Origin of the sequence: Geomonas propionica (assembly GCF_016458235.1) — a bacterium.
Taxonomy (GTDB): Bacteria; Desulfobacterota; Desulfuromonadia; order Geobacterales; family Geobacteraceae; genus Geomonas; species Geomonas propionica.
This window is the reverse complement of the sequence record NZ_JAEMHK010000019.1, coordinates 1-107,848: the sequence shown is the minus strand read 5'-3', so window position 1 is coordinate 107,848 and position 107,848 is coordinate 1. Positions and strand designations below refer to the sequence as shown.

Here is a 107,848-nt window from a genome sequence, read left to right as displayed (position 1 = left end):
GACGACTCGGTGACCACGCTGGCGGTGCCGACGCTGCGCGACGCGGGCGCCATCAGCCAGGCGGTGGCCGATTCCGTCGTCGCCTACAAGGCGCGCAACCTGTGCATCACCTGCCATGGCGGCTCCGCCTCGACCCCGAGCCCGATGGCGACCAACCAGCACGCGACCCACATCAGCGCGGTCTACGGCCCGGGCAACTACCTTGGTAGCGAGTACACCGCCTGCCAGGCCTGCCACATCGGGACCACCGCCACCCACATGAACGGTTCTCCGGACCTGAAAAGCGGCAACGGCTCCCTGTGCCTGGGGTGCCACGCAGGCCAGCTGGTGGATTGGAAGACGACCACCCGCATCGAATGCACGGTCTGCCACGCGCAGGACGCTGCGGTGCTTCCCAACGGCACCCAGGCCCCCTACAAGGGTTACTTTGCCACCAAGGGGCACGGCCGCTTCGCGGTGAGCAACCAGTGTACGGTGTGCCACGACCAGAACGCGACCCACATCACCGGCACGCTGGGCGACAGCAAGCGCCTCTTGATGAACAACGACAACACGCTGTGCGCCTCGTGCCACAACAACGCCGCTGTGGTCCCGGCCCGCATCCTGAACCTCGGCACGCATGTCACCAAGGACAATGTGGACATCGCCTGCCGCGAGTGCCACGACACGCACGGCACCGGAAACCTCTCCATGATCAGGAGCGAGATCCGGGGCTTCAACATCTCGTACACCGACCGGGCCACCACGCTGGTGGAGACGACCACCAACCGCGGCCTGTGCCAGGTCTGCCATACCAAGACCAACTACTATCGCGCCGGCGTTCCGGAGTCGAGCCACTTCACCTCGGGCTGCCTCGACTGCCACACCCATACCAGTGCCGGCGGCGCCTTCAAGCCGATCGGCGGCAGTTGCGACTCCTGCCACGGCTATCCGCCCGCGCCGAAGAACACGGCGACCACCTTCGGCAGCTACGCCAACTGGGCCAACGCGCGCTTCGAGGACTACTCGGGCGGCGGCGGCGCTCACCTGGTAGCGGCGCACATCTCGCCGTTCGCGAAGGTTGAGGAGGGATGGGCGAACTGCACCACCTGCCACAACGGCGGCGCCGTCGGGCTCACCCCGTACCACAAGATGGTTACGCCGGTGAAGGACCACATCGAGAACGTGACCGTGCAGGTGGACAACAGCCTGCGCTTCGCCAACAGCTTCACCATCTACACCGGTGCCAAGCTGACCAGCGTGCCGGGCGCGAACCAGACCGGCAACTGCTTCAACATCGCCTGCCACATGAGCCCGTCGGCCAGGTGGAGCACCGAGCGCTAGCAGTCACTTAAAGAACTCAAGTAACTGGATCGATCACCGATTCAGCTTGAATAAAGTTCGGCATTCTTGTCGGACACCAGAAGAGGAGGAGATTAGATGGTACCCAAGTATGGAGGTCGATGTCTGTTTGTGTTGGCATTGCTGGTGCTGACACTGGTACAGGTGACCGCGGGAAAGGCGCAAGCCGCCTCGCAGTACAACTATGACTGTTCTTTCTGCCACACGATGCCGCCCATGGACTCGGCAACGAGCAAGAAAGATCCCAACACCGGCGCAGTGCCGGGCAACCACGCAGGGCACGCCACCTCGGCGGTCAACTCCTGCGTTACCTGCCACGGCACTCAGGTCAGCACTTACCCGATGGCTCACCGCAACAAGACCATCGAGCTCTCCGACGCCATCGGCTACTCCAGGAAGATCGCGGCCGGCTTCGTGAACCAGACCTCGGTTCCGCCGACCCCGATGGGTTCCTGCTCCACCGTGGCCTGCCACAGTAACGGCAAGGGCACCCTGCGTGCGACCCCGGCCTGGGGTAGCGCGGCGCTTACCGTGCCGGGCGGCTGCTCCGCCTGCCACGACGTCGCTCCGTCCACCGGCAACCACCCGACCGCCGGCAGCAAGCACGCCAACTACTACGGCACCGGCGTCGGCTCCTGCGTGAAGTGCCACACCGACCACTCGGTACAGGCCAAGCCGTTCAGCCACGCCACCTCGGCCGGCCACCGCTCCATCGAAGTGAAGTTCGCCACCGGCGGCAGCTTCGCGTCGAACCAGTGCTCCAACGTCTACTGCCACAGCAACGGCCGCGGCACCTACACCCCGCCGACCTGGGGTGGGAGCCTTACCTGCGCCGGCTGCCACGGCGACGCGACCAGCAACACCCTGTCGGGCAACCACGCCAAGCACGTGAACAACGCCGCCTTCCTCGGCACCAACTACGGCTGCGTTGAGTGCCACAGCTCGACCGTTTCCAACGACAGCACCATCTCCAACTTCACCAACCACGTCAACACCACCAAAGACGTGGCAGGCTCCAAGGTGGGCACCCCGGTATCGGGCACCTGCGCCACCTCCTACTGCCACAGCGACGGCAAAGGCACCATGAAGAGCGTGACCTGGACCGGTTCCACCGCGCTGACTTGTAAGTCGTGCCACGGCGCCGACGCTTCCCCGGCGTTCACCTCCAAAGCGGGCGAGCCGAACTACGCCAACGCCGGTGCCACCCAGCTGCGCGCCAACAGCCACCTCAACCACGTCGCTTCGGCTGCGGACTGCGTCAGCTGCCACGCCGACACCACCGTGGACGGCACCACCATCAAGCCGGGCACCTTCCACACCAACAACGTTCGCGACCTCAAAGCCGGCAACGGCAAGGGCTTCACCGTGGTCGCAGGGGCCTGCTCGGCAGTATCCTGCCACAGCGGCAACGGCATCGTGGCCAACGTGGCCGACGTGAAATGGGGTGCCTCCCTTGGCTGCAACGGCTGCCACGGCAACGCCTCCAGCCTCGTGACCAACGCCCACGCGACCCACGTGAGCACCAAAGGGTATACCTGCGACACCTGCCACGCAGCGACTGTCAGCGGCAACACCTTCTTCGTCAACAAGGCTCTCCACGGCGACGCCACCGTCGAGGTTGCCGGCGCCAACGTGACCACCTGGAGCGGCACCACCACCAAGACCTGCGCCACCTCCTGCCACCTCTCGGCAACCCCGCAGTGGAACGTCCCGGCATCCGGCGCCTGCGGTACCTGCCACACCGCGCTTTCCAACACCACCGGCGGCCTGATCGGCAGCAACGCGCACAGCGCGCACTTTACCGCAACCTACGGCCCGGGCTTCAACTCGACCCTGACCACCTCGTGCTCGAACTGCCACACCTCGAACACCGCGGCAACCCACGCCGACGGCACGCTGAACCTGGCTGCCGGCAGCAACAAGATCGGCACCTGCTCCACCTGCCACCAGCAGAGCACCAACTGGACCACCGGTCGTGTCACCTGTGAAAGCTGCCACAGCACCGCTGGCGGCGCGCTCTCCGTCATCGGCGGCATCACCGCTCCTGACAAGACCAGCGCGGCTACCACGGGCCACGGCAAGGCCGGCATCGCCCAGGCCTGCTCCGCCTGCCACGACAACACCGCAGCACACATCAGCGGCGTGCTGGGCGACCAGAAGCGTCTGCTCCCCGCCCTGGTCGGCTCCATCAACCAGGAGTGTAACTACTGCCATACCAACGCTGCCAAGGTCAGCGGCACCAAGCTCAACGTGAAGGCTCACAAGGCTACCGGCCTGGGCTCCCTGTGCGCGGACTGCCACGACGGCCACGGTACCGTCAACACCATGATGGTGAACGGCACCATCAACGGCACCGCAGTAAGCTTCACCGGCAACAACACCTTTGCCAACCCGGCGCAGACCGGCGTCTGCCAGGTTTGCCACACCACCACCAAGTACTTCACCAAAGCCGGCCAGCCGGCACAGGACCACGTTGCTTCGACCACGGACTGCACCCAGTGCCACCAGCACAACCCGGCCACCGGCCTCGCGTTCGTGCCCAACGGCGGTTGCGACGCCTGCCACGGTTACCCGCCGGCACCGCGTCAGACCCTCAGCGCCGTCACCTTCGGCGTACAGGGCAACTGGTCCTCGGCCCGCTTCGAAGACTACTCCGGCGGCGGCGGTGCCCACCTCGTGTTGGCGCACATCAAGAAGGACGCCAAGCCGAGCGAAGGTTGGGCTAACTGCATCCCCTGCCACAAAGGGGGCGACGCAACCCACGCCCGTGCCCTGCCCATCAGGACCCACGTGGAGAGCGTAAGCGTAGACATCGACCCGCAGTACCGCTTCTCCGACCAGGCCCTCGCCACCTACACCAGCGTCACGCTGGTTTCCGGCGGGACCAACAAGTCGGGTAGCTGCTTCAACGTGAGCTGCCACTTCAGGCCTACTCCGAAGTGGAGCATCGAAAGGTAGTTAATTTCGATTAGTTAGAACAAAAGTAGCTTTACCAATGTAGTAGAAGCATGTTAAAAAGCTCCGGCGGGGGGTGCCCCCCCCGCCGGAAATTGGCTGTCTCAGGCATTTAGATAAGGGTTTACAGAAGGAGCTTAACATGAAGAGCTACCGCAGACCTGGATATGGCAATTTCCGAGCCCTCGTTCCGCTTCTGATGTTCGGAATTGTGATGTTCGCTGCATCGCAGGCGCTGGCCGCGCCGCAATACAACCTCACGTGCGTCGACTGCCACACCATGCCTCCGCTTGATTCGGCAACGGGTGAGCGCGAGCCGGACACCGGTGCATTCCGCGGCAACCACCAGACGCATGCGGCAGCGTCGGCCACCAGTTGCACCAAGTGCCACGGCGCCCAGGTGACCGTCACCGGCCACCGCGACGGCGTCATCCAGGTGCAGCCGAACCTGAACGGCCACGCGGGTGCCAGCTACAGCAGGGGCTTCTTCAACCAAACCTCGGTTCCGCCGGCGGTCCTTGGTACCTGCTCCAACGTGAACTGCCATTTCGAGACCACGACTCCGGAATGGGGGATCACAGCCCTCGATCTACCCAACGCGACCAACTGCGGGGTCTGCCACAAGGCCGAGCCCGACAGTTACGCCCATTCCCAGCACTTGGCGGTGTTCGGCAGCGAAGTCACCGTCTGCGCCAAGTGCCACGTGGATCACACCCAGAATGCGAAGCCGTTCCAGCACGCCACCAGCGCCGGGCGGAACATAGCGGTGACCGTCGGCTCCTACGCCGGGTCCAACTTCGCCTATCTGCCGAGCCAGAGCGCCACGCGGGTAGTGGGTAGCTGCTCCAACATGTACTGCCACAGCGCCGGACAGAGCGTGACCGGCGGCCCCCTGGGCGCCGGCGACTACGCCACCCCGAACTGGGGCAGCCCCATGACCGGTGCCTGCGGCACCTGCCACAAGACCGCCGATCTCGCCTCGGGAAGCCATGCCCGTCACCTCTCTTCCAACGGCGACTGCAGCAACTGCCACGTCAACGCGCTGCCCACCGCCTACAACGCGCCGACCCACGCGGACGGCAACATAGATGTGGCCGCCGGCAGCTACGACAAGGCGGGCGCCCCGGGTAACGGCTACGGCAGCTGCTCCACGGCATCCTGCCATGCCAGCCCGTACTCTTCCGCGACGACCACCTCACCGGTATGGGGCACCTCCGCGGGTTGCTCCGCCTGCCACAACGGCATCGGCCAGTTTGCCGGCAACGGCGCTCCCGCCACCGGTAGCCACGCCGCGCACATGGCGCTTGCCTACTCGGCCTGCAACCAGTGCCACGACGGCGCGGTGAAAAACAACAGCGGCGGCATGTCGCATGCCAACGGTACCGTCGAGGTAGCCAACGACTACACCGGCGCCCCGGTCCAAAAGCACGCCCCGGGCACCTACACCGGGACCTGTTTGACCGCATCCTGCCACGCCGACCCCTACAGCCAGAGCGCGCTCGAGTCTCCGGTATGGGGCAGCACCACCGGCTGCGCCTCCTGCCACAAGGGAACCGGAGCCTTCGCCGCCAACGGCGCGCCGGCCACCGGCAGCCACGCGAAACACCTGGCCCAGCCGGGCACCGGCTGCGATAAGTGCCATAACGCTGCGACCAGCGGCGTCTCGGGCGGCCTGTCCCACGCCAACGGCACCGTCGAGGCGATCAACTACAGCGCCTCCCCGGTCCAGAAGCACCCGATCGGCACCTACGACGGAACCTGCTATAACTCCTGCCACTCCAACGGCAACGGCGTGCAGGCGCAGACCCCGACCTGGGGCGGCAACATGCCGGCCAACTGCTCGGGCTGCCACGGCGGCGCCGCAGGGCTCGGGACCCCGATGATGTCTACCGGGAAGCACCAGGCCCACATGAACAACTACACGACCATGGGACGCGACAACAATCTCATGTGCGCCGAGTGCCATGCGCTGACCGTATCGCTGGCCAGCAACACCTTGGTCACCGGCACCGGCCACCTGGACAACTTCAAGGACTACTCCGGCGTCAAGGCGGGCGGCAGGTCGAGCTACAGCACGTCGACCGGCATCTGCTCCAACGCCTACTGCCACAGCTCCGGCCAGCAGGTCCCGGTCTTCGTCAGCATGACCGGCCAGAAGGTCTGGGGCGGCAGCGGCAAGCTCTCCTGCAACGGCTGCCACGGCAAGAGCGGCGGGGCTACCTGGGTGAGCGCGGCAGGTGCGCCGAACTACCCGAACAAGTACGACGGTACCCTGAAGACCGCCAACAGCCACCAGAAGCACACCGCCTCCATGGCTGACTCCCGCGGCTGCGCCAACTGCCACAGCACCACCGTGGACCAGGGTGTTGCCTCCAAGATGCGCGACTACTCCTCCAACCACGTGAACCGCGTGCGCGACGTAGACTTCCGCATGGGCGGCAGCTATGCGCAGGACACCAAGACCTGCGCCACCTACTGCCACAGCAACGTCCAGGCGCCGGGCGGCAACGGCACCGCGACCACCTTTGGCAACCCCGCCTGGGGCGCCAACGCCATGACCTGCGCCTCCTGCCACAAGGATATGTCCACCCTGCAGGAGAATGCCAACGACCTGAACCTGGGGAGCCACAAGCGGCACACCGTGGATAGCGCCTACAGCTGCTCCATCTGCCACGGCACCGGCTACTCCCCGGCCAGCACCGGTGCAACGCACGCCGACGGCAGCATCGACCTCAACTTCACCGCCAAGGCGACCGGCACCACCTACTCGCAGGCGGTCAATAACGAGCCGGGCGACGGCTACGGCACCTGCTCCACCAGCTCCTGCCACGGCCGCGCCACCCGCAACTGGGGTGTCTCCACCACGCTGCCGACCTGCGAGAAGTGCCACGGTTCGGCCAACACCGCCCTGACCAGCGCCACCTTCAAGGACACCGCCGGCAGCCCGGCGAGCCCCTACACCGGCACCCACGTCTCGCACCTGGCCGGTAGCCACAACTATTCCAACCCGATCACCTGCGACCAGTGCCACTCGGTACCGGCCACGGTTGACGCGGCCGGCCACATGGATGGACTGCCGGCTACCCTCACCTGGGGCTCTCTGGCTACCAGCCCGAGCATCTCGGGCGGCAACGTGGGCGCCAACATGGCACCGAGCTACACCGCCACCGGGCGCATCTGCAACAACACCTACTGCCACGCCGGTCTCAGGAAAGGCGACGGTTCCGCTCAGGGCAGCGGCTCCGCCCCGTCCTGGAACGACCCGGCCTACCTGGGCGGTACCGGCTGCAACAAGTGCCACATGTATCCGCCGGCGTACCCGCACTCCACGAGCACCAACTGCTCCGCCTGCCACAACCACGTGGCGCAGTCCAACGTGGCCTTCGTGGACAAGAGCAAGCACCTCGACGGCACCATCGAGGTTACCGTCGACGACTGCCTCGGCTGCCACTCCTCAGTCAACGCCTGCGCGCAGAACGATCCGTCCTGCGTCAACAAGGAGCTGATCGGCGCGCACAAGATGCATACCGACGCCGAGGTGTTCCTCGCCGGCAAGAAGCTTTCCAACGGCGACTTCATCGATACCTCCTGGATCTACTCCATCGAGTACAAAGATGGCTTCCCGAAATACGGCTGCGGTTTCTGCCACCCGATGGATTCGGGTACCCACAAAAACGGCACCGTCGAGCTCGACCTCGACCCGAGCCACAGCCTGGCCGGCACCGTCAAGACCAAGAACAAGACGGGCGGCCCCTGGATCGTCAACTACACCATGGGGAGCAACGTGGTCTGCTCCAACGTGTACTGCCACTCCAACGGCTACGTCTCGCCGACCACCAGCCAGTACGTGTTCCAGACCACGCCGAACTGGTATGCGACTAACCCGTGGGCCAGCGTCGACAGGTGCTCCCAGTGCCACGGCAACTCGCCGAACTCCGGCTCCATCGAAGGTTCCGCGGCTCACGGTCGTCACGTGATCGGCAACCACTACGCCGACATCTTCGACGGCTACAGCGCGAGGATCCCGGTTGCCGGCGGGGTAGGCTCCGGTGCCGCCCACGGCGACCCGAACACCTCGACCACCTTCAACTGCAACCTGTGCCACAACGCGACCGTCACTGCGTCCTACAACGACCAGGGGAGCGTCTGCTCCAGCTGCCACGGCGGCTCGGCACCGCTCAAAGGGAACCTGCAGGTACTGGCCACCAACCAGACCCACATCAATGGCGACGTCGACGTGGTGTTCATGAGTCCGTTCAATATCAAGTCCAAGGCGCAGCTCAGGCCGGGTGTCGACGCAGTCCAGTCGGTCTACACCTCCTGGACCCGCGTGAACGGTTACAAAACCGCCGCTTCCTACGACCAGGCCCGGACTACCCCGAGCTACGTCGGCGGCACCTGCTCCACCGTCGCCTGCCACAACGGCACGCAGATGGAGTGGCGCACCAAGGGGCCGCTGGCCTGCGCAGCCTGCCACGTCGGGCTGCCGCAATAGGGGGGCATGAATGTGCATTACCAAGAAGCACGCAACCACGACACATCGAGTGCAAAGGCAGGTGAACTGACATGGGAAAAGTGATCGTTAAAAATATAAGGGGTATGGGGTGGGGCGCTAGAGCCTGCCTGATCGCCATGTTCACCATGTTGGCGACCGTGCTCCTTTTGCAGATGAAGCAGGTGAGGGACGCCCAGGCCGCGGTGGCGGTGCAGACCCAGTGGGCCATCCTCGGCACCGGCACCACCTCCACGCTGCCGGCCATGACGCTGGCCAAGGGGGCGGGGAGTAACCGCCTCCTGGTGGTGAAGGTGGTGGCCGACTACTCCACCGCCATAACCACCTTCACCCCGACGGTGACCTACGGCGGGCAGACGCTGACCAGGATCGTGTCGACGGACACCACGAGCCGTCAGAAGGTCTGGTTCGGCTACCTGAAGGAGGCCCAAATTACGGCGGCGACCAGCACCAGCTTCGCGGTCACCTGGAACTCGACGCCGCAGACCGGCTGCGGCCTCTCGGCGGCCTTCTACTCCAACGTGGACCAGACCACGCCGATCACCGGTTCGCGTGCGGTGGCGAGCGATACCATCGCCACCACGCCGACTTCCGGCACCATCAACGTGACCAACGGCGGCACCGCCATCTACGGCACCAACGTGAACAGCACATACATCTCTACATTCGCCGCAGGGTATACCGAGCATTTCGATACCGCGAACAGCACCCTGTATGTAGACGCAGTTGCTTCCAAACCGATTACCGCGACCGGGACGGAAAACCCGCTCCCGACTTGGGGTACCGCGACCCGCTACGGCTTTGCGTCTATCGGCCTGAACCCGGCCACCACCACGCTGGGTAACGGCACCATCGGCACCACCGCCAACGTCGCGCCGGGCGCCGCCAGCCAGAAGATCGACGGCTTCTCCCTGGTGACCGGCTCCGCCGGCACTACTGATACGGTCACCGGCCTCACCGTTACCACCACCAACGGCGCGGCCATCCAAAGCATGTCGATCACCAACGAGGCCGGGACTACTACCTACTTCGCTGCGTTGACCAACCCCGGCAGCGACACCTGGACCTTCTCGGGCGGCACTGCGATTCCGGTGACCAACACCTCCGCAGGCTACAAGATCGTCGTCACCTACAAGTCCCGCATCCAGGGCGCCCTTGCCGGGAACACCGCCACCACCGCGCGGGTGACCGCGCTTACCAGCGGCAACGTCATGGCGGGCAGCGACACGGCGGACACCACGCTGACGGTCATCAACACCCATAATCCTTCCACCTGGGGGACCAACACCGTCGGCAACGCCAGCGTGACGCTCAACTGGACCTACGGCACCCCCGGCCAGAGCGTGGTCATCATCCGCTACGCCGGCGCCAAGACCGACACCACCAAGCCTGCCGACACCACGCCCTACAGCGCCGGCAATCCCTTCGGTGTCGGCGGCACCGTGCGCTACGTAGGCAATGCCTCCACCTTCACTGACAGCGTGGGGCTTACCAACGGCACCACCTACTACTACAAGATATTCGAGTACGACACCTACACTAACTACTACAACGCGACCGACGTCTGGACCGCCGGGCTTACCCCGCTCAGCCCGGATGCCGTGGCCCCGACCGTCACCGCCGGATTCGCCGCCACCACCCCGGTGAACACCCTTGCCGTACCCATTACCTCCTTCGCCGCCACTGACAACGTCGGCGGTAGCGGTGTGGCCGGCTACATGATCACCACTAGCGCCACCAAGCCGCTCGCCACCGATGCCGGGTGGAACGCCACCGCGCCGACCAGCTACACGGTAGCCGCAGCCGGCACCTACACCCTCTACCCGTGGGCCAAGGACGGCGGCGGCAACGTGTCGGCAGTATACGCAAGCCCGGTCACCGTGGTGGTCGACATGACCGCCCCGACCGTGGCCACCTTCACCGTAAACACACAGTCGGCGAGCCGCTCTATCCCGATCGCCGCCCTGACCGGCACTGACGTCGGTACCTCGGTGTCCCGCTACCTGATCACAACCACCAGCACCCAGCCCGCCGCCGGCGCGGCAGGGTGGAGCGCCACCGCTCCGACCACCTTCGCGGTAGCGGCGGACGGCAGCTATACCCTTTATCCCTGGGTCAAGGACGCTGCCGGCAACGTATCCGCCGTCTCTGGCCTTACCCGCACCGTGGTGGTCGACACTACCGCGCCGACCGGGCTTACCGCGGTTTCGCCTGTCGACACCTCCACGGACCAGCCGCTCAACGTGGCGCTGCAGGCTTCCACGGCGACCGATGCCGGGGTGGGGGGCGTTACCTACTACTTCACCATCACCGACGGCGTTGGTTTCAACGCCAACTCCGGCTGGATCGCCGCCAATAACTGGGCGCCTGCCGGCCTCGGCTACGGCACCACCTACACCTGGCAGGCCAGGGCTAAAGACAGCCTCGGCAACCAGACCGCGCTGACCACGCCGATGACCTTCACCACCGGCGCGGCATGCGTGCGCAACGATCCGACGCTGACCCTCTTGACCCCGACCGGCGGCATCGCCTCCACCATCAGCGCGGACGGTGGTACCTCCGTCTACAACCTGAAGGTGATCAACAACGACTACGGCGGGTGCGGCGCCACCACCTTCAACCTCGGTGTGTCTGACATCGACGCGCTAGACGTGTTCGATCCGCCGACCGTGGCGGCTCCCGCGGTGACCCTGCCGCCGGGCGGCCAGGTGACCACCTCCGTGACCGTCACGGCGACCCCGAATCACATCAGCGGCATGAGCAAGACGTGGGCCTTCAGCGCCGCCGATGCCTACCATGCGCAGGTGAGCACCGGCAACGTACAGACCACCCTGAACGTGGTGGCATGTACCCCGAAGGCCCCGCTGCTCATCGTCGGCCCCGACTCTGGCTACCTGAACCGCGGCGGCGCCATGAAGTACACGGTCACCGTGAAGAACACCGACTCCGGCGCCGGTTGCAGTGCGGTCACCTACAACCTGGCTATCCCGGCGGAGACCAACTCCACCGACTTCAGCGCGTCGACCTTCAGCGCCGGGACGCTTTCGCTCGGCTCCGGCCAGCTCGGCTCGGTGACCCTCACCGTGTCCGCCAAGTCGACCGCGGCGAAGAACGCCATCAACAAGACCACCGTTGGCGTTTCCGCGGTATCGCACACGGCGCCTGCTAACAGGGTAGTTACCTCGACGGTGAACAACCCGATGCTGCACAACTCCGACAGCACCAGCTCCACCAAGTGGAGCGCCAACGGCGGCTGGGGTATCCCCGGCGCCCGCTACGGCGAGTTCGACTGCACCACCTGCCACGTGCAGGGCGGCGCCGCGACCCGCAACGTGAACCGCATCCGCGAGACCGTCACGGCACCCGACACCAGCAAGGGGCAGCTCCCGGGTGCCGGCCAGCCGATCAACTACAGGCGGCTCACCGGCACCAGCAAGACCCAGGCGGTTCCGGGCTGGGACAGCGGTGCTACACCGAGGACAAGCTCGGATAAGATCTGCGAGATCTGCCATACCTACGACGCTGCCAGCGCCAACGGTACCAAGGCGCACCCTTATGCCACCACTGCAACCCTGGGTAACCACTTCGGCACCGACGGTGTTAAGGACTGCATCGGCTGCCACAAGCACAGCAAGGGCTTCAGCGTGAGCGGCCTGGGCTGCACCGGCTGCCACGGTACCGAGACTGCCACCATCACCCCGGATAACCGCTACGTGGTGGCACCGCCGAGAAACGCCAACGGACTCACCGGCACCCTGACCGGCATCGGCCAGGTCAGCAACGATCCCAAGGTCGGTGCGCACCAGGCCCACCTGAAGAGGCTCAACGGTTTTAGTAACTATTCGACCATCGACTTCACCTGCCAGGCCTGCCACGGTCCGCTGCCGACCGACTTCAGCCACATCAACTCGAACTCCATCCCGGTGTTCCAGAGCCTGGCGACCAAGAACGGTGCGATGACCGCCTCCTACAGCGGCACCAAGTGCAACAACACCTACTGCCACAACCCGGCAGCAACGGGCGGTTCGCTCCTCGCCGCCAACGCGGGTAGCTCCGTGTTCCCGTCCTGGACCAGCGCGGGCTACGTCGCAAGCGGCACCAAGTCGGTCGCCAACTGCTCGGTCTGCCACAAAGTCCCGGGCGTCACCGGCTTCGAGCCGGCTGGTACCCACTCCGGCATGAACACCGACGTCACCGACTGCGCTGGCTGCCACGGCCATAACGGCGATGCGAGCGGTACCGTCGTCGGTCGCCGCCACATGGACGGCATCAAGTTCGGCGCCGGCAACTGCGACACCTGCCACGGCTACGACGTGGGCACTTGGTCCGCCTTCCCCGAGCGCTCGGGTGTCGTGACCGGCAAAGGCGCGCACGAAAAGCACATCGCGTACCTGAAGACGCGTTACAACGTCACGCTGACCCCGGCCTCCGACGCCTTCGGTGTGGGTAACTCGTGGACACAGGTTTGCGGTGTGTGCCATAATGGCGCCTCCCATAACATGGGCGAGGCCATTCCTGGCACCGGTCGTACCATTTCCATCACGCCGGCCCGCCAGTTCGGCGGCCTGCTGCCGGTCTACAATGGCACGGTCGGGACAGCGTCCGCGATCAAGCCGAAGACCTGCTCCAACGTTGATTGCCATTACAAAGAGACGCCGTCCTGGTAGTTTCCAAGCGGGGGGAGGCAGATATAATGCTGAACGTTTTCAAACACAAAAACACCGTAACAATGCTGCTGCTGGCTGGGGCCATATTCGCCTATGCCGGTGTCCCCGGCACGGCCGACGCGCTCACCTGCGTCGACTGCCACGGCAACCCGCCGGTCGACAACGCAAGCCGTGTCGGCGGGACCACGGGGCAGTTCCCGGGCTCCCACGGCACCCACACCGGGACCGGCGCCGGCCAGTACGGCTACGCCTGCACCAAGTGCCACGTGAACAACGCCGCCGCGAACCACGCCAACGGCAACATCGACATGGCGGTGCCGATCAACGGCAACACCGGGGCGGCCTACGGCAAGGGGAACAGTTTCCCGGTTACCAACAGCGCCCTCGTCGGCAACGCCTGCTCCGCCACCTACTGTCACTCGAACGGCACCTCGGTCGCCACCGGCGCGGCGGCAACCGGCACCTCACCGAACTGGGGCGGGAGCACCACCTGCACTAGCTGCCACGGCACCGGCGGGACCACAGGTGCCCCCACCTATGCCAACGTCCGGGCTAATGCCACCGCTGTGCCCACCAGCACCGGCTGGACCACCGGCACCAACGCCATGGTCGAAGATGGCGCCTACGCGGTCTACAACACGACCACGCAGCAGCCCCTGGTGCTTACCACCTTCAATATGACCGGTGCCGGGCTCACCGCCGGGGATACCATCACCGGCATCTCGGTTTCGGTGCACGGGCTTGCCGCTTCCGGTCTCATCAACGTGGCCCTGACCAAGACCGGCAACACCACCATCGCTGGCACCGCGAAGACTGCTACGATGACGACTACTGATGGCTGGGTGACGGTGAACACGACCCCGACCGACCTCTGGGGCACCACCTGGACCGCGGCAGATCTCCAGTCCGCAAACTTCGGCGTCATCGTGAAGGACAACGACACTACTGCGTCGAATATCCAGATCGACTGCGTGAGGGTCGTGGTGTACACGGCGGCCGAGCCGAAGCTTAACAGCCACGCCTCCCACAGTTCCAAGACCTGTGATATATGCCACAACGCCACCACCACCGACGGTACCAGCATAACCTCACCGGCCAACCACGCGGCCGGTAGCTATAACCTGGTGGCAAAAACCGGCACCACCTTCACCTATGCCTACAACGCCGCAGGCAGCACCTGCTCAACTGTTTCCTGCCACGGCAACGCCATCTGGGGGGTCTCCATCTTCGACTGCGTCTCCTGCCACAATGGGGTCCTGAACACCTCCGCGGCAACCCAGGCCTTGGGCGGCCCGACCACCCGCAGGAACGTGGTCGCGGAGATGAAGAGCACCTGGAGCCACAAACGCTCCTCCTCCGGCGGCACTCCGGCCAACACCGTAGTCACCGCCGCCGATTGCATCGTCTGCCACATGGAGGGCGACAAGGCCACCGGCAAGGCCAGCGCGGTGCACGGCAACGGCTACATCAACCTGCGCGACCCCGACACCGGCAACAACATCAAGAACGTCACCTGGAACGGCGCCTCCCCGGGAGCGTACGTCGAAGGGACCACCGACGTCCAGTTCACCCAGTTCAGCCGCAATCTCGGCGTACTCCTCGAAAACGACCCGAACTGGCTGATCATTGCCGCTATCCAGCAGAACCACTGCCTGAAGTGCCATGACGCTGGGGGCGCCACAAACGCCAACGCCCAGGTCCCGACCACAGGCACCGCAATGCGCCCCTTCGGCGTCGCTATCACCGGGCACGTGGCTCCGTTCAACAGCAACGGTTCCGGCAACGTGGTCAACGTCGTGGCCGGTTTCACGACCACTAACGCATCCTATCACCCGGTCATCGGCAAGCAGAACAACAGCTATGTGCAGGGCGCCCAGATGGTGGCCCCCTACAGCGGCGTAACGAAGACCAACGGCAACAACACCCAGTACGGTCCGCTCATGTCCTGCTGGGACTGCCACGCAACGCTTGGGCAGACCGGGGTGCAGACCTCCACCGTTACGGCCCATGGCGGCGCGGTTACCCTGCGCGGACCGATCAGGGCGGCCGGCACCACCGCCACGACCAACCTGTGCGTCAACTGCCACGCGACCAAGTACGCGACGACCGCTACCCAGCACGGCACCGGTTCGGCATTCACGCTCGGCAAGTCCAACATGGGGACCACGACCTTCAACAACTGCTCCTACTGCCACGGTTACGGCGTAGTCGGTGCCACCTACTCGGCGACCAGCGTCGCCCGTCCGCTGCGCATGGAAGAAGCGCACGGCTTCAACGACAGGGTGGTCGGGACCGTCGGCTCCAAGTGGAGTGGCGGCAACAGGCCGTACGCCTTCATCCGCAACACACTGAGCAGCTGGTCGCCCAAGTCCGCTGTCGGTGATACCATCGCCAGCCCCTCCACCTGCACGGGGACCGGCGGCACCTGCGGCAACGACATGGGCAACAGCCCCAACGGCCTGGGCGGCGTGTACTAGAAACGCCAACTGGTTAACTAGAAACACCAACACCCCGCCCGCACAGGGCGGGGTTTTTTTCTGGGAACCCGCACTGGAGTTTGCTGGGCCGACAGCGAGGGCACCTTCAGTAGCAGTTCCCTACCGCCGCAGGGGCTACAAGGATCACGGTATGAAAGGAAGTATGAAAGCTCTCGGTATAGCCGCGCTGGTGCTGGCCAGCCTCTCCGGGTGCAGCAAGGAACCGGGCAAGGGGAAGGATCTCTCTTTGCTCACCACCTCCACGACTGTCGCTGAAATCGCCGGCCTGCAGCAGGGCGCAGGCGCGTGGAACTCCGAGCCGGTACGCAACGTGCCCCAGCTGGATTTCAGCTCCAACGGCAGAGGTTATTTCTACGTCGCCGAACAGGGGGGGGCGTTCCATGTAGTTCACAACGGAAACCGCCACACCTCCTATACCAACATTCTCACTCCGACGCTCAGCCCGGACGGCCAGCACCTCGCCTACCAGGCCTACGTGGACGACAAACTGCGCATGGTGGTGGACGGCAAGGACGGGGAGGTCGTTGAGGAACTGGAGATACCTTTTTTTAGCCCGGACAGCCGGCACATCGTGTACCAGGCCAAGAAGGGGGGGCGCTGGTATTTCGTAGTCGACGGTCACAGCACGCCCGGCAACGGAACCCAGCACAACCAGTTCGGGTTTAGCGCCGACAGCAGCCGTATCGCCTACGTCGACACCGTCTCCGAGGGAGCCCCGCCGCGGCTGGTGGTCACCGACCTCGGCTTCAAGAAGCTGACAACCAGGGAGGCCACCGGCTCCGTCATGGTCATCAGCGAGAACCGGACCAGGATCGCGGCGATCTCAGACGCCGGCGGCAAAAAAAGGGTGATCGAGTTGAGCTTCGCACAGCCCGACTCCGTGAAAGAAGGTGCCCTGTATGACAACGTCCGCGACCTTGCCATCAGCCCTGATGGGGCATCGGTGGCGTACGTTGCCGAGAAGGGCGGGGCCAGGCTGCTGATTCACGACGGGAAGGAACAGCCGTTCCCTGCCGGGGAACTGGTAGGCTCCATCATCTTCCGTCCCGACGGCAAAGGGTTCGGTTTCCTGGTCGGCTCCAAGGGGAGTTGTGCCTTCTATCAATCTGGCGCCGGGGCCGAGGTCGAGAAACGCCCCTACGACGAGGTGGGGGAGTTGGCCTACAGCAAGGACGGCAACAGTCACGTCTATCTGGGGCGCAAGGTGACTCCCGGCCAGACCGGCAAGAGCATCTTTGCCGTCGTAAACGGCAAGGAAGGGGCGCGTTTCGACAAGGTGGCCGGACCGACCTTCAGCCCCGACGGGCGGCTGGTGGCCTACCGCGCCCGCCAGGACGGCAAGCGCTTCATGGTGGTCTCCGACCTGGACGGCAAGATCGTGAGGCAGGATCCGGTGCACGAGATGGTCTTCCCGCCGGTGTTTTCCAACGACGGTAAACTCCTCGCCTACGGGGTTAAGGACGGCGCAAAACTTGTTTGGAACGTGGAGAAGCTGTAATGCATGAAATGGAAACACCTGACAACGGATCAGAAACGGAACAATTCCCTCTGGAGCCGCGCTATCACCCGATACACAAGGTTACGCGCGCCATTTACGACTTCTTCGCCTCCGCCAAGCTGGCCATGGTCTTGCTGGTCGCCATCCTGGTGTGCTGCCTTGTTGGCGTTACCGTTTTCCGGGGGGCGCGCTCCGGCGAGGTGATCTTCGACACCATGTGGTTCAACGGCCTGCTGGTGCTCCTCATCGTCAACGTCGCCTGCTGTTTCTTCGGTCGTGTCTGGGGGCGCAGGATAACCCTCATCTCCTTCGGCATGATCCTCTTTCATCTCAGCTTCGTGGCGATGTTTGTAGGCATTATCTACAACAGCCTGTTCTTCTTCCGTGGCTCGATGAGACTGACCGAAGGGGAGACAGTACTAAACGGCGAGCGCGGGAGTTACGACGCGGTAACCATGGGGCGGTTCTTCAACGTCTTGTGGCTCAAGGGTGAAACCACCCTTAATGCCATGCATATGGGCTACAAACTAGAGGGTGTCGACAAGAAGCGGGCCTACGACATCACGGTGGGGGAGGGGGAGGTGAAGAAGCAGGAAACCATCTACCTCACCAAGAACCTCAACTACAAGGGGTTCAAGTTCTTCCCGGACCAGGAAGGGTATTCGGTGCTGACTGTGCTCTATGACAAGCAGGGGAAGGAGCTGTACGGCGCCTACCTGCCGTTGCAGAGCCTGAAGCACTCCGATAAATCGACCTTCTACACCACCGGTACCAAGACCGGTCCCGGAAGCCTCGCCTTTCCGTACGCACCGGATAAGCCGCTTTTCGATCTCCAGGTGGCCTTTCGTCCCGATCCCGTGCAGGCGAAATCGGGCACCGCGTTCTTCATGGTGAAGCCGCTGGGCGCCGCCTTGAAGCACATGGACCAGCAAACCTTCGAGAAGAGCGGGACCCCCCTCGGCGCGATGTACGATGCGGGCGATTACCGGCTGTCGGCGCAGGAGGTCCGGTACTGGGTCAGCATGAAGGTGAGCTACGAGCCCGGCCAGATCATCGTGCTCAGCAGCCTGTGGGCCGGGCTCTTCGGCATGATCCTCACTACGGTGGGGCGCATGATGAGAGGGCGGCGGAGCAGCGCCAAAGGGTAAACGGCCGGGAGCGAATCGGCGCGAGCAGGCCGGATCTATTGCCGGAACAGCTTGGCGTCCGAGTTGTCGAGCAGGTAGCGGTAGGGTGCGACCGGCACCTTTTTGGCGGTAGCCAGCGGATAGAGGTAGAGGTTCCAGGCCAGCATGGTGGCCAGGGCCAGATGATAGAGGCGGGCGTGGCACTTCTGGGCCAGTTCCCAGACCGAGCAGGCGATAGCGGTGAAGGCGAAGGGAAGCAGCGGTGCCGCCGAGTAGATGAAGGTCGGACGCTTGACCCCAATGAACAGGGCATAGGTCCCGAAGAACAGCAGTACCGGCAGGGCGAGCTCGAGCGACCTCCTGCGCAGGGCCAGGGCCGCCAGGAAGATCAGCGCGGGGAAGGTGAGTATCCAGATCGGCAGGTTGTTCATGTAGAGGATGAACTCGCCGCGGTCGGCGCCGATGAAGGTCCCCTGGCCGACGGTCACCGAGCGGATGAACCACTCCAGGGCCGAACTGTGGCTTAAGAAGACCATGTCCGGGTTGTAGCTCTCCGGACGGTAGGTCTGCAGCGAATAGTAGGCGTCCTGGATGAACTGCAGGAACTCCCCAAAGGAGTAGCCCCGCCCGAACCAGAAATAATAGGAACCGATGAACACGCTGAGCGGGATGAAGATGTAGGTCGCGGTGATGAAAAACGCGGTCCCGACGCTGCGGTAGTGCCCGTTCTTTCTCAGAATCAAGAGGTAGACCAGCAGCCAGCAGGGGACGTAGTACCACTTGGTGGCCAGCGCGCACCCCATGAAGAAGGCGCTGGCCATGAGCCACGAACTGCGCTCGCGGTGCCTCTGGTAGAGGACGATGGCCGACAGGAAAAAGGCTCCCCCGTAAATCTCCTCGAAAGTGTAGCGCGACATGACGATGTGCAGCGGGTCGGTGGCAAGGAGCAGGCCCGCCAGGAGCGCCGCCTTTTTCGTGCCGCTCACCTCGCGGGCGAAGAGGTAGGTAAGCACGGCCGCCACTGCGCCGAACAGGATGTTCCTCATGCGCCAGCCGTACGGGTTGTCGCCAAAGAGCTGCAGGAAGCCGTACATGATGATGTGGCGCAGCGGGGGGTGCTCCCAGTTGTCCGGCTCGAACTGGCCGTTGAGCCAGTAGTTGGTCCCGGCCGGGACGTGCGCCATTTCATCGCCCCACCTGAAGTTCGGATAGGAGATGTCGTAAAACCTCAGGCCGAACGCGACCAGGAACAGCAGGCAGACAAGGATGATCTCGTTTCTCTTCATTTGCGGTTGCCCTGGAAAATCACGGTGATGTCGCTGTCGATCGCTTTTCGGGTCAGCAGTTCCTGTGCCTGGCGGGCATCGAACACGCCCGCGTTGATATAGACCAGCACCTGCTCCGGGATATGCGGTAGCGAGGACGGGGTGGTGGCGACCATCGGTAGGCCGTTCAAGTTGTACAGGGAGATCCCCCTAGTGAGCCCGGGGATTGGCTTTACCTGTTTGGTCGTCTTCTCATGCAGGAAATCTTCCCATGCGTCATCGGGAACGATGAAGTAGATCTTGCGGATGACGTTCTTGAAGATGGAGAACTCTACCAGGTTAGACGTCTGAAGTTGAGGCTCCCCCTGGTAGTTGAAGCGTCCCCGCATGTGCGGGTAGCGGTCGAAAAGAACCAGGGTGCGGCCCTTGACCTGTTTTTGGCGCCACACGTCATAGGCCTGTTCGGGAGCAGCCACGGAGACGGTTTCTTTGCCGGGCGCGAAGCTCCTGTTGACGGTGCCGTGATGGACTACGGCGGCAACGACAGTGGCGAGGAAGGCTGTAGCTGCCAGAGAGCAGGCGGTCTTGTGTCGGTACATGGTTGCAATCCCGGGAGCCGTTTCAGGTTCCCATAGTCAGGTAGTCAGATCCGGTCCAACAGGTTGTATTTGATGATGCAGCGTAGCGCCGAAACGCCGTCCTTCCAATTCACCTTTTTGCCCTGGGCGTACTTCCTGCCGGCATACGAAATACCGACCTCGTAAATGCGCAGATCCATGCGCGCCACGCGCGCGGTGAACTCGGGCTCGAAGCCGAACCGGTTCTCTTTAAGGACCAGCCTTTGCGCCACCTCGGCGGTGAAGGCCTTGTAGCCGGTTTCCATATCGGTCAGGTTCAGGTTGGTGAGCATGTTGGAAAAAAAGGTAAGCAGCGAGTTGCCGAGCATGTGCCAGAAAAAGAGGACGCGGTGCGGCCCCGAACCGGCGAAGCGGGAGCCGTAGACCACGTCGGCTTTGCCTTCCAGTATCGGTTGCAGCAGATTGCCGTAATCGCGCGGGTCGTATTCGAGGTCGGCATCCTGGATCAGCACCACGTCGCCCCGGACATGGGGCCGGGCGGTGCGAAGGGCGGCTCCCTTGCCGCGGTTTTTATCGTGCCTCAGCAGGGTGATGCCGTCGATGCCGGCGAGTACCGCGTCGGTTCCATCGGTGGAGCCGTCGTCGACGACCAGGATCTGGCACGGGTATCCGGAGCGCTTGACCTGTTCGAGTACCTTGGCGATATAGGCCGCTTCGTTGTAGACGGGGACGATAATGGACAACGTCGGGGCGGGTGCTGCGCCGTTGCCGGACGACACTGGCTGCAAAGTTTGGGTCTGGTTCATCGGTAAGATCCGGAATGATGCAGTTGCTGCAACACTGTCAATGGTGCCTAATGCGCTGATGTGTCAATATGAATGATGAGGAAGTTTTCGTCAAGGCGAAGAGTGTCGCTGGGCGAGATTGTTCGAGCTTTTTATTCTAACTGTCTTTGCAGCGGCTAAAAAAATCCTGATGTTGCGGAAGTACTCGGAAATCTTGGAGACTCCGCGTTATTAGATTTGACACAAGCAGAGAGCCCATGTTTTAATTGAGCGTTGCAGCGGGGTGGTGAGAGCCGCCTGCCAATGCCAATTTCTGGAGGTGAATGGATGAAGGCCGAACTCTTGTTTTTCTGGACCGCCGTAGGGCTGTATGGCTTGAGCACATTCTGTTACATCTTCGGGTTTATCGCGAACTACGACAAGCTGTTCCGGGCCGGTCTCTTCAGCGCCCTCGCCGGCTTCTTCCCCCACGTCGTCGCCATCGCCATGCGCTGGTCGGCATCCGGGGCCGGCGTGACGCCGTTCATCTCCATTTCGGAGTCGCTGAGCTTGGGCGTCTTCATGACGGTGCTGATCTTCCTGATCTCGGAGTTCACCCTTAAGAAGGTGCTCCCCCTGGGCGTGCTGGTCATGCCGGTCGCCTTCGTCCTTTTGGGCTGGGCTGGGACGCTCCTGAAGGAAGTCGCAGCCACCATCGCTCCCGCGCTGCAAAGCGGCTGGATCTGGGTGCACATCACCGGCGCCACCATCGGTTTCGCCTCGGTGCTGCTCGCTTCCGGCATGGGCTTTCTCTACCTGTACAAGGAGAGAAACGATGCGGGACTGGCGGTGAAATTGCCCGAGCTTGGCACTCTCGACACCCTGTCCTACCGTTTCGTGGCGGGCGGGTTCATTATGTACGGCCTCATGATCATCTCGGGCGCCTACTGGTCCAACACCGTCAAGGGCAACTACTGGAACTGGGACCCGGTCGAAGTATGGTCGCTCATTTCCTGGCTCATCTACGGCATCTACCTGCACCTGCGGGTCACCTTCGGCTGGCGCGGCACCAGGCTCGCCTGGTACTCCTTGATCGCGGTGGTGGTGATGATCGTAAGCTACTGGGGCATTCCCTTCGGCGTCGAAACCTTCCACGCCGGTTTCCGGATCCAGCACTGATTTCAGTTTTCGTAGGAGATTCAAATCGTATGCGCACCTTGTTCGCCGTTGTTCTATTAATCTTGTTTTCGTTCGCCAGCGCCTATGCATCGCCGTCCCCTGAGCTGATGATGAACCGTGCCTCCATGATCAGTCCCCACGGTGACGGCACTGCCGGCCTCGGACCCGCCAGGCCGATGGCCGACGTCATCAAGGACGCGACCCTGCCGGGGTACCCCAAGGTCAAGATCGGCGAGGCCTTCGGAAAGTACGGTTACTTCAAGCAGAAGCAGTGGTACGAGACGCGTGGGGCGGCGGGGAACTTCTACGTCGACTTCCGCGGCTCCAGCCCGACCGGGTGGTTTGATTTCAAGGGGCGCCGGGCCGGTATCGCCGAGAAGGGATTGGTGTTGAAGTTCGTCATCTACCCCAGCGGCGAATACGGCATCGTCATGGCGTCCAAGACCGTGCAGACCAAGGACGGCAAAACCACGGCGTACCCCATCCCCGACATCAAGGGTGTGGTGGACGCCATCTACGCCAACAAGAAGCTCGACCTGTAATCCCGGCGGGGCAACGCAGTAAGGTAGTCACTACATGAAACTTTGCATCATCTTTCCGCCGCTTCCCTTCGGCTGGACACCGGTCGCACCTCCCATTCTGGAATACCTGGCGGCGCTGACCCGCCAGGCGGACCCTTCCATCGAGATCCAGTTGATCAGCGGCAGCGCCACACCCGAGGCTTACAAGAGCGTCGAGTGCGACCTGGCCGCCATCAGCATCCTGACCCCGACCGCGGTCTCGGGCTACAACATCGCGGACTCCCTGCGGGCGCGTGGCATCAAGGTCGTCTTCGGCGGCATGCACGCCTCGGCCATGCCGGAAGAAGCCAAGACTCACGGCGACGCCGTGGTCATCGGCGAGGCCGAGAGCTGCTGGCCGCAGGTCCTCAAGGACTTCCGGGCCGGGACGCTGCAGTCCTTCTACAAGGGCGAGCAACTGGAGCTCACCGGCATGCCGACGCCGCTCTACGGGATGCTCAAGAACAACCATCAGTTCCGCATCGTCAACACCTCGCGCGGCTGCCCCTTCAACTGCACCTTCTGTTCGGTGAAACCCTTCTTCGGCGCCAAGATCCGCTTCCGCCCCATCGAGGACGTGGTGCGTGACGTGGCCGCGATTCCCGAGAAGATGTACGAGATCGGCGACGAGAACATCTGGTGGAGTAGCGAGACCAAGCGCGCCATCGAACTCTTCACGGCCTTGAAGGGGAGCCCCAAGAAGTACATGGCCTTCGGCAGTCTCGGTCCCGTGCTGGCGCCGGAGGGGTCCCGCATGCTGGACGCCGCGCGCGAGAGTGGCCTCTTGTCGGTATGGGTCGGGTGGGACGCCATCTCCGAGCACAGCCTCAAGGCGTACAAGGCCAACGGCAAGATCGGTGTGGACCGGGAGCGCGCGGTGAAAACGCTCAAGGATCACGGCATCGACGTCTCGCTCTTCTATATGCTCGGCTCGCGCGAGGACACCTTCGACGACTTCAAGCGCGCCATCGAGGTGGCGGACCGGTTGGGTGTTTCCATGCACCCGTCGCTGGTCGTTCCGTATCCGGGCACGGTGCTCTCCCGGGAGTACGAGCCGTACATCTACAAGGATCTCGGGTGGGAGTACTACAACGGCTCCTACGCGCTCTTCGACCATCCCGATCCGATGATGACCCCGGAGCTCAGGGAAGAGCATTTCTACATCAGTCTCCTGGAGCAGTTGAGTCTCCCCCGCGTGCTCCGGCACATGATGAAGGTCCCCATGGCCGGCTTCCCCTACGCGCACATCCTGTCGCTCATGTCGCAGCTGCCGGTCAGAAAGGGCGTCAAGATCGCCTTCGAGCAGTGGAAGGCGAACCGGGAAACGGTGCGGGCGAAAAGGGAGAGGTAGGAAGGCGGGAAGGGAAGGGGAGGGCAAATCCCCCCTGTCCCTCCTGTCCCCCCTTTTGCAAAGGGGGGGGCGCCGGTTCGCGCGCAGCAACGGTTCATCAGAAATTGGCGGAACAGTCGTCGCTTTTCACGAAGCGCAGGACGAGCCCCCACGTCCTCCCCTTTTGCGAAGGGGAGACAGAGAGGATTTGCCTTTCAGGTAGTGACGCCGTCGGCAGTTTGACGGGGGGACTCCCAAGCTGCACCAGTAGGTGATGGAGCGGGGAAGGGGTTGATTCGCAAGAAGCAAATCCCCCCTGTCCCCCCTTTTGCAAAGGGGGGGACTCCGGTTCGCGTGCAGCACTTCGAGGAAAGATTTCAGGTGGGCGGCATCTCCGGACACTGATCATAAAAAAAGCCCCCGCGGCACCTTTGGGTGCCGGCGGGGGCTCATGTTGCTCTCTTGAAAAGTAACCGCTACTTCGTCTTCTGCTCCGTTGCCGGCTTTTCCGACTTCAACCCGGCGGGATGATCCACGAGCTTCTGCCGCTCCGCCTCGGCGGCGTACCAGTCCATGGGGCGGTCGGTCTGGTCCCGGAAGGCGCCCAGGGCGCGGTCACGCTGCTCAGCGGCCTCCTGGTCGGCCTGCGATACCAGGATCTCGTCCACCACCTGCGGGCAGGAGGCGACGGAACCGGGGCGTGCCTCGATCTCCTCGCGCACGCTCGGGGCCACCTTCGGGTCCTTGGCGAGACGCATCTTCAGGTCGATGGAGAAGTTGGTATAGGTCTCCAGCATGCGGAAGATGGCGGAGTCGCCCATCGGACCCATGGTGCGCTCCTCGTCGGGAAGCGGCGAAACCTTGCCGTTCTCGATCTTGGCGCGGCCGACCATCTCGCAGCTCCTGCCGTTGTCGGTGGTATAGCCCAGGTTGTCGGTGATGACGGCCAAGACGGTCGGGACGTTGGCCAGGTCCCAGTGGGCCAGAAGCCCCACCTCGCCGTCGGGAAGCGGGGAGAGGTCGTCGATGTTCATGGCCAGCACGCGGGACCACGGCGGCACCGGGCGGGCCAGCTTCTTCTCGGGAAGTCCCTTGATGTGGCGGCGCAGCGCGTCGTCGAAGAGGTTGGTGGCGGTCTCCGCCTCGCCCAGGACGTTAACGCAGAAGTGACGCGGCACGCTGAGGATCTCCTCGACCATGCTGTAGTAGTCGTCGCGGGTGACCACGCCGAAGCGGCCGCGATAACCGCCGCCGTCACAGACGCGGCTGCCGGCGGGGAGCTTGAAGGTGATCTTCTTTCTGCGGCAGGCCTGGAAGAAGTAGACGTAGGCTGCGGTGGCACCGATAAGCGCAACCGGCACGCCGCTCGCCTCGGATTCGCGCAGCGCCTTCAAAAGGTTCTTTACGTCGATGCCGGTCTTGCCAAGCAGGAACATGCTGTCCGGCGTGCCGAAGGCCTGGCGGGTCTGGTCCATGCCGATGGCCATCCCCATGGAGGGGGCCATCTCAGGGCTGGGGGCGAGGATCAGGATGCGGCAGCGCTTCCCCTCCTCGAAGTCCGGGAACAGGAAGGAGCCAGTCATCATCTTGTTGGCGCCGAAGACCAGCCGCTTGCCGTCCTCGTCGCGGAAGATGCGGCCGCGCTGGGTCAGGCTCGTGGTGCCGCCGGTCAGGCAGGCCATCACCGACTGCTCCAGCGGAAACGAGGCCACCAGGTGGGTCTTGAATACGTCGTTGTAGACCATGGGGACGTCCTGCCAGCGGCTGATGTCGCCCGGGCGCACCTTCTTCAGGTCACAGAATTCGCGAAAAATGGTGTTGCTCTTGTACTGCAGGTCGAAGAGCTGCATGCAGTAGTCGTTAAAGGTCTCTTCGCTCAGTTCGGCGTCCACCCCTTTCTCGATGATGGCAACTATCTCATCGGTGAGGCGGTGGCTCAGACTCTGTGTTTCGGACATGAAAGCTCCTTAAAACAAAACTGTGGCAATATTTACTATACTAACGACTGGTTGAATAGCCGTCAAGACTATAATTGTGCCCTTTAGTTAAGCAGTTTTTGCATTTTCTTTGGGCATGATGCACGTGATTTGAGCACTTACATCTTTCTTTTTGAATTATTTAGTTGGTGCAGGTTTCAATTCAGCAACGGATAAATTAAAGGATGGCAGTATGGTGTTTTCCGTTTTGATTTTTGAGTATCATGTGGCATATTGGAACAAACTATAAGTAGTATCTGTCTCTCTATTACAGTTTTCACATAAAGCAAGGGACGTGTTATGAGTATAAAGAGGGTAGCCTTAGTCACGCCGCCGTACCACTCGGGTGTGGTCGAATCAGCGGGGACCTGGCTCAACGTCGGCTTCGTCTACATCGCCGGATCGCTGCGCGCCGCCGGGTACGAGGTCGACTACTACGACGCCATGAGCCTTTGGCACAAGTGGCCGGAGATCGAGGAGCGCCTGCGCGCCTTCGCGCCGGACGTGGTGGCGACCACTTCTTTCACTGCTTCCATCGCCCACGCGCTGGAGCTGACCGCGCTCGCCAAGAAGATCAATCCGCAGGTGGTCACCGTGCACGGCAACGTACACGCCACCTTCTGCTACGACGAGATCCTGCAGGCCGAGCACGACACGGTCGATTTCGTGGTGCGCGGCGAGGGCGAGGTGACGCTGGTGAAGCTGCTGGACTGCCTGAACGCCGGCGGCGATCCCGCCACCGTGCCCGGGCTCTCCTTCTGGCGCGACGGCGCCGTGGTGGTGACGCCGAAGGCCGCCCCCATCGCCGACCTCGATGCGCTTCCGATGGCCTGGGACCTGGTCGAGTGGCCCATCTACCGCTACCGGGCCAAGAACAACGCCCGGCTCGCCATCGTCTCCTCCTCGCGCGGCTGCATGGAGAAGTGCTCGTTTTGTTCGCAGCAGCTCTTCTGGGAGCGCTCCTGGCGCGCCAGAAGCGCCGAGAACTTCGTTGCGGAGCTGGAACTTCTGCGCGACAGCTACGGCGTCGAAGTCGCCATGCTCTCCGACGAAATCCCCACCTTCGACCGCGAGCGCTGGGTGCGCATCCTCGACCTGATGATCGAAAGGAAGGTCGGCGTCAAGCTCCTCATGGAGACCCGCGTGGACGACATCCTGCGCGACGCGGACATCATGGACAAATACCGCGAGGCCGGCGTGGAGCACATCTACGTGGGCGTCGAGGCGGGAGACCAGGAGACCCTGGACCTGTTCAACAAGAACACCAAGGTGGAGCAGTCCAAGGCGGCCATCGACATCATCAACAACGCGGACATCGTCTCGGAGACCTCGTTCGTGCTGGGGATGCCGGATGACACGCCGGAGAGCATCGCCAAGACCATCGAACTCGCCAAGCACTACAACCCGGACATGGCCTTCTTCCTCGCCATCGCGCCCTGGCCCTACGCCGAGCTCTACCCGGAGCTGGAGCAATACGTGGCGACCACCGACTACCGCAAGTACAACCTGGTCGAACCGGTGATCAAGCCGAAAAACATGACGCTGGAGGAGCTGGAGCGCGAGTTGGGCCGCGCCAGCCAGAAGTTCTTCATGCACAAGTTCCAGAATTTGCGGGAGCTCTCCCCCTGGAAGCAGGAGTTCATGCTGGCAGTGTTCGACATCCTGATCAACAACTCGTACCTTGCCGGCCAGATGCGGGCGATGATGAAAGACGGGAAGCAGATGCCGCCCGAGGTGCAGGCGCTGGTCAGGAGCGTGAAGGGGATGCAGCGCGGCGAGGATGCCTTGCAGTCGCACCCGCACACCTTCGCGCCGATCCCCTGACGCGGGCGAGGAGAGCATGGATAAAGTGAAAAAGATCGCCGTGGTGTTGAACGGCTTCGTGCACGATTTCATGACCGGGTATTGGCTCTCCGCGCTGATCGCCGTCCGTCTTTTGCATGGCTTTCGGCTGGAGGCGCCGCCGGTCGCCGGGACCCTGGCGCAGATAGAGCGTTTTTTCTTCTGGAACAGCGTGGGCGCGGCAATACTCATCTTCGCCACCGGCGGGATGCGCAGCTTTACCTACGTGGACAACTTCTACGGTGCTGAAACCGAGAGGACCAGGCGCAAGATGCTGGTGATCAAGCACGTGGTGCTCTTTGTCGTCATAGGCGGCGGGAGTTATTGGGGTTACTGCACGGCATTCAGTTGAGGAACTCCGGGCTTAACGTACGAAAGGTTCTGGCATGAATTTCCTGATCATTGAAGATTCCGAGAAGACCGCGGAGCAGTTGAGGAAGGGGTTGGCGGAGGTCAGCATCAACGCCGACATCGCCGGCGACGGTCTGCGCGGGCTCGCCCTGGCACGGGAGAAGTCGTACGAACTGATCATCCTTGACCTGATGCTCCCCGGCATCGACGGTTTCGAGGTGGTGAAGAGGCTGCGCCAATCGGGGAAGAGCACGCCGGTCATCATGCTCACCGCACGTGACGAGGTGCACGACCGGATCTGCGGCCTGCAGTCCGGGGCGGATGACTACCTGGTCAAACCGTTCTCCTTCGGCGAGCTTTGTGCCCGGATCCAAGCGCTTTTGCGCCGGGGGCAGGTGCTGCAGCAGGACGAGGTGCAGGTGGCCGACCTCACCGTCAACTTCTTCGCCCGCAAGGCGACCCGCGCCGGCAAGCATCTGGAGCTGACCCCCAAGGAGTTCGCGCTCCTCTCCATGCTGATCCGCCGCTCCGGGGAGGTGCAGTCGCGGCTGCGCATCGCCGAGGCGGTCTGGAACCTCGGCTTCGACGCCAACCTGAAGATCGTGGATGTGAAGCTGGCGGGGTTGCGGGCCAAGGTGGACGGCCCCTTCGACAAGAAGCTGATCCACACCGTGCGCGGCGTGGGCTACGTCCTAGAGGACCGCGATGAGTGATACCCCTGCTGCCCCGGAGGAAACCATCGGGCGCAAAAATCGGTCCATGGCTCACAATCTGGCCGTGCTGTACATCATTTCCATCGTCGTCGGCTTCACCCTGTGCGCCTTTTTGCTGTACTTGAAACTGGTGCATCACATCAACGTGTCCGGCTCGGAGCAGCTGCAGGGGGAGATCACCTCGGTGCGCGCCCTGCTCGGAACCCCCTCCGGCCTTAACGCCATCCGGCAGGTGATGCAGGCGGAAGAGCGGGGGCAAGACGCCCCGACCAACTGTATCCTGATGCGCATCGTGGACCCCACCGGCAAGATCATCGTGGACTGTCCGAACATGAGGGACGTTCTGCCCGTCTCCGCCTTCCCTCCCGTCGGTGATTCCAGGTCCAGAAAGTTCCAGGCCAACGGCGCCAACTACCTGCTGCGGACCGCGCGACTCACCGATCCCAACTCAGAGGCCCGTGGCTGGGTCCTGCAGATAGGCATAGATCTGGCCGAGCACGACCAACTGATCGGGGTATATCGTCTCTATCTCTTCCTGTTTGGGCTGGGAGCCTTCCTCTTCGCCATCCCCAGTTCCTACATCGTCGTGAAACGCGGACTGAAGCCCCTGGACGAACTGAGCGGCTCGATCAAGAACATCACCGGCAGCCGGCTCAACACGCGGCTGGAGGCGGACCGCTTTCCGCACGAGATGCAACCCGTGATCGAGTCGGTCAACGCCATGATGGCGCGGTTGGAGAACTCCTTCCAGAGGCTCACTCACTACTCGGGAAACCTTGCCCACGAGTTGCGCACGCCGATCAACAACCTGATGCTGGAGGCCGAGATCGCCCTCTCCCAGGATCGGACCCCCGAGGAGTACCAGGATATCATCTCCTCCAGCCTGACCGAGTACGAACGGCTGGCGGCGGTGATCGACAAGCTCCTCTTCCTGGCCCGCGCCGACAACGAGAAAAACGATCTCATGTTCGAGAAACTCGACGCCGGAGCCGAGGTCGAGGAGGTGGTGGATTACTTCTCCGATGAAGCCAGCTCCGCCGGGATCACGCTCCTTCACAGCGTCGACGCCTCCTTCTGGGGGGACCGGACCCTGTTCCGCCGGGCTCTCAGCAACCTGATCAGCAACGCCATCACCTACACGCCGGCCGGAGGCGAAATCTCCATTTCCTCTTCCAAGGGGAGTAACGGCGAGGTCGATATCGTCGTGACCGATACGGGCTGCGGCATCTACTCCGAACATCTTCCCTTTCTTTTCGACCGGTTCTACCGGGCCAAAGCCGGCTCACAGCACAGCGGCACCGGCCTCGGGCTCGCCATCGTGAAGGCGATCATGGAGATGCATAACGGCGACGTCTCCGCCTGGAGTCGCCCCGGGCACGGGACCGCCATCACGCTCCATTTCCCCCAGCATCCCTCCCTTAAAAACAAGGTCACCGCGGAAGTCTGATTCAAGGCTACAGCGGCAGGTGTAGCGTAACCCCCAGAGCCTCAACGCAAAGACGCAAAGCCGCAGAGGCGCAAAGAAAAGCAGGAATATTTTTCACACCCACATGCTGGTCGGTTCCCCTTGTCTTTGCGCCTCCGCGCCTTGGCGTCTTTGCGTTGAAGGTTTAAAAAAGCCGCTGTCCCATTGGATTGGGCAGCGGCTTTTTTGTGGGGCAACGGCGGGCGAATGATTATTCGCCCCTACGATTTTGCGGGATAACTAGGCGCAGGCGGCGTTGGCGCGCTCGCGCTCGGTGGCGTCGTCCATCACCTTGTAGGCGCAGAACTCGCCGCACATGGTGCAGGCGCCGTGGTCGGCAACGCCGGACTCCTCGCGCAGGCGACGCGCCTTGACCGGGTCGATGGCCAGGGCGAACTGCCCTTCCCAATCGAGCTTCTTGCGGCAGCGCGCCATCTGGTTGTCCTTCTCGATGGCCCCCTTGACCCCTTTGACGATGTCGGCGGCGTGGGCGGCGATGCGCGACGCCATCACCCCTTCACGCACGTCCTCGACGCTCGGGAGCTTCAGGTGCTCGGACGGCGTCACGTAGCAGAGGAAGTCGGCACCGGCCGCGGCGGCGATGGTCCCGCCGATGGCGGAGGTGATGTGGTCGTAGCCCGGGGCGATGTCGGTGACCAGCGGTCCCAGCACGTAGAACGGCGCGCCGTGGCACAGCCGCTTCTGCAGCAGGATGTTGGCCTCGATCTGGTTCAGCGGCATGTGCCCCGGCCCCTCGATCATCACCTGCACGCCGTACTCCTGGGCACGCTGGGTCAGTTCGCCCAGGATGATCAGCTCGTGGATCTGGGCGCGGTCGGTGGCGTCGGCCAGGCAGCCGGGGCGGAAGCCGTCACCCAGCGACAGGGTCATGTCGTACGCCTTGGTGATCTCGAGCAGGCGGTCGAAGTGCTCGTAGAGCGGGTTCTCGGCGTTGTTGTGCGCCATCCACTCGATAGTGAAGGCGCCGCCGCGGGAAACCACGTCCATGATGCGACCTTCCTTGCGCATGCGCTCCACGGTGGAGCGGGTCACGCCGCAGTGCACGGTGATGAAGTCGACGCCGTCCTCGGCGTGCTTGATGACGCCCTGGAAGATGTCTTCAACGGTCATCTCGACGATCGCTTTCTTGTGCTTTCTCACCGCGTCCAGCGCGGCCTGGTACAGCGGCACGGTGCCGATGCAGGCGGAAGTCTCGGCGATGACGGCGCGGCGGATCTCGTCGACCGGGCCGCCGGTGGAGAGGTCCATGATGGCGTCGGCGCCGCTGGCTACTGCCACGCGTACCTTCTCCAGCTCCTTCTCGAAATTGAGGTCGTCGGCGGAGCTGCCGATATTGGCGTTGACCTTGGTCCTGAGGCCCTTGCCCACGGCGAGCGGCGTGCCGTTCACGTGCTTGTTGTTATGGCAGATGATGATGTTCCCGGCGGCGATCCCGGCGCGGATGAATTCGGCGTCCACCCCCTCGGCGAGGGCTGCGGTCTTCATCTTGTCCGTGATGATCCCCTTGCGGGCGTATTCCAGCTGGGTCATGGCTACTCCTTTATATGGCTGCTATTGCAGAAACTAGATACATTCATCATTTCACAACTATTCATCTCAAGATGCACGCTAGCTCCTCCCCCCGGAGGGGGGAGGCTGGGAGGGGGGATGCAGGCTAAAGACGCTACGCGCCCCCTCCCTATCCCTCCCCCTCCGGGGGAGGGGATGATGCTTTTACTCCCCCTGGTCCCGCGCCGCCAGGAAATGGTTCACCGGTCCGTGCCCTTTGCCTAGCGGCTGCGAGAACTTGATGGCGCGGGTCACGAACAGCTTGGCCCTGAGTATCGCGCTGGGGAGCGGCTCTCCCTGGGCCAGGTTGGTAGCGATGGCGGAGGCGAGGGTGCAACCGGTGCCGTGGGTGTTGCGGGTCAGCACGCGCGGCGCGCTGAAGCGGGTGAAGCCGCTGCCGTCGAAGAGGATGTCGGTCACCACCCCTTCGGTCAGGTGCCCCCCCTTGACCAGCACGTGCTTGGCGCCCATGAGATGCAGCGCGCGGGCGGCGAGTTCCATGCCCGCGCTATCGGTGATGGTAAGGCCGGTGAGGGCCTCCGCCTCCGGGATATTGGGTGTGACCAGGTAACTCAGCGGCACCAGTCTTTTCTTCAGCACCGAGAGCGCCTCGTCCTCGAGGAGCGCCACGCCCCCTTTGGCGCTCATCACCGGGTCGAGCACCACCATCCTCATCTCGTAGGCGGTCAGCTTGTCCGCCACGATCTCCGCGTTCTCCGGCGAGGACAGCATGCCGATCTTCACCACGTCGATGGGAATGTCCGAAAGCACCGCATCGATCTGTTCCGCGAGGAAGGCGGGCGGGGACGAGTGGATGCCGGTGACGCCCCGGGTGTTCTGGGCGGTGAGGGCGGTAATCGCCGAGGCGCCGTAGCTGCCGAGGAGCGTAATTGTTTTGAGGTCCGCCTGGATGCCCGCGCCGCCGCCGGAATCGCTGCCGGCGATGGTGAGCACGGCGCCGCGCGGTTGGGTCATGGTGCGGTTGAAGAGCAGGGACAGTTCGGTCGCGGCGAGGCCGGGGGAGCGTGCCGAAAGGACAGCGGAGATGACCGCGATGGAATCCGCGCCGGCGTCGATGACGGCGCAGCCGTTGTCGCGGGTGATGCCGCCGATGGCCACGATGGGGATTTGGATCTTTTCCCTCAACTCGGCTAGTGCTTCCGGGCTCTGCAGGTGTTCGACTTCCTTGCTCTGGGTGGGGTAGAGGGAGCCGAAGCCGATGTAGTCGGCACCCGCATCCTGTGCGGCGAGCGCCTCCTCGATCGAGTGGGTGGAGATGCCGATCAGCTTCTTGGGGCCGAGGGCGGCGCGGGCGGCGGCCGGGTCACCGTCCTCCTGGCCCAGGTGCAGGCCGTCGGCGTCGAGCGCCAGCGCCAGTTCCAGGTCGTCATTGACGATGAACTGCACCTGGAACTCCGCGCAAAGGTGTTTCAGGTCGCTGCCAAGCGCGAGGCGTTCCTCGTAGGTGCGTGCCTTGTCGCGGTATTGCAAGAGGGCGATGCCGCCGCTGGCGAGGGCCTCCCGCACCCGCGGCACCAGGCGTTCGCCCTGGTCCGTGATCAGGTACAGTCCCGCTACACGCCGCTCCTTCCCGCTATGGTCCACCACGAGTCTTAACAAGGCACACCTCGAAAAAGCATAAAGCCGAACCGAAAACCACTCACAAGGAGGAAATCTGAGGACATCTGAGAAAAACAAAAACGGAGAAAAACTGAGAGCCTTTGGGGACTAAACCAAAGACGTTCTCCAGTTGTTCTCAGATTTCCTCAGATTTTCTCCCTGTGAAGGGTTCTGGTTCTAGCACTCTAAATAAAAAAGCCGCGACGGGGGTCACGGCTCACGATGAAAAGGTCGGAGTACGCGCCGCTTCCCTACGCCGGTACGACCCGGATCAGGTTCAAAGGGTTCAGGATCGACCTGTCTCAGTTCTGGCGAACTCCCCTAGCTGGCTTTTCGCTGAGGCCGTAAACATAATGGAATCCTCTTGCAAAGTCAATCGCTTTCGGGTTTTTGCCTTTACACTCCTGGGCGAAAGTGGTAGAAAAATCACTGGCCGGGAGAGTCCCGGCCTGATTTCATTTGGATATACCGATACGGGATTTCGAGATGGACAGTCGTCCTACGGTTGTTGAAATAGATCTCGCCGCACTCAGGCACAACTTCGGCCTGGTGCAGAAGAAGGTGCCCGAAGGGTGCGGCATTTTGGCCGTGGTCAAGGCCGACGCCTACGGCCACGGTTTCCAGTACGTTTCCGAGGAGCTGGAAAAGCTCGGAGTGGATGCTTTCGCGGTCGCCTTCCTTGCCGAGGGGGTGCAACTGCGCATGAGCGGCATCTACCGCCCGGTACTGATCCTCGGGGGCATTTACCCCGGCGAGGAGCGGCGCTGCATCGGCCTCAACATCTCCACCGCGCTCTATTCGCTGGAGCAGGCGGCGGCTCTGGACCGGGCGGCTCTGGAAATCAAGTGCTACCGCAAGGCGAAGATCCACCTGAAGGTCGACACCGGCATGGGGCGCCTCGGCGTCACCTGGGACAAGGTGCCGGAATTCCTCGAGCAGCTGAAGCAGTTCAAGAACCTGGAGCTGGAAGGGATCTTCTCCCACTTCGCCAGTGCCGATGAGCGCGACCCGGACGGCCTCGCCTTCACCAAGCTGCAGGCCGAGCGCTTCAACGCCGCCGTCATCGAGGCCCGCCGCCAGGGATTCGATCCCGCCTACGTCCATGTCGCCAACAGCGCCGCCATCCTCGCGGCCGAGCTTCCCTATTGCAACCTGGTGCGGCCGGGGATCATCCTCTACGGCGCCGCCCCTTCCCGGGATTTCGTCGACGAGATGGCCTCCTTGCCCGTCATGAAGCTGAAGAGCCGGGTGGCGATGCTCAAGTGGGTGGAGCCCGGGACCAGCATCAGCTACGGCCGGCGTTACGTCGCCGACAAGCGCGCCCTCATCGCCAGCGTTCCGGTGGGGTACGCCGACGGTTATTGCCGCAGTCTCACCAACAAGGGTGAGGCGCTCATCCGCGGCAAGCGTGCCCGCGTCGCCGGCACCGTGTGCATGGACTGGATCATGCTGGACGTGACCGACGTCGAGGGCGTCGCCGTGGGGGACGACGTGACTCTTTTGGGTCCCGATCCGATGGGCGATCGCATCACCGCCGAGGAATTGGCCGAGAAAGCCGGCACCATCCCCTACGAGATCATGTGCGGCATAGCCACCCGCCGCGTACGCAGGGTGTATATCGGGTAAAACACGAGAAGCAGAACCTAAAACCATTGGCCACGGAGAAAATCTGAGAACATCTGAGAAAACCAACAAGCTTTTTGGTTTAACCCCAAAGTCTTTAGTTTTTGAGGTTCTCAGATGTCCTCAGATGGTCTCCTTGTGAAAGGTTTTAGGTTTTGCATTCGTTTTGCCTTTCTCAGATGTCCTCAGATTTTCTCCGTGGCTAACGGTTTTTAGGGGTTTATATGACTGATAAGGTACGCCTTACGACGATGGTGCAGGCGGCGGGTTGAGCTGCCAAACTGGGCCCGGCGGGCCTGGAAGATGCCATCCGCGACATAACCCGCTCGGACGACCCCAACCTCATCGTAGGTGTGGAGGGCGCCGAGGATGCGGGAATCTACCGCATAGGGGAGAGCCTTGCCCTGGTGGAGACCACCGACATCATCACGCCGCTCGTTGATGATCCCTTCACCTTCGGCCGCATCGCCGCGGCCAACGCCCTCTCCGACGTCTACGCCATGGGGGGCAAACCGGTGACGGCGATGAACCTCGCCTTCTTCCCGGCCTGCTCGCTCCCCACCGCCGTGCTCGCCGCCATCTTGGCCGGCGGCGCCGACGCGCTCAAGGAGGCGGGCGCCTGCCTGGTCGGCGGCCACACGGTGGAAGACAACGAACTTAAATTCGGCATGGCGGTGACCGGCCTCATCGATCCCTCCCGCATCGTCAGAAACTGCACCGCCCGCCCCGGCGACGTCCTGGTGCTCACCAAGCCGCTCGGGACCGGCATCGTCTCGACCGCCATCAAGGCCGAGATGATCGACGACGCCCTGGCGACCGAAGCCATCGGCTGGATGACGGCGCTCAACGCCAAGGCTTGCGAACTCATGGTCGCCTGCAACGCCACCGCCGCCACCGACGTGACCGGTTTCGGTTTCATCGGCCACGCCTGCGAGATGGCCCTCGGCGCAAAGGTCACCTTTCGCATCGAACTGTCCCGCGTGCCCATCATGTCGGGCGTCCCCGCCCTGATCCACGACGGCATGGTCCCCGCCGGCTGCTACCGAAACCGCCATCATTACGAATCCCACGTGACGGGCTCCGGCGGCGACGCCCTCTTGCCGCTTTTCGACCCGCAGACCTCGGGGGGGCTCCTCATCTCCTTCGCCCCCGACGACGCCCGTGAATTCCTGACCCGCGCCGAACAGTCCGGCCTCTTTGCCGTCGCGATCGGCGCGGTCGAGCCCGTCGGGGGAAGCGCCATTGTCTTCGCCTAAGGGGCTCGCCGCCGCTTTCGACCTTGGCACCACCACCATAGCTGCGTCGCTGGTCGATCCTGCCACCGGAACCCGGCTGGCCGTCACCGGCGCCATGAACCCCCAGCGCCGTTGGGGAGCCGACGTCCTCGCCCGCCTCACCGCGGGAGGAGATCCCGAAACCCTGCGGGCCATGCAGGCCGCCCTGGCAGTCGAGATGGAGCGCATGACCGACGCGCTGCTCGAGCAGGCGGGCGCGTCGCCCGCGGATCTCGCGCAGGTGGCCATCGCCGGCAACCCCTCCATGGAGACCATCGCGCTGGCCCTGCCGGTAGAGTCGCTGGCCCATCCTCCGTTTCGTCCCCTCTTCTCCACCGGAAAATCCGTGACTACCCTCGATCTCGGCTGGAGCCGCGACTATCCTTGCTACCTGCTGCCGCTTCCGGGCGGTTTCGTCGGCGGCGACCTGCTCGCCTTTCTCTTCGGCATGACGGAGATGCCCGCGGCCGGCACCCTGTTCCTGGATGTCGGCACCAACGCGGAGATCGCCCTTTTTGACGGCGAACGCTACCTCGCCACCTCGGCCGCCGCCGGCCCCGCCTTCGAAGGGGGTAACCTGAAGTGCGGCATGGCGGCGCTCCCCGGTGCGGTGAGCGGCGTTCAGATAAAAGGGGACAGGCTACTTATAACTACCATCGCCGGTGCCGCGCCGAGCGGCATCTGCGGTACGGGTGTGCTGGACACCGTGTCTGCCCTCCTCGAAGCAGGGATCGTGGAAGCAACCGGCCGCCTTCTTCCCGCCGCCGAGATCGACTCCAACCTTGGCAACCGGGTGCAGGAGGTGAACGGCATCACCAGTTTCGTGCTGCACCGGGACGCCAAAAGTTTCGTCTACCTCGACCAGGAGGACATCCGCGCGCTGCAACTCGCCAAAGGCGCGATGCGGGGCGGGATGGAGATCCTTCTGGAGAAGGCGAACCTCGCCCTGGACGATGTTGCGCGGGTGGTGCTGACCGGTTCCTTCGGGGCCGTGCTGTCGCCGGATGTGCTAAAAAAGGTTGGAATTTTCAACGAAAAAATGGTAAGAATCACCGGATTTATCAAGGAAGGGGCGCTGGCCGGCGTGGAGCGTGTACTGCTCACCGAGGATGGCCGCGAACAGATGGAGGCCCTGGCGCAAAGGGTCCGCGTCATCCCCCTTTCCGGCACACCACTCTTCGAAAAGCACTTCCTGGCAAATATAGATTTCCCCAAAACAAAAGCCTGACCACAGAGGGCTCCGCGGTCCACAGAGGACTCGGAGGAAAGGCATATGACTTTAAGGTTTTACCCCCGTTTACTCTCTGTGTCCTCAGTGAACCTCTGTGTCCTCTGTGGTAATGCTTTTTGAAAACAAAAGGGACAGGCACCTGGCGGAGCCAGTCCCCTAGCGTGAACCTCTGTGACCTCTGTGGTTATGCTTTGAATATCTAATCAACATCAAAAGCAGCAACAAAAAGGAGTGGCGAAATGGCAAAAATTGGGCGCGCGCTGGTAAGCGTGTCGGAGAAGACTGGAGTGGTGGAATTTTCCCGGGCGTTGGCCGGCTACGGCGTGGAGATCCTCTCCACCGGCGGCACCGCGAAGCTGCTGCGCGAGGCGGGCATCCCGGTGAAGGACGTTTCCGAGTTCACCGGTTTCCCCGAGATGCTGGACGGCAGGGTCAAGACGCTGCACCCGAAGGTGCACGGCGGCATCCTCGGCATGAGGGAGAACCCGGCGCACGTGGCCAAGATGCAGGAGCACGGCATCGAGCCGATCGACATGGTGGTGGTCAACCTCTACCCGTTCGAGGCGACCGTGGCCAAGGAAGACTGCACCATGGAAGACGCCATCGAGAACATCGACATCGGCGGCCCGACCATGCTCCGCTCCGCTGCCAAGAACAACCGCGACGTCACCGTCATCGTCGACCACGCCGACTACCAGCTGGTGCTGGACGAGATGAAAGCCAGCGCCGGCAGTGTCTCCCGTGAGACCAACTTCCGCCTCGCCGTCAAGGTGTACCAGCACACCGCCGCCTACGACGGCGCCATCTCCAACTGGCTGGGCGCCCGCACCGGCGAGGGCGTTGCGCCGTACCCGGACACCCTGACCCTGCAGTACAAGCTGGCACAAGGGATGCGCTACGGCGAGAACCCGCACCAGTCCGGCGCCTTCTACGTCGAGAAGGGGGCTAAGGAGGCTTCCATCTCCACCGCGCGCCAGATCCAGGGCAAGGAGCTTTCCTACAACAACATCGGCGACACCGATGCGGCGCTCGAGTGCGTGAAGCAGTTCGACCAGCCCGCCTGCGTCATTGTGAAGCACGCCAACCCGTGCGGCGTCGCTGTGGCCGGCAACGTCATGGAAGCCTACGATCTCGCCTACAAGACCGACCCCGAGTCCGCCTTCGGCGGCATCATCGCCTTCAACCGCGAACTCGACGAGACCACCGCGCGTGCCATCGTGGAGCGCCAGTTCGTCGAGGTGATCATCGCTCCCAAGGTCACCGAGGCTGCCAGCGAGATCGTCGCCGCCAAGAAGAACGTCCGTCTCATGGAGTGCGGCTTCTGGCCGGAGCAGCCGGCTGCCCGCTGTGACTACAAACGCGTCAACGGCGGCATGCTGGTCCAGGACGCCGACCTCGACCTCTTCGCCGAGCTCAAGGTGGTGACCAAGCGCGCTCCGACCGACCAGGAAATGGAAGACCTCCTCTTCACCTGGCGCGTCGCCAAGTTCGTGAAGTCCAACGCCATCGTGTACGGCCGCAGCAACGCCACCGTGGGCGTGGGCGCCGGCCAGATGAGCCGCGTCAACTCCGCCCGCATCGCCGCCATCAAGGCCGAGCATGCCGGGATCCCGGTCCAGGGTGCGGTCATGGCATCCGACGCCTTCTTCCCGTTCCGTGACGGTCTGGACAACGCCGCCAGCGTCGGCGTCACCGCCGTGATCCAGCCGGGCGGCTCCATGCGCGACGCCGAAGTCATCGCCGCCGCCGACGAGCACAACATCGCCATGGTCTTCACCGGAATGAGGCACTTCAGGCACTAAACCCAATCGACAATTGACAATGGACAAAGGACAACGCTTCAGTCGTCTTTGTCCATTGTCGTTTCTGGAACCGTCCCCGCCCCCGGAGGGGGAGGGCTAGGGAGGGGGAATGACGCATTTCCCCCCACCCGGCCTCCCCCCTCCTGGGGGAGGAGACATGAGGGAGAAATAGTTATGAAGGTATTGGTAGTAGGCAGCGGCGGGAGGGAGCACGCGCTGGTCTGGAAGATCGCCCAGTCCCCGCTGGTGGAGAAGGTGTTCTGCGCACCGGGCAACCCGGGCACGGCGACGCTGGCTGAAAACGTGGACATCGCCGTGGACAACCTCCAGGGGCTGCTCGACTTCGCCAAGAAGGAAGGGGTGGAACTGACCGTGGTTGGCCCGGAGCTGCCGCTTTCCCTGGGCCTAGTCGATCTCTTCGAAGAGAACGGCCTGAAGGCCTTCGGCGCCCGCAAGAACGCCGCCATCATCGAGGCGTCTAAGGCATTTTCCAAGGACCTGATGCAGAAGTACAACGTCCCGACCGCGGCTTACGGCGTCTTCACCGAGATCCCGGCCGCGATCGACTTCATCGACAAGACCGGGATCCCGATCGTCATCAAGGCGGACGGCCTGGCCGCGGGCAAAGGGGTGATCATCGCCCAGACCCGCGACGAGGCGGTGGCCGCCGTCACCGACATGCTCTCCGGCAACGCCTTTGGCGCCGCCGGTTCCCGCGTGGTCGTCGAGGAGTTCCTGAAAGGGGAGGAGGCCTCCTTCCTCGCCTTCACCGACGGCGAGCGCATAATTCCGCTCGCTTCCGCCCAGGACCACAAGGCGGTCTACGACGGCGACAAGGGTCCCAACACCGGCGGCATGGGCGCCTACTCCCCGGCCCCGGTGGTCACCGCGCCCATCCACGAGAAGGCCATGGCGGAAGTCATGCGCCGCACCGTGGACGGCATGAAGGCGGAAGGGCGCACATATCGTGGTGTCCTCTACGCCGGTCTCATGATCGACGGCGACTCCGTGAAGACCCTGGAGTTCAACGCCCGCTTCGGCGACCCCGAATGCCAGCCGCTATTGATGCGCATGAAGTCCGACATCGTCCCCATCCTGATGGCGGTCGCCTCCGGCAGCCTGGAGGGCGTCGAGATCGAGTGGCACGACAAGGCAGCGGTCTGCGTGGTGCTGGCGGCGGAAGGGTATCCCGCCGACTACCGTAAGGGTGACGTCATCGAGGGGTTAGCTGAGGCCGGGAAGGTCGAGGACCTGGTGGTGTTCCACGCCGGCACAAAGTCCAGCGGCGACGCCGTCGTCACCAACGGCGGCCGCGTGCTGGGCGTCACCGCTTTAGGCTCCACCGTCAAGGAAGCCATCGACCGCGCCTACAGCGGCGTGAAGCTTATCACCTGGCCCGGCATGCACCACAGGAAAGACATCGGCGCCAAGGCGATGAACCGTTAAACCCACACCCAAACCATTAACAGGGAGGAAATCTGAGGACATCTGAGAAAAAGCAAAAGCGGAGAGAAACAAAGAAGTGACAAAAGAAATGTTTTTCTCCGCCTTTCCTCAGATTTTTTCAGATTTTCTCAGATTTCCTCCCTGTAAGAGGTTTTGTTTTTAGGAGATTTTATGTCTAATCCGACCGTTTTGATTCTGATGGGAAGCGACTCCGACCTGACCACCATGGAGGAGACGGCCAGGGTTCTTACCGAATTCGGCGTCCCTTACGAGATGCACGTCTCCTCGGCACACCGCTCCCCCGCGAAAACCTCGAAGCTCACCCGCGAGGCGGAAGGGCGCGGCATCCAGGTGATCATCGCCGCCGCCGGCATGGCTGCGCACCTGGCCGGTGTCGTCGCCGCCGAAACGCCGCTGCCGGTCATCGCGGTCCCCATGCCGGGCGGCGCCCTGAACGGTGTCGACGCCCTCTACGCCATGGTCCAGATGCCGGGCGGTATGCCGGTCGCCACCATGGCCATCGGCAAGGCCGGCGCCAAGAACGCCGGACTCCTCGCGGTGCAGATGCTCTCCCTGTCCAGCCCGGAATTGCGCGCCAAGTTCGTCGCCTACAAGACGCGCATGGCCGAAGAGGTGGAAGAAAAGGACCGGGCGCTGCAGGCCGCGCTGCGGAAGTGATGCCCGTTTGCAGTTGATTTTGCTTGACAATCGGCCCGGTGTTGTATACCTTCGGGCCGTTTTCAGATCCAAAAATAATGGAGGGAACATCATGAAAAAGATTTTCGCTGCAGTAGCTCTGACCCTCGCCCTTGCTGTTACCGCAATGGCCGCTGATTCCGTCGTTTACCCGGCTAAAAACGGCAACGTCACCTTCAACCACAAGGCTCACCAGGGCAAAAACGAGTGCAAAGTCTGCCACGGCGACGGCGCTCCGGCCAAGATCGCTATCAACAAGGACGCGGCTCACGGCAAGGCTTGCAAAGAGTGCCACGCTGCCAAGGGCGGCCCGACCAAGTGTGGTGACTGCCACAAGAAGTAATCGCCCTTAGGGGAAGTCAAATTGCAGTCTTAGGGGTAACAGGTTCGCCTGTTACCCCTTTTTTTTGTTCCCTAGTGTATTCGTAATTTTTGTTTTGCGCTTATTGACAATTTGTCTATAATGGCAAACCTGCTACGACAGCTGTACATAACCTTACCGGGAGACGGCCTTGACTACGACGAACAAACGAGGATTTGCACAAGAGGTTTGGGATTTTTTCTGTTCCTTGAAACTTTCCATTTTCCTGCTGATCGGCCTGGCACTGGTATCGATCATCGGCACCGTCATCCAGCAGGGGCCGCAGCGTGAATACCTGGCGACTCTCTCCGAGACGAAGATCCGCCTGTACAGCGCGCTGGGCTTCTTCGACATGTACCACTCCTGGTGGTTCATCCTCCTGCTCTACCTGCTCACCCTGAACCTGATCTGCTGCTCCATCAAGAGGCTGCCGCGCGTCTGGAAGGTGGTTTCCGAGCCGGTGCTGGTCATGGACGACAACTTCGAGAAGTCGCTGGCCACCGTCAAGGACCTGAAGCTCAAGGGCAGCAAGGAAGAACTCAAGGAGCGCATGGCCGCGTTCCTCCGCGCCGAGTTCGCCGCCCCGGTGATCACCGAGAAGGACGGCGAGTACCACCTCTTCGCCCAGAAGAGCCCCTGGTGCCGTCTCGGCGTCTACGTGGTGCACCTCTCCATCATCGTCATCTTTATCGGAGCGCTGATCGGCTCCTTCGCCGGTTACAAGGCGTACACCAACATCCCCGAGGGTGGCTCCGTTTCCCAGGTGCAGACCCAGAGCGGCAAGATGATTCCGCTCGGTTTCGAAGTGCGCTGCGAGAAGTTCTCCGTTTCCTACTACGACACCGGCGCGCCGAAAGAATTCAAGAGCATCCTCACCGTGGTGGAGAACGGCAAGCCCGTGCCGGGCTACCAGAGCCGCGCGATCATCGTCAACGACCCGCTCACCTACAAGGGGATCACCTTCTACCAGTCCAGCTTCGGACAATCGGACGAGGGCTCGCTCTACCACCTCACCGTGCGTGACCGCAAAGGCGGCGCTCCTGTCCATCTGGACGCCCGTCAGGGTGAGCGCGTCGCTCTTCCCGGCGGCGCCTTCCTCTCCGTCATGGAAGCGACCATGGACGTTCGTCCCTTCATGAGGGGCTTCGACGGTCCGGGCGCGCAGGTCGAGTTCACCCCGGCCGGCGGCAACCCGCAGCCGTTCGTGGTCCTCTCCGACAAGTACGAGTCCTTCAATGCCCAGCACGGCGGCGACCTTCTGATCACCTTCGACGGTATGGACCAGAAGTTCTTCACCGGCCTGCAGGTGGCGCATGACCCGGGCGTCTGGGTGGTGTGGTTTGGCTGCTTCCTGATGGTGGTTGGTATCTGCATGGCGTTCTTCATGTCCCACAAGCGGGTGTGGGCGCGCGTTACCGATTCCGGGGTCACCCTGGGCGGTTCCGCCAGCAAGAACCCGGCAGGCTTTGAGATCTGTTTTGATGACCTGGTCGAGAAAATCGGCAAGGCTTAAAAAGATAAAAAACGTAACGGGGCTTGCCCCATGCCGCTCTAACTGAACGTCCGGAGGGTTATATCGATATGTCCAGTTCTATGCTTTTCAACGTGACCATGGTTGTCTACATGGTTTCCACCTGCATATTCTTTGCATTCCTCGCCTCGCGCAACAAGGCTGTGGGGCTTGCCGGTACCTACGCCGCTCTTTTCGGTTTCCTGGTTCAGACCGCCGCCATCGGGCTGCGCTGGAAAGAGTCCTACGACCAGGGGCACGGCCATGCGCCGCTGTCCAACCTGTTCGAGTCGGTGGTCTTCTTCTCCTGGACCATCGTCCTGATCTTCCTCATCATCGACTTCAAGTACAAGTACCGCGCCATCGGCTTCTTCGTCATCCCGTTCGCACTGTTCGGCATGGCCTGGGCCCAACTCGGCCTGGACAGCGGCATCGAGCCGCTGGTTCCCGCGCTGCAGAGTAACTGGCTCATGTACCACGTGATCACCTGCTTCCTGGGCTACGCCGCTTTCGCGGTTGCCTGCGGCATCTCGATCATGTACCTGATCCGCGAGTCCATGGAGAAGGGTGGCGGCAACGCCCAGGCCGGCGGCCTGCTCTCCATGTTCCCGTCCATCAGGATCCTGGACGACCTGAACTACAAAGCGATCATGATCGGCTTCCCGCTGCTCTCCCTCGGCATCATCACCGGCGCCGCCTGGGCCAACTACGCCTGGGGTACCTACTGGAGCTGGGACCCCAAGGAGACCTGGTCCCTGATCGTATGGTTCGTCTACGCTGCCTTCCTCCACGCCCGTATCACCCGCGGCTGGGTCGGGCGCCGTGCGGCCATCCTTTCCGTGATCGGCTTCGCCGCCACTATCTTCTGCTACCTGGGGGTCAACCTCTTCCTTTCCGGTCTGCACAGCTACGGGAAGTAGTCGTCCAAGAAGGTAAACCGAATCGATGCGACACTTGCTCGTGGCATATCCTTTAGCAGTAGCTCTGTACCTGCTCTGCGTCGGCGTCACCCTCACTCCGGGGGACGCCCTCGCGGAGCCGTTCAAGTGCAGCATCTGCCACAAGGATCTGATCCGCGGGAGTGTGCCGCATAAACCGGTCGCCGCCGGCCGGTGCCTGGACTGCCACCAGCAGTTCAACGACAACCACCCGCTGGGCAAGGACAGCATGGGGTTCAAGGTCCCCAAGGACAAACTCTGCGCGACCTGCCACGGACACCTGGTCCAGAAACCGGTGCTGCACAAGCCGGTGGGCCTGGGGCAGTGTACCAACTGTCACATGGCGCACAGCGCCGAGGTGAAGTCGCTTTTGAAGGACGCGTCCCCCGCGCTCTGTTTCCGCTGCCATCCCCAGGATCACTTCACCGGCGCCTTCACCCACAAGCCGGTAGCCGACGGCGATTGCCTTGCCTGCCACGACGCGCACCAGTCCGAAAGCAAATCCCTGCTGAGAAAGCCCGGTTCCGAGCTCTGCTTCATGTGCCATGACCGCAAACTCGCCATGGGCAAGTCCGTGCACCAACCGGTGCGCAACGGCGACTGCGTCAACTGCCACCAGATCCACGGCGGCCCCTACCGAAAGCTCCTCAAGGACGATTACCCCACCGTCCTGTACAAGCCTTTCAGCTACGACGCTTTCCCGATCTGCTTCCGCTGTCACGACCCCAAGCTCGCCGCGGCGGAGACCACCGACCGGTTCACCAAGTTCAGAAACGGCGAGCGCAACCTGCACGCGGTCCATGTCAACAAGACCAAGGCCCGCTCCTGCAGGGTGTGCCACAATCCGCATGCCGAGCAGCAGGAGCGCCTGATCTATCCCAAGGCTGAAGGGTTTGGAAACTGGGATATCCCGATCCGCTTCGAAGCCACCCCGACCGGTGGCGGCTGTTCCGTCGGGTGTCACCGGACCTTGCGCTACGACAGGGTGAAAGCCGTTGAACAGTAGCAGTCAACCTCCGACGCTTCCCCATCCCGGTCACGACGACTCCCCTGCCGCCGCCCAGGTCCCCTGATGCTGCCTAAATTTTCAGTCATAATCCCGGTCAAGCCGGGCGGCGAGGTGCGCGCGCTGGCGGGAATCGCCCAGGCGACCTACCCGCCGGAACTGTTCGAGGTGCTGGTCGCCCACGGCTGCCAGCCCAGCGTGCAGCGGAACACGGCGGCGCGCGAGGCCCGGGGCGACATCCTCTATTTTCTCGATGACGACTCTAGCGTCGCTCCTGATTTTCTGGAGCGGGCGGCGGGGCACTACCGTGAGCAGAACGTGACCGCTGTGGGCGGTCCGTCGCTCACTCCGGCAACCGATTCCACCATGCAGCGTGCCATCGGGATCGCCTTCTCCTCTGCGGTCGGTGGCGGCGGCGTGCGCAATCGCTACCGGAAGTTCGGTGCCGCGCGCTACAGCAGCGACAGTGAATTGATCCTGTGCAACCTGAGCTTTCGCCGCGAGATCTTCCTGGAGCACGAGGGGCTGGACGAGCGGCTCTATCCCAACGAGGAAAACGAGCTGATGGACCGGCTGCAGCAGGAAGGGCACCTGCTGGTGCACGATCCCGATCTCGCCGTCACGCGCAGCCAGCGCCGCACCTACCGCGCCTACGTGAAACAGATGTACGGCTACGGGCGCGGCCGCGGCGAGCAGACCCTGATCGCCGGGACGCTGAAGCCGATTACGCTGGCGCCGTCGCTCTTTTTGATTTACGCGTTGCTGGTCCCGTTTCTCGGTGTTCCGCTCTTGACCCTGCCGCTGTTGGCGTACCTGGCTATCGTGGTACTGGCGTCGTTGCAGGGAAGCTTGGTGGGGAAGGATGCCGCGCTCTTTCCGTGGCTCCTGTTGGTGTACCCGACGCTGCACCTGGTTTACGGCGCCGGCGTCATCCGCGGCCTGATCCGCCCCCGTTACCGCGGCGGCAAGCAGACCCACTGGGACGTCGAGGTGCGGCGGGTGAAGACTTTTTCAACTGTGGAACTAAGCTAGTTCCCTCTCCCCCTGGGAGAGGGTGCCCGCAGGGCGGGTGAGGGAAGGCTTGCGAGCTGCGCTCCCCTCACCCTGGCCCTCTCCCAAAGGGAGAGGGGAAATTTCATGTACTGTATGTTGAATCTGAAGAGCCTTTGAGGGAGATGAAAGTGGACCTGAGCGTAGTAGTTCCCATTTACAACGAGGAAGACAACATCCCGATCCTGCACGAGCGGATCAGCGAGGCGCTGATGGACGCCGGGCTGGAGTACGAACTGATCCTGGTTGATGATGGTTCCTCCGACAACTCGTACCCCGCCTTGAAGCGCCTGTCCTCCAAGGACGACCGGGTCAAGGTGATCCGCCTGCGCCGCAATTTCGGGCAGACCGCCGCCATGGCAGCCGGATTCGATTCCGCCAGCGGCCGGGTGGTGGTCCCCATGGACGGCGACCTGCAGAACGACCCGCTCGACATCCCGCTGCTTTTGAAGCGCATCGACGAGGGATACGACGTCGTATCCGGGTGGCGCAAGGACCGCAAGGACACCTTCGTCAACCGCAAGCTCCCCTCCATCCTGGCCAACTCGATCATCTCCAAGATGACCGGCGTGCACCTGCACGACTATGGCTGCACCCTGAAGGCCTACCGGCGCGAGGTGCTCGACGACGTCAACCTGTACGGCGAGATGCACCGCTTCGTCCCGGCGCTCGCGCACCAGGTCGGCGCCCGGGTGACCGAGATGCCGGTTCGCCACCACGAAAGGCTGCACGGCAAGAGCAAGTACGGCATCTCCAGGACCATGAAGGTGATCCTCGACCTGATGACCGTCAAGTTCCTGCTCTCCTACTCGACCAAGCCGATCCAGCTCTTCGGTCGCTGGGGGATCTACACCCTCTGTGCAGGTTTTCTGAGCGGCGCCCTGACCGTCTACATGAAGCTGTTTGAGAACACCAGCATGAACCGCAACCCGCTGTTGATCCTGACCGCGTTCCTACTTTTCATGGGGGTCCAGTTCATCGTGCTCGGCCTTCTGGCGGAACTGAGCGCCCGCACCTACTACGAGGCGCAGGGAAAGCCGATCTACAACATCAAGGAAAAGATCAACTTTGCCTGAAACCCCGCTACGCGTACTGGTGCTGGCGCCGACGCCGTTCTTTGCGGATCGCGGCTGCCACGTTCGCATCCTTGAGGAAGCGAAGGCGGCCATCGCCTGCGGGGCGGATGTCCGCCTGGTCACCTACCACATCGGGCGCGACGTCCCCGGTGTGCGCACCGAAAGGATCGCCGGGTTCTCCTGGTACCGTAAGCTGGAGGCCGGCCCTTCCTGGGTGAAGCCCTTCCTTGATTTGCAACTCCTCCTCAAAGCCCTCAAGGTAGCGCGCGAGTTCAAGCCGCACCTGATCCACGCCCACCTTCACGAAGGCGCCTTCTTCGGCGCCTTTCTCAAGATGCTGATCCGGGTCCCCATGCTGTTCGACTGCCAGGGGAGTCTCACCGCCGAGATCACCGACCACGGTTTCGTCAAGCCCGGCTCCCTGTTGCAGCGCTTCTTCGCCACCTTGGAGCATTGGATCAATCGCAGTTCCGATTTCATCGTCACCAGCGCCAGCCCGACCGTCGATCTCCTGCTGAAGGACGGTGTGCCCAAGGATCGCGTTTGCGCCCTCATCGACGGCGTCGATACCGACGAGTTCGCTCCGCAGCCCAAGGCGGCCATCCGCGCCAAGCTCGGGCTCCCCGAGAAGCGTCCCGTGGTGGCATATCTTGGCTTGATGAACAGCTATCAGGGCCTCGATCTGCTTTTGGAAGCCGCCGCGTATCTGAAAGGGCAGGGGGCGAAGATCCACTATCTCATCATGGGTTTCCCCGATGCGCAGTACCGCGAGAAAGCCGAGGCTATGGGGATAGCCGACATCATCACCTTCACCGGGAGGATCCCGTACGACGAGGCCTCGCTCTATCTCAATGCCGGTGATCTCGCCGTCTCCCCGAAAGTTTCCCTCACCGAAGCCAACGGCAAGCTCTTCAACTACATCGCCTGCGGCCTCCCCACCGTCGTCTTCGACACCCCCGTCAACCGAGAGATCCTGGGGGATGCCGCCCTCTATGCGAAATTCGGAGATGCCGTCGACCTCGCCGGAGCCATCGGCCGTCTCGCCGGCGATCGAGAACTGCGCGAGGAATTAGGGCAAGAAGGCCGCGACCGCGCCATCGAACTCCACTCCTGGCAAGCCCGCGGCAAAGAGCTCTCCGGCATTTACCGGCAACTCCTAAGCTGATAGCTGGACTTGGATTTAATTAAACCTTAGATAAGAACCTCCAAATGATATTTCGTGTTCGGAAATGACGTTTCGCGATGCGAAGTGACACTTTTTAGTCCGAAAGTGTCACTTCATCTCTCGAAGTGTCACTTTCGGGTCTAAAAAGATCACTTCACGCCTCGAAGTGTCACTTTTAGGTCCGAAAAAATTCTTCCCTCCGCGAAGGGCGCGAAGTACGCAAAGAAAATGGAATATTGGGGGAAGGGCTGTTTGGCTTTCACTCAAAAGTTTCTCCCTTGCGTTCTTCGCGGACTCCCAGCGTTCTTTGCGTAACCGCTTTTAGCTCCTCGCCAATGGTTTTGGTTTTGTAGTTGAAAATTCCGTGAGTTTATACTACTGTTCAGCACATGAACGGTGACGACGAAAAGGTTTTAGATACTTATCGCTCTTTTCTCCTCCTCTCGGAGATCTCCGGTGACCAGCAACTCTCGCAACGCGAGCTGGCGAAACGCCTCGGCATCGCCTTGGGCCTGGTCAACTCCTACCTGAAGAACCTGGTTGCCAAAGGGTTCGTCCGGGTCAACAACTTCCCCAAAAATCGCTACGCCTACCTTCTCACCCCCAAAGGCTTCGCCGAAAAAAGCAGGCTCGCCTACCAGCACCTGAGCTACTTCTCCGGTCTCTACACCGTTGCCCGCCAGGATTACCTGAAGCTGTTCAAGTCCATGTCGGCCACCGGTGTCAAGCAGGTAGCCTTCTGCGGCATCGACGAAGTAGCCGAAATCGCCTACCTCTCGTTGAAGGAAGCGGGAATGGAATTGACGGTAGCGATGGACGCCGAGGCGGCCGGGCGCAAGTTCTTCGACAAGGCCGTAGTCACTCCTGCGATCGGGCTTCTCTCCGGCAACCACAACATCGTGATCACCTCCATGAAGCGCGGTGCTGCGTTGCGGGATGAACTGCTGCGCATGGGCGTCGAGCCCGGGCGGATCCACCAGGCGGGGCAGAGCTGATGGCCAGCGCGCAGAACAAAAGTGTGAACGTTGTCTTTCGGGCCGACTCCTCGGTTGACATCGGGGCAGGGCACGTCATGCGTTGCCTGACGCTGGCAGCGGCGCTACGTGCGAAAGGCTGTGCCGTCTCTTTCATCAGCCGTGAACTTCCGGGGAACATCTGCGCCAACGTCGAAGCGGCCGGCTATCCCATGTTCCGACTTCCCGCTGATGCGAACCCGAGCCCCGAGGTGCCGTTTGCCCTTGATGTCCACGCTGACATCGAACTGACCGCCGAGATCCTGCGCCAGGAGCGCGCCGACTGGTTGGTGATCGACCATTATGGCGTCGATGCCACCTGGGAGGCGGCTTTGCGTCCCCTGGTCGGCCACATCATGGTCATTGATGACGTCGCCAACCGCAGCCATAACTGTGATCTCCTTCTCGACCAGAATCTTTACGAGGACATGGAAACGCGCTACGACGGCCTCGTGCCGGAAAAGTGTGCGAAATTCCTCGGACCGCGCTATGCACTGCTGCGTGACGAATTCGTGCAGGCGCGCCGCTCTCTGCGTGATCGCGACGGCTCGGTGAAACGCATACTCATCACCTTTGGCGGCGGCGATGCCAGCAACGAAACCGGGAAAGCCCTGGAAGCGTGGCGGCTTGTGGGTCGCGAAGACGTCGCAGTCGATGTCGTTGTCGGCGGGGGCAATCCACACCGTGAGCATTTGAAGCAGCTGTGCGCACAACTCCCCAACGTCTCCTTCCACTGCAACGTGAACAACATGGCCCAGATGATGTCGGAAGCCGATCTCGCCATCGGCGCTGGCGGCAGCACCACCTGGGAAAGGTGCTTTCTCGGCCTTCCCTCCATCACCCTCATCGTCGCCGAAAACCAAGCTGAGACGACAAAAGCGGTTGCCCGCAGGGGAGCGACCTTCAACCTCGGCTGGTACGAGGACGTAGCCGCAGCCGATCTTGCGACAGCCATTAAGCACGTCATTGGAACTCCGGAGGTCATGCAAGGCATGACGCGGGAGAGTTTTTCACTTATGGGTGATTCCGCCTCGTCAGGGGCTGCTTTGCTTGCAGAAAGGCTGTTGGGAACACTATGAATCAGGCTTGGGTTAGCTACCTCCCCGCATTCCTAAGGAAGAGGGTGGAAGGTAGACACGAACTACAGAAGGTACTCACCAACACCGGCTGGCTTTTCGGCGACCGACTGCTCCGAATGGGCATAGGCCTGTTCATAGGCATCTGGATCGCCCGCTATCTCGGCCCGAGCGGGTATGGTCTCATAAGTTACGCCGCTTCGATGTGTGCCGTATTTTCGGCAATAGCTGTGATGGGGCTGGATGCAATCGTAGTTCGTGAGCTGGTCAAAGAGCCTGAGAGAGAACAGGAGATACTCGGTACAGTCCTGGGCATTCGGGTGGTAGCTAGTTTTGCTGCCTATTTTCTTACTGTCGTTACCACATTCATCCTGCGCCCGGACGACCGGAGCTCGCAGCTCTTGGTCGCAGTAATGGGCTGGGCCATGATCTTCGGCTCCTTCGACGTCATCGATCTTTATTTCCAGTCGAAGGTCCAGTCGAAGTTTGCGGTCTATGCGAAGAACACAGGCTTCATCATTGCGTCTATCGTACGAGTTGCCTTGATAGCCGCTAAGGCGCCGGTGGTTGCTTTCGCGGCTGCCAACTCCTTGGAGTACTGTCTCGGCGCCATAGGTCTTTGGTACCTTTACAGGCGCAACGGTGAGTTCATCAGCCGTTGGCGGGTGAGGCTTGAGCTGGCCCGCAAGCTGTTAGCGGATTCATGGCCTTTGGTTCTGTCCGGCATCGTCTTCATGGTCTATATGAGAATCGACCAGATCATGTTGGGCCAGATGTCGACGAATCACGAACTCGGCATCTATGCATCGGCGGTAAAGATAGCGGAAATATGGTTCTTCATCCCGACTGCGATCGTGTCATCTGTCTTTCCCAACATAGTCAGAGCGCGACAGACCGACGAGAAAGAGTTTTACAACCGATTGCAGAAGCTCTACAACCTGCTGGCATTCCTTGGGTATGTCATAGCCATACCCGTCACGTTTCTTGCTGGGGTGGTGGTTTATCTGTTTTATGGCGAAGCTTATGCCGCTGCTGCTCCGATGCTGGTACTCCTGATATGGAGCGATGTGTTTGCCAATCTGGCGGTTGCTAGAAATGCTTTTTTGATGGCGATGAATTGGACGAGGGTGCTCCTTGTAATGACTTTTCTCGGTGCCATTTCTAACATCGCTCTGAACTTCTTTCTGGTTCCAAAATACGGAGGCGTCGGCGCTGCAGCGGCTTCCCTTATCTCATACTGGGTAGCCGGTCACGGCGCCTGCTATCTGTACAAGCCATTGCGTAGGACGGCCAATATGCTAAGCCGATCCCTGCTTTATCCGCGATTCTGGTAACACATCTTGAGGAGGGACGGTGGACGAAACACCCAAAAGCGCAACTTGGACATCTGAATCCATAAGGAGATTCTGGAATTACCAAGGTCTAAAAACCCAAGTGGTAGAAGAGTATTTCTCTTTTCAGGTTGGGGATGCTCTCTGGAATTTACTTAACAGAGCACATGCCACTCCGCGACAAGGGAACATCCTGGATTTCGGGTGTGGGCCAGGTTTCTTATTGGAGAGATTGCTGACTTCAGGTGCCAATTGTTACGGATTTGATTTCTCAGACGCTACGGTTGATAAAGTTAATGGAAAGTTTAAGGCAGAAGAGAACTGGCGCGGTGCAATATCTTCTACTGAGCTTCCTGTTGCTTTTGAAGATAATTTTTTTCATTTTGTGTCCTGCATTGAAACATTAGAACACTTGCTTGATGAGACGTTGCCGGGAACCTTGAAGGAGCTATACCGCCTTTTAAAGACAGATGGGATCGCATTCTTTACGACACCTTTCAACGAAGATCTGTCCAAGAGCATGGTGTACTGCCCCTTTTGTAATCATGAGTTTCACAAGGTGCAGCACGTCAGAAGTTTTACCCATGACGGCATAGTAGATCTACTTGGAAGTCATGGGTTTGAAGTCGTATATTGTGAAGCGATCGACCTGTTTGCTTTGCAGCGCGAAAAGAAGATTACGCGGCACAATCTCAAAAGAGCAAGTAAGTTCTTTACCAATCTCGTTCTCGACACCGTCGCACCAGTAGCGGCGAAAGATGGCAGGCTTAAGGTTCCCCGGTGCACTGCTGGGCCGAACCTTTGTGTTCTAGCCAGAAAGTTGTGATCCTTATGACGGAAAGCCAAATCAGTATAAAGACTGTACCGGTAGCTTCATACTCCAGCGTGGATGATCTGCAGAAGATGCTCCGTGGACTGTTGCTTGACTCGGGTCTCAGTAACGGAGATGCACCCTTCAGAGAAATCATAAAGCCGGGGATGACAGTCCTCCTTAAGCCCAACTGGGTGCTGCACAAAAACTACAGTAACCAGGGGAATGACTGTCTGGTGACTCATCAGAACCTGATCCAGGCGGTGGTGTCGGAAGTGGCATCGGCTGAGCCCGCACGGATTATCATTGCCGATGCTCCGGTGCAGGAGTGTGATTTTGAGTCCCTGGTCCCCTTGGAGTGGCGGGAACGGATCAAGAAGGTGGCTGCTTGCCCCGTCGATATCATTGATTTCAGGCGCACTATCATGCGCAGAACGGATGCAACAGCGACTCAGGTTCGTGATGCCAGGGACGAGGATCGCTACGTCTTGTTCGACTTGGGCGCGGACAGCCTGTTAGAGCCGGTATCCACGCCCGACAGCCGCTTTCGTATCACCTGCTACGATCCCGACCTCCTGGCGCGGCGTCACGGTCCGGGCAAACACCAATACCTGCTTGCCAAAGAGCCGTTTGAAGCTGATGTCATCATCAACCTGCCGAAGATGAAATGTCACAAGAAGGCTGGTCTCACTGGCGCCTTGAAAAACATCGTGGGGTTGAATGGGAACAAGGAGTTCCTCCCGCATCACAGATTGGGCGGCAAGGGGGTCGGCGGGGATTGCTACCCCGGTAGATCCGTGCTCAAGTCGCTGGCGGAGCGCTGCTACGACGAGGCAAATCGCGTAATCGGAACTGCACAGTGTGAACGGTGGTTGAAACGTTCCAGCCACCTTGTTCGCTTGCAGAGCCTGGTCGGCAACCCGGAGATAGAGGGTGGGTGGCATGGCAATGATACCGTGTGGAGGATGACGCTCGACCTAAATCGACTGCTGCTGTACGGTCGTGCCGATGGCACCATCTCGGATACCCCGCTCCGCAAGGTCTACTCTCTCACCGACGGCATTGTTGCCGGAGAGGGGGAGGGGCCTCTGGCCCCCCGGCCGGTCCCGATGGGGGTGTTGACGTTCGCGAGCTCATCGGCGTTTGCAGACTTGGTCAGCGCGTCGCTGATGCACTTTGACTGGCACAAGATCCCCACCGTTCGCGAGGCCTTTGAGGATTTCCGCTATCCGCTCGTATCGCAGGATGCATCAACTGCACGTGTTATCTGCAATGGCGAGGAGATGTCCGTTGAAGACGCGGCGTGTCGTTTCGGGAAGGATTTCCAGGCGTCCGCCGGTTGGCGGGGGCACATCGAGCGGGAGGAGAGCTGTAAATGAGAATTGCAATTCATCCCGACGATAACCTCGGCACCAGTTTCTCAACTCGCTGGATCGAATTCTTTGCCCAGCGTGGCGTTGAGGTGAAGATAGTCAACCTGCTGGCCAGAGACTTCGTCGAGCAACTGGCCGGGTGCGACGGTGTCATGTGGCGCTGGTTCCACCTCGAACAGGATAAACAGTCGGTAAAGACGATTCTTTACGTCATCGAGAACTACCTCAAAATCCCGGTCTTCCCGGACAACGCCACCGGATGGCATTTCGATGAGAAGGTCGCCCAGTGGTATCTCTTCAGGGTGTTGGATGTACCGCAACCGGAAACGTGGATCTTTTGGGACAAGGAGTCGTCGCTTCAGTGGGCAAAGTCGGCTCCCTACCCGGTGGTTTTCAAGCTTTCAGTCGGGGCGGGATCATCCAGCGTGCTGAAGGTCAAGAGCGAGGACGAGGCGGCGGCGCTGATTGAGAGGATGTTCGATCGTGGCATTTTCCCGATGACCATGAACGAGTTCAAGTACCGGTTACTCCCCGGTTCGCGCCGGGAACTGAAGATCACGCTGGCCCGGCCGCTCGACGCCCTTCGCTACGTGGTGCGTAATGAGTACCCGCGCCTGCCCAAGGACTGGTGGAAGCCGGAACGCGGCTATGTGCTGTTCCAGGAGTTCCTGCCCAACAACGATTTTGACACCCGAGTCACCGTCGTCGGGAGCCGTGCCTTCGCCTTTAGGCGGATGAACCGGCCCGGGGACTTCCGCGCTTCGGGGAGCGGAAACATCGACTGGAGTCCCGAAGCGATAGATAAACGCTGCCTGAAGATGGCCTTCGACATCTCTCGCCAAGCGAAGTTCCAGACTATGGCTTTTGATTTCCTCTACCGCAATGGTGAGCCTGTGGTCTGCGAGGCGAGCTATACCTTTGTCAGTTCGGCGGTCCATAGCTGCCCTGGACATTGGGATCCGGAACTTAATTGGCATGAAGGCCAGATGTGGCCGGAAGAGGCCCAGGTTGAAGATTTCCTGGCGGAGATTCAGGCGAGGTCGGTCGCAAGATAGCTATGCGCAATTGTTCTTTAAAGGGGAAAAGCATAGTCCTTGCGTTCGGCAGCCTCGACATGGGGGGCGCGGAGCGCCAGGGGCTGTACCTGGCACGGGCGCTTCAGGAGACATGGGGCGCGCGGGTCGTGGTGCTCGGGCTGTCCGCCCGCCAGGGAAGAGTGTCGGAGCTGTGCGACCAGCGGGGGCTACAGTGGCGCGGCTTCGACTTCAACTGGGGCAAGACGGCGCCGACGCGCCTCTTCAACCTGGTCCGCCTCGCCCGAGAACTTCGCTCTCTAACCCCTGACGTCATTCTCTCCTACACGGCAATCCCTAACCTCGCCTGCGGCAATGTCTGGCGTTCCACCGGTGCCCGGCTCTTCGTCTGGAATCAGCGTGACGAGGGGCTGCTGCTCAACCGGAAGCTATGGCACCGGCGCGCGGTCAGCTCGACCGACTTTTTCATCGCCAATTCCGGCAACGCGAAAAGCTTCCTGATCGATACCTACCCACTGGGTGGGAAGCGGATCGAGGTGGTCCATAACGGTGTCGAAGAGTGCCTCCCTCAGGGCTCGCGCGAGGAGTGGAGAGCACGGCTGGATATCGCAGCAGACCGCTTGGTGGGCTGCATGGTCGCAAACTTCCATCCTTTCAAGGACCACGCGACTCTCATCAAGGCGTGGGCCGAAGTCGTCGCCGGAAGCGGTGAACCGACTGCCGCTCCGATCTTGCTGCTGGCGGGCCGCAACGATGTGGGGGAGGAGAACCTGCGCCAACTTGTGCAGGACCTGAAACTCGTCCCTTACGTCAGATTTCTGGGACGGGTCGATGATGTGGCGGGGCTCTTGAGGGCAAGCGACCTCTGCCTGCACAGTTCCAAATCCGAAGGGCTTCCCAACGCCGTGTTGGAGTCGATGGCGGCCGGATGCCCGGTGGTCGGGACCGATATACCCGGGGTCCGGGAGGCGCTGGGGGACGACGTGGACGAGTCGCTGGTGCCGGTTGGTAATTGCGATGCCTTCGCCGACCGCATACGCCGTGTTTTCGGCGATCCAGATCTGCGGCAGCGCATGGTCCTGCGGCAGCGGGAGCGGGTCGCCCTCAACTTCAGCCTGGACGGCATGTGCAACCGTAGCGCAGCGTTGCTTTCCGGTTGGCTGGAGGGTGCGGAGCCTGCTACCCAGGCGGCCAAAGCGGGTGTCAAGTCATGATGCGCCTTCTCTTCAAAGTGCTGCACGCGACCGGCCTCTGGTGCCTCCTGGTGCGCTGCGGCATGCTGCTGTCGCGGCTGATCCCGCTTCGCAACGACTCGGGGATGTTTTTCTTCTTCCCGTGCTACCACATCGGTGGTGCTGAGAAGGTCCACGCCGACATCGTGGCCTGTTTCGCGGAGCTGACCCCGTGGGTCATCTTCACCCGCAAGTCGCACAACACCCTGTACCGGGATCTCTTCGCCAAGTCGGCGCGCCTCTTCGACCTCTGGTTCCTGGGGGGGCTGTACCCCCTGAGTGTCGGTCTCGCTGCCGGTTTGGTGAACCGGCACGAGAATGCGGTCGCCTTTGGCTGCAACAACATTTTTTACTACTACCTTGTTCCTTATCTTGGGGATAAGGTCAGGAAGTTCGATCTTACCCACGCCTTCGACGGCTTGGAGCGTTACAGCTTGCCGGTGGCGCACCGGCTCGAGGCGCGTGTGGCGATCAATGCGAAGACTGTCGCTGACTTCGCACAGCAGTACCGGGACCACGGGCTCGACGCGCGTCTTATGGATCGGGTGGTGTTGATCGAGAACCGGGTGGAGGTCGCCCCTGCGCTGAACCTACGCCCGACCGGTCGGCCGCTGCAGGTGCTGTACGTGGGGCGTGGCACCGTGGAAAAACGGGCTCACTTGGTCGGCCGCGTGGCGCGGCTTTGCTGCGGCCAGGGAGCTACGGCTCCGTTCACCTTGGTCGGGCGGGGCCTTCCCGAAGCGGTTGTGGCCGACGATCATGCCTATTGCCGCTTCACGGGCGAAATCCACGACGCAGGACAACTGCAGGCGTTGTACCGGGATGCTGACGTGTTGTTGCTGACCTCCAGCCGCGAAGGATTCCCGCTGGTCATCATGGAGGCCATGGGCAACGGCGCCATTCCCATCGCCACCAATGTAGGCGGCATAGCAGTGCACCTGCGCCACGGGCACAACGGCTTCCTCGTTGACGGCGCCGATGAAGAGCGCATCGTTCGGGAGATGAGTGTCTTGCTGATCGATCTCGCCACCAATGTCGAGACGCGCGAGCAGGTTTCGCAGGCAGCTTACCGCTACGCCTGTGAGCACTTCTCCCCCGAAGGTTTCTGCGCCGGTTACCGGAACCTGCTGCTCCCCGCGGGTGCAGGGGCGGGCAAAGGACGGACATGAAAAAGCTGAAGATCCTGTTCATATCGCACACCGCGCGTTGCGCCGGGGCGGAGGGGTGCCTGCTGACGCTGGTTCGCTGCCTGGATAAGGAGCGTTTCGAGTCGGTCGTGGTGCTTCCCGTGGAAGGAGTCCTGGCTGACGAACTAAGGCAGGCGGGTGCCCGCACCATCATCTCTCCGTTGGAGTGGTGGCTCAGGGGGGCTCGCAGCTATGGGCTCATGGGGAGCGACATCCGCGGTAGAGTCGACGCCCTTATCGCGATAATGAAGGCGGAGCGGCCGGACCTGGTGCACACCAACACCTCGGTAGTCTGGGAGGGGGCGCTCGCTGCCGCTTTTGTTGGCGTGCCCCACGTATGGCACCTGCACGAGATCCTCACCGGTCACCCCAGCTTGAAAGGGGTGTTCCCAGTCCCCGTGATCTACTCGCTGATCGGCCTCCTCTCGAAACGGGCGGTCGCGGTTTCCGAGGCGGTGCGCGCAACTGCCGCCGGCGCGGTCGGTGCGAACAAGGTGACGGTGATCCACAACGGAGTCGCGGAGTCTTCCGTTTCGGTAACGCAGGCAAAGGAACTCCGGGCCGAATTAGAGATTGCGGACGATCATTTCATGGCAGTTGCCGTGGGCGGTCTCATTCCGGAGAAGGGATTCGACACCCTCATCGACGCGGCGGAGCGGCTCAAGCAAAAGGGGCGGATTGTCATCGTAATCGTGGGGCGCGGCGAACCGGCTGCAGTCGCTAAGCTTACCGACGCCATCTCTTCGCGCGGCCTGGAAGCTGCCGTGCGTTATCTCGGCTACCGGGGCGACGTCCCGCGCATCCTCGCGGCTGCCGGCCTGTTCGTGCTTTCCTCCCGTTCCGAGGCCTTTCCCTTGGTGGTCCTGGAGGCAATGGCTGCCGGAAAGCCCGTGGTTGCCACCGATTGCGGCGGGCCGCGTGAGATGGTGGTGGAAGGCGAGACCGGCCTGCTGGTCCCGGTAGCGGATGCCGCCGCCCTGGCTGAAGGGATCGCGAGACTGGCTCAAGATCCGGAATTGTGCACGGAGATGGGACTGGCCGGCCGGAAGCGTTTCGATGCACATTTCACCGAGACGGTCTACGCTCAGCGCTTCGCCGATGTTTACCTAGATGTGCTGCAGGCGGGGCCCATGCCGGCGCTGGAGGACGGCGAGCGCATCTTCCTGGATGGGATGATGCAGACCTACCAGCGCATCGCGGAGAACGCACTGGCAAAGGGGACCCTGCAGGAGTTGGCGCTGCTGACCAAGAGGGCGGCTGCACTGCCGCTGCGTTCGCTGCAGTGGGCCAAGGACCGCATGAAGCGGGGTAGACGCTAGATGCCCAAGGTCTCCATCATCATCCTGAACTGGAACGGGAAGCCGCTCCTCAAGGAGTGCCTGGACTCGCTGGCCCGGCAGACCTTCACCGACTTCGAGACGGTGCTGCTCGACAATGGTTCCTCCGACGGCTCAACCGAGTACCTCCGGCAGCATTACCCTTGGGTGCACCTCGTCGCCCTGCCTGAGAACATCGGGTTTGCCGGTGGCAACAACCGTGCGTTTCAGGATTGTTCCGGCGAGTTCATCGTCGCCCTCAACAACGACACCAAACTTGAACCGACCGCACTCGCAGCGTTGGTCGCCGCCGCGGAGGCCGACCCCGGAGTCGGCATGGTAGCCGCGAAGATGGTGAACTTCTACCAGACCGGCAGGATCGATTCGGTCGGGATAGGGGTTGCCGGCAACGGCATGGGGCACAACATCGGCGTAGGCGAACAGGACCAAGGGCAATACGACGTTGCCGCGGAGGTGTTCGGCCCTTGTGGCGGCGCCGCCCTGTACCGGCGCTCGATGCTGGAGAAGGTGGGATTTTTCGACTCCGACTTCTTCGCCTACTACGAGGACCTCGATCTCGCCTGGCGCGGCAGGCTGGCCGGGTGGCGCGGGGTGACGGCGCCGGCGGCCGTGGTGCATCACGTACACTCGGCGACCAGCGGCAAGATGAGCCCGTTCACCGTCTACCACGTGCAGCGCAACAAGTGGTTCGTGCTGATCAAGGACTGGCCGGCATTGCTGCTGCTGCGCTTTCTCCCCAAGATCGTGCTCTTCGACCTTGCCGCGCTGCTGTTGGCCATCCTGCGCGGCCGCGGAGGTGCGGCACTGAGAGCGCGCCGGGACGTCATTCGCAACCTGCCCCGGCTCCTCGCCCAGCGTAAGGCGATACAACGGGTACGCAGAATCGACGTTGCCGACGCGCAGGCGCTCTTCAGAAAGAGCGAGGGGGCGCTGGCCACCTTCCGGCGCAAGATGCGGGACCGTTAGCAAGTTAGGCTTGCAATTTGTAGCGATTGCAGATTACTCTCCAACGGTGCAACTTCGCGACAACCTTGACCACTTCGCCGTGCCTCCCAGGAGCAGGAGCATGACCAGATGAAGATCGTTTTCCTCGCGCCGTTCGGCATCAGGCCCAAGGGGACCGTGCTGGCCCGTATGGTTCCCATCGCCGCGGAACTCCAGGCCCTGGGGCACGAGGTCGTCATCGTCGCCCCTCCCTACACCAACCCGGAGGACTCGGGGAGGGTGGAGGTGGTGCGCGGCGTTCGGCTGGTGAACGTGACGCTTGGTCCGCGGCACAAGGTGCTTGCCGCCCCGGTATTGGCCTGGCGCATGTTGCGCGCGGCACTTTCCGAAAAGCCCGACCTTGTTCACCTCTTCAAGCCAAAGGGTTACGGCGGGCTCGCCGCCATGCTCCTTGTCATGCTGCAGCGCGTCGGCATCAGGGTTCCCGCCCTGTTCCTGGACACCGATGACTGGGAAGGCAAGGGGGGGATGAACGACCTGCACGACTATTCCGGCGCCGAAAAACGCTTCTACGCTTTCCAGGAGCAGTGGCTCACCCGGCAGGCCGCCGGCGTTACCGTCGCCAGCCGGGGACTGCAGCACTTGGTTGAGGGGCTTGGCGTTGCTCCCTCCGGCATGCTCTACCTACCCAACTGCGTCGCGGCTCCCACGCCCGGCGACGGCGGGAGGGTGCGCGCGCAGCATGGTATTGCCGCCGACGCGCCGGTGGTGCTCCTCTATACGAGATTTTTCGAGTTCTGCCAGGAGAAACTGCACTACCTGTTCGCGCAGATCCATCGCCAGGTGCCGCAGGTGCGTTTCCTGGTGGTGGGCAAGGGGCGCCGGGGTGAAGAGGAACTGCTCCAGAAGGTGGCCGCCGATTCCGGGTTCGCCGCTGCGCTGGTAGTGGCAGGTTGGGTCGAGCCTGCATCCATTCCCGATTATCTCGCGGCAGGGGACGTGGCCATCTATCCCTTTGACGATACCCTGGTCAACCGCACCAAATGCCCTGCCAAGCTGACCGAGATTCTGTTGGCGGGGAGGGCCGTGGTTGCCGACCGCGTGGGGCAACTGGCCGAGTATATCGACGACGGTCGCTCCGGGCTTCTGTGCGATCCTGATGATTGGGATCAGATGGCGGGGCGCGTGGCGGAGCTGTTGAATTCCGGGCAGAGGCAGCGGCAGTTGGGGGGGGCGGGGATGAACTACCTCCTCGACAACTTCAACTGGAAAGGCGCTGCCGTCTCTCTCGACCAGTTTTACCGGCAGCGGTTGCCTCTGTCCGCCGGTTCCCGATAAGGAGTAAGAAGTGTCCAAGGTAGATGTCGCCGTTCAGTCCTACATGAAGCCAGAGTCGCTCCTGTACACCTTGATGACCCTCAAGGAGCAGAGCGGGGCGCTGATCGACACCGTGTACATCAACGATGACTGCTCCGCTCCGGGTGTCGTGGAAAAGTACCGGAGCGCCGCCGTCCAGGAGTACTTCCACCCCTGGAAGATCAAGGTCAGGGTCAACACCCACAGGACCAAGTGGGGCCCCGGTTTCGTGCGCGGTTACTGGCCGAGGCACCTGAGCGTCTGGCGGTTTTTGAAGTTCGGCCTGATCAACCTCTACTCCAACGGGCGCCTCTTTTACGATCGCGAGAACATTCGTTACCAGTGGGCACTGGAACAGAGCGACAAGGAATGGGTCTACCTCATTCACGACGACATCGAGTTTACCGACGACGTGGTCAAGCTGTACCTCGATTACGCTCAGCGGATGACCAACCCCGCCATCATCGGGGACCTGGGACAGTGCTGGTTCTGTCGGCACTTCACGGAGGAGCCTCCCTGCAACCGCGCCAAGATCATGGAGGGGATCTATCCCTCCGAGGAATGGCCTATCACCGGCGTCGGCAAAAAGCGCAGGGCCTGCCGCATCAACGAGTGGTCCTGCATGGTGTCGACGCGGGCGGCGCGTGACATCGCCGAGCGTGAGCGGGCCTTCTTCGGCAACTACGACGACTTCGGCGATGTCGGAGCCTACTGGTTCGACCGCGCCATCGCCTTGGGGTACTCCTTCGCCGATCCCATTACCGATTCCGACGAGAAGCTCAAGTTTTACCTGCACGGCTGGCAGGGGCATTCGGGGCACGCGGTATGGGTCAACCAGGGCGACGGCAAGGTTCAGTACCAAAACAGCCTTATCGAGCAGAGGATGCAGGAAAAGTTTGGCGTCGTGCTTTGACGCCTGCCGTTTGACTTTAATTACTTGCAAAAAGTACGGAGCATATTCATGACGGAGCGCAGAAAAGACCTCTTGATCCTTTCCGGATTGCTGGCGGTGTTGTTGCTTTATTTTTCGAAGATACTCTTCACGCACCAGATCGTACGCGCTCCCGACATCATCAACGAGTTCTACTGGGGGGTGAAAGGAGCCGGCAGCCAGCCTTTCTGGTCCTTGTTCAGGGTCAACTTGAGCAGCGCCGGGTGGGACTATCTGATCAACTCAGGATCGACCAACGAGGGCGGGGCCGCCTCGATGCAGTTCCTCTTCACGCGGAACCTCATCTTGTGGCTCTTCCCCGCGCCCAGCAACGTGGCCTGGTACATGGTCTTCCACATCTTCGTGGGCGGGGCCGGCGCCTATTATTTTTGCCGCGTTCTGGGGACCGGCAGGTACGCGGCCCTCGCCGCCGCGCTGATCTTCACCCTTGCTCCGGAAAACGCCAGTCTCATCAACGCCGGCCATGTCATGAAGATCGCCACCATCTCCTTTACCCCTTGGGCCTTCTACTTCCTGGAGAAGGGTTTCCGGACCAGGAGGCTGCTGTTCTTTATGACCACGGCGGTCGTACTGGCCTTCCAGTTTTTCCACACCCACTGGCAGGTTGCCTACTACACCTGTCTCGCCATCGGGGTCTACGGCGTGGCGCGCTCCCTGTGCATCGTCTTCGCCGACCATGACGGCAAGAAGGCATTCGGCCGGCTGCTCGCCTTGAACGTGACCCTGCTGGTCTTCTTCCTCACCACGGTCGCCATCTCCCTGGTTCCTCTGGCCAATTGGTCCAAGGAGACCAACCGCGGCGTGAACAGCGGGGCGAACGTCACCGCGGCCACAGGGCAGACCGAGGCGAAGGGGGGGCTTGCGCGGGAAGAGGCGATGTCTTGGTCGCTCCCTCCCGAGGAGACGGCGGCCTTCATCATCCCAGGTATGTTCGGGTTTTCCCGCCAGGAAGCGGGCGCCAACCCGTCCAACATCGACTCATACTACTGGGGACGGATGAACTTCACCCAGACGGTGAGCTACATGGGGCTGCTCCCCTGGCTGCTTTTGCCCCTGCCGCTCATCTTCAGAAGGGATCGTTTTACCTGGCTCGCTCTCTCCGCGGTCGTGGTAGGGATCCTGTTCTCCATGGGGAAATACACCCTCTTCTACAACCTGCTCTTCGACTACTTCCCGGGCATCAACCGTTTCCGCGTGCCCAAGATGATCATGTTCATCCCGGTACTGGGGCTCGGTGTGCTCTCGGCGTTCGCCATCGACCTGCTGCTCGACCCGGCGGTTCGCACCAGCCGCGCCTTCAAGCGCTACCTGATCGGCGTCGTCGCCCTTCCGGTGCTGCTCATGGTGCTGGTCGGGGTGGAGGTGACCACCGGGAACTTCTGGGTGAATAAGTTCATCGACATCATCGGTCAGCCCACCCGTTACGAGCCGCAAAGCGACAAGCTCGTGCTGCAGCGCTGGACCAACCTGATCAATGAAACCTGGATCGCGGCCGCGTTGGCCGGCATCTTCGCAGTGGTCTTCGCCATGTACCAGCGCGGCAAGTTGAGCGCGAAACTGCTTCCCTTCATGCTGATCGGGCTGTTCCTGGTCGATACCGGGCGGGTCAACGCCAAGTTCCTGTTCCTCGTCGATGAACCGCACAAGGCGGCGGCGGTGCAGCCCCCGGACATCGCGTACCTTGTCAAGCAGCCCAAGGAGTTCCGTGCTCTGCCGTTGAACGGAGATCCGATGCCCTACGCCGCGGCCGGCGTCCCGGTCATGTTCACTTCAAACCCGGTGCAACAGCGGCGTTGGCAGGAGTTTCTGGACAATTTCAACCTGGCCTCCAGCATGCCCGACATCATGAACGTGCGGTACCTGGTTGCGACCAAGGAGCAGTACGAGCAGGACAAGGCCGCCCTGGCGGGCAAGTATGTCCCGGTGTTCGTCTCCCCCAACGGGGCCATGATGATTTTGGAGAACAAGACCGTGTTGCCCAAGGCGTGGCTCGCCCCGGTGGCGGTGCAGGTTCCGGACCCGGCCGACGCGTTGGGAGCCCTGCAGAACCCGCAGTTCGATCCGCGCATGATCGCCATTGTCGAGACACCTCCCCCGATCCCGATTGCCGGCCCTGGCGCAACGATACCGGCTACCGGCCCCGGGCAGGTGCGGGTCAGCAAGTATGAGGCGGAGAAGATAGATCTCGAGGCCGCAGTGAACATGAACTCCATGCTGGTGATGGGGGAGAAGTACTACAAGGGGTGGAAGGCGACGGTGGACGGGAAGCTGACCGAGATTTATCCGGTCAACCACGTGTTGCGCGGGATTTACCTGACCCCGGGCGTGCACAAGGTCGAGTTCGTGTTCGATCCGACCCCATTCAAGATCGGCAAGACTTTGACCCTGGCCTCCTTCGCCATCTTCGCGCTGTTCCTCGGGCGTGAGATCTGGCTCGCCCGCCGCGCAAAAGGGGCGGGAGCGTAAAACATAGAGGAAATAACCTGATTTGTAACGCAAAGCCGCAAAGGCGCTAAGAAAAACTTTTTTAGGGTAAATCAAGGCTTGATTCCTATGTTTTGGTTCCTTAGCGTCTCTGCGGCTTTGCGTTACATCGCTTTTGATTAAACTGTTTTTCCAGTTATGCTCCTCTTTGCGCGTAAGGCTTTACGCTCGGAGGTGGTAGATGACGGAAAATGAATTGAGCGCCCATATCGTTGATTGTGCTGTAGAGGTTCACAGAAACTTGGGTGGACCTGGTCTTCTTGAATGTGTGTACGAGGAGGCTCTGGCTTGGGAGTTAAAGCAACGCGGATTTCCAGTCGGGCGTCAGTTGGAGGTGCCCGTAACCTATAAAGGGCACGAATTAGGCGTCCCGCTCAGGCTGGATCTTTTGGTCGGGAAATTGGTGGTGGTCGAAGTGAAGGCTGTCAGTCAGTACAACACCATCTTTGAATCACAGGCACTCACCTATCTGCGTATGCTGAACCTGAAGCTGGGCATGGTCATTAACTTCGGTGAAAAGCTTGTGAAGGATGGGATTCATAGAGTAGTAAATGGTTTGTGACTACAAAAGGCAAACCGGTTATTAACGCAAAGACGCAAAGGCGCTAAGAACTTCTTTTGGGTCGTACCCCTAAGACTTAACGATTTTCGTTTCCTTTGCGTCTCTGCGGCTTTGCGTTAAATATAGGTTTTTATGGTCGTTTCTGCTGAATGTGAAACTCTGGACGAGCTTTCGGGGTATGACTTGCGCATCATCCAGCCGCGGCACGGGTACCGGTTCTCGGTGGACCCGCTGCTTTTGGCGGACTTCGCAAAGGTACGGGACGGCGAGTCGTGCGCGGACCTCGGGACGGGGTGCGGCGTTATCGCGCTGCTCCTGGCACGTCTGGCGCAAAATTCCTCGGTCACGGCAATCGAGTTCCAACAGGTGATGGCGGATATCGCTAACCGTAACGTCGCGCTGAACGGTCTCACGGAACGGGTCAAGATCGTGGAGGACGATGTCATCTCGCTAAAGTCGCGCTTCGCGGTGGACAGCTTCGACTTGGTAGTCTCCAACCCGCCCTACCGCCGTCCAGGCACCGGTAAGATCAGCCCCCGGGCCGGACGCGACGAGGCGCGCCACGAGACGAGCGCGACGTTGGCCGATTTCCTGGCGGCGGCGAAGTACCTCGTGAAGCCTTCGGGCCGCATCTGCCTCATCTACCACACTTGTCGGTTGGCGGAGCTGATGGCGCAGGCCGCCGTGCAGAAGCTCGCGCCACTGAGACTACGCATGGTGCACGGCAACAGCTCGATGGACGCCCGCATGTTCATGATTGAGCTGGGGAAAGGTAGAACCGGAGAGCTGAAGGTGGAGCCGCCCTTGATGGTCAGAGGCGAGGATGGCGGGTACAGCCGCGAGAAGTTGAGGATCTACAGAAAAGAGGGGCTAGGGACTGGGGACTAGGGGCTAGTAAAAACCAGGAGACGAGCCATGGACGTTCGCAGCTACCGAGACCTCAAGGTGTGGCAGGTTGGCGTTGAACTGGTTGGGCAAGTTTACGCTCTAACGCGCTTGTTTCCCAAAGCCGAGGTCTTCGGATTAACTAGCCAGATACAAAGAGCTGCAGTCTCTGTCCCCTCCAACATTGCAGAGGGGCATGCCCGAGGATCCCGGAAAGAATTTCTCCATTTCCTGACGATCAGCTTGGGCTCGTTGGCTGAACTGGAAACACAGCTGATGATCGGGAACAAGATTGGTTATTTAGATGCTGTATTGCTGGACAATGTCTTGCGGCAGTGTGATGAGCTTGGAAGGATGTTGCGCTCGCTTCAGAGGTCCTTGGAATCAAAGGTGTAGCAGGTTGGGGTGCAGGTTTTGCTAGCCCCCAGCCCCTAGTCCCTAGCCCCTGTGCTCTTTGTCTTTACGGATGAGATTTTCGAAGACGGCTCGCAGCTCAGGGTCGGTGACTGTTTCGGCCTGTTCCTTGATCCAGACTTGCTCGTCCTCACTCAGCTTGCGCCGCTTGGGCGCCTGCTGCGGCTTGGCGGTCGTTGACCTGACCTTGCCCACCTTGAGCTGGATCTCTTTGACGAGTTCCTGGTCCAGGGCCTCGTTCACCTTGGTGATCAACTCTTTCTTCAGGTAGTTGAGCTGCTGCATCCAGGGGGCGCTGTCGACGTGGAGGGTGAGGGTGCCTTCGCGGAAGGTGGCGGGCTGGGCATGGGCCGCAATCTTGGCGCCCACAGCCTCGTCCCAGACTTCCCAAATGCGCCCTTCCTTGAGGCGGACCTCGGCGGGGGTGCCGCGCAAGAGGGCGGTAAGGAGGTCGGTGACCGGCGCCGGCCTTTTCATCTTGGGACGTTTATTCTTCGTCAACCGGGTGTCTCTTGCGGTACATCCTGCCGCCGATGATCTGGCCTAACACCGCGCTCGATATGCTGAAGGGAATGAATCCCCACCCCAGCCCGGTCTTGATCCTGAAGTAGATGATGGCGGGAATGGAGATGTGGACGTAGAAGTACCAGCCGAAGGAGAACTTCGGGTAGGACTGTCTCTGGTACCCAAGGGGAATGTTGATCAGGGTGGCCACAACTACGAGTGCCGCTGCGAAAAGCACGGTTTCCATGTTTACCTCTCGGGTCGGTAATACTATGGGTTTGACCTCCCTTTGTCAATGTGCTTCTATTGCTTTGGTTTTTCGAACAGGTTAAGGAGTTGCTGTGATAAAAGACGGAGATTTCGTGGCCATCTTCAATTCCATCCACCGCGTGATGGAGGCGGAGCGGCTCTTAAAGGATAAACAGCTCAAGATACTGCTCATCCCGGCACCGCGTGCCCTCGCGGCCGATTGCGGCCTGGCGATCCGGTACGCCGAGGATGTGCGGGGCGAGGTGGAAGGGGCGCTCGCCGCGGCGGGGCTCTTGCCGCGCGATCTGTACAGAAAAAACGGAGACAGCTTCGTAAAGATAGGAGACGAAAATGAACAAGCTTGACGTGAGGGGAATGGCCTGCCCGCTGCCGGTAGTGCAGGTTAAGCGCGCGCTCGAGTCGACGCAGGGTGAGTTGCACGTGCTTCTCGATGACGGCGCGCCGCGCGAGAACGTGAAGCGCTTCGCGCAGGGGCGCGGCTACCAGGTGCAGGAGGAGGCGCTCGAAGACGGCTTCGCCTTCACCATCACCGGCCCGGGCGTCATCGCCGCGCGGGAAGCGACTCCCGCACCCGCCGCTGCCGCAGGCCCTACCGTGATGCTGGTCGGGTCGGACCGGATGGGCGATGGCGCCGAAGACCTCGGGCGCCTCTTGATGAAGAACTTCATCATGACCCTGTTGGATCTGAGCGAACTGCCGGACCGGATCTTCTTCGTCAATTCCGGGGTCCTGCTCGCCGCGGAAGGGTCCGAGGTGGTCGAGACCTTGAACGAGCTCGGCAACCGCGGCGTCGAGGTCCTCTCCTGCGGCATCTGCCTCGACTTCTATAAGAAGAAGGAGACGCTGGCCGCGGGGGGCGTGACCAACATGTTCACCATCGCGGAAACGATGCTCTTGGCACGCTCCGTGGTGCGGCTGTAAAAACCATTGGCCACGGAGCACATCTGAGAAAATCTGAGAGAGGCAAAAGGCTTTTAGGGGGGCACCCAAAAAATCTTCAGGTTTGTGGTTTGGGTTTTCTCCGAAGTCCTCAGATTTTCTCCGTGGCCAACGGTTTTTGTTTTTCGTTGTTGCTAAAGGTTTTAGCTTGACAATTTGCGACATTATCCACTAAAGTGACTCTCTTGCCGCGGGATACCTGTGCGCTTTTGCCGGCCCGCGTGGTTTTATTGCAAAAAATAACTCGTCATTTCGATGGCTTATAGGTTTACAGATGTTCGCAGCTCTTTCCGATAAACTCGACCTGGTCTTCAAGAAGCTCCGCGGCCAGGGGGTGATGACCGAAGACAACGTCAAGGATGCACTGCGCGAGGTCCGTCTTGCGCTGCTGGAAGCCGACGTAAACTTCAAGGTCGTCAAGGACTTTATCGAAAAGGTACGCACCCGCGCGGTCGGCACCGAGGTGCTGCAAAGCCTCGCCCCCGGGCAGCAAGTGATCAAGATCGTCCACGACGAGCTGGTGCTCCTCATGGGCGGCGGCGAGGATAACTCGCTCGACCTGGCGGCCAAGCCGCCGGTAGCGATCATGCTGGTCGGCCTGCAGGGTGCCGGTAAGACGACCTCGTGCGGCAAGCTGGCCAAGTACCTGAAGGCGCAGAGGAAGAAGCCGCTCCTCGTCCCGGCCGACGTGTACCGCCCGGCCGCGATCGAGCAGCTGAAAGTGCTCGGCCGTCAGCTCGACATCGAGGTGTTCGACTCGCTGGCGACTCAGAAGCCGCTCGACATCTGCCGCGAGGCGCTGCGCTACGCGACCCTGAACGGTTTCGACGTCATCATCTACGATACCGCCGGCCGCCACCAGATCGACGATTACCTGATGGAAGAGCTGGAAGGGATCCGCGACGAGCTGGCCCCGCGCGAGATACTCTTCGTCGCCGACGCCATGACCGGCCAGGAAGCGGTCAACGTGGCGCAGGGTTTCAACGACCGCCTCGGCATCACCGGCGTCGTCCTGACCAAGCTCGACGGCGACGCCAAGGGTGGCGCGGCGCTTTCCATCAAAGCGGTCACCGGAAAACCTGTTAAATTTGTTGGCTTGGGCGAGAAGCTGGACGCGCTGGACGTGTTCCACGCCGACCGCCTGGTCTCGCGCATCCTCGGCATGGGCGACGTGCTCACCCTGATCGAGAAGGCGCAGGCTTCCTTCGATGAGAAGGAGACCGAGCGCATGCAGCAGAAGATGAAGAAGAGCGGGGGGCAGTTCGACCTCGAGGACTTCAGAAATCAGCTGCAGCAGATCAAGAAGATGGGTTCGCTGGAATCGATCATGAACCTGATCCCCGGCATGGGGAAGGCGATGAAGCAGATGCAGGGCGCCCAGCCTTCCGAGAAGGAGCTGAAGAGGATCGAGGCGATTATCGATTCCATGACTGCCAAGGAACGCGCCAACCACACCATCATCAACGGCAGCCGCCGTTTGAGGATCGCCAAGGGTAGCGGCACCAGCGTCCAGGAAGTAAACCAGCTCTTGAAGCGTTTCACGGAAGCTCAGAAGGTCGTTAAACAGTTACAGAAGATGGGCCCCAAGGGGCTTATGAAAGGGATGAAAGGCATGGGAAAAGGGATGCTCCCCTTTTAAACGATTGCCTTTGACTATTGCAGCAACTCAGATACAGTTACCAGAATCGTAAACACAATACACGCAATGGCGGATCTCAAGGATCCGAGAATACCAGGAGGAAGAAATGGCAATAAAGATCAGACTTGCACGTGCGGGCGCTAAGAAGAAACCCTTTTACCAGGTAGTAGTTGCTGACTGCCGTAGCCGCAGGGACGGGCGCTTCATCGAGAACGTCGGTACCTACGACCCGAACAAAAACCCGGCGGTGTACAACCTGGAAGAAGGGAAGACTCTGGAGTGGCTCGGCAAAGGCGCTCAGCCGACTGACACGGTCAAGCAGATCCTTAAGAAGACCGGCATCTGGGAGAAGTTCGTCGCCCCTGCCGCTTAATATCTCTTAGTACCGGCCAGCCGGCATTCCACACTACAGAGGATAGCGACATGAAAGAGCTTGTTGAGACCATCGCCAGGGCACTCGTAGACGATCCCACCCAGGTGAAAGCAACAGAGGAGTTGGAAGAAGAGACCAACGTAATCAAGCTGACCGTCGCAAAAGAGGACATGGGGCGTATCATCGGCAAGGAGGGTCGCACGGCAAAGGCGATCCGTACTCTGCTCAACGCTGTCTCAACAAAGGATAACAAGAAAGCCATCCTTAAAATCGTAGAGTGATAGATGTCCGGTAGTAACAAAGTATTGATTGGCAAGATCCAAGGGCCACACGGGATCAGGGGACAGTTGCGGGTCATTCCCTTTGCGGGGGATGCCTCGAGCATTTCGCAGCTTAAAAGCGTTTTTCTCAAGTCTCCGAAAGGAGTCACGGAAGAATTTCCCGTGGTCTCCGCCAAAGCGAACGGCAAACGGGTCATCCTGACCCTGAAACCGTTCGATAACATCAACCAGGTGCTGCACCTGGTCGGCAGCGAGATCTACGCCGACCGGGTGGCGCTCCCGGACCTCCCCGACGACGAGTTCTACTGGTCCGACCTCCTGGGACTCCAGGTTGTGACGTCGGATGGGGAAGAGCTGGGAGAGCTGGTCGACATCATTGAAACCGGCAGCAACGACGTTTACGTGGTCAAGTACCACGGGCGCGAGGTGCTCATCCCCGCGCTCGACGACGTCGTATTGTCTGTTGACCTGGCTGCAGGTCGCATGACGGTCTCTCTTCCCGAGGGGCTGCTCGATCTATGAAATTCGACATTCTGACCCTGTTTCCGGCCATGTTCGAGGGTCCGATGACCGAGAGCATCCTGAAGCGCGCGAGCGACAAGGGACTCATCGAGGTCGGCCTGCACAACATCCGCGACTGGGCTTTCGACAAGCACGCCACCGCCGACGACTCTCCTTACGGAGGGGGCGCCGGGATGGTGATGAAGGTCGAGCCGCTTGCCGGCGCCATCGAGGCGGTCAAGGAGAAGCGGCCGGGCTCGAAGGTGATCCTCACCACGCCGGGGGGGCGTCCTTTCACCCACCAGGTGGCGCAGGAGCTTTCCCGCGAGGAAGGGCTGATCATCATCTGCGGCCGCTACGAAGGGGTCGACGAGCGGGTGCGTACCCTGTTCGTGGATGACGAGATCTCCCTGGGAGATTTCGTGCTGACCGGCGGAGAGATCGCCGCCATGGTGATCGTTGACGCGGTGTCCCGGCTGGTGCCGGGGGTACTGGGGCATGAAGAGTCGGCCCAGTACGATTCGTTTGCAGACGGGCTTTTGGAGTACCCGCAGTACACCAGGCCCCCCGAATTCAGGGGCGAGAAGGTTCCCGACATCCTCCTTTCCGGCAATCATGCCGAGATCGCCAAGTGGCGTAGGAAGGAGCAGATCAGCAGAACGCTCGCCTCCCGTCCCGAGCTCCTCGACGGTGTCGAGTGGAGCAAGCAGGACAAGAAACTTCTGAAAGAGCTGGGGCTGGACCCCCATGTGAGCAAGGGGGAGGCATGACCTCGGCGGCTAACTTCAGCATGGCGCTGATCCACTATCCGGTGTACGACAAGCACAAGGATGTGGTGGCGACCTCGGTAACCAACCTGGACATCCACGACATGGCGCGGTTGACCCGGACCTTCGGTCTGGCCCGCTACTACATCGTGACCCCGGTTGAGGAGCAGATAAAGCTCGTTGAGAAGGTGCGGGAGCACTGGCTCACCGGTTGGGGGTCCACCTACAATCCCAAGCGGAAGATGGCGCTGGAGACGCTACAGTGCGAAGAAACGCTGGAGTCGACCATCGCCGACATCGAGAGCCGTACCGGACGCAGGCCCAAGGTGGTCGTGACCGGCGCCTCCGGCAGGCCCAACAGCGTAACTTTCGCCGAGCTGAAGACGCTCATCGACGCGGACCCCGAGCAGCCCTACCTGCTACTTTTGGGGACCGGTTGGGGGCTCATCGAGCAGGTGTTCAACAAGAGCGATCTGGTGCTGGAACCGATCAAGGGGGCGGGTGATTACAACCACCTCTCGGTACGTTCCGCGGCATCGATCATGCTGGACAGGCTTTTCGGGCGCTAGGCGCCGGACGGATAGGTTGTAGTCGAGTAATGCAGGTTCACTGTCAGTATTAAGTCTTATGCTAGAGGTTCCAGATAAGGGAGGAAGTACCAAATGAACAAGATTGACATGATTGAAATGGCACAGATGAAGAAGAACATCCCCGTTTTCGTTCCTGGCGACACCGTCAAGGTGCAGGTAAAGATCGTCGAGGGTGACAAGAGCCGTATCCAGGCTTTCCAGGGCGTGTGCCTTGGCCGTCAGAACGGCGGCATTCGTGAGTCCTTCACCGTGAGGAAGATCTCCAACGGCGTTGGCGTGGAGAGGGTGTTCCCGCTGCACTCCCCGTCCATCGAGGCGATCGAAGTCGTGACCCGCGGCCAGGTTCGTCGTGCGAAGCTGTACTACCTGCGCAAGCTGCGCGGTAAGGCTTCCAGGATCAAGGAAAGGAAGTACGTCGCCGGTCAGTAAGGGCGCGAGATTCCGTAAAAGCCCCGGTCCGGCGACCGGGGCTTTTTTTATTGAATCAAAAGCGGAAAACCGTTAGCCACGGAGAAAATCAGAGAAAATCTGAGAGAGGCAAAAGGCTTTGGGGGTAAAACCAAAAAGTCTTTTCTGGTTCTAGGTTTTCTCCGAAGTTCTCAGATTTTCTCCATGGCCAATGGTTTAAGGTTTTACGATGACCGGTCTTTTCTCCGACAACCCCGATGCTCCTATCGACATGCTCGCCCTCGAAGGGCAGGCCTTGCGGCGCGGTTACGCCCGCATCGCCGGCATCGACGAGGCCGGGCGTGGTCCGCTGGCGGGACCGGTGGTGGCCGCTGCGGTCATCCTCCCCACGGGGATGCTCCTTCCCGGAGTAAACGACTCCAAGCAACTCACCGAGGAGAAACGGGAAGAACTCTTCGACGTGATCTACCGCGAGGCCCTGGCGGTGGGGGTCGGCATCGGCGACCACACCCTCGTCGATCGCATCAACATCCTCCAGGCCACGCTCTCCGCGATGAGCGACGCCGTGCGCGGCCTGAGCATCGCCCCCGACTTCCTCCTCATCGACGGCATCTCTAGCGTCCCCATGAACATCCCGCAGCGCACCGTGAAAAAAGGCGATTCCCTCAGTCTTTCCATCGCGGCCGCTTCCATCATCGCCAAGGTGACCCGCGACCGGATGATGGTGGACTACGACGTCCAGTTCCCCGGCTACGGCTTCGCCAGCCACAAAGGATACGGCGCAGCCTCACACCTGGCCGCCATCGCGGAACTCGGCCCCTGCCCGATTCATCGTCGGAGCTTCAGCGGCGTCAAGGAACACTGTCCCGCCGAGCCGGGTGCCGCCTCCGAGACATCCAGCGGTCTTTTCTCCTTTTAACCTCACTAATTTCCCATTCTCAGCTATCCGCTCACTGGACTTGCTGCTACACTGTTGTCTTGTTCACAGGACGGCACTATCTCTGCGGGGGCTGCTATGCCAGTTAACAACAGCAACGGCTCTGTCGGCGGCACCGGCGAATCCATCGCGGCCACCTACCTCAAAGGGCAGGGCTTTAAAATAGTCGAGTGCAACTTCCGCTGTACCTGCGGGGAGATCGACATCGTCGCCAGGGACGGGCGCACCATCGTCTTCGTCGAAGTGAAGTGCCGCAAGAACGACAACTACGGTCCACCTCAGCTCGCGGTGACGCCGTTCAAACAGCGCCAGATTTCCAAGGCGGCGCTGGTCTGGCTCTCCAGAAAGAAGCTCTACGACGCTGAGGCGCGCTTCGACGTGGTGGCCATCATGCTGCACGACCACGACCTGCCGGACATCGAGCATATCAGGAACGCCTTCGACCTCGCGTACTAGCGTTCCCTCCCCTGGAGGGGGAGGGCTAGGGAGGGGGACGCAGCGGCTCATAGCAGGTAAGGCTTCCCCCCTCCCAACCTCCCCCCTCCGGGGGGAGGAGCCTGGCGAGGAGCGGGTTCAGAATTTGATAAAGTGCCAGGCCTATTTGATGCACTGAACGCATCACCCAAAGGAGGATACGTAATGCAGGTTGTTGCCGTAATCTACCGTCTCGCCATCTCCCTCTGGTTGGGAGGGGCCGCGCTGTTCACCTTCGTCCTTACCCCCATCCTGTTCCGCTCAGAAAGCCGCGACGTCGCGGGCCGCATCGTTGGCCTGTTCTTTCCCGGCTACTTCCGCTGGGGCGTCGCCTGCGGCCTCATCGCCATCATCTGCCGCATCGTCATGGCGGGCAAGGGGACGGTGCCGGCGGCTGTCATCATCGCGGTCATGCTGACGCTCTCCTCGATCCAGGCTTTCTACATCGAGCCCAAGGCAGCCGAGATCAAGAAGCAGATCCCGTCTTTTGAGACCACGCCCAAGGAAGATCCGATGCGCCGCCAGTTCTCCAAGCTGCACGGTGTTTCCGCGGTCTGCAACCTCTCCGTGATCGCCGGCGGCGTAGTTCTCGTGATCCTGCTGTAGATGATCAGCCGCCAGGCGCGGAGTCGGTGCCGGGGCAGAGTCTCCCATTAAGATGAGGCTTTCTCCGAACTTCTCGGATTTCCTCCGTGGCAAGTGGTTTGACTCATTCAGGTTTGCAAACACCGGCCTGCTGTGCTAGTAATGAGAAAAAAATTGCGGAGAAGCTCATGGATTTTACCGTTGCCCTGGCCCAGATAAAGCCTAAGCTGGGCTGCCTGGACGACAACATGGCGCTGGCCGAGGCCGCCATCGAGAAGGGTATCGCCGCCGGCGCCGACCTGGTCGTTTTCCCGGAGTTGGCCCTCACCGGCTATTTCCTCAAGGACCTGGTGCCCGAAGTCGCGCTGCGCCTGGACTCCCCCCAGATAGAGAAGCTGAAGAAGCTTTCCGAACGGATCTCCATCGCCATCGGCTTCGTCGAGGTTTCGGCCGATTTCCGGTTCTTCAATTCCGCCGTGTACCTCGAGAACGGCGAGATCCGTCACGTGCACCGCAAGGTGTATCTGCCGACCTACGGCCTCTTCGACGAGCAGCGCTACATGGCCCGCGGTGAGCGCTTCCGCGCCTTCGATACCCGCTTCGGCCGGATCGGCATGCTGATCTGCGAGGACATGTGGCACCTCTCCGCTCCCTACATCCTGGCCATGGACGGCGCCATGACCCTGCTCTGCCTCTCCTCCAGTCCGGGGCGCGGCATCACCGAATCGGAAGGGCTCGGCTCCGCGGCTGCATGGCAGAAACTCACCACCACGACCGCCATGTTCCTCAACTGCCGGGTCTTCTACTGCAACCGGGTTGGCTACGAGGACGGCATCAACTTCTGGGGCGGCTCCGAGGCGATCTCACCTTCCGGCGAGATGACTGACCGGGGCGCCATCCTCGAGGAGGATTTCGTGCTGGCCAAGGTGGATGGCGGTGCGCTCAGGCGCGAGCGGATCTTCTCCCCGATGATGCGGGACGAGAACCTGGCCATCACCGTGAAAGAGTTGAAACGCATCGACAGGGAGAAAGACTGCTAATGGGCGGGTTGACTGTTAATACGAAGCTGTTGCGCCAGATCCTGGTCGGGTTCGTGCGCGACGAGGTTTACAAGGTGGGGGTACGCAAAGGGGTGCTGGGGCTTTCCGGCGGCATCGATTCCGCGCTGGTTGCCTACATCGCCGCCGAGGCGCTCGGGCCGGAAAACGTGCACGCCTACTGCATGCCGTACCGGACCAGCAACCCGGAGAGCGAGGCGCATGCCCGGCTGGTTGCCGAGAGCCTGGGGATCAACTTCAAGGTCCTCGAGATTACCCCGATGATCGACGCCTATTTCACGGTGACCCCGGATGCCGACAACATGCGGCGCGGCAACAAGATGGCCCGCGAGCGCATGACCATCCTGTACGACCATTCCGCGGCCGTCGGCGGGCTCGTGCTCGGCACCAGCAACAAGACCGAGCTGCTCCTGGGCTACGGCACGCTGCACGGTGACATGGCGAGCGCCTTGAACCCGATCGGCGACATCTACAAGAGCCAGGTCTGGGCGCTGTCCGAGGCGATGGGGGTGCCGCACGAAGTGATCGAGAAGAAGCCTTCCGCCGATCTCTGGGCCGGGCAAACCGACGAGCAGGAACTCGGTTTCACCTACCGCGAGGCCGACGAGCTTCTGTACCGCATGGTGGACCAGCGCATGAGCCGGGAGGAGCTGATCGCCGCCGGCTTCGACCCCGCCTTCATCGACAACGTCGCCCGCAAGGTGCAGGGCTCCCACTTTAAGCGCCGTCTGCCCATCATCGCCAAGGTCTCCAACCGCACCATCGACCGCGACTTCCGCTACGCGCGGGACTGGGGGAAATAAAACCGGTTCTACGTTCTGCGTTCTACGTTCTGCGTTAAAGGCCACGGCTTCTCAACTTAGAACGTAGAACATAGAACGTAGAACGGGTTCTGCCTTTATGCCCGGAACTCTCTATATCGTCGCCACCCCGATCGGGAACCTCGAGGACATCACGCTGCGCGCCCTGCGCATCCTCAAAGAGGTGGACCTGGTCGCCGCCGAGGACACGCGCCACTCGCGCAAGCTCCTCACCCACTTCGGCATCTCCAAGCCGCTCACCTCCTATTTCGACCACAACAAGGAACTGAAGGGAGACCAGATCCTCGACCGTCTGCGGGAAGGGCAAAGCGTCGCCCTCATCACCGACGCGGGCACCCCCTGCATCTCGGATCCCGGGTACCAGCTCGTGCGCGACGCGGTAGCGGACGGCATCTGCGTGGTCCCGATTCCCGGCGCCTGCGCCGCGGTTACCGCGCTCTCGGCCTCGGGCCTTCCCACCGACTACTTCAGCTTTGCCGGTTTTCTCCCCAATAAGCAGGGGAAGAGGCGGGAGAGGCTGCAGGCGCTCGCCAACGAGCGGGCCGTGCTGATCTTTTACGAATCCCCCAAGCGCCTGCTGGCGACACTTGAGGACATGCTGGAGACGCTCGGGGAGCGCGAGGTGGTGGTGGCGCGGGAATTGACCAAGATGTACGAGGAGTTTTTGCGCGGCAGGTTATCCGGCCTGGTCGAAGAGGTGCGCGGGCGGGAGATCAGGGGCGAGGTTGCCATACTGGTGAGCCCGGCGCAGGAGCAGGAGTCGGATGACGGGCCCGGTATGGAGGAATTGCTGCAGAAGTATCTGGGCGGCGGCGAGATGTCGCTCAAGGACGCGGTGAAACGGGTGACCCAGGAAACGGGCCTGCAGAAAAGCGCGGTCTACGCGGAGGCGCTGAGGATCAAGGGATAGCTTGTTGCCGTGCCTTGGGGGCGCACCCTTTAATCCATCATTACTCTATTGCCCCCTGCGGGCGACCTCCTGTTTCAGCGCCGCGAGGATCGGCTTAAGGATCTCATCGCGTTCCTGACAGGTGAGGGCGAGTTCTCTTGCAGTACCTCCCGTACCACCTCCCGCCACTCCCTGTTGGGCCTGGTCCTTCGCGGTCGCTGCAATCTGGTTCAGTTCAGCAAAACTCTCCTCCACCTGGGCAATCAGGTTGAGCAGGTCCCGCGTCGATTTCCGCTGCAAGAGCCCCGGCAGGCTCCGGTCCTTGGCTTGCAGCAGCGCCTTGTTGCCCCAGCGTATCGCCTCGACTGTCTCGAGATCGCCACCGGTAGTCTGCACCAGAAGGAAATCTTCCAAAGCTGGCTCGCTCACTTCCGTTACCACCAGGTGGGCGGGAATACCGTTCTCGAGGCGCGCCGTCACCGAGACCAGCGATTTTGCAGTTTTCTTGAGATACCCTGGAACAGGCTGCCAATGTCCTGAGTCGTTACGGCGGGCGACGATCACCTTTTCCCGCGGCTGCAGGACTGAGCGCGGCTTTTCGCCATAAACGAGCAGGGTGAACTGGTCTGCTTTTTCCTGCTGCTCGATACCCTTGCTGAACTCCGCAGCGAGGGTGTACCAGTAGCTCCTGCCTTCAATGCCAACCTCCCTGATCCCCGCCTGGCGCGCCTGTCTCACTTTAGCCAAACGCTCCCGTGGCAGTTCCTTCAGGGCGATGACCAGCGCCTCAACCAGCGAGTCTGTGGTCACTTCACCTGCTTTACGGTCGAACCTGGCGCCGGAGTCGCCGAAATCCAGAAAGAGCGTTTCCCTGGGGCGCAGTGACCGGCCCGGGATCGGCAGGCACCCCAGTGGCCCAAGCACGCTGACCCACATTCCGTTTTTGCGCCTGAATTTCACGGGGTGTGCCGTTATCTTGTCACCCACTTCATCCACCACAGCCAGGTGCACTTCGTAGTCGGTTCGTTCGGAGGTGGGGAAGGGGATGAGCCCCAGCGTCAAACCGCCCAGACTGGTGGCGAGGCCTCCCGGCGGGTCGTAGGTGGTAAAAGCCATAGCGTCTACCGGAACTGCTGACCAGTCATCCGTGAAAATCAAGGGATAGAGGGCCCGGGCGCGCGACTGGATCTCGTGCAAGTCAGGGTTGAAACCTTTCTGTGCGCTCCCGATTGCGGGGTGCAAAGAGGTGGGGGTGATTGCAAAGCTGGAAAGGCTGAAACGCTCTGGGAGGGTGAGGTGGGAATTGCCCGAAGGCTTGAGGGTGCTGTCAAAGCGGGCCGAGCCACATCCGGACAAGAGGCAAAGGAAAAGGGACAGCATCAACATACCGCGTCTTGTGCCCAGCATCACCGTACCTCCCATGGAAACGGCACTGGCCAGTCGGGGCCGCGTGCCGTCTATAATACCCGGGCCTGAAGTAACGGCCCGGAGTGGGGATGGTCGTTTGTGCAGCTTTCACCTGGAACAGCTAGCAAAGCCTGCTGCCGTTGGGAACCTTCCGCTCGGGGGCGGCGAGAACGATGTCGCCGTCCTCGTCGGCGAACCCGGTGATGAGCACCTCGGAGAAGAAACGCCCAATCTGCTTCCTCGGGAAGTTGCATACCCCGATCACCTGTCGCCCCACCAGTTCCTCACGCGCGTAGTGCTTGGTGATCTGCGCGCTCGACCTTCTCACCCCGGCCTCACCGAAATCCACCACCAGCTTGTAGGCGGGCTTTCTCGCCTCGGGAAACTCCTCCACCTCCAGCACCGTTCCCACCCTGATCTCCACCTGCTCGAAATCGTTCCAGGTTATCTCGGCCACGTCACTTCCCCCGGTTTACGAAGAAGCGCTTGAAGGCGGCCACAGTGCGCTCGACGCCGGAGCCGTCCACGTCGAGATGGGTGACGAGACGGATCTCGTCGCCGCCACCGATCAGGATCCCCTCGGCGGCCAAGGCCTCGCGCAGTGCAGGGGCGGTCCCTGCCGGCGGGGTGACGAAGAGGATGTTGGTGCGGGCCTTACTCACCAGGAGTTCGTCGATGTGGCCTAAGCCGCTGGAGAGGCGCTCGGCGCTTTCGTGGTCCTCAGCGAGGCGCTCCACGTTGTGCTGCAGGGCGTACATCCCCGCCGCCGCCAGTAGGCCGGCCTGCCTCATGCCGCCGCCGGCGACCTTGCGCCAGCGGTGCGCGCGGTTGATGAGATCGGTGCTGCCGCAAAGGACGGAGCCGACCGGCGCGCCCAGCCCCTTGGAGAGGCAGACCGACACCGAGTCGAAGTACCGGGCGATCTCCCGAACCGGTACCCGCAGGTAAACGGCGGCGTTGAAGACGCGGGCGCCGTCAAGATGCATGGCGAGTCCCAGTTCCTTGGCGACGGCTGCCGCCTCGCCCAGGTAGGGGAGGGGGAGCACCCGCCCCCCCTGGGTATTCTCCAGGCAGAGCAGCCTGGTCACCGCGTGGTGGTGGTCCGCCGGCTTCACGGCGCGGCGTACCTTGTCCAGGTTCAGCGTGCCGTCCTCGTCGAAATCGAGGGGCTGGGGCTGGATGGCGCCGAAGATGGCGCCTCCTCCTCCCTCCCAGCGGTAGATGTGCGCGTCCTGGCCGGCAATGTACTCGTCGCCGCGCCCGCAGTGGGAAAGGAGCGCGGTCAGGTTGCTCATGGTGCCACTGGGGACGAAGATCGCCTTTTCCTTGCCCAAGAACTCGGCCGCCATTGCCTCCAGTTTATTAACCGTCGGATCCTCGCCATAAACGTCGTCGCCCACCTCGGCTGCCGCCATCACCCGGCGCATGGCCTCGCACGGGCGGGTCACCGTGTCACTTCTCAGGTCTACTGTCTTCATCTGCTCCCCTGCATCTCGCGTATTAAACGTTCAAAGCTTTGCTTTGCGTCTTGGCGCCTTGGCGCCTTTGCGTTAAGGATTTTGCCTCTACCTGGCGGCGCGGAACCTGTTCTCCCAAACCTTCTCGCCGAGGGTGACGCTGACCCCGTGGCTTGGGTTGGCGGCCAGGTGCCGCAGGATGATGAATACCGTCTCCACCTCTTCGGGACGCGCCAGTGTCATGGCCATGTCCGTGCAGCTGAAGTCGCGCTCGGGCTGGCGCCGCAGCATCTCCAGGACCTCTCCCTGCAGCTTGAGCACCGTCCCGGCGGCCTTTTTGCCTGCCTCCACCCCCGGCTGGTGGTACGCGTTCACGTTGATGAGCGAGGCGTACAGCCCGACCGCTCGCTCGTAGAGAGCGATCAGCGCGCCGATGCTGGTGGGCGAAATTTCGCGGATGGTGATAGTAACCGATTCGCGATCCTTTTCATAGAGGGCAGACCGGGTCCCCTGGAAAAAGCCGGAGAGGTAGTCCCCGGAGGTCGCTCCCGGCTCCACGAGCATCGATGCCCCATCACGATCCTTAAGTACTTCGATGAAGGTGACGAAGAAGTTGAGAACCCCTTCGCGCAGTTGTTGCACGTAGGCATGCTGATCGGTGGAACCCTTGTTGCCGTAGACCGCGATCCCCTGCAGCACCTTCTTGCCGTCCCGGTCCAGTTCCTTGCCCAATGACTCCATAATGAGCTGCTGCAGGTAGCGGGAAAAGAGGAGCAACCGGTCCTTGTACGGGAGCAGCACCATGTCGCGCTCCCCCTTGCCGGCGGTGGCGTGGAACCAGGACAGGGCGAGGAGCGCTGCGGGATTCTCCTTGGTGATACGACTGCGGGTGGCCTGGTCGCAGACCCTGGCTCCGGTCAGGAGCCGGTCGATGTCGATCCCCTGCAGGGCTGCGGGGAGAAGTCCCACGGCGGAGGTGACCGAGGTGCGGCCGCCGACCCAGTCCCACATGGGGAGGATCCCGAGCCACCCTTCCTGGGACGCGGTGCGATCGAGTTCGCTGTCGCTGCCGGTCACGGCGACGGCTTGGGCCGCGAAGTGGAGCCCGGCCTTCTCGAATGCCTGGCGCGCCTCGAGCATGCCGTTGCGGGTTTCCTTGGTGCCCCCGCTTTTGGAGATCACCACGGTCAGTGTCCGTTTGAGCCCGGCGCCGATCTCGCCGAGGACCTTGTCCATGCCGTCGGGGTCGGTGTTATCGAAGAAGAAGATCTTCATGCGGTCGTTTGCGCTGCCGAGGCTGTCGGCGACGAACTGGGGGCCGAGGGCGGAGCCCCCGATGCCCACGATCAGCAGGTTCTCGAAGCGGTGCCCGTCGGGAGCCGCGATATTGCCCTGGTGCACGGACGAGGCGAAGGCCTTCACCGAGGCGAGGGTGGCCTTGATCTCCTCGGCGAGCTCCGGTGTCGGCGCCAGTTCCGGTGCCCTGAGCCAGTAGTGGCCAACCATGCGCTGCTCGTCGGAGTTCGCCACGGCTCCCGCCTCCAGTTCGGCCATTTCCTCGAACGCTTTCTGCAGGCGCGGTTCCATCTCGTCGAGGTAGGAGTCGGGAAAGTTCATCCGGCTGGTGTCGACGCTAAGGTCGAGCTCGGTATGGTGGTAGAGCCGGTTTTTATAGCGTTCCCAAAGCTGCAGCTTTTGCATGTCGCCTCCTGCGTTGATTAGTGCGTTGCCCGCTTCATTCTCATGTGCGTCGGGGCATGATAACATAGATTAAATTTTATTCAAGTACGAGGCGGCGGAGCGTTCGGCTTGGGCGGCTGGAGCCGTTCGGAGTTGCCGGGCCGCAGGTAGGCATGATGTGCACAGTCGGGCGCTTGTTGTGCAACTTGTGAACAAGGTACATGGTCGTGAAACAGCCAAAGCGGCAGCCGTGATGCGGCATGAGTTGCGCAAAAACGGCCGTTTGCCACCTTTTGCCGCAGCCCGGCAGAGTTGGTACGGCAGTTGTATTGGAGAAGGTGCCATTGAAAAGAACAGGAGTGTTGTCGGTTCCGGTTCGGTACCGCAACTGGGAGGTAGGGCATGGTGACCAATCATAGAGGGGCCTGTACTGCGAAAGACGGCTTCGGTGCGATGGAGGTGGTGCTGGTCAAGCGGCACCAGCCTGCCGCCGCCGAGCGGATAGCCGTGGTGTTGACCGTGGCCTACGATCCGGATGTCTGGCAACTGCTGAACGAAGAGATGGACCAGATCGCGGCGAACGTGATGAGGGTGAGGACGATGAACAAAGACAATAGGATTCACGTGGACGAAAGCGCACAGCTTTTCGAGAGAAGCCTGGAGCCATTTTTCACACTTATTTCCGCCACCTCCAAGGAGCATGTCATGGACAAGCTCTCGGTCTCGCTGAGAAAGGCGTTGCTGCTCATGGCCATGGAGCGCTACGCATGCAACCGGGAAAAGATGTGCCGCGCCTTGGGTCTGACCAAGGCGAAGCTCGAAAAGGAACTGAAGCTCTGCGGCCTGGTGACCCAGGAGCAGCGCGCGGCATGATTGCCCGGGGCGGGGCCGTTCGGCCCCGCCCTTTCCCTCTCTCCCCGTAGCGCCGGACCACCGGTTTCCCCCGCTGTCGCCTCGCCCGTGCAGACGAAATGCCTTGAATAATGAATACGGATTTGCTAGAGTGCTCCGTCGTTTCCCATTAAAATTTCCAGCCTGGCTGGTGCAAAAAACGGCGCGATTTCGTGCCGTTAATACTTTCTAAGCCTAAGACAGCCCTAGTGCGAGTCGCAGAACCGAGGCCTTATTATGGATGCAGCGCTTGCCCTGATCGGGGAAGATCTGAAAAACGTGGAACTGCAGTTCAAGAAGGATCTGCAGTCGGATGTCCCGCTGATTCGCAAGGTGGGCGAATACGTGCTTTCCAGCGGCGGCAAGAGGATCCGCCCGGCGCTGGTGCTTCTGGCCGCCAAGCTCTGCGGTTACCACGGCAGCCGCAGCGTCCCCTTGGCCAGCGTGGTCGAGTTCATCCATACCGCCACCTTGCTGCACGACGACGTGGTGGACAACGCCAACCTGCGCCGCGGCCTGGCCTCCGCCAACACCCTCTGGGGCAACGAGGCCTCGGTCCTCGTCGGCGACTTCCTCTTTTCCAAGTCCTTCTCGCTCATGGTGGCCGACGGCGACCTGGGCATCCTGAAGGTGCTCGCTGACGCCACCACCATGATCGCCGAAGGCGAGGTGCTGCAACTGGTCTGCACCAGCGACCTGGAGATCACCGTGGAGCGCTACATCGAGGTGGTGCGCAGCAAGACCGCCATCCTGCTGTCGGCCGCCTGCGAGGTCGGCGCTATCCTGGGCGGCGTGGCACCGGAGCTCAAGCAGGCGGTCGCCGACTACGGCATGGACCTCGGGATTGCCTTCCAGCTCATGGACGACACCCTGGACTACACCGCCAGCGAGGAGCAGTTCGGCAAGAGCATCGGCCACGACCTCGAGGAAGGGAAGATCACGCTGCCGCTGATTCATACCCTGAAGCTTTGCAGCGACGAGGAACGCGACTTCATCGCCTCGGTGGTGGAGAAGGACCTGCTCTCGGACGAGGACTTCGCCCAGGTGCTGGCCCTGGTGCAACGTTACGGTGGCATCGAGCACACCGTCGCCTCCGCCAGCGACCACGTCGCCCTGTGCAAGAGGCACCTGGAGCAGTTCCCCCCCTCCGCCGCGCGGGACGCCCTCGCCGAGCTGGCCGACTACGTGGTGACTCGGTCCAAGTAGTCCCCCGGGGCGCCGCCATTTAACTGCGTTCGCGTCAATTTTTCGGGAAAGAACAGGATTTTGTCGCGTCGTCTCATCCTTAATGAGCCCCGGTTGTTCGGGGCTCATTTGTTTTTATTCAAGCGGAATTGGGGCTTTCCGCATTCGACAGGTTTGCCTGTCCCAACTCCCATTTCCTTGGTGCAGTTCTTGCTGCCATCTCCCCGTCTTCATATTCAGTGTTATGTTCCGGGGGGAGATGTGGACGAAGAGATGCTGTTGCACTCGTCTGAATTGGAAGTGAACGGAGAGGTTTTCAGCATAAACATCTTCTGCAGCGCCGCCGGGCGCTTCTTCGCCAAGACCTGTCTGGGCGAGGACGACTTCATCATCACCGACGGCCCCTCGCTGCCGGAGACCTTGAAACGGCACGAAGACCTGCTGCCTCTAGCCGTCGGCACCCGCGAACTGACCCAGAGCTACTTCGGCGGCCCCCGCCGGCCCCGGGCGCGTCGCCCCTAGCTGAAAGGTCCGTGCCAGTAGTATCCCCGCCTGTCACAGCGTCCCGGGCGGAACCTGGCGCCGCTCGTACGAGCAGCGTCGCCGTCCCCTTTTTCCTCGCTGCCCCGCTTTCCCCGCCCGACTTCCCCAACCCTCTTGTCCCCGCCCCAAGTCATTTTGTTTTCTCATGTGACTTCCACTGCCACTCTTCGACCGACTGACGCAGCGTCCCGCACCACCACGGGCTTCCGTGACCACCGCCACGTCGAAGCGGTGCCGCTAGAGTAGGCTCATTATAAAAAGGGTTGCCCTCGCTCCTCAAATCGGTTAAAAATTGAGCTGTCTCCTTACTCGACCTCTTATATTCTCATCCGGGAAACCATGCCCCCAAAGATACTGATCATAGATGACGACAGCTCGCTGCGGCGCGTGCTCGAGTACAACCTGCAGCAGGAGGGGTACGACGTCTACACCGCCGCCGACGGCGCCGCCGGGTTGCAGCTTTTCGAGGAAAAGTCCCCTCAGCTGGTCATCACCGACTTGAAGATGCCGGGGATGACCGGGTTCGAGGTGCTCTCTTCGGTCAAGGAGCGCGCCCCCTCCACCGTGGTCATCGTCTTGACCGCCTTCGGCGCCATCGACACCGCCGTCGAGGCCATGAAGCTGGGCGCCTTCCATTACCTCACCAAGCCGTTCAACAGGGAAGAGCTCAAGGTTACCGTGCTGAAGGGGCTCCAGTTGCAGGGGCTCTCCGAGGAGAACCGCCTGCTCAAGGAGGAACTCTCCGGCCGCTCCGAGTTCAAGAGCATCGTCGGGACCTCGCGCGCCATGGAAGGGGTCTTCTCGGTGGTGCGCAAGGTGGCGGACACCGAGGCGACGGTGCTGATCACCGGGGAGTCCGGGACCGGCAAGGAGCTGGTGGCCCGCGCCATCCACTCCGGGAGTTCGCGCCGCGCCGCCCCGTTCATTGCGGTCAACTGCGCCGCCATTCCCCGCGACCTTCTGGAAAGCGAGCTCTTCGGCCACGTCAAGGGGGCCTTCACCGGCGCCATCCGCGACAAGGAAGGAAAGTTCCAGCTGGCGGACGGCGGCACCATCTTCCTCGATGAGGTGGGCGACCTGCCGATCGAACTGCAGCCGAAGCTGCTGCGGGTGTTGCAGGAGCGGGTGGTCGAGCCGGTGGGGGGGACCTCGCTGCAGAAGATCGACCTCAGGGTGGTGGCCGCGACAAACGCCGACCTCGAGCGCTGGATCGCCGAGGGGAAGTTCCGCGAGGACCTCTACTACCGGCTCTCGGTGATCCCGATCCAGCTCCCGCCGCTGCGCGAGCGGGTGGAGGATGTGCCGCTTTTGATCCGCTACTTCTGCACCAAGTTCGGCGCCGAAGGGGTGAGCTTCACCAAGGAGGCGCTGGCGAGGCTCAAGGAATATGCCTGGCCGGGGAACGTGCGCGAGTTGGAGAACACGGTGGAGCGCCTGCTCATCATGCGTGAGGGGGACCTGGTCGGGGTGGACGAGCTGCCCGCCAAGATCTCCGCGGCGGCGCCCCCGCCCGAGGGGGGAGTGCTGAGGCTTCCCGCCGCCGGCTATTCGCTGGAGCAGCTCGAGATGGAGGTGGTCCTGGAGGCGCTCAACCGCTGCGACTGGAACCAGACCGCCGCCGCGCGCTTTCTGCGCATCCCGCGCCACACGCTCATTTACCGCATGGAAAAATACAACATCTCGCAACCGGGGAGGAAATAATGAAACGTTTGATCGCTGCCGTGCTGCTGGTAGCCGCGCTGGCCGCCACGGGGTGCACCAAGAAGCAGGCCGAACTGCCCGCGGTCGAGGGGAACGCCGCCCCGGATTTCACGCTGAAGGACCTCTCCGGCAAGCCGGTGCAGCTTTCCACCTTGAAGGGTAAACTGGTGCTGGTCAATTTCTGGGCCACCTGGTGCCCCCCGTGCCGCGAGGAGATCCCGTCCATGGTGAAGTTAAACCAGGCCATGCAGGGGAAAAACTTCCAGATGCTTGCCATCTCCATCGACGAGGGGGGCAAGGCCGCCGTCGAGGACTTCTTCAAGCGCGGCCGCGTGACGCTCCCCGCCCTGCTCGACACCGACGGCCAGGTTTCCAGGCGCTACGGCACCACCGGCGTCCCGGAGACTTTCGTGGTCGATCCCCAGGGTATCATCAGGAAAAAGGTGGTGGGTGGGCTGGACTGGAGCCACCCCGAGGTGATCCAGGCACTGCAGCAATTGATGACCGCCAAGTGATCCCGTTCGTCTGCCCCTGAAGTTGCGGGGCGCTAACTGTCAAACGCCAGGAGGAAATGATGGAAACGCACAATATCAGCATGATCGGCGCTTTCGTGGCGGGGCTGCTGTCGTTTCTCTCCCCCTGCGTGCTGCCGCTCATCCCGTCCTACATCACCTACATCACCGGGCTCTCCTTCGCCGACCTGAACGCCGAGCACACAAGCCACAAGGTCCGGCAGCAGACCATTATCCATTCCCTGCTCTTCATCGCCGGCTTCACCTGCGTCTTCGTGCTGCTGGGGGCCTCGGCCACGCTGGTGGGGGACTTCCTGCACGAACACAAGACCGCCATCCGGCGCGTCGGCGGGGTGTTGATCGTCATCTTCGGCATCCACGTCTCGGGGCTCTTCGACATCACCATGCTGCTGGGAGAGAAGAAGCTGACCCTGCATAGAAAGCCCGCCGGCTACCTGGGGAGCTTTGTGGTGGGGGTGGTCTTCGCCGCCGGCTGGACCCCCTGCATCGGGCCCATCCTGGCCACCATCCTGGCGGTCGCCGCCACGGAAGGGCGCGGGGTCTGGCTCCTGTTGTCCTACTCGATGGGGCTCGCCATCCCGTTCTTCATCGCAGCACTCGCGCTGCACCAGTTCCTGATCTTCTTTCGCCGCTTCAAACGGCACATCCGCCTCTTCGAGATCATCACGGGCGCCTTCATGGTCATAATTGGCATCCTGATCTTCACCAACTCCATGGTGGTGATCAGCCGCTACACGAGCGCCTGGTTCGGCGAGTGACGGCAGCCCTCACCATCCAACTCTGCGTTTCCGACCTGATGACCACCGAGGCCTTCTACGCCGGCATCCTCGGGCTGCCGCTGCAGCGCCCGATCACGACGCCGGGCGCGCCGGAGCACCTGCTCTTGGAGACGGAGGACTTCCAGTTCATTTTCGTGGAGGATCTGGCGGTGGCGCAGTTGCACCCCATCCTGCAGGCGCGCCTGGAGGGGTTCCCGCGCGGGGTGGGGATGACGCTGCATCTGGTGGTGGAGGGGATTGAGGATATCTACCAGGAGCTTATGGAAGAGGATCTGGAGATTCTCTACCCGCTGGAGCGGAAGCCGTACGGGACCTGGGAGCTTTGGTGCTTCGATCCCGACGGCTACCTGGTGGTCTTGGAGGAACCGGTCGCCTGACCGGCTAGGGGGCGCTGATGGTGAACAGGGCGCTCTCCTCGCCGTTTTGGTTCACCACCTGCAGGGTGATCTCCTTCGGGGTCGGGTCGTACGGGAACCTCAGGTAGGTCAACTGACCGCACCCGCCGTACACGAGCTGCTCCCTCTCGCCCACCAACTGCTTCCCTGTCGTCAATCTCTTGCCGTCCACCACCAGGAACGAGCTCTGCTGGAAGTTCCTGCCGCTCACGATCAGCTCGTAATAGTTCACGAATTCCCTCCCCACCGACACGCTGGCAATCTCCGGCTTGGCGTCGATGAAGAGCGCCAGCGCGCTGGAGGTCGCCTCCGACGGTGTCCGCACCTGTACCTGGTGCATCCCCGCGGGGAGGGTCGGCGTGGTGAAGGCCAGCATGACCGGGGAGATGAAGCGGGTGGTGACCACGGCGCCGTCCAAAATGACGCGGGAGCCGTTGCGGAAGTTGGCGCCGTTCACGAGCACCTCGCGGTCACGTCCGGTGGCGCAGCTGGTGATCGTGTCGGGGATGAGGGAAGCGGCGATCGGCTTCTGCGCCTGGAGCACGAAGTTGAAGGGGCGGGTGGTGGCGCCGTCTTCGCGCTTCAGGGTGAGGGCGTAGGCGCCCGGCGGGAGATCGGGGAGCTCGAAGGTCATGATGCGCCCCCCCACGACCTGGGCCGGGAGTTCCCGGCTCCCCAGCATGACGCTGGTGGCGGAGTTGAACCCGGTGCCGTTCAGGGTCACCGTGGTGCCCGGCTCCCCCTGGGCGGGAAGGATGCTGAGGACGCTCAGCGTCGCCTGTCGGCCCGCCTCGGGAACCGGCGGGGGCGTGACCTGGGCCGGCGCCATCGCGGCACACAGGAGCATCAGCATGAGGGCTATGGTGAGGTTGCGGATCATGGTTTCTTCCTCCCTAAAAGATTCATTCAATATCAGCAGCGTGAAGGCCGAGCCATTTTCGGCCCGCGCCCGTCAGTTGTCAATGGTAAGAGCGAGCCATCCCCCCGCAGCGAGGAAGATGAAGTTGGTGGCCCAGGCGGCGACCATGGGGGGGAGCAGACCGACCTGCCCCACCGAGATGATCACCGAGTTGATGATCACGTAGAGAAAACCTACCCCGATGGAAAGCCCCACCCCGAAGGCGATGCCGCTCGACCTCCCGCCGCGCAGCGCGAAGGGGATCCCCAGAAAGGCCATGACGGCGCAGCCGAAGGGGAGCGAGATCCTGCTGTGGAACTGGGTGATGTAGCGGGTGGCGTCGTAGCCGCCGGCCTGGATCTTCTTGCAGTAGCGGCTGAGCTGCCGGAGGGTCATGCTGTCCGAATACTTCCCCAGCACCTTCAGGTCGGCCGGCTTCAGTTTCAGGGGGAGTGCCAGTTCCGGGTACTTCTTGGTCCCGACGACCTCGCCCTCGCGGAAGTCGCGCACCGTGACCTCCTTGAAGGTCCATCCCCCCGCCCCCAGTTGCCCAAGCGTTGCATCCGCCCGCCTGAGCGGCAACCCGGTCTTTGGCTGCACCTCCCAGAGCGTGACCCCCTTGAGCTGGTTCTGGCTCGGCTCGAACAGGCTTGCCCGCAGCACGGTCTCCCCCTCCCGGTACCAGATGTTGTGCTGCCGGAAGTACATGGAGGGGCTCTTTTTCTGGATCAGCACCTCCTGGATGTAGAGGCGCTGGGCGTAGGTCTTGGGGATCACGAACTCGCCCAGCATCAGGACCATCAGGCTCATCAGGAGCGAGATGCCGAGGATGGGGGCGCTGATTCGGACCAGGCTGACGCCGCAACTGCGCATGGCGGTCAACTCGGAGCTGAGCGAGAAGGCGCCCAGGGTGAGCAGGGTCGCCATGAGCACGGCCAAGGGAGCCGAATCGTTGACCATCTCCGGTATCTTGGTGATGAAGAACAGGGCCAAGTGTTGCCAGGAGGCGCCCGAGCGGGTGAAGCGGCCGATCTTTTCCATGAAGTCGACCACGAGGTAGATGGTGACGAAGGAGCCCAGGCAAAGACCCAGCATCCTCAGGTACGCCTTGGCCACATAGCGGGTCAGAATCCTCATCCCTTGGCCCCCTTCCGGGTCAGCGCCCGCACCGCTTCCTTCACGCGCTGGTACAGCGCGGTCAGCGGCAGCGGTTCCTCCGCCGCAGTCTTCATGAACAGGTATCCCCCGCCCAACAGGAACAGCAGGTTGGGCCCCCAGCCGGAGATTACCGGCGGCAGGATCCCTTTCTCGCCGAGCGTGTCGAAGCCGGAGAGGACAATGTAGTAGCAGAGGATCACGGCGATGCTGAGCGAGAAGCCGGACGCCTTGCCCGAGCGGCGGTTCTGGATCCCCAGCGGCACCCCGACGAAGGTGAACACGATGCAGGAGAAGGGGAGTGCGAGCCTGCTGTGCAGCTCCTGGCGGCGCAAGCGCGCCTCCTTCTTAGGTGTCCCGGCAGGCGGGTGCCGCAGTTCCTCCATGGTCATCTCGCTGGTCTTCTTGGGCCCCTTGGGCGCCGGGTCGGTCAGGGCCACCCGCAGGATGTACTCCTGGAACTGGACCATGCGGTAGCCGGCACCGGCCTCGTTGCGGTGGATCGAGCCGTTTTTGAGCTGGAATTCCATGGAGCGGTTGCGCCGGTCGGAGAAAAGCGTGCCGGTGGCCGCGAAGACGGTGGTGGGGGCCTTGGGGTCGCGCTCGTCGTGGACGATCACTCCGGTCATGCTCTCCCCCTTGGGGGAGAGGCCGTCGGCGTAGATGACCATGTCGGGAAAGGCGTTGTTGAACACCTTCTCCTTGATGGAGACGCCGGCGCTGCTCTGGGCGATGTCCAGCATCAGCTTCTTGAACGAGCTGTTGCCCCACGGGACGGCGTACACCTGAACCCACAGGCAAGCCAGGCTGGCCAGCACAGAGAACAGCAGCGGCGGAGGGAACAGACCGTACAGGCTGATGCCGCAGCTCTTCATGGCGGTCACCTCGCTGTCGCCGGAGAGGCGTCCGAAGGCGAGCAGTATGGAGAGGAGCAGGGCCATGGGGATGGTGAAGAGCCAGAAGGAGGGGAGCAGGTAGCTCACCATGCGCACCACGTCGGCGAAAGGAACCCCCTTCTCGACCACCATCTCGGCCAGCTTCAGAAAACGCCCCATCAGCAGCACCAGGGTGAAGGTCACCATGCCTACCAGGAAAGGGGGCGGTATCTCGTTGAAAATGTAGCGGTACAGGGTCTTTTTCATGAACGGCCAATCTTACATGAGATGGCCGGCGAAGTAAAGGAGGGACACGGTCAACTACTTCTTGACCTCGGTTTTCATTTTGGGTACAAAGGGGGCATGGAAAACAAGGACATCATCAGGAAAGCCCTGCTGTTTTCGGGCCTGGAAGAGGAGTACCTGGCCGAATTGGCCGAGATCGCAGTGCGGCGCCCCTTCGCCAAGGGGGAGACGCTGTTTACCGAGGGGGAGAAGGCGGAAGGGTTCTACCTGCTCGCCTCCGGGGCGCTGAAGCTCTGCAAGATCTCCCCCGACGGTCGCGAGAAGGTGCTGCACATGGTACACCCGGTGGAGACCTTCGCCGAGGCCGCCTTCTTCGGGGACGGCAAGTATCCGGCCGAAGCGCGCGGAGTGGAGCGGGGGGAGGTGCTCTTCTTCCCGCGCGGCTCGTTCATGGGGCTTTTGGAGCGCAACCCGCGCTTCTCCATGAACCTGATCGCCTCGCTCTCCCTTTTGCTGCGGCGCTTCGCCCGGCAGATCGAGGAACTCTCCTTCGCCGACGCCCCCTCCCGGCTCGCCTCGTACCTCCTGGACTTGGCCGCTCGCAAGAGCACCAGCTACCAGGGGAAGACCTACCTCGAGCTGGACATGCGCAAAGGCGAGCTCGCCTCGCGCCTGGGCACGGTCAGCGAGACCCTCTCCCGCACCTTCAAGAAGATGAAGGACGAGGGGGTCATCGAACTGGACGGCAACAAGATCACCATCATGCAGATGGAGAAGCTGAAGATGATCGCCGGGAAGTAGGCCTTCCGCAGTACCCATCATGCCGCACAGTAGGGCCCCCGGTTAGACCGCGGGGCCCTTTGCGTTAATGCAACGTCACATCCTTTTTGCCCCGCTCCATTCCCCGCTTTCGTGCTCCTCAGGGAGCCGTGCTGCCCCAGCCCTTGCACCGCCTGTGCCTCAGCGGTGGCGCACCGGTCGCGCAAAGGATTGAAACTAAATTATTAATTAATATTTTCCATTAAAATATCCAATTGCACTTGCTATGGCTGCAGCGGCTGCTATACTTTTTGCCGTGTCGTCCTGTCCTGTCATATACATGTGGTGCACCCGGAGGGAGCTTGGATTGGGAATGCTGTTGGAGTAGGGATCAGATCGAGCCCGAGAATTGCCCGTACATAGGCGAAGGGGAAGAGGACCTCCTGGTTTCCCAGCGCCGCAGGATCGTGGAGAAGTGCGTTGAGTGCCCCCGCTTCAAGAACGACCTGGCCCGCATGAAGGGCTCGGGTTACCCGCTTTCGGACGTACTCCCGTACATACTGACCGAGTTCCAGGAACAAAAGGCCCAGATGGGGGCCATGCTGAGTTTCCTGAACAGCAAAACGCGCGAGATCAAGTTCCTGCGCGAGGTGGGGCTCGTGCTGCAGACCTCGCTGGACCTGGACGAGGTCCTCTCCATCGCCATGACGGCCATCACGGCCGGCAAGGGGTTCGGCATGAACCGCGCCTTCCTGCTCATGACCGACAAGGACCGGCGCCACATCCGCGGTTATCTCGGGGTGGGCCCCAAGGACTACGAGGAGGCCTGGCGCACCTGGGAGGACATCGGCCGCAGCAACTTCACCCTGAGGCAGCTGGCGCGCGATTTCCAAAAGACCAAGCTCACCTCCGAGAAGGTGAAGTTCCACGACATCCTGAACCAGCTCACGGTCCCCCTTTCCGACCAGGGGCACATCTTCAACCGGGCGCTCACCGGCAAGAAGCCGATCCTGGTGGAGAACGCGCTCAACAACCCGGACCTGGACCGGGGGCTGGCCCGCATCCTCGGGGTCGATACCTTCCTGGTCATGCCGCTCATCTCCAGGAACCGCCGCATCGGCGTCATCATTGCCGACAACTGCATCACCCACAAGCCGATCACCCTGCAGGACATGCAGTCGCTGGAGACCTTCGCCTTTCCGGTCGCCTTCGCCCTCGAGCGCGCCTCCCTGTACGAGCGGCTCCAGGAGGAGGTGGCCAAGCAGAAGGCCGCCAACGTGAAGCTGCGCGAACAGCAGGAATTGATCGTGAAGATGGAGAAGATGGCCCTGGTGGGCAAGATCACCTCCAGCATCGCCCACTCCATCAGAAACCCGCTCATGGTGATCGGCGGCTTCGCCCGGACCCTTTTGAAGGGCACCCCGGATGGGGACGAGAAGCGCGGCTACCTGGAATCGATCGTGCGCGAGACCCGGCAGTTGGAGGACGTGCTGAGCGAGGTGCTCGACTATTCGAAATCCCTGTTTCCGGTTACCGACTTCTGGGACCTGAACGAACTGGTGGGGAAGGCGACGGGGGAACTGGAGGGGCCGCTGGAACAGGCTGGGGTGCACTGCCGCCTGGAGCTCGCCGCGGAACTCCCCATGGTGCGCATCGACTACAAGCAGATCAGCTACTGCCTGAAGACCATCACTACCACGGCGCTCTCCGCCATGGAGCCGGGGGGGGAGCTGCGCATCGAGAGCGTCTTGGACGGGGACGGGGTGCTGCTGCGCATCAGCGACGACGGCAAGCCGCTCACCCAGACCGCCCAGGAGGCGCTCATCGCCCCCTTCTTTCAGACCCAGGAACTCGGCGAGGGGGTGGGGCTGTCCCTGTGCAAGTCCATCCTGGAGCGGCAGGGGAACTCTTTGACCATAATAAGCCGCCCCGGGGGCGGCAACACCTATAGCATCAGGCTTTTGACCAGAAAGGAGAACATCTGAGATGGCGAAACTGTTGGTGGTAGATGACGAGGCGAACATCAGGCTGCTGTACTCGCAGGAGTTGAGCGACGAGGGGTACCAGGTGGTGACCGCGGGGAGCGCCCTGGAGGCAGTTGAGAAACTGGAGGCGGAGAGCTTCGACCTCGCCGTGATCGACATCAAGCTGAAGAACGAGAGCGGCATCGAGCTGTTGCAGCGCATCGTGAAGGAGCGCCACACCATCCCGGTGATCCTGTGCACCGCCTTTTCCTGCTACAAGGACGACTTCTCGGCCTGGCTTGCCGACGGTTATGTGGTGAAGTCGAGCGACATGCAGGAGCTCAAAGACGAGATCGCCCGGGTCCTCGCCAAGAGGCAGCGGGGCGCGTTCGTCTAGAAAGCAGACAAAGATTAAGATAAAGATTTAGTCCGGCCACGATCGGAGGCCGCGTTCCGCGTCCCGGTATGAGGAGCCTCTGAATTCCCTGTCTTAGTCACAATCTTTATCTCAATCTCGATCTTGATCTCAATCTAATCCTCGGAGGCTGCACCTATGAAGGCCGTGATTATGGCGGGTGGCTTTGGTACCCGCATGCAACCGCTCACCTGCAACATCCCCAAGCCGATGGTTCCGCTCATGAACCGTCCCATCATGCTGCACATCGTGGAACTGCTGAAGAAGCACGGCATCACCGACCTAGTCATGCTGCTGTACCACCAGCCCAGCGTGATCAAGAACTTCTTCCGCGACGGCGCCGACCTGGGCGTCAGGATCACCTACGTGACCCCCTTGGAGGACATGGGGACCGCCGGGGCGGTCAAGTGCGCCGAGAAGTTCCTGGACGAGCGCTTCCTGATCATCAGCGGCGACCTCCTGACCGACTTCAACCTGCAGAAGGTGATCGATTTCCACGAGAGCAACAAGGCGCTGGCCACCATCACCCTCACCTCGGTGAAGGACCCCCTGCAGTTCGGTGTGGTGATCACGGACAAGGAGAAGCGCATCACCCAGTTCCTGGAGAAGCCGGGGTGGGGCGAGGTGATCTCCGACACCATCAACACCGGCATCTACGTCCTCGAGCCGGAGATCTTCAAGTTCATCCCGGAGGGGGAGAACTTCGACTTCTCCCAGGACCTCTTCCCGCTTCTTTTGAAGAAGAAGTCGGCCCTGTTCGGCTTCCCGGTCAAGGGGTACTGGAGGGATATCGGCAACACCGATTCCTACCGCGAGGCGCACCACGACATCCTCAAGGGGAAGGTGGGGGTCAAGGTGGACGAGCCGCGCCGCGAGATGGCCGGCGTCGATCTCCGGGTCGGCGTGGACGTGCGGCTCGGCGAGGGGACCGTGGTGGAAGGGACCGTCGTGGTGGGGGACAACTCCCAGATCCAGGGGGGCGCCGAGATCAAGGACTCCGTCATCGGCCGCAACTGCATCATCGAGCCGGGCGCCAAGCTCACCCGGGCCGTGGTTTGGGACAACGTCTACATCAAGAAGAGCGCCAAGATCAACGACTGCGTCATCTGCAACAACGTGAGCGTCGGACCCGCGACCGTGATGGAAGAGGGTGGGGTGGTGGCCGACGACACCGCCATCGGCGAGGAGAGCTACATCAAGCGCGACGTGAAAATCTGGCCCCGAAAGCTGATCGAGGCCGGCTCCACCGTCACCGGCAACCTGATCTGGGGCGAGCGCTGGAAAAAGTCCCTCTTCGAGGGGGAGATGATCAAGGGGCTCACCAATATCGAGCTCACCCCGGAGTTCGTGGCGAAATTGGGCTGCGCCTACGGTACCTCGCTCCCTAAGGGGAGCCACGTCCTGGTCGGACGCGACACGACCCTCTCCTCGCGCATGTTGAAGCGGAGCTTCCTGGGCGGGATCCTCTCCGCCGGGGTCAACGTGCGCGACATCAGGATGGTGTCGCTTCCCATCCTGCGCTACAAGCTGCGCACCTTCGGCGAGGTCGGGGGCGTGCACTTCCGCCAGTCGCTCGAGGACCCGGCCACCACCGAGATCGTCTTTCTCGACGCCGACGGCCTCGACTTCTCCTCCGCCATGGGCAAGAACATCGAGCGCATCTTCTACAAGGAGAACTTCCGGCGCGCGCACCACATGGAGCCGGGGGGGATCACCGAACTGCCGCAGGTGATGGACTTCTACCGCGAAGGGTTCTTCCGTGGGCTCGACCAGCAGCTGATCAGGGGTGCCAAGGCCAAGGTGGTGATTGACTTCAATCACTCCCCGGCGGGTCAGATCCTCCCCCAGATCCTGAACGACCTGGGGTGCGAGGTGATCGGGCTCAACACCTACCTGGACGAACAGCGAGGCTCGAAGACGGTGGACGAGAAGCCCAACTCACTGCAGCAGCTGGCCAAGATCGTGATGACGCTGGAGGCGCGCGCCGGCTTCTGGCTCGACCCGACCGTCGAGGAAGTGGTGCTGGTGGACGAGACCGGCAAGATCTACCCGCCCGAGGAGTTCCTCGCGCTCATGACCACCCTCATGCTGAAAAGCGGCGTGAGGGGCGCCTTCGCGGTCCCGGTGTCGGCCCCCTCGGTGATCGAGGAGATCGCCCAGGAGAATGGCTCATCGGTGCGCCGCACCAAGAGCGCGGACCGCGCCATGATCGAGGCGGCCATCTCTCCCGAGGTGGTCATGGCCGGCTCCATGAACGGGCGCTTCGCCTTCCCGAAGTTCCAGGCGGCCTTCGACGGCATGTTCACCGTCGCCAAGACCATCGAACTCTCCAGTTCGACCGGGGTGCCGCTGTCGCGGGTCTTGAAGGAGGTTCCCAAGAGCTCCTTCCTGCAAGGGAAGGTCCCCTGCGTCTGGGAGAAGAAGGGGGGCATCATGCGCAAGATGAGCGAGGACAGCCTGGACAAGGAGGCTTCCTTCATCGACGGCATCAAGGTCTCCTTCGGCAACGATTGGGTGCTGGTGCTCCCCGACCAGTACCAGCCGGTGGTGCACGTGGTGGCCGAGGCCAAGGATGCGAGGGCGTCGCAGCGGCTCCTGGATGAGTACATGCAGAAGGTGGAACGCTGGAAAAAGGAGCTCGCCCAGTAAGAGGCGCCGCGGCTTGCGCCGCATCAAGGGGATAGGATGAGCGAACCACTGTACCTCACGCTGCTTTGGCACATGCACCAGCCCTTCTACAAGGACCCGGTCCGGGGGGAGTACCTGCTCCCCTGGGTCTACCTCCATGCGGTGAAGGACTACTATGACATGCCCGCCATCGTCGCGGACAGCCCCGGCGCCAAGGTCGTGTTCAACCTGGTTCCCTCGCTCTTGGAGCAGATCCTCGACTATGCCTCCGGCGAGGCGGTCGACCCGTACCTGAGCCTCGCGCGCAAGGCCCCGGCCGAATTGGACTCATCCGAGCGGCTCTTTCTCCTGGAGAACTTCTTCTCGGCCAACAAGCGGCGCATGATCGAGCCCTACCCGCGCTACCTGGAGCTGTACCGGATGGCGGGGGACGGGGTCCCGGGGACGGTCGCCTCCCGGGCGCCGCTCTTCACGGAGCGGGACCTCCTCGACCTGCAAGTCTGGTTCTATCTTGCCTGGACCGGTGAGGCGGCCCGGCGCCGCTTCCCGCTCTTCGGGGAGCTGATCCGCAAGGGGAGGGGGTTCGACGCCGCCGACAAGGCGCTGCTCTTCGACACCCAGCGTGAGCTGATCTCCGAGATCGTCCCGCTGTACCGCCGGCTGCACCAGGAAGGGAAGGTCGAGCTTTCGGTGACCCCCTATTTCCACCCGATCCTGCCGCTTCTGTGCGACTCCCGCATCGCGCAGGTGGCGCTTCCTGGCGCTAACCTCCCCAAGATCGACATCCGCTACCCGGAGGACGCGCGCGGACAGGTGGCCCACGGCATCGAGAGCTTCGAGAAGCTGTTCGGCTTCAGGCCGCGCGGCATGTGGCCCGCCGAGGGGTCGGTGAGCGACGAGGCGCTCGAGATCATGGCCCAGGAGGGGCTGCGCTGGACCGCCTCCGACGAGCGGGTGCTGGGGCAGACCCTGCCCGGCGGGCTCGACGGGGAGCGGGAAGCGCTCTACCACCCGTACCTGTTCCAGCAGGGGGGGGAGGAGATCGCCCTCTTCTTCCGGGACCAGGTGCTCTCGGACCAGATCGGCTTCACCTATTCGCAGTGGGAGGCGGAGCGGGCAGTCGCCGATTTCGTCGGGCGGGTGAAGGCGATCCGGCAGCAGTGCCGCGCCCCCCGGGTGATCTCGGTGATCCTCGACGGGGAGAACGCCTGGGAGCATTACCACGACAACGGGCTCCCCTTCCTCTCCAGGCTCTATGGCGCGCTGGCGCAGATGCCGGGAGTCGAGCCCGCCACCTTCTCCGAGGTCCTGGAGCGGGTCCCGGAGCGGCGGGTGCTGCGGCACGTGCATCCCGGCTCCTGGATCAACGCCGACTACGGCATCTGGATCGGGCATCCCGAGGAGAACCTGGGGTGGGAGTACCTTGCCAAGGCGAGGCAGGCTGCGGTGCGCAACAGCGCGGAGGTGGCCCAGCTCCTGTCCGGGGGGACCAGCAGCGACGAGGCGGCCCGGCGCGCCTGCAAGGCCCTTTATGCCGCGCAGGGGAGCGACTGGTTCTGGTGGTACGGCGACGACCACTTCTCCCCCCACTCGGGCAGTTTCGACCTGTTGTTCCGCAGCCACCTGATCAACGTCTACCAGGTGCTGGCGTTGGATATCCCCGTCGAGCTGCACGAGCCGATCAAGAAGCAGCGTCCCGCCGGCCTGGTGCGGGGGCCGGCACGGCTGATCACCCCCTCCCTGGGCGCCGCGGGCGAGGACTACTTCGAGTGGCTCTCCGCCGGCCTCTACGATCTGACCAGGCAAGGTGGGGCGATGCATGCCGCGGAGCCCCCCCTGCAGTCCTTCTTCTACGGCTACGACCACGAGTACTTCTATTTCCGGATCGACGGGGTGCAGCCGCTGGAAAAGCTGCTGCAGCCGGGTGACCGGTTGGCGCTGCACCTGGCGGGGGCGGGGGAGTACCGCATCGAGATGCAGCCCGGAGAAGGCGAGGGCGAGCTGCAGCTTTTGAAGGAGGGGAGGTGGCAACCTTCCGGCGGGGTGGCGCGCTACTGGGTTGGCCGCAGCGCACAACTGCGCATACCGCTCCCGGCCCTGCGTCTGGACGCCGGGGACCGGCTCTGCTGTTACCTTACCCACTCCCGCGGGGCGAACCTGCTTGGCCGCTGGCCGACCGAGGCGCCGCTCGCCTTGGCCTACGCGGGGCCCTGTCTCGGCATGGAGCCGGGGGCACTCAAGGAGCTTTCCCCCTTGGAGTCGAAGCCATCTTAAATTTTTCTTTTACAAAAAAACTTTACCCGGGGGCAGTCTTAATCTAGAATATGCCTATAATTCCAGGGTGTTAGAGGTTTTACATGAAGATTTTGTTTGTTGCGTCGGAGGTTACTCCCTTCGCCAAGACCGGAGGTCTGGCGGATGTTGCCAGCGCGCTCCCGAAGACACTGAAGACGCTTGGTCATGACGTGAGGATCATGATGCCCTTTTACTCGGTGGTCGAGAAGGGGGGGGTGGCGGTCCGCAAGGGGCGCAAAAGCGCCTCGGTAATGGTGGACGGCGTCGAGAAGAAAGGGTTCCTGCGCCAGGCTTCGCTCGGGGAGATCCCGGTTTACCTGATCGAGAACAAGGAATACTTCGCCCGCGAGGAGCTCTACGGCACCCCGAGCGGCGACTATCCCGACAACGCCCAGCGCTTCTCCTTCTTCTGCCGCTGCGTGCTGGAGCTTTTGAAGAAGATGGACTTCCGGCCGGACATCATCCACTGCCACGACTGGCAGACCGCGCTGATCCCGCATTACCTGAAGCACGAGAGGAAGAATGATCCCTTCTTCGCCAGGACCGGGGTCATCTTCACCATCCACAACCTCGCCTACCAGGGGCTCTTCCCCAAGGAGGAGCTCGCCACCATGGGGCTCTCCAAGGAGTGCTTCAACATCGACGGGCTGGAGTTCTACGGCAAGGTGAACCTCCTGAAGGGTGGCATCCTGAGTGCCGACTTGGTAACCACGGTTTCCGAGGCCTACTGCCGCGAGATCCGGACGCCTGAGATGGGGTGCGGCCTGCACGGGGTGCTGCAGACCAGGAAGGAAGACCTGGTCGGCATCCTGAACGGGCTCGACTACGAGGAATGGAACCCGGCCATGGACCGGGAGATCATGAAGAACTACAGCCATGCCTCCCTCTCGGGGAAGATGGTCGACAAGATCGGGCTGCAGCGGCTCATGGGCCTCGCCAGCGCGCCGGAGATCCCGGTTTTCGGCATGGTGTCGCGCATGGTGGCGCAAAAGGGGTTCGATCTCATCGCGGAACTGTTGCCGATGATCGCCAAGGCCCCGATGCAACTGGTGCTTTTGGGCAACGGCGAGGAACGCTACCTGAAGGCCTTCAACGACATCAAGGCCGCCGGCGCCCGCAACATCTCCTTCACCAGCGGCTTCGATCATTCGCTGGCGCCCAAGATCTATGCCGGCAGCGACATGTTCCTGATGCCTTCCTTCTTTGAGCCGTGCGGGCTGGGGCAGCTGATCGCCATGCGTTACGGGACGGTTCCGGTGGTGCGCAGAACCGGAGGGCTCGCCGACAGCGTCTTCGACCCCCGGGATAACGACAAGGCACCCAACGGCTTCGTCTTCGACGAGTACAGCGCAGAGGCGCTTTGGGAGGCTATCAACCGGTCCCTGACCGCCTACCAGGACAAGGCGTTCTGGAAGAAGGTGATGCGCCGCGGCATGAGCAGCGATTATTCCTGGCAGAACTCGGTGCACAAGTATCTGGAACTGTATCGCAAGGCCCTGCTGCGCAAGGGAGGGGAGGCGTAACCTGTGGAACACGAAGATCTCGATGAACTGGCCGGTGAGATCCGGAAACTTATCGAAAGCAACAAGGAATTTCTGAAGCGCGTCGTCGACGAGGACTACGACGACGATGAAGAGGCGGACGGCGAAGAGGAGACTCCGGAGGATCCCGAGGATTATGAGGAGTTGTAAGTAAAGCCGATCCTGAGTGAAATGAAAAAGGCGGCGCCGGGAATTGATCCTGGGCGCCGCCTTTTTGTTTGTGTCACTTGCGGAAGCTGCCTTGGTCCCCCTGCCCCTTGCGGGAGGGGGCTAGGGGGTGGGGGACGGTGCCCCCACTACTTCGCGGCAGGCTGTTCCGGCACGATGTCCCCCGAAGTGATCGGGGCCGGGCCTGCCGTTGCCGGCGCGGTTGCCGGAGCCGCTGCCGGCTGGGGAGCCGGTGCCGCCGGTGCTGCTGCCTGGGGTGTCGCCGGGGCAAGGGCAGGGGTGGCCGGTGCGGCAGGGGCCGCGGGCGGAGTGTAGTAAACCGGGGCGCTCGCCGGAGCGGGCGGCGTCTCCTTTTCCTTCTCTTTACTGAAGAGCGGCTTGTAGGTCTTCAACAGCGCCAGCATCTCGTCGAACTGCTTCACGTACAGGGTGGAAACGTCGGGGCCGTTGGGGACCGAGGAGGGCTCGCTTTTGGCGAAGGCCGCGTTCACGCCCGCCACCGTCTTGAACTTCACGTCGACCTTCTCGGTCAGGTTCGCCGCCGCCTCGTCGAAGTCAGGGTACTGCAGCGACAGGAACATCGGGTAGGACGGGACGTCGCGCCGGAAGTTCGGGTACTCCCAGATGGTGTTCCCCTCGCGGTCCAGCATCACCGCGGACAGGGAGAGGTAGTTGTAATCGGTCTCCAGGTAGGAAAGGAAGTTGCTGGAATAGACCTTGGCCGGTTTGGTGAGGCCGCTCACCGTCACGAAGAGGACCGCGTCCAGGCCATTGTCGGTCATGAGCTGTTTCAGGTCGTCCTTCTTGAAGAAGTACTTGTTGTAGATGATGCGGGCGTCGTCGCGTCTCTCGCGGTTCCAGACCAGGGTGGTGAAGAGCCGGTCGGGGTCCGCGCTCACCGGGCGCACGGCGTAGAAGATGCCGGTGCTCCTGATCCTCGCCACCAGTTCTTTCTCGTTTTTCAGGTTGTAGGCCCGCACGATGGAGAGGATGGCCGCCTTGTCCGGGTGACGGATGTCGCTGTCGGGGTCGGCGAAGAAGGGGGCTACGCCGATGGTGCGCACCTTCTTCTCCAGGGTTTCCTGGGGGATGTTGTAGTAGTTGTGGGCGCAGCCGAAAAGTGCTCCGGTAACCACCATGAGCAGGGCAAGTCTGAACAAGATCCTCATCTGTTGACGCCTCCTGTAAAGAATTCTAACTCTCCGCCGTCTTATATCAGAAGCTTGGCCGGAGCGCTACAGCTTATTGTTCCCCTTCCAGCATGATGAAGCCCACCTGCCTGCCGGTGTCGCCTTCGTCGCGGCGGTAGGAGAAGAACAGTTCCTGGTTGCAGCTGACGCAATGCTCGCCCACCTGGATCTGGTCGGCGGCAACGCCGGCGTCCAGGAGCAGCTGGCGGTTCGCCTTGCCCAGGTCGAGCATCCACTTACCTTCGCCCTGCGCGGTGGCGCAGAGGTCCCAGGCCATGCCGGCCTGCTTGAAGGCGTCGCGCACCGGGGCGTCCACCTCGTAGCAGCAGGCGCCGATATGGGGACCGATCGCGGCGCGGATGTCCTTCTTGGCGCAGCCAAACAGGTTCACCAGCGCCTCCACGCCCTTGGCGGCGATGTTGCCCGCGGTTCCCTGCCACCCCGCGTGCAGCGCGGCGACCACTTTCTGCACCGGGTCGTGCAGCAGGATGGGGGCGCAGTCGGCGACGCAGACGGCGATCATGATGCCGGGCTGGTTGGTGACGATGCCGTCGCACTCGAGCTTCAGGAAGTGGGACAGTTCCGGGTTGGGCGCGTCGATTACCAGTAGGTCGGTGCCGTGCACCTGGCTCACGGTGAGGAAGCGGTCCAGCGTGGCCCCCAGGCTGCGGGCCAGCAGGCTACGGTTCCCCTCCACGTTGTGCGAGGAGTCCAGGGTGTTGCTACCGAGGTTCAGCGAGTTGTACGGGGGACGCGACACACCTTCGTGGCGCGTGGTGAAGCCGGCGACGGCGCCGCCAGCGGTAAGCCGCGGCTTCAGGTACTGGATCTTTCCTGCTTTCTGCATTTCCATGTATGACACCTCTTGTTATGTATATGAGTAACTGGCGGGCACGTGCGCCGGAAGGCCAAAAGGGAGGTTTCGCCAGCCCCTAGCCCCCAGCCCCTAGTCCCTGTTTTTCTCTTCCAAATAGGCGATGATGCCCGCCATGTCGGGGGGAAGTTCGGTGTCGAACTCGAGGTACGCGCCGGTGACCGGGTGGAGGAACCCAAGGGTCTTCGCGTGCAGCGCCTGGCGCCCCATCGTTTTGATCATCTGCTTGAGGACCGGGTCCTTCAACTGGGCCAGACGGCTGCCGCCGCCGTAGACCTCGTCCGCCAAAAGCGGGTGCCCCGCCTCAGAGAGGTGCACCCTGATCTGGTGGGTGCGCCCGGTCTCCAACTTCAGGCGCACGAGAGTGACACCCGGATAGCGCGCCTCGACGCGCCAGTGGGTGATGGCGTTCTTGCCGTGCCGCGCCTTGCCCGACATCTTCTTGCGCTCCACCGGGTGGCGTCCGATCACGCTCTCGATGCGTCCCCGATCCTCCTTGGGGCTGCCGTACACCAGCGCGAGGTAGATCCGCTTGATGCTGTGCACCTTGAACTGATCGGCGAGGCCGTTGTGGGCCCGGTCGCTCTTGGCGATCACCAGGGTCCCCGAGGTGTCCTTGTCGATGCGGTGCACGATGCCCGGTCGCAGCTCCCCGCCGATTCCCGAGAGGTCCTTGCAGTGGGCGAGGAGCGCGTTAACCAGCGTCCCCTCGGGGTTGCCGGCCCCGGGATGGACCACCATGCCCGCGCCTTTGTTCACGACGATGACGTCGCCGTCTTCGTAGAGGACCTCGAGCGGGATCTCCTCCGGTTGCGGTTGGGCGGGCACCGGCGGCGGGATGGTTACCGTGACCGCTTCACCCCCCTTGAGCCTCAGGGAGGGTTTTTGCGGCTGGCCGTTCACCGTGGCCTGGCCGGTTTCGATGAGCCTTAGTGCGGCGGATCGGGTGATTTCAGGGACGCTGCGGGCGATGAAGCTGTCCAGACGCTCGGGATCGGCGTCGCAGGGGAAGGTGAGTTCAATCGGTTCCATCTACGTTGGTTTCTCCTGGGAGTTGACTCCCGTAAAAAAAGCGCGGGCGCGTTTCTGAATGGAAGCGCGCCCGGGACCTGTCAGTGTTGAAGTTGTACTGCTACCAGATGTTGGATTCGATCTTTCCTGCCCGTTTGATCAATACGTCCACCACGGCGATATCGAAGATATTGGACTGCGCCAGTTCTTTACTTACCCGGGACTCGAAGTGGTCACGGCCTTCAGTCAGTTGATCGTTGAGGATCTCGAAGATGTTGTCTTCCTTGATCCCCTGCTCAACCTTCTCACGGTTGTAAAGGGCTACGTCCGATACGATGGCCCTGGCCAGCCTTCTGGCCTGATCCTGGTTTTCTATGAGACTCATCGAACACTCCCTGGCGGTCAAATATCAGGGGACACTATACGCAGTTTTGCGTCAAGATTCTATCTTAATTTTAAGGCAAAATAGATGTTGGCGTTTCCGCGCCTCACCAGGAGCGCCACCGCACCCCGGTTGTTGGCATCCTTCATCGCCTTTTGGTACTCCGCGAGGTTACGTACCTTCTTCTGGTTCACCGAGACGATTACGTCGCCGCGCTGGATGCCGCTCTCCTCGGCGATGCCGCCAGGCTCGAGGTCGCTCACCACGACGCCGGTGACGCCGCGCCGCCGCATCTCGGGACCGAGCTCCTCGACCGAGAGCCCGAGCAGCCCCGCCTCCCGCTCCGGTCGTTGCATCTGCGACTGCGCAGGAGCGCTGTCGGCCGGTGCCGTGGTCACGGACGCCTTGATCTCATTGCCGTCGCGGTACAGCGTGATCTCCACCTTCTTGCCGATGGCGGTCTCTCCGACCAGGCGCTGCAGTTGGCGCACGTCCTTGACGCTTTCGCCGTTGAAGCCGGTGATGATGTCTCCCTGCATGATGCCGGCCTTGGCGGCCGGGCCGCCGGGGACCACATCGTTGACCAGCGCGCCGCCGGCCTTGGGAAGGCCGAAGGATTTGGCCATCTCCTCGGTTACCGACTGGATTGAGACGCCGAGCCAGCCGCGGCTTACGTTCCCCTTGCTGATCAGTTGGGTCACCACCTGCTTGGCCATGTTGACGGGAATTGCGAACCCGATCCCCTGTCCGGCGGCGACGATGGCGGTGTTGATGCCGATCACCTCGCCGTAGATGTTGAGCAGCGGCCCTCCGGAGTTGCCGGGATTGATGGACGCGTCGGTCTGGATGAAGTCCTCGTAGGTTTCGATCCCCATGTTGGAGCGGCCGGTGGCCGATATCACGCCGACGGTCACGGTGCGGTCCAGGCCAAAGGGGTTGCCGATGGCGACGGCCCACTGTCCCACCTGCAGTTTGCTGGAATCGCCAAGGACGGCGGCCGGCAGCGGTTCCTTGGCGCTGATTTTGATGACGGCGATGTCGGTTTTTGGGTCGGAACCGATGACCTTGCCGGTGTAGACACTTTCGTTGGAGAGCTTGACCTGGATCGTTTCCGCATCCCTGACCACGTGGTCGTTGGTGACGATGTACCCTTCCTGGTTCAGGATGAAGCCGGAGCCGAGGCTGCTCTCCCTGCGGTACTGCGGACGGCCGGAGTCCCCGAAGAAATCCTCGAAGAAGGGTGAGCCCTCGAAGAAGGGCCGGACCAGCTTCTTCTTGCCGATGGTGGAGATGTTCACTACAGAAGGAGTGACCTTCTTCACCAGGGTGGTGAATGCTTGTTGCGTATTTAGTATGTCTTTGGGGACTTCCTGTACCGGGGCTGGTACAGATTCTTTGCGATCGGACTCATACAGCAGTGCGCCTTCTTTCTTTTTGCATGAAGATAACATAGTGGAGAGGATCAGGAAGACAACGAACAATCGGACGCTTTTCATTTGTCGCTCCTTGAAATGAAAGGCTTAGCGGGAGGAAAAAGGGTAGCCAAAAACCAGATTGATGTCAACCCCTTCGGCAGATTCAGTGCCTGTGTCATGGTAATGTAAATACCCCTTGACGGCAGATGGGTATTTGCATATATATCAAGCAACGGGGGTGCTGCGTGCAAGAGAAGATCAAGCAGGAAATAAGAGAGATGAAGCTGGGTGAGAAGGTGCGTGGACTGCGCCAGGAACAACGGCTCACCCTCCAGGCCCTGGCTGACATGACCGGGTTGTCCAAGCCGCTCCTGTCGCAGATCGAGAACGACCAGGTCACCCCCCCCATCGCGACCCTGCTGAAGATCGCCAAGGGGCTGAAGGTGGGCATCCACTACTTCTTCGAGGAGGCGGGTGACCGTCAGAAGTTCATGCTGACCCGCGGCGATCAGTCTCCGCTGGGCAGCCAGCGCCGTCCCGGCAAGGACGCCGTGCAGCAGGGGTACATGTACAAGCCGCTGGCGCCCGGCATGCGCCAGAAGAAAGTGGAGCCTTTCCTGATCGAGTTCGAACAGCGCGATTGGGACACCAGCCTCTTCTATAGTCATGAAGGGGTCGAGTTTCTCTATTTGCTCGACGGCGAGTTGGAGTTCCACTACGCCGACGAGGTCATGCGGCTCTACCCGGGTGACAGCATCTACTATGAATCCTCCGAGCCCCATGGGTATGTCTCGGTCGGCGAAGTTCGGGCCCGTGCCGTCGCGGTCCTCTATACCAAGGGCTAGGCCCTTACCTCCTTCTTCTCTTCTTGAGCTATAAAGCGTAACCTGCAGCGGCCGGCGCACTGGCTTTCGACGCTGGCGCTTGAGGTTACGCTTTTTTAAGTTTGACAACACAGCACCCGGCGGCTAGTATTTATCTCTGTCTCCCCTCCTCTTGTGACAACCAGATACATCCTGCATCGCTCCCTCTTCCACGTGCGCCGTATCTACTCACTGCTGTCTGCCAGTCCGATGTTGCCTGCTGAGTATCGTAGGGTGCAATCAGGGGGGCAGGGGATGGTTAAAGAATTTTACTCATTAAATCGTTGACGGTGGGGAAGCTCTTTGTTATAAACGTCGACTCCGCAGCAAGACGCGGCGTTCTTTGCAACCAAATAGAGCCGGCAGGGAGAAGGGCCACAGTAGCACCTAGCGGTGTTCTGACAGCCTTTCGGGTGCGATCCACAGATCAAGCCACTGCAAAATGCCTCGAAAGTTTTTTGAAAGAAAATCTTGACAGGCTGATCCGGTTCAGGTAGGGTGCTAAGTCTGTCGCAAACGGCGGCTTGGTCTTTGAAAACTAAATAGTAGACGAAACAGCAATTGCGAGTTTCAAAAAATGT

Annotated in this window: 92 protein-coding genes, 1 pseudogene and 1 riboswitch; of the genes and pseudogenes, 73 read left to right on the top strand and 20 right to left on the bottom strand. The window is 61.9% G+C overall.

The genetic code is table 11. The features are described from left to right. The 7 genes and pseudogenes from JFN90_RS20355 to JFN90_RS20325 form a co-directional block, all read left to right on the top strand. Positions 1-1,323: pseudogene (locus JFN90_RS20355) on the top strand (cytochrome C); the annotation flags it as partial. Between the two features lie 129 nt (positions 1,324-1,452). Next, complete coding sequence (locus tag JFN90_RS20350) at positions 1,453-4,299, top strand: CxxxxCH/CxxCH domain c-type cytochrome (protein WP_328755943.1); 2,847 nt, start codon at positions 1,453-1,455, stop codon at positions 4,297-4,299. A gap of 211 nt (positions 4,300-4,510) precedes the next feature. After that, complete coding sequence (locus tag JFN90_RS20345; RefSeq protein ID WP_236019089.1) at positions 4,511-8,791, top strand: CxxxxCH/CxxCH domain c-type cytochrome; 4,281 nt, start codon at positions 4,511-4,513, stop codon at positions 8,789-8,791. 71 nt (positions 8,792-8,862) lie between these two features. Further along, positions 8,863-13,476 carry a CxxxxCH/CxxCH domain-containing protein gene (locus JFN90_RS22455; protein WP_199396954.1) on the top strand — a complete coding sequence of 1,538 codons (4,614 nt, stop codon included), beginning with the start codon at positions 8,863-8,865 and terminating at the stop codon, positions 13,474-13,476. Positions 13,477-13,502: 26 nt separating this feature from the next. Continuing rightward, positions 13,503-15,953 (top strand): CxxxxCH/CxxCH domain c-type cytochrome, encoded by a 2,451-nt coding sequence (locus JFN90_RS20335; RefSeq protein WP_199396953.1) that lies wholly within the window; start codon positions 13,503-13,505, stop codon positions 15,951-15,953. Positions 15,954-16,104: 151 nt separating this feature from the next. Next, complete coding sequence (locus tag JFN90_RS20330; protein WP_199396952.1) at positions 16,105-17,472, top strand: PD40 domain-containing protein; 1,368 nt, start codon at positions 16,105-16,107, stop codon at positions 17,470-17,472. Beyond that, complete coding sequence (locus JFN90_RS20325) at positions 17,472-18,620, top strand: cytochrome c biogenesis protein ResB (RefSeq protein WP_199396951.1); 1,149 nt, start codon at positions 17,472-17,474, stop codon at positions 18,618-18,620. Before JFN90_RS20330 ends, JFN90_RS20325 begins: the two co-directional genes overlap by 1 nt. Positions 18,621-18,655: 35 nt before the next feature. Here the strand turns inward: JFN90_RS20325 and JFN90_RS20320 are convergent, their stop codons facing one another. Genes JFN90_RS20320 through JFN90_RS20310 form a run of 3 tightly spaced genes read right to left on the bottom strand, consistent with a single transcriptional unit; the run spans position 18,656 to position 21,248 of the window. Then, complete coding sequence (locus tag JFN90_RS20320; RefSeq protein ID WP_199396950.1) at positions 18,656-19,885, bottom strand: phospholipid carrier-dependent glycosyltransferase; 1,230 nt, start codon at positions 19,883-19,885, stop codon at positions 18,656-18,658. Beyond that, positions 19,882-20,463, bottom strand: a complete 582-nt coding sequence (locus JFN90_RS20315; RefSeq protein ID WP_199396949.1) for a hypothetical protein — start codon at positions 20,461-20,463, stop codon at positions 19,882-19,884. Before JFN90_RS20315 ends, JFN90_RS20320 begins: the two co-directional genes overlap by 4 nt. Before the next feature lie 44 nt (positions 20,464-20,507). Continuing rightward, positions 20,508-21,248, bottom strand: a complete 741-nt coding sequence (locus tag JFN90_RS20310) for a glycosyltransferase family 2 protein (RefSeq protein WP_236019088.1) — start codon at positions 21,246-21,248, stop codon at positions 20,508-20,510. A gap of 306 nt (positions 21,249-21,554) precedes the next feature. Here JFN90_RS20310 and ccsA point away from each other — a divergent pair, with 306 nt between their 5' ends. Genes ccsA through JFN90_RS20295 form a run of 3 tightly spaced genes read left to right on the top strand, consistent with a single transcriptional unit; the run spans position 21,555 to position 24,296 of the window. Continuing rightward, entirely contained in the window at positions 21,555-22,385 is an 831-nt protein-coding gene (gene ccsA, locus JFN90_RS20305; RefSeq protein WP_199396948.1) for a cytochrome c biogenesis protein CcsA, read from the top strand. Positions 22,386-22,414: 29 nt separating this feature from the next. Beyond that, complete coding sequence (locus JFN90_RS20300; protein WP_199396947.1) at positions 22,415-22,927, top strand: hypothetical protein; 513 nt, start codon at positions 22,415-22,417, stop codon at positions 22,925-22,927. A 34-nt stretch (positions 22,928-22,961) separates the two neighbouring features. Beyond that, complete coding sequence (locus JFN90_RS20295; RefSeq protein WP_199396946.1) at positions 22,962-24,296, top strand: B12-binding domain-containing radical SAM protein; 1,335 nt, start codon at positions 22,962-22,964, stop codon at positions 24,294-24,296. A 455-nt stretch (positions 24,297-24,751) separates the two neighbouring features. Here the strand turns inward: JFN90_RS20295 and JFN90_RS20290 are convergent, their stop codons facing one another. After that, entirely contained in the window at positions 24,752-26,233 is a 1,482-nt protein-coding gene (locus JFN90_RS20290) for a LuxE/PaaK family acyltransferase (protein ID WP_199396945.1), read from the bottom strand. Between the two features lie 318 nt (positions 26,234-26,551). Between JFN90_RS20290 and JFN90_RS20285 the strand changes: the two genes are divergently transcribed. From JFN90_RS20285 to JFN90_RS20270, 4 genes are read left to right on the top strand one after another with little or no spacing between them, the layout of a single operon-like run. Next, positions 26,552-28,075, top strand: a complete 1,524-nt coding sequence (locus JFN90_RS20285) for a B12-binding domain-containing radical SAM protein (protein WP_199396944.1) — start codon at positions 26,552-26,554, stop codon at positions 28,073-28,075. Positions 28,076-28,091: 16 nt separating this feature from the next. After that, positions 28,092-28,445 carry a hypothetical protein gene (locus tag JFN90_RS20280; protein WP_199396943.1) on the top strand — a complete coding sequence of 118 codons (354 nt, stop codon included), beginning with the start codon at positions 28,092-28,094 and terminating at the stop codon, positions 28,443-28,445. A gap of 34 nt (positions 28,446-28,479) precedes the next feature. Beyond that, positions 28,480-29,157 (top strand): response regulator, encoded by a 678-nt coding sequence (locus JFN90_RS20275; RefSeq protein ID WP_199396942.1) that lies wholly within the window; start codon positions 28,480-28,482, stop codon positions 29,155-29,157. Continuing rightward, a complete protein-coding gene (locus JFN90_RS20270; protein ID WP_199396941.1) occupies positions 29,150-30,604 on the top strand; it encodes a heavy metal sensor histidine kinase in 1,455 nt (484 codons plus the stop codon). The genes JFN90_RS20275 and JFN90_RS20270 overlap by 8 nt, the downstream gene beginning before the upstream one ends. A 258-nt stretch (positions 30,605-30,862) precedes the next feature. On the opposite strand, the gene thiC is transcribed toward JFN90_RS20270, so the two are convergent. Continuing rightward, positions 30,863-32,173 carry a phosphomethylpyrimidine synthase ThiC gene (gene thiC, locus JFN90_RS20265; RefSeq protein WP_199390632.1) on the bottom strand — a complete coding sequence of 437 codons (1,311 nt, stop codon included), beginning with the start codon at positions 32,171-32,173 and terminating at the stop codon, positions 30,863-30,865. Positions 32,174-32,356: 183 nt separating this feature from the next. Next, positions 32,357-33,811, bottom strand: coding sequence for a bifunctional hydroxymethylpyrimidine kinase/phosphomethylpyrimidine kinase (gene thiD / locus JFN90_RS20260; protein WP_199396940.1), 1,455 nt, complete (start codon positions 33,809-33,811; stop codon positions 32,357-32,359). A gap of 231 nt (positions 33,812-34,042) precedes the next feature. After that, positions 34,043-34,144, bottom strand: a riboswitch (TPP riboswitch). Positions 34,145-34,297: 153 nt separating this feature from the next. On the opposite strand from thiD, the gene alr reads away from it, so the two are divergent. From alr to JFN90_RS20115, 29 genes are all read left to right on the top strand, one after another. After that, a complete protein-coding gene (gene alr / locus JFN90_RS20255; RefSeq protein WP_199396939.1) occupies positions 34,298-35,437 on the top strand; it encodes an alanine racemase in 1,140 nt (379 codons plus the stop codon). 221 nt (positions 35,438-35,658) lie between these two features. Continuing rightward, positions 35,659-36,690 (top strand): selenide, water dikinase SelD, encoded by a 1,032-nt coding sequence (gene selD, locus JFN90_RS20250; RefSeq protein ID WP_199396938.1) that lies wholly within the window; start codon positions 35,659-35,661, stop codon positions 36,688-36,690. Beyond that, the gene (locus JFN90_RS20245; RefSeq protein WP_199396937.1) at positions 36,677-37,936 is read left to right on the top strand and encodes an ASKHA domain-containing protein; all 1,260 of its coding nucleotides are present in this window, start codon (positions 36,677-36,679) and stop codon (positions 37,934-37,936) included. Before selD ends, JFN90_RS20245 begins: the two co-directional genes overlap by 14 nt. A gap of 242 nt (positions 37,937-38,178) precedes the next feature. Then, a complete protein-coding gene (gene purH, locus JFN90_RS20240; RefSeq protein ID WP_199396936.1) occupies positions 38,179-39,741 on the top strand; it encodes a bifunctional phosphoribosylaminoimidazolecarboxamide formyltransferase/IMP cyclohydrolase in 1,563 nt (520 codons plus the stop codon). Between the two features lie 174 nt (positions 39,742-39,915). After that, positions 39,916-41,187: a phosphoribosylamine--glycine ligase gene (purD, locus tag JFN90_RS20235; protein WP_199396935.1), complete on the top strand. Its 1,272-nt coding sequence runs from the start codon at positions 39,916-39,918 to the stop codon at positions 41,185-41,187. Between the two features lie 171 nt (positions 41,188-41,358). Further along, positions 41,359-41,865, top strand: coding sequence for a 5-(carboxyamino)imidazole ribonucleotide mutase (gene purE, locus JFN90_RS20230; protein WP_199396934.1), 507 nt, complete (start codon positions 41,359-41,361; stop codon positions 41,863-41,865). A gap of 91 nt (positions 41,866-41,956) precedes the next feature. Continuing rightward, complete coding sequence (locus JFN90_RS20225; protein ID WP_199396933.1) at positions 41,957-42,226, top strand: cytochrome c3 family protein; 270 nt, start codon at positions 41,957-41,959, stop codon at positions 42,224-42,226. Between the two features lie 169 nt (positions 42,227-42,395). After that, on the top strand, positions 42,396-43,757 hold the full coding sequence (gene resB / locus JFN90_RS20220; protein WP_199396932.1) for a cytochrome c biogenesis protein ResB: 1,362 nt from the start codon (positions 42,396-42,398) through the stop codon (positions 43,755-43,757). Positions 43,758-43,825: 68 nt separating this feature from the next. Continuing rightward, a complete protein-coding gene (gene ccsB, locus JFN90_RS20215) occupies positions 43,826-44,674 on the top strand; it encodes a c-type cytochrome biogenesis protein CcsB (protein ID WP_199396931.1) in 849 nt (282 codons plus the stop codon). Positions 44,675-44,699: 25 nt separating this feature from the next. Then, positions 44,700-45,698, top strand: coding sequence for a cytochrome c3 family protein (locus tag JFN90_RS20210; protein WP_199396930.1), 999 nt, complete (start codon positions 44,700-44,702; stop codon positions 45,696-45,698). Positions 45,699-45,764: 66 nt separating this feature from the next. Further along, positions 45,765-46,730 (top strand): glycosyltransferase family 2 protein, encoded by a 966-nt coding sequence (locus tag JFN90_RS20205; protein WP_199396929.1) that lies wholly within the window; start codon positions 45,765-45,767, stop codon positions 46,728-46,730. Between the two features lie 149 nt (positions 46,731-46,879). Continuing rightward, positions 46,880-47,824, top strand: a complete 945-nt coding sequence (locus JFN90_RS20200) for a glycosyltransferase family 2 protein (protein WP_199396928.1) — start codon at positions 46,880-46,882, stop codon at positions 47,822-47,824. Further along, positions 47,817-48,989 (top strand): glycosyltransferase family 4 protein, encoded by a 1,173-nt coding sequence (locus tag JFN90_RS20195; protein ID WP_199396927.1) that lies wholly within the window; start codon positions 47,817-47,819, stop codon positions 48,987-48,989. The genes JFN90_RS20200 and JFN90_RS20195 overlap by 8 nt, the downstream gene beginning before the upstream one ends. 389 nt (positions 48,990-49,378) lie before the next feature. After that, complete coding sequence (locus JFN90_RS20190; RefSeq protein WP_199396926.1) at positions 49,379-49,984, top strand: winged helix-turn-helix transcriptional regulator; 606 nt, start codon at positions 49,379-49,381, stop codon at positions 49,982-49,984. Further along, positions 49,984-51,081 (top strand): UDP-2,4-diacetamido-2,4,6-trideoxy-beta-L-altropyranose hydrolase, encoded by a 1,098-nt coding sequence (gene pseG / locus JFN90_RS20185; protein ID WP_199396925.1) that lies wholly within the window; start codon positions 49,984-49,986, stop codon positions 51,079-51,081. The genes JFN90_RS20190 and pseG overlap by 1 nt, the downstream gene beginning before the upstream one ends. 44 nt (positions 51,082-51,125) lie before the next feature. Next, positions 51,126-52,412, top strand: a complete 1,287-nt coding sequence (locus JFN90_RS20180) for a flippase (protein ID WP_328755924.1) — start codon at positions 51,126-51,128, stop codon at positions 52,410-52,412. A 19-nt stretch (positions 52,413-52,431) separates the two neighbouring features. Further along, the gene (locus JFN90_RS20175; protein ID WP_199396923.1) at positions 52,432-53,235 is read left to right on the top strand and encodes a class I SAM-dependent methyltransferase; all 804 of its coding nucleotides are present in this window, start codon (positions 52,432-52,434) and stop codon (positions 53,233-53,235) included. Between the two features lie 59 nt (positions 53,236-53,294). Further along, the gene (locus JFN90_RS20170; RefSeq protein ID WP_199396922.1) at positions 53,295-54,599 is read left to right on the top strand and encodes a DUF362 domain-containing protein; all 1,305 of its coding nucleotides are present in this window, start codon (positions 53,295-53,297) and stop codon (positions 54,597-54,599) included. Next, on the top strand, positions 54,596-55,648 hold the full coding sequence (locus JFN90_RS20165) for an ATP-grasp domain-containing protein (RefSeq protein ID WP_199396921.1): 1,053 nt from the start codon (positions 54,596-54,598) through the stop codon (positions 55,646-55,648). Before JFN90_RS20170 ends, JFN90_RS20165 begins: the two co-directional genes overlap by 4 nt. Positions 55,649-55,650: 2 nt before the next feature. Beyond that, positions 55,651-56,841, top strand: a complete 1,191-nt coding sequence (locus JFN90_RS20160; RefSeq protein WP_199396920.1) for a glycosyltransferase family 4 protein — start codon at positions 55,651-55,653, stop codon at positions 56,839-56,841. Next, entirely contained in the window at positions 56,838-58,028 is a 1,191-nt protein-coding gene (locus JFN90_RS20155) for a glycosyltransferase family 4 protein (RefSeq protein WP_199396919.1), read from the top strand. The genes JFN90_RS20160 and JFN90_RS20155 overlap by 4 nt, the downstream gene beginning before the upstream one ends. Next, a complete protein-coding gene (locus tag JFN90_RS20150; RefSeq protein WP_199396918.1) occupies positions 58,025-59,365 on the top strand; it encodes a glycosyltransferase family 4 protein in 1,341 nt (446 codons plus the stop codon). Before JFN90_RS20155 ends, JFN90_RS20150 begins: the two co-directional genes overlap by 4 nt. Beyond that, positions 59,366-60,349, top strand: coding sequence for a glycosyltransferase family 2 protein (locus JFN90_RS20145; RefSeq protein ID WP_199396917.1), 984 nt, complete (start codon positions 59,366-59,368; stop codon positions 60,347-60,349). A gap of 108 nt (positions 60,350-60,457) precedes the next feature. Then, a complete protein-coding gene (locus JFN90_RS20140) occupies positions 60,458-61,666 on the top strand; it encodes a glycosyltransferase family 4 protein (RefSeq protein ID WP_199396916.1) in 1,209 nt (402 codons plus the stop codon). A gap of 10 nt (positions 61,667-61,676) precedes the next feature. Further along, positions 61,677-62,597: a hypothetical protein gene (locus tag JFN90_RS20135; RefSeq protein WP_199396915.1), complete on the top strand. Its 921-nt coding sequence runs from the start codon at positions 61,677-61,679 to the stop codon at positions 62,595-62,597. A gap of 48 nt (positions 62,598-62,645) precedes the next feature. Further along, positions 62,646-65,102, top strand: coding sequence for a YfhO family protein (locus JFN90_RS20130; RefSeq protein WP_199396914.1), 2,457 nt, complete (start codon positions 62,646-62,648; stop codon positions 65,100-65,102). Positions 65,103-65,301: 199 nt separating this feature from the next. After that, the gene (locus tag JFN90_RS20125) at positions 65,302-65,682 is read left to right on the top strand and encodes a GxxExxY protein (protein WP_199396913.1); all 381 of its coding nucleotides are present in this window, start codon (positions 65,302-65,304) and stop codon (positions 65,680-65,682) included. A gap of 132 nt (positions 65,683-65,814) precedes the next feature. After that, entirely contained in the window at positions 65,815-66,570 is a 756-nt protein-coding gene (locus JFN90_RS20120; RefSeq protein ID WP_199396912.1) for a tRNA1(Val) (adenine(37)-N6)-methyltransferase, read from the top strand. A 27-nt stretch (positions 66,571-66,597) separates the two neighbouring features. Beyond that, positions 66,598-66,963, top strand: coding sequence for a four helix bundle protein (locus JFN90_RS20115; protein WP_199396911.1), 366 nt, complete (start codon positions 66,598-66,600; stop codon positions 66,961-66,963). Positions 66,964-67,005: 42 nt separating this feature from the next. Here JFN90_RS20115 and JFN90_RS20110 read toward each other — a convergent pair whose 3' ends face one another. Together JFN90_RS20110 and JFN90_RS20105 are read right to left on the bottom strand one after the other, a co-directional pair. Next, positions 67,006-67,482, bottom strand: a complete 477-nt coding sequence (locus JFN90_RS20110; protein WP_236019087.1) for a DUF721 domain-containing protein — start codon at positions 67,480-67,482, stop codon at positions 67,006-67,008. Beyond that, entirely contained in the window at positions 67,469-67,732 is a 264-nt protein-coding gene (locus tag JFN90_RS20105) for a hypothetical protein (protein WP_199396910.1), read from the bottom strand. Before JFN90_RS20105 ends, JFN90_RS20110 begins: the two co-directional genes overlap by 14 nt. A 94-nt stretch (positions 67,733-67,826) precedes the next feature. On the opposite strand from JFN90_RS20105, the gene JFN90_RS20100 reads away from it, so the two are divergent. From JFN90_RS20100 to rsmI, 15 genes are all read left to right on the top strand, one after another. Further along, positions 67,827-68,099, top strand: a complete 273-nt coding sequence (locus JFN90_RS20100) for a DUF3343 domain-containing protein (protein ID WP_199396909.1) — start codon at positions 67,827-67,829, stop codon at positions 68,097-68,099. Further along, positions 68,086-68,676: a sulfurtransferase-like selenium metabolism protein YedF gene (gene yedF, locus JFN90_RS20095; RefSeq protein WP_199396908.1), complete on the top strand. Its 591-nt coding sequence runs from the start codon at positions 68,086-68,088 to the stop codon at positions 68,674-68,676. The genes JFN90_RS20100 and yedF overlap by 14 nt, the downstream gene beginning before the upstream one ends. A gap of 292 nt (positions 68,677-68,968) precedes the next feature. Beyond that, entirely contained in the window at positions 68,969-70,333 is a 1,365-nt protein-coding gene (gene ffh / locus JFN90_RS20090) for a signal recognition particle protein (RefSeq protein ID WP_199396907.1), read from the top strand. A 106-nt stretch (positions 70,334-70,439) separates the two neighbouring features. After that, positions 70,440-70,706 (top strand): 30S ribosomal protein S16, encoded by a 267-nt coding sequence (gene rpsP, locus JFN90_RS20085; protein WP_135869506.1) that lies wholly within the window; start codon positions 70,440-70,442, stop codon positions 70,704-70,706. A 50-nt stretch (positions 70,707-70,756) separates the two neighbouring features. Then, the gene (locus JFN90_RS20080; protein WP_129124527.1) at positions 70,757-70,987 is read left to right on the top strand and encodes a KH domain-containing protein; all 231 of its coding nucleotides are present in this window, start codon (positions 70,757-70,759) and stop codon (positions 70,985-70,987) included. A gap of 3 nt (positions 70,988-70,990) precedes the next feature. Further along, complete coding sequence (gene rimM / locus JFN90_RS20075; RefSeq protein WP_199396906.1) at positions 70,991-71,509, top strand: ribosome maturation factor RimM; 519 nt, start codon at positions 70,991-70,993, stop codon at positions 71,507-71,509. Beyond that, on the top strand, positions 71,506-72,258 hold the full coding sequence (gene trmD / locus JFN90_RS20070) for a tRNA (guanosine(37)-N1)-methyltransferase TrmD (RefSeq protein WP_199396905.1): 753 nt from the start codon (positions 71,506-71,508) through the stop codon (positions 72,256-72,258). Before rimM ends, trmD begins: the two co-directional genes overlap by 4 nt. Further along, a complete protein-coding gene (locus tag JFN90_RS20065; RefSeq protein WP_199396904.1) occupies positions 72,255-72,824 on the top strand; it encodes an RNA methyltransferase in 570 nt (189 codons plus the stop codon). The genes trmD and JFN90_RS20065 overlap by 4 nt, the downstream gene beginning before the upstream one ends. Positions 72,825-72,917: 93 nt before the next feature. Next, positions 72,918-73,274, top strand: a complete 357-nt coding sequence (gene rplS, locus JFN90_RS20060; protein WP_199396903.1) for a 50S ribosomal protein L19 — start codon at positions 72,918-72,920, stop codon at positions 73,272-73,274. A 208-nt stretch (positions 73,275-73,482) separates the two neighbouring features. Then, positions 73,483-74,172 carry a ribonuclease HII gene (locus tag JFN90_RS20055; RefSeq protein WP_199396902.1) on the top strand — a complete coding sequence of 230 codons (690 nt, stop codon included), beginning with the start codon at positions 73,483-73,485 and terminating at the stop codon, positions 74,170-74,172. Between the two features lie 96 nt (positions 74,173-74,268). After that, on the top strand, positions 74,269-74,646 hold the full coding sequence (locus JFN90_RS20050) for a YraN family protein (RefSeq protein WP_183351092.1): 378 nt from the start codon (positions 74,269-74,271) through the stop codon (positions 74,644-74,646). A 183-nt stretch (positions 74,647-74,829) separates the two neighbouring features. Beyond that, a complete protein-coding gene (locus tag JFN90_RS20045) occupies positions 74,830-75,270 on the top strand; it encodes a DUF4149 domain-containing protein (protein WP_199396901.1) in 441 nt (146 codons plus the stop codon). Between the two features lie 167 nt (positions 75,271-75,437). Beyond that, positions 75,438-76,289, top strand: a complete 852-nt coding sequence (locus tag JFN90_RS20040) for a nitrilase-related carbon-nitrogen hydrolase (RefSeq protein ID WP_199396900.1) — start codon at positions 75,438-75,440, stop codon at positions 76,287-76,289. After that, positions 76,289-77,110, top strand: coding sequence for an NAD+ synthase (locus JFN90_RS20035; protein WP_199396899.1), 822 nt, complete (start codon positions 76,289-76,291; stop codon positions 77,108-77,110). Before JFN90_RS20040 ends, JFN90_RS20035 begins: the two co-directional genes overlap by 1 nt. Before the next feature lie 97 nt (positions 77,111-77,207). After that, positions 77,208-78,038 (top strand): 16S rRNA (cytidine(1402)-2'-O)-methyltransferase, encoded by an 831-nt coding sequence (gene rsmI / locus JFN90_RS20030; protein WP_199396898.1) that lies wholly within the window; start codon positions 77,208-77,210, stop codon positions 78,036-78,038. Between the two features lie 45 nt (positions 78,039-78,083). Here the strand turns inward: rsmI and JFN90_RS20025 are convergent, their stop codons facing one another. From JFN90_RS20025 to JFN90_RS20010, 4 genes are all read right to left on the bottom strand, one after another. Continuing rightward, positions 78,084-79,133, bottom strand: a complete 1,050-nt coding sequence (locus JFN90_RS20025) for a hypothetical protein (RefSeq protein ID WP_199396897.1) — start codon at positions 79,131-79,133, stop codon at positions 78,084-78,086. Between the two features lie 412 nt (positions 79,134-79,545). Further along, positions 79,546-79,881, bottom strand: coding sequence for a tRNA-binding protein (locus JFN90_RS20020; RefSeq protein ID WP_199396896.1), 336 nt, complete (start codon positions 79,879-79,881; stop codon positions 79,546-79,548). Position 79,882: 1 nt separating this feature from the next. Beyond that, a complete protein-coding gene (ltaE, locus tag JFN90_RS20015; protein WP_199396895.1) occupies positions 79,883-80,902 on the bottom strand; it encodes a low-specificity L-threonine aldolase in 1,020 nt (339 codons plus the stop codon). Between the two features lie 87 nt (positions 80,903-80,989). Further along, positions 80,990-82,582 carry a glucose-6-phosphate isomerase gene (locus JFN90_RS20010; RefSeq protein ID WP_199396894.1) on the bottom strand — a complete coding sequence of 531 codons (1,593 nt, stop codon included), beginning with the start codon at positions 82,580-82,582 and terminating at the stop codon, positions 80,990-80,992. A gap of 381 nt (positions 82,583-82,963) precedes the next feature. On the opposite strand from JFN90_RS20010, the gene JFN90_RS20005 reads away from it, so the two are divergent. The 7 genes from JFN90_RS20005 to JFN90_RS19975 all read left to right on the top strand — a co-directional run bounded on the left by JFN90_RS20005 (position 82,964) and on the right by JFN90_RS19975 (position 88,570). Continuing rightward, positions 82,964-83,434: a hypothetical protein gene (locus tag JFN90_RS20005; RefSeq protein WP_199396893.1), complete on the top strand. Its 471-nt coding sequence runs from the start codon at positions 82,964-82,966 to the stop codon at positions 83,432-83,434. Positions 83,435-83,689: 255 nt separating this feature from the next. Then, positions 83,690-84,658: a polyprenyl synthetase family protein gene (locus JFN90_RS20000; RefSeq protein WP_199396892.1), complete on the top strand. Its 969-nt coding sequence runs from the start codon at positions 83,690-83,692 to the stop codon at positions 84,656-84,658. A 240-nt stretch (positions 84,659-84,898) separates the two neighbouring features. After that, on the top strand, positions 84,899-85,159 hold the full coding sequence (locus tag JFN90_RS19995) for a hypothetical protein (RefSeq protein ID WP_328755916.1): 261 nt from the start codon (positions 84,899-84,901) through the stop codon (positions 85,157-85,159). A gap of 360 nt (positions 85,160-85,519) precedes the next feature. After that, positions 85,520-86,881 carry a sigma-54-dependent transcriptional regulator gene (locus tag JFN90_RS19990; RefSeq protein ID WP_199396891.1) on the top strand — a complete coding sequence of 454 codons (1,362 nt, stop codon included), beginning with the start codon at positions 85,520-85,522 and terminating at the stop codon, positions 86,879-86,881. Beyond that, on the top strand, positions 86,881-87,396 hold the full coding sequence (locus JFN90_RS19985; protein WP_199396890.1) for a TlpA disulfide reductase family protein: 516 nt from the start codon (positions 86,881-86,883) through the stop codon (positions 87,394-87,396). The genes JFN90_RS19990 and JFN90_RS19985 overlap by 1 nt, the downstream gene beginning before the upstream one ends. Before the next feature lie 59 nt (positions 87,397-87,455). Beyond that, positions 87,456-88,172 carry a cytochrome c biogenesis CcdA family protein gene (locus JFN90_RS19980; RefSeq protein WP_199396889.1) on the top strand — a complete coding sequence of 239 codons (717 nt, stop codon included), beginning with the start codon at positions 87,456-87,458 and terminating at the stop codon, positions 88,170-88,172. Further along, positions 88,169-88,570, top strand: coding sequence for a VOC family protein (locus JFN90_RS19975; protein ID WP_199396888.1), 402 nt, complete (start codon positions 88,169-88,171; stop codon positions 88,568-88,570). Before JFN90_RS19980 ends, JFN90_RS19975 begins: the two co-directional genes overlap by 4 nt. Positions 88,571-88,574: 4 nt before the next feature. Here JFN90_RS19975 and JFN90_RS19970 read toward each other — a convergent pair whose 3' ends face one another. The 3 genes from JFN90_RS19970 to lptF all read right to left on the bottom strand — a co-directional run bounded on the left by JFN90_RS19970 (position 88,575) and on the right by lptF (position 91,783). Beyond that, on the bottom strand, positions 88,575-89,468 hold the full coding sequence (locus JFN90_RS19970; protein WP_199396887.1) for an IPT/TIG domain-containing protein: 894 nt from the start codon (positions 89,466-89,468) through the stop codon (positions 88,575-88,577). A 72-nt stretch (positions 89,469-89,540) separates the two neighbouring features. Next, positions 89,541-90,623: an LPS export ABC transporter permease LptG gene (gene lptG, locus JFN90_RS19965; RefSeq protein ID WP_199396886.1), complete on the bottom strand. Its 1,083-nt coding sequence runs from the start codon at positions 90,621-90,623 to the stop codon at positions 89,541-89,543. Then, positions 90,620-91,783 carry an LPS export ABC transporter permease LptF gene (lptF, locus tag JFN90_RS19960; RefSeq protein ID WP_199396885.1) on the bottom strand — a complete coding sequence of 388 codons (1,164 nt, stop codon included), beginning with the start codon at positions 91,781-91,783 and terminating at the stop codon, positions 90,620-90,622. The genes lptG and lptF overlap by 4 nt, the downstream gene beginning before the upstream one ends. A 96-nt stretch (positions 91,784-91,879) precedes the next feature. Between lptF and JFN90_RS19955 the strand changes: the two genes are divergently transcribed. The 7 genes from JFN90_RS19955 to JFN90_RS19925 all read left to right on the top strand — a co-directional run bounded on the left by JFN90_RS19955 (position 91,880) and on the right by JFN90_RS19925 (position 101,514). Beyond that, positions 91,880-92,563 (top strand): Crp/Fnr family transcriptional regulator, encoded by a 684-nt coding sequence (locus JFN90_RS19955; protein ID WP_199396884.1) that lies wholly within the window; start codon positions 91,880-91,882, stop codon positions 92,561-92,563. A gap of 320 nt (positions 92,564-92,883) precedes the next feature. Continuing rightward, entirely contained in the window at positions 92,884-94,506 is a 1,623-nt protein-coding gene (locus JFN90_RS19950; protein WP_199396883.1) for a sensor histidine kinase, read from the top strand. Between the two features lies 1 nt (position 94,507). Beyond that, positions 94,508-94,882, top strand: coding sequence for a response regulator (locus JFN90_RS19945; protein WP_199396882.1), 375 nt, complete (start codon positions 94,508-94,510; stop codon positions 94,880-94,882). A gap of 156 nt (positions 94,883-95,038) precedes the next feature. After that, positions 95,039-97,549 carry a mannose-1-phosphate guanyltransferase gene (locus JFN90_RS19940; protein ID WP_199396881.1) on the top strand — a complete coding sequence of 837 codons (2,511 nt, stop codon included), beginning with the start codon at positions 95,039-95,041 and terminating at the stop codon, positions 97,547-97,549. 36 nt (positions 97,550-97,585) lie between these two features. After that, positions 97,586-99,802 (top strand): glycoside hydrolase family 57 protein, encoded by a 2,217-nt coding sequence (locus tag JFN90_RS19935; RefSeq protein WP_199396880.1) that lies wholly within the window; start codon positions 97,586-97,588, stop codon positions 99,800-99,802. Positions 99,803-99,885: 83 nt separating this feature from the next. Continuing rightward, positions 99,886-101,346: a glycogen synthase GlgA gene (gene glgA, locus JFN90_RS19930; RefSeq protein ID WP_199396879.1), complete on the top strand. Its 1,461-nt coding sequence runs from the start codon at positions 99,886-99,888 to the stop codon at positions 101,344-101,346. 3 nt (positions 101,347-101,349) lie between these two features. After that, entirely contained in the window at positions 101,350-101,514 is a 165-nt protein-coding gene (locus tag JFN90_RS19925) for a hypothetical protein (protein WP_199396878.1), read from the top strand. 146 nt (positions 101,515-101,660) lie between these two features. Here the strand turns inward: JFN90_RS19925 and JFN90_RS19920 are convergent, their stop codons facing one another. From JFN90_RS19920 to JFN90_RS19900, 5 genes are all read right to left on the bottom strand, one after another. Continuing rightward, positions 101,661-102,701 carry a hypothetical protein gene (locus JFN90_RS19920; RefSeq protein ID WP_199396877.1) on the bottom strand — a complete coding sequence of 347 codons (1,041 nt, stop codon included), beginning with the start codon at positions 102,699-102,701 and terminating at the stop codon, positions 101,661-101,663. Between the two features lie 73 nt (positions 102,702-102,774). Then, positions 102,775-103,575, bottom strand: coding sequence for a peptidoglycan editing factor PgeF (pgeF, locus tag JFN90_RS19915; RefSeq protein WP_199396876.1), 801 nt, complete (start codon positions 103,573-103,575; stop codon positions 102,775-102,777). Positions 103,576-103,668: 93 nt separating this feature from the next. After that, complete coding sequence (locus tag JFN90_RS19910; RefSeq protein WP_199396875.1) at positions 103,669-104,628, bottom strand: RluA family pseudouridine synthase; 960 nt, start codon at positions 104,626-104,628, stop codon at positions 103,669-103,671. Positions 104,629-104,728: 100 nt separating this feature from the next. Beyond that, a complete protein-coding gene (locus JFN90_RS19905; protein WP_199396874.1) occupies positions 104,729-104,992 on the bottom strand; it encodes a hypothetical protein in 264 nt (87 codons plus the stop codon). A gap of 59 nt (positions 104,993-105,051) precedes the next feature. Next, entirely contained in the window at positions 105,052-106,485 is a 1,434-nt protein-coding gene (locus JFN90_RS19900) for a DegQ family serine endoprotease (protein WP_199396873.1), read from the bottom strand. A 164-nt stretch (positions 106,486-106,649) separates the two neighbouring features. Between JFN90_RS19900 and JFN90_RS19895 the strand changes: the two genes are divergently transcribed. Beyond that, positions 106,650-107,249: a helix-turn-helix domain-containing protein gene (locus JFN90_RS19895; protein WP_328755904.1), complete on the top strand. Its 600-nt coding sequence runs from the start codon at positions 106,650-106,652 to the stop codon at positions 107,247-107,249. Positions 107,250-107,848: the final 599 nt, after the last annotated feature.

What these genes read in the sequence shown, in the direction of transcription:
- JFN90_RS20225 (WP_199396933.1), top strand. Translation starts at nt 41,957, where the DNA reads ATGAAAAAGATTTTCGCTGCAGTAGCTCTGACCCTCGCCCTTGCTGTT.
- rplS (WP_199396903.1), top strand. Translation starts at nt 72,918, where the DNA reads ATGAACAAGATTGACATGATTGAAATGGCACAGATGAAGAAGAACATC.
- JFN90_RS20025 (WP_199396897.1), bottom strand. Translation starts at nt 79,133, where the DNA reads ATGGCTTTTACCACCTACGACCCGCCGGGAGGCCTCGCCACCAGTCTG.
- lptF (WP_199396885.1), bottom strand. Translation starts at nt 91,783, where the DNA reads ATGAAAAAGACCCTGTACCGCTACATTTTCAACGAGATACCGCCCCCT.
- purE (WP_199396934.1), top strand. Translation starts at nt 41,359, where the DNA reads ATGTCTAATCCGACCGTTTTGATTCTGATGGGAAGCGACTCCGACCTG.
- JFN90_RS20115 (WP_199396911.1), top strand. Translation starts at nt 66,598, where the DNA reads ATGGACGTTCGCAGCTACCGAGACCTCAAGGTGTGGCAGGTTGGCGTT.
- JFN90_RS19970 (WP_199396887.1), bottom strand. Translation starts at nt 89,468, where the DNA reads ATGATCCGCAACCTCACCATAGCCCTCATGCTGATGCTCCTGTGTGCC.
- JFN90_RS20295 (WP_199396946.1), top strand. Translation starts at nt 22,962, where the DNA reads ATGAAACTTTGCATCATCTTTCCGCCGCTTCCCTTCGGCTGGACACCG.
- JFN90_RS20310 (WP_236019088.1), bottom strand. Translation starts at nt 21,248, where the DNA reads ATGAACCAGACCCAAACTTTGCAGCCAGTGTCGTCCGGCAACGGCGCA.
- JFN90_RS19920 (WP_199396877.1), bottom strand. Translation starts at nt 102,701, where the DNA reads ATGAGGATCTTGTTCAGACTTGCCCTGCTCATGGTGGTTACCGGAGCA.
- JFN90_RS19905 (WP_199396874.1), bottom strand. Translation starts at nt 104,992, where the DNA reads ATGAGTCTCATAGAAAACCAGGATCAGGCCAGAAGGCTGGCCAGGGCC.
- trmD (WP_199396905.1), top strand. Translation starts at nt 71,506, where the DNA reads ATGAAATTCGACATTCTGACCCTGTTTCCGGCCATGTTCGAGGGTCCG.
- JFN90_RS19985 (WP_199396890.1), top strand. Translation starts at nt 86,881, where the DNA reads ATGAAACGTTTGATCGCTGCCGTGCTGCTGGTAGCCGCGCTGGCCGCC.
- JFN90_RS20320 (WP_199396950.1), bottom strand. Translation starts at nt 19,885, where the DNA reads ATGAAGAGAAACGAGATCATCCTTGTCTGCCTGCTGTTCCTGGTCGCG.
- JFN90_RS20205 (WP_199396929.1), top strand. Translation starts at nt 45,765, where the DNA reads ATGCTGCCTAAATTTTCAGTCATAATCCCGGTCAAGCCGGGCGGCGAG.
- ccsB (WP_199396931.1), top strand. Translation starts at nt 43,826, where the DNA reads ATGTCCAGTTCTATGCTTTTCAACGTGACCATGGTTGTCTACATGGTT.
- rsmI (WP_199396898.1), top strand. Translation starts at nt 77,208, where the DNA reads ATGCCCGGAACTCTCTATATCGTCGCCACCCCGATCGGGAACCTCGAG.
- JFN90_RS20055 (WP_199396902.1), top strand. Translation starts at nt 73,483, where the DNA reads ATGACCGGTCTTTTCTCCGACAACCCCGATGCTCCTATCGACATGCTC.
- JFN90_RS19935 (WP_199396880.1), top strand. Translation starts at nt 97,586, where the DNA reads ATGAGCGAACCACTGTACCTCACGCTGCTTTGGCACATGCACCAGCCC.
- rimM (WP_199396906.1), top strand. Translation starts at nt 70,991, where the DNA reads ATGTCCGGTAGTAACAAAGTATTGATTGGCAAGATCCAAGGGCCACAC.
- JFN90_RS22455 (WP_199396954.1), top strand. Translation starts at nt 8,863, where the DNA reads ATGGGAAAAGTGATCGTTAAAAATATAAGGGGTATGGGGTGGGGCGCT.
- JFN90_RS20285 (WP_199396944.1), top strand. Translation starts at nt 26,552, where the DNA reads ATGAGTATAAAGAGGGTAGCCTTAGTCACGCCGCCGTACCACTCGGGT.
- glgA (WP_199396879.1), top strand. Translation starts at nt 99,886, where the DNA reads ATGAAGATTTTGTTTGTTGCGTCGGAGGTTACTCCCTTCGCCAAGACC.
- JFN90_RS19945 (WP_199396882.1), top strand. Translation starts at nt 94,508, where the DNA reads ATGGCGAAACTGTTGGTGGTAGATGACGAGGCGAACATCAGGCTGCTG.
- JFN90_RS19955 (WP_199396884.1), top strand. Translation starts at nt 91,880, where the DNA reads ATGGAAAACAAGGACATCATCAGGAAAGCCCTGCTGTTTTCGGGCCTG.
- JFN90_RS20150 (WP_199396918.1), top strand. Translation starts at nt 58,025, where the DNA reads ATGAAAAAGCTGAAGATCCTGTTCATATCGCACACCGCGCGTTGCGCC.
- JFN90_RS20330 (WP_199396952.1), top strand. Translation starts at nt 16,105, where the DNA reads ATGAAAGGAAGTATGAAAGCTCTCGGTATAGCCGCGCTGGTGCTGGCC.
- JFN90_RS20130 (WP_199396914.1), top strand. Translation starts at nt 62,646, where the DNA reads ATGACGGAGCGCAGAAAAGACCTCTTGATCCTTTCCGGATTGCTGGCG.
- JFN90_RS20160 (WP_199396920.1), top strand. Translation starts at nt 55,651, where the DNA reads ATGCGCAATTGTTCTTTAAAGGGGAAAAGCATAGTCCTTGCGTTCGGC.
- ffh (WP_199396907.1), top strand. Translation starts at nt 68,969, where the DNA reads ATGTTCGCAGCTCTTTCCGATAAACTCGACCTGGTCTTCAAGAAGCTC.
- purD (WP_199396935.1), top strand. Translation starts at nt 39,916, where the DNA reads ATGAAGGTATTGGTAGTAGGCAGCGGCGGGAGGGAGCACGCGCTGGTC.
- JFN90_RS20040 (WP_199396900.1), top strand. Translation starts at nt 75,438, where the DNA reads ATGGATTTTACCGTTGCCCTGGCCCAGATAAAGCCTAAGCTGGGCTGC.
- JFN90_RS19990 (WP_199396891.1), top strand. Translation starts at nt 85,520, where the DNA reads ATGCCCCCAAAGATACTGATCATAGATGACGACAGCTCGCTGCGGCGC.
- purH (WP_199396936.1), top strand. Translation starts at nt 38,179, where the DNA reads ATGGCAAAAATTGGGCGCGCGCTGGTAAGCGTGTCGGAGAAGACTGGA.
- JFN90_RS19910 (WP_199396875.1), bottom strand. Translation starts at nt 104,628, where the DNA reads ATGGAACCGATTGAACTCACCTTCCCCTGCGACGCCGATCCCGAGCGT.
- JFN90_RS20325 (WP_199396951.1), top strand. Translation starts at nt 17,472, where the DNA reads ATGCATGAAATGGAAACACCTGACAACGGATCAGAAACGGAACAATTC.
- JFN90_RS20315 (WP_199396949.1), bottom strand. Translation starts at nt 20,463, where the DNA reads ATGTACCGACACAAGACCGCCTGCTCTCTGGCAGCTACAGCCTTCCTC.
- JFN90_RS20275 (WP_199396942.1), top strand. Translation starts at nt 28,480, where the DNA reads ATGAATTTCCTGATCATTGAAGATTCCGAGAAGACCGCGGAGCAGTTG.
- JFN90_RS20210 (WP_199396930.1), top strand. Translation starts at nt 44,700, where the DNA reads ATGCGACACTTGCTCGTGGCATATCCTTTAGCAGTAGCTCTGTACCTG.
- JFN90_RS20345 (WP_236019089.1), top strand. Translation starts at nt 4,511, where the DNA reads ATGTTCGCTGCATCGCAGGCGCTGGCCGCGCCGCAATACAACCTCACG.
- JFN90_RS20065 (WP_199396904.1), top strand. Translation starts at nt 72,255, where the DNA reads ATGACCTCGGCGGCTAACTTCAGCATGGCGCTGATCCACTATCCGGTG.
- JFN90_RS20155 (WP_199396919.1), top strand. Translation starts at nt 56,838, where the DNA reads ATGATGCGCCTTCTCTTCAAAGTGCTGCACGCGACCGGCCTCTGGTGC.
- thiC (WP_199390632.1), bottom strand. Translation starts at nt 32,173, where the DNA reads ATGACCCAGCTGGAATACGCCCGCAAGGGGATCATCACGGACAAGATG.
- pgeF (WP_199396876.1), bottom strand. Translation starts at nt 103,575, where the DNA reads ATGGAAATGCAGAAAGCAGGAAAGATCCAGTACCTGAAGCCGCGGCTT.
- JFN90_RS20080 (WP_129124527.1), top strand. Translation starts at nt 70,757, where the DNA reads ATGAAAGAGCTTGTTGAGACCATCGCCAGGGCACTCGTAGACGATCCC.
- JFN90_RS20120 (WP_199396912.1), top strand. Translation starts at nt 65,815, where the DNA reads ATGGTCGTTTCTGCTGAATGTGAAACTCTGGACGAGCTTTCGGGGTAT.
- JFN90_RS20140 (WP_199396916.1), top strand. Translation starts at nt 60,458, where the DNA reads ATGAAGATCGTTTTCCTCGCGCCGTTCGGCATCAGGCCCAAGGGGACC.
- JFN90_RS20190 (WP_199396926.1), top strand. Translation starts at nt 49,379, where the DNA reads ATGAACGGTGACGACGAAAAGGTTTTAGATACTTATCGCTCTTTTCTC.
- JFN90_RS20050 (WP_183351092.1), top strand. Translation starts at nt 74,269, where the DNA reads ATGCCAGTTAACAACAGCAACGGCTCTGTCGGCGGCACCGGCGAATCC.
- JFN90_RS20145 (WP_199396917.1), top strand. Translation starts at nt 59,366, where the DNA reads ATGCCCAAGGTCTCCATCATCATCCTGAACTGGAACGGGAAGCCGCTC.
- JFN90_RS20300 (WP_199396947.1), top strand. Translation starts at nt 22,415, where the DNA reads ATGCGCACCTTGTTCGCCGTTGTTCTATTAATCTTGTTTTCGTTCGCC.
- JFN90_RS20165 (WP_199396921.1), top strand. Translation starts at nt 54,596, where the DNA reads ATGAGAATTGCAATTCATCCCGACGATAACCTCGGCACCAGTTTCTCA.
- JFN90_RS19940 (WP_199396881.1), top strand. Translation starts at nt 95,039, where the DNA reads ATGAAGGCCGTGATTATGGCGGGTGGCTTTGGTACCCGCATGCAACCG.
- JFN90_RS20045 (WP_199396901.1), top strand. Translation starts at nt 74,830, where the DNA reads ATGCAGGTTGTTGCCGTAATCTACCGTCTCGCCATCTCCCTCTGGTTG.
- lptG (WP_199396886.1), bottom strand. Translation starts at nt 90,623, where the DNA reads ATGAGGATTCTGACCCGCTATGTGGCCAAGGCGTACCTGAGGATGCTG.
- JFN90_RS20000 (WP_199396892.1), top strand. Translation starts at nt 83,690, where the DNA reads ATGGATGCAGCGCTTGCCCTGATCGGGGAAGATCTGAAAAACGTGGAA.
- pseG (WP_199396925.1), top strand. Translation starts at nt 49,984, where the DNA reads ATGGCCAGCGCGCAGAACAAAAGTGTGAACGTTGTCTTTCGGGCCGAC.
- JFN90_RS19900 (WP_199396873.1), bottom strand. Translation starts at nt 106,485, where the DNA reads ATGAAAAGCGTCCGATTGTTCGTTGTCTTCCTGATCCTCTCCACTATG.
- JFN90_RS20290 (WP_199396945.1), bottom strand. Translation starts at nt 26,233, where the DNA reads ATGTCCGAAACACAGAGTCTGAGCCACCGCCTCACCGATGAGATAGTT.
- JFN90_RS20280 (WP_199396943.1), top strand. Translation starts at nt 28,092, where the DNA reads ATGGATAAAGTGAAAAAGATCGCCGTGGTGTTGAACGGCTTCGTGCAC.
- ltaE (WP_199396895.1), bottom strand. Translation starts at nt 80,902, where the DNA reads ATGAAGACAGTAGACCTGAGAAGTGACACGGTGACCCGCCCGTGCGAG.
- JFN90_RS20010 (WP_199396894.1), bottom strand. Translation starts at nt 82,582, where the DNA reads ATGCAAAAGCTGCAGCTTTGGGAACGCTATAAAAACCGGCTCTACCAC.
- JFN90_RS20335 (WP_199396953.1), top strand. Translation starts at nt 13,503, where the DNA reads ATGCTGAACGTTTTCAAACACAAAAACACCGTAACAATGCTGCTGCTG.
- JFN90_RS20105 (WP_199396910.1), bottom strand. Translation starts at nt 67,732, where the DNA reads ATGGAAACCGTGCTTTTCGCAGCGGCACTCGTAGTTGTGGCCACCCTG.
- rpsP (WP_135869506.1), top strand. Translation starts at nt 70,440, where the DNA reads ATGGCAATAAAGATCAGACTTGCACGTGCGGGCGCTAAGAAGAAACCC.
- JFN90_RS20125 (WP_199396913.1), top strand. Translation starts at nt 65,302, where the DNA reads ATGACGGAAAATGAATTGAGCGCCCATATCGTTGATTGTGCTGTAGAG.
- JFN90_RS20035 (WP_199396899.1), top strand. Translation starts at nt 76,289, where the DNA reads ATGGGCGGGTTGACTGTTAATACGAAGCTGTTGCGCCAGATCCTGGTC.
- ccsA (WP_199396948.1), top strand. Translation starts at nt 21,555, where the DNA reads ATGAAGGCCGAACTCTTGTTTTTCTGGACCGCCGTAGGGCTGTATGGC.
- yedF (WP_199396908.1), top strand. Translation starts at nt 68,086, where the DNA reads ATGAACAAGCTTGACGTGAGGGGAATGGCCTGCCCGCTGCCGGTAGTG.
- JFN90_RS20270 (WP_199396941.1), top strand. Translation starts at nt 29,150, where the DNA reads ATGAGTGATACCCCTGCTGCCCCGGAGGAAACCATCGGGCGCAAAAAT.
- JFN90_RS20005 (WP_199396893.1), top strand. Translation starts at nt 82,964, where the DNA reads ATGGTGACCAATCATAGAGGGGCCTGTACTGCGAAAGACGGCTTCGGT.
- JFN90_RS19980 (WP_199396889.1), top strand. Translation starts at nt 87,456, where the DNA reads ATGGAAACGCACAATATCAGCATGATCGGCGCTTTCGTGGCGGGGCTG.
- alr (WP_199396939.1), top strand. Translation starts at nt 34,298, where the DNA reads ATGGACAGTCGTCCTACGGTTGTTGAAATAGATCTCGCCGCACTCAGG.